General features: G+C 37.4%; 68 protein-coding genes and 7 pseudogenes. 44 read left to right on the top strand and 31 right to left on the bottom strand.

Annotation, left to right across the window (positions count from 1 at the left end):
- Positions 1-586: 586 nt before the first annotated feature.
- The 5 genes from FNZ60_RS03710 to FNZ60_RS03690 form a co-directional block, all read right to left on the bottom strand.
- Entirely contained in the window at positions 587-1420 is an 834-nt protein-coding gene (locus FNZ60_RS03710; protein WP_142416354.1) for a heme ABC transporter ATP-binding protein, read from the bottom strand.
- Positions 1417-2496 (bottom strand): FecCD family ABC transporter permease, encoded by a 1080-nt coding sequence (locus tag FNZ60_RS03705; protein WP_142416353.1) that lies wholly within the window; start codon positions 2494-2496, stop codon positions 1417-1419. The genes FNZ60_RS03710 and FNZ60_RS03705 overlap by 4 nt, the downstream gene beginning before the upstream one ends.
- A 20-nt stretch (positions 2497-2516) precedes the next feature.
- Positions 2517-3422, bottom strand: a complete 906-nt coding sequence (locus FNZ60_RS03700) for a heme/hemin ABC transporter substrate-binding protein (protein WP_142416352.1) — start codon at positions 3420-3422, stop codon at positions 2517-2519.
- An 11-nt stretch (positions 3423-3433) separates the two neighbouring features.
- Positions 3434-4477, bottom strand: a complete 1044-nt coding sequence (locus FNZ60_RS03695; RefSeq protein WP_142416351.1) for a hemin-degrading factor — start codon at positions 4475-4477, stop codon at positions 3434-3436.
- Between the two features lie 265 nt (positions 4478-4742).
- Entirely contained in the window at positions 4743-6920 is a 2178-nt protein-coding gene (locus FNZ60_RS03690; protein WP_142416350.1) for a TonB-dependent hemoglobin/transferrin/lactoferrin family receptor, read from the bottom strand.
- A gap of 272 nt (positions 6921-7192) precedes the next feature.
- Between FNZ60_RS03690 and FNZ60_RS03685 the strand changes: the two genes are divergently transcribed.
- The gene (locus FNZ60_RS03685) at positions 7193-7972 is read left to right on the top strand and encodes an energy transducer TonB family protein (RefSeq protein WP_142416349.1); all 780 of its coding nucleotides are present in this window, start codon (positions 7193-7195) and stop codon (positions 7970-7972) included.
- Between the two features lie 1039 nt (positions 7973-9011).
- Here the strand turns inward: FNZ60_RS03685 and FNZ60_RS03680 are convergent.
- Entirely contained in the window at positions 9012-11105 is a 2094-nt protein-coding gene (locus FNZ60_RS03680) for a lytic transglycosylase domain-containing protein (protein WP_142416348.1), read from the bottom strand.
- Between the two features lie 250 nt (positions 11106-11355).
- Here FNZ60_RS03680 and dapA point away from each other — a divergent pair, with 250 nt between their 5' ends.
- On the top strand, positions 11356-12240 hold the full coding sequence (dapA, locus tag FNZ60_RS03675) for a 4-hydroxy-tetrahydrodipicolinate synthase (RefSeq protein WP_142416347.1): 885 nt from the start codon (positions 11356-11358) through the stop codon (positions 12238-12240).
- Between the two features lie 18 nt (positions 12241-12258).
- Positions 12259-12735 (top strand): SsrA-binding protein SmpB, encoded by a 477-nt coding sequence (smpB, locus tag FNZ60_RS03670; protein ID WP_142416346.1) that lies wholly within the window; start codon positions 12259-12261, stop codon positions 12733-12735.
- Between the two features lie 26 nt (positions 12736-12761).
- On the opposite strand, the gene FNZ60_RS03665 is transcribed toward smpB, so the two are convergent.
- Positions 12762-13430 carry a uracil-DNA glycosylase gene (locus FNZ60_RS03665; protein ID WP_142416345.1) on the bottom strand — a complete coding sequence of 223 codons (669 nt, stop codon included), beginning with the start codon at positions 13428-13430 and terminating at the stop codon, positions 12762-12764.
- A 560-nt stretch (positions 13431-13990) separates the two neighbouring features.
- Here FNZ60_RS03665 and rpoZ point away from each other — a divergent pair.
- From rpoZ to panB, 11 genes are all read left to right on the top strand, one after another.
- A complete protein-coding gene (gene rpoZ, locus FNZ60_RS03660) occupies positions 13991-14389 on the top strand; it encodes a DNA-directed RNA polymerase subunit omega (protein WP_142416344.1) in 399 nt (132 codons plus the stop codon).
- 143 nt (positions 14390-14532) lie between these two features.
- A complete protein-coding gene (locus FNZ60_RS03655; RefSeq protein WP_142416343.1) occupies positions 14533-16755 on the top strand; it encodes a RelA/SpoT family protein in 2223 nt (740 codons plus the stop codon).
- A 16-nt stretch (positions 16756-16771) separates the two neighbouring features.
- A complete protein-coding gene (gene pyrE, locus FNZ60_RS03650) occupies positions 16772-17350 on the top strand; it encodes an orotate phosphoribosyltransferase (protein WP_142416358.1) in 579 nt (192 codons plus the stop codon).
- A 93-nt stretch (positions 17351-17443) separates the two neighbouring features.
- Entirely contained in the window at positions 17444-18034 is a 591-nt protein-coding gene (locus FNZ60_RS03645) for a DUF2062 domain-containing protein (protein ID WP_142416342.1), read from the top strand.
- A gap of 20 nt (positions 18035-18054) precedes the next feature.
- Complete coding sequence (acpS, locus tag FNZ60_RS03640) at positions 18055-18456, top strand: holo-ACP synthase (protein ID WP_142416341.1); 402 nt, start codon at positions 18055-18057, stop codon at positions 18454-18456.
- Between the two features lie 80 nt (positions 18457-18536).
- Positions 18537-19349, top strand: coding sequence for a signal peptidase I (lepB, locus tag FNZ60_RS03635; RefSeq protein ID WP_142416357.1), 813 nt, complete (start codon positions 18537-18539; stop codon positions 19347-19349).
- The gene (gene rnc / locus FNZ60_RS03630; RefSeq protein ID WP_142416340.1) at positions 19330-20037 is read left to right on the top strand and encodes a ribonuclease III; all 708 of its coding nucleotides are present in this window, start codon (positions 19330-19332) and stop codon (positions 20035-20037) included. Before lepB ends, rnc begins: the two co-directional genes overlap by 20 nt.
- Positions 20030-20935, top strand: coding sequence for a GTPase Era (gene era, locus FNZ60_RS03625; protein ID WP_142416339.1), 906 nt, complete (start codon positions 20030-20032; stop codon positions 20933-20935). The genes rnc and era overlap by 8 nt, the downstream gene beginning before the upstream one ends.
- Positions 20936-20945: 10 nt before the next feature.
- The gene (recO, locus tag FNZ60_RS03620; RefSeq protein ID WP_142416338.1) at positions 20946-21692 is read left to right on the top strand and encodes a DNA repair protein RecO; all 747 of its coding nucleotides are present in this window, start codon (positions 20946-20948) and stop codon (positions 21690-21692) included.
- A 29-nt stretch (positions 21693-21721) separates the two neighbouring features.
- A complete protein-coding gene (gene panC, locus FNZ60_RS03615) occupies positions 21722-22582 on the top strand; it encodes a pantoate--beta-alanine ligase (RefSeq protein WP_142416337.1) in 861 nt (286 codons plus the stop codon).
- Positions 22579-23394, top strand: coding sequence for a 3-methyl-2-oxobutanoate hydroxymethyltransferase (gene panB, locus FNZ60_RS03610; protein WP_142416336.1), 816 nt, complete (start codon positions 22579-22581; stop codon positions 23392-23394). Before panC ends, panB begins: the two co-directional genes overlap by 4 nt.
- 783 nt (positions 23395-24177) lie before the next feature.
- On the opposite strand, the gene FNZ60_RS03605 is transcribed toward panB, so the two are convergent.
- Positions 24178-24795: a YfbR-like 5'-deoxynucleotidase gene (locus FNZ60_RS03605; RefSeq protein WP_142416335.1), complete on the bottom strand. Its 618-nt coding sequence runs from the start codon at positions 24793-24795 to the stop codon at positions 24178-24180.
- 14 nt (positions 24796-24809) lie between these two features.
- The gene (ygfZ, locus tag FNZ60_RS03600; protein ID WP_142416334.1) at positions 24810-25649 is read right to left on the bottom strand and encodes a CAF17-like 4Fe-4S cluster assembly/insertion protein YgfZ; all 840 of its coding nucleotides are present in this window, start codon (positions 25647-25649) and stop codon (positions 24810-24812) included.
- Positions 25650-25713: 64 nt separating this feature from the next.
- Between ygfZ and FNZ60_RS03595 the strand changes: the two genes are divergently transcribed.
- Positions 25714-27042, top strand: coding sequence for a dihydroorotase (locus tag FNZ60_RS03595; protein WP_142416333.1), 1329 nt, complete (start codon positions 25714-25716; stop codon positions 27040-27042).
- 368 nt (positions 27043-27410) lie between these two features.
- On the opposite strand, the gene FNZ60_RS03590 is transcribed toward FNZ60_RS03595, so the two are convergent.
- A complete protein-coding gene (locus FNZ60_RS03590; protein WP_142416332.1) occupies positions 27411-27812 on the bottom strand; it encodes a TIGR02301 family protein in 402 nt (133 codons plus the stop codon).
- Positions 27813-28287: 475 nt separating this feature from the next.
- On the opposite strand from FNZ60_RS03590, the gene cysS reads away from it, so the two are divergent.
- The 5 genes and pseudogenes from cysS (at position 28288) to pssA (ending at position 34172) form a co-directional block, all read left to right on the top strand.
- Entirely contained in the window at positions 28288-29796 is a 1509-nt protein-coding gene (gene cysS / locus FNZ60_RS03585; RefSeq protein ID WP_142416331.1) for a cysteine--tRNA ligase, read from the top strand.
- Positions 29797-29839: 43 nt separating this feature from the next.
- Positions 29840-30511 carry a DUF421 domain-containing protein gene (locus FNZ60_RS03580; protein WP_142416330.1) on the top strand — a complete coding sequence of 224 codons (672 nt, stop codon included), beginning with the start codon at positions 29840-29842 and terminating at the stop codon, positions 30509-30511.
- A 114-nt stretch (positions 30512-30625) separates the two neighbouring features.
- A pseudogene (locus FNZ60_RS03575) lies at positions 30626-32508 on the top strand (ABCB family ABC transporter ATP-binding protein/permease).
- Between the two features lie 117 nt (positions 32509-32625).
- A complete protein-coding gene (locus FNZ60_RS03570) occupies positions 32626-33324 on the top strand; it encodes a phosphatidylserine decarboxylase (protein ID WP_142416329.1) in 699 nt (232 codons plus the stop codon).
- A gap of 8 nt (positions 33325-33332) precedes the next feature.
- Complete coding sequence (gene pssA / locus FNZ60_RS03565) at positions 33333-34172, top strand: CDP-diacylglycerol--serine O-phosphatidyltransferase (protein WP_142416328.1); 840 nt, start codon at positions 33333-33335, stop codon at positions 34170-34172.
- A gap of 259 nt (positions 34173-34431) precedes the next feature.
- Here the strand turns inward: pssA and FNZ60_RS03560 are convergent, their stop codons facing one another.
- The 9 genes and pseudogenes from FNZ60_RS03560 to rpsF all read right to left on the bottom strand — a co-directional run bounded on the left by FNZ60_RS03560 (position 34432) and on the right by rpsF (position 43349).
- The gene (locus FNZ60_RS03560) at positions 34432-35181 is read right to left on the bottom strand and encodes an SDR family NAD(P)-dependent oxidoreductase (RefSeq protein ID WP_142416356.1); all 750 of its coding nucleotides are present in this window, start codon (positions 35179-35181) and stop codon (positions 34432-34434) included.
- Between the two features lie 2 nt (positions 35182-35183).
- Positions 35184-36674: an amidophosphoribosyltransferase gene (purF, locus tag FNZ60_RS03555; protein WP_142416327.1), complete on the bottom strand. Its 1491-nt coding sequence runs from the start codon at positions 36672-36674 to the stop codon at positions 35184-35186.
- Positions 36675-36759: 85 nt separating this feature from the next.
- Positions 36760-37329 (bottom strand): CvpA family protein, encoded by a 570-nt coding sequence (locus tag FNZ60_RS03550; protein ID WP_142416326.1) that lies wholly within the window; start codon positions 37327-37329, stop codon positions 36760-36762.
- Positions 37330-37456: 127 nt separating this feature from the next.
- Positions 37457-38834: pseudogene (gene radA / locus FNZ60_RS03545) on the bottom strand (DNA repair protein RadA).
- Positions 38835-38840: 6 nt separating this feature from the next.
- Positions 38841-40331, bottom strand: coding sequence for a replicative DNA helicase (locus tag FNZ60_RS03540; RefSeq protein WP_142416325.1), 1491 nt, complete (start codon positions 40329-40331; stop codon positions 38841-38843).
- 596 nt (positions 40332-40927) lie between these two features.
- Positions 40928-41524: a 50S ribosomal protein L9 gene (gene rplI, locus FNZ60_RS03535; protein ID WP_142416324.1), complete on the bottom strand. Its 597-nt coding sequence runs from the start codon at positions 41522-41524 to the stop codon at positions 40928-40930.
- Between the two features lie 25 nt (positions 41525-41549).
- The gene (locus FNZ60_RS03530; RefSeq protein ID WP_142416323.1) at positions 41550-42530 is read right to left on the bottom strand and encodes a hypothetical protein; all 981 of its coding nucleotides are present in this window, start codon (positions 42528-42530) and stop codon (positions 41550-41552) included.
- 163 nt (positions 42531-42693) lie between these two features.
- Positions 42694-42942, bottom strand: coding sequence for a 30S ribosomal protein S18 (gene rpsR / locus FNZ60_RS03525; protein ID WP_142416322.1), 249 nt, complete (start codon positions 42940-42942; stop codon positions 42694-42696).
- On the bottom strand, positions 42942-43349 hold the full coding sequence (rpsF, locus tag FNZ60_RS03520) for a 30S ribosomal protein S6 (protein ID WP_142416321.1): 408 nt from the start codon (positions 43347-43349) through the stop codon (positions 42942-42944). Before rpsF ends, rpsR begins: the two co-directional genes overlap by 1 nt.
- Positions 43350-43696: 347 nt before the next feature.
- On the opposite strand from rpsF, the pseudogene FNZ60_RS03510 reads away from it, so the two are divergent.
- The 7 genes and pseudogenes from FNZ60_RS03510 (at position 43697) to gmk (ending at position 50074) form a co-directional block, all read left to right on the top strand.
- Positions 43697-44282 (top strand): annotated as a pseudogene (locus FNZ60_RS03510) (undecaprenyl-diphosphatase).
- A 78-nt stretch (positions 44283-44360) separates the two neighbouring features.
- A complete protein-coding gene (gene fabD, locus FNZ60_RS03505; protein WP_142416319.1) occupies positions 44361-45305 on the top strand; it encodes an ACP S-malonyltransferase in 945 nt (314 codons plus the stop codon).
- 19 nt (positions 45306-45324) lie between these two features.
- Positions 45325-46062: a 3-oxoacyl-[acyl-carrier-protein] reductase gene (fabG, locus tag FNZ60_RS03500; RefSeq protein WP_142416318.1), complete on the top strand. Its 738-nt coding sequence runs from the start codon at positions 45325-45327 to the stop codon at positions 46060-46062.
- A gap of 261 nt (positions 46063-46323) precedes the next feature.
- Positions 46324-46560, top strand: a complete 237-nt coding sequence (locus FNZ60_RS03495; protein WP_004860281.1) for an acyl carrier protein — start codon at positions 46324-46326, stop codon at positions 46558-46560.
- Positions 46561-46658: 98 nt separating this feature from the next.
- On the top strand, positions 46659-47921 hold the full coding sequence (gene fabF, locus FNZ60_RS03490; RefSeq protein WP_142416317.1) for a beta-ketoacyl-ACP synthase II: 1263 nt from the start codon (positions 46659-46661) through the stop codon (positions 47919-47921).
- Between the two features lie 113 nt (positions 47922-48034).
- Positions 48035-49119, top strand: a pseudogene (gene mltG, locus FNZ60_RS03485) (endolytic transglycosylase MltG); the annotation flags it as partial.
- A 290-nt stretch (positions 49120-49409) separates the two neighbouring features.
- Positions 49410-50074: pseudogene (gene gmk / locus FNZ60_RS03480) on the top strand (guanylate kinase).
- A 31-nt stretch (positions 50075-50105) separates the two neighbouring features.
- Here the strand turns inward: gmk and rsmA are convergent.
- The 6 genes from rsmA to lptF all read right to left on the bottom strand — a co-directional run bounded on the left by rsmA (position 50106) and on the right by lptF (position 57641).
- On the bottom strand, positions 50106-50936 hold the full coding sequence (gene rsmA / locus FNZ60_RS03475) for a 16S rRNA (adenine(1518)-N(6)/adenine(1519)-N(6))-dimethyltransferase RsmA (protein ID WP_142416315.1): 831 nt from the start codon (positions 50934-50936) through the stop codon (positions 50106-50108).
- On the bottom strand, positions 50927-51940 hold the full coding sequence (pdxA, locus tag FNZ60_RS03470; RefSeq protein WP_142416355.1) for a 4-hydroxythreonine-4-phosphate dehydrogenase PdxA: 1014 nt from the start codon (positions 51938-51940) through the stop codon (positions 50927-50929). The genes rsmA and pdxA overlap by 10 nt, the downstream gene beginning before the upstream one ends.
- Positions 51940-52890, bottom strand: coding sequence for a SurA N-terminal domain-containing protein (locus FNZ60_RS03465; RefSeq protein WP_142416314.1), 951 nt, complete (start codon positions 52888-52890; stop codon positions 51940-51942). Before FNZ60_RS03465 ends, pdxA begins: the two co-directional genes overlap by 1 nt.
- 102 nt (positions 52891-52992) lie before the next feature.
- Complete coding sequence (locus tag FNZ60_RS03460; RefSeq protein WP_142416313.1) at positions 52993-55362, bottom strand: LPS-assembly protein LptD; 2370 nt, start codon at positions 55360-55362, stop codon at positions 52993-52995.
- Positions 55363-56454 (bottom strand): LPS export ABC transporter permease LptG, encoded by a 1092-nt coding sequence (lptG, locus tag FNZ60_RS03455; RefSeq protein WP_142416312.1) that lies wholly within the window; start codon positions 56452-56454, stop codon positions 55363-55365. It abuts the gene before it with no gap.
- Positions 56451-57641, bottom strand: coding sequence for an LPS export ABC transporter permease LptF (gene lptF / locus FNZ60_RS03450; protein WP_142416311.1), 1191 nt, complete (start codon positions 57639-57641; stop codon positions 56451-56453). Before lptF ends, lptG begins: the two co-directional genes overlap by 4 nt.
- Positions 57642-58041: 400 nt before the next feature.
- Between lptF and FNZ60_RS03445 the strand changes: the two genes are divergently transcribed.
- From FNZ60_RS03445 to FNZ60_RS10070, 3 genes are read left to right on the top strand one after another with little or no spacing between them, the layout of a single operon-like run.
- Positions 58042-58488, top strand: a complete 447-nt coding sequence (locus FNZ60_RS03445; RefSeq protein WP_142416310.1) for a DNA polymerase III subunit chi — start codon at positions 58042-58044, stop codon at positions 58486-58488.
- Positions 58488-58667 carry a hypothetical protein gene (locus FNZ60_RS03440; RefSeq protein WP_142416309.1) on the top strand — a complete coding sequence of 60 codons (180 nt, stop codon included), beginning with the start codon at positions 58488-58490 and terminating at the stop codon, positions 58665-58667. Before FNZ60_RS03445 ends, FNZ60_RS03440 begins: the two co-directional genes overlap by 1 nt.
- Complete coding sequence (locus FNZ60_RS10070; RefSeq protein WP_142416308.1) at positions 58657-58920, top strand: hypothetical protein; 264 nt, start codon at positions 58657-58659, stop codon at positions 58918-58920. Before FNZ60_RS03440 ends, FNZ60_RS10070 begins: the two co-directional genes overlap by 11 nt.
- Here the strand turns inward: FNZ60_RS10070 and FNZ60_RS03430 are convergent.
- Positions 58917-60206 (bottom strand): MFS transporter, encoded by a 1290-nt coding sequence (locus FNZ60_RS03430; protein ID WP_142416307.1) that lies wholly within the window; start codon positions 60204-60206, stop codon positions 58917-58919. The genes FNZ60_RS10070 and FNZ60_RS03430 overlap by 4 nt on opposite strands.
- Before the next feature lie 559 nt (positions 60207-60765).
- Here FNZ60_RS03430 and bafA (FNZ60_RS03425) point away from each other — a divergent pair.
- The 4 genes and pseudogenes from bafA (FNZ60_RS03425) (at position 60766) to ndk (ending at position 73411) form a co-directional block, all read left to right on the top strand.
- Positions 60766-66200 (top strand): annotated as a pseudogene (bafA, locus tag FNZ60_RS03425) (BafA family autotransporter).
- A gap of 358 nt (positions 66201-66558) precedes the next feature.
- Positions 66559-69123, top strand: coding sequence for a BafA family autotransporter (bafA, locus tag FNZ60_RS03420; protein ID WP_142416306.1), 2565 nt, complete (start codon positions 66559-66561; stop codon positions 69121-69123).
- 898 nt (positions 69124-70021) lie between these two features.
- Positions 70022-72598, top strand: coding sequence for a BafA family autotransporter (gene bafA / locus FNZ60_RS03415; protein ID WP_142416305.1), 2577 nt, complete (start codon positions 70022-70024; stop codon positions 72596-72598).
- A gap of 390 nt (positions 72599-72988) precedes the next feature.
- A complete protein-coding gene (gene ndk / locus FNZ60_RS03410; RefSeq protein ID WP_142416304.1) occupies positions 72989-73411 on the top strand; it encodes a nucleoside-diphosphate kinase in 423 nt (140 codons plus the stop codon).
- Between the two features lie 318 nt (positions 73412-73729).
- Here the strand turns inward: ndk and pgsA are convergent, their stop codons facing one another.
- From pgsA to FNZ60_RS03395, 3 genes are all read right to left on the bottom strand, one after another.
- On the bottom strand, positions 73730-74311 hold the full coding sequence (gene pgsA, locus FNZ60_RS03405) for a CDP-diacylglycerol--glycerol-3-phosphate 3-phosphatidyltransferase (RefSeq protein WP_142416303.1): 582 nt from the start codon (positions 74309-74311) through the stop codon (positions 73730-73732).
- Positions 74312-74383: 72 nt separating this feature from the next.
- A complete protein-coding gene (uvrC, locus tag FNZ60_RS03400; protein ID WP_142416302.1) occupies positions 74384-76363 on the bottom strand; it encodes an excinuclease ABC subunit UvrC in 1980 nt (659 codons plus the stop codon).
- A gap of 634 nt (positions 76364-76997) precedes the next feature.
- On the bottom strand, positions 76998-77861 hold the full coding sequence (locus FNZ60_RS03395) for a 23S rRNA (adenine(2030)-N(6))-methyltransferase RlmJ (RefSeq protein WP_142416301.1): 864 nt from the start codon (positions 77859-77861) through the stop codon (positions 76998-77000).
- 1105 nt (positions 77862-78966) lie between these two features.
- On the opposite strand from FNZ60_RS03395, the gene tatA reads away from it, so the two are divergent.
- From tatA to FNZ60_RS03365, 6 genes are all read left to right on the top strand, one after another.
- Positions 78967-79278, top strand: a complete 312-nt coding sequence (gene tatA / locus FNZ60_RS03390; protein ID WP_142416300.1) for a twin-arginine translocase TatA/TatE family subunit — start codon at positions 78967-78969, stop codon at positions 79276-79278.
- 55 nt (positions 79279-79333) lie between these two features.
- Positions 79334-79768, top strand: a complete 435-nt coding sequence (locus FNZ60_RS03385) for a twin-arginine translocase TatA/TatE family subunit (RefSeq protein WP_142416299.1) — start codon at positions 79334-79336, stop codon at positions 79766-79768.
- Positions 79765-80547 carry a twin-arginine translocase subunit TatC gene (gene tatC, locus FNZ60_RS03380; RefSeq protein WP_142416298.1) on the top strand — a complete coding sequence of 261 codons (783 nt, stop codon included), beginning with the start codon at positions 79765-79767 and terminating at the stop codon, positions 80545-80547. Before FNZ60_RS03385 ends, tatC begins: the two co-directional genes overlap by 4 nt.
- A 78-nt stretch (positions 80548-80625) precedes the next feature.
- Positions 80626-81903, top strand: coding sequence for a serine--tRNA ligase (gene serS, locus FNZ60_RS03375; RefSeq protein WP_142416297.1), 1278 nt, complete (start codon positions 80626-80628; stop codon positions 81901-81903).
- 133 nt (positions 81904-82036) lie between these two features.
- The gene (locus FNZ60_RS03370; protein ID WP_142416296.1) at positions 82037-82696 is read left to right on the top strand and encodes a protein-L-isoaspartate(D-aspartate) O-methyltransferase; all 660 of its coding nucleotides are present in this window, start codon (positions 82037-82039) and stop codon (positions 82694-82696) included.
- A 168-nt stretch (positions 82697-82864) separates the two neighbouring features.
- Positions 82865-84034: a M23 family metallopeptidase gene (locus FNZ60_RS03365; protein WP_142416295.1), complete on the top strand. Its 1170-nt coding sequence runs from the start codon at positions 82865-82867 to the stop codon at positions 84032-84034.
- 73 nt (positions 84035-84107) lie between these two features.
- Here FNZ60_RS03365 and FNZ60_RS09670 read toward each other — a convergent pair whose 3' ends face one another.
- Complete coding sequence (locus tag FNZ60_RS09670) at positions 84108-84275, bottom strand: hypothetical protein (RefSeq protein WP_185913466.1); 168 nt, start codon at positions 84273-84275, stop codon at positions 84108-84110.
- 711 nt (positions 84276-84986) lie between these two features.
- Here FNZ60_RS09670 and yajC point away from each other — a divergent pair.
- The 4 genes and pseudogenes from yajC to FNZ60_RS10065 form a co-directional block, all read left to right on the top strand.
- Positions 84987-85448 carry a preprotein translocase subunit YajC gene (gene yajC / locus FNZ60_RS03360; protein WP_142416294.1) on the top strand — a complete coding sequence of 154 codons (462 nt, stop codon included), beginning with the start codon at positions 84987-84989 and terminating at the stop codon, positions 85446-85448.
- 465 nt (positions 85449-85913) lie between these two features.
- Positions 85914-86300, top strand: coding sequence for an Mth938-like domain-containing protein (locus FNZ60_RS03355; RefSeq protein ID WP_142416293.1), 387 nt, complete (start codon positions 85914-85916; stop codon positions 86298-86300).
- Positions 86301-87150: 850 nt separating this feature from the next.
- Positions 87151-88011: a phytoene/squalene synthase family protein gene (locus FNZ60_RS03350; RefSeq protein WP_142416292.1), complete on the top strand. Its 861-nt coding sequence runs from the start codon at positions 87151-87153 to the stop codon at positions 88009-88011.
- A gap of 396 nt (positions 88012-88407) precedes the next feature.
- Positions 88408-88572: pseudogene (locus FNZ60_RS10065) on the top strand (Arm DNA-binding domain-containing protein); the annotation flags it as partial.
- A 196-nt stretch (positions 88573-88768) separates the two neighbouring features.
- On the opposite strand, the gene FNZ60_RS03335 reads toward FNZ60_RS10065, so the two are convergent.
- A partial coding sequence (locus tag FNZ60_RS03335; protein ID WP_342774752.1) for a type ISP restriction/modification enzyme occupies positions 88769-89666 on the bottom strand: 898 nt, incomplete at its 5' end.

The raw sequence follows: 89666 nt of genomic DNA, 5'->3' as shown, positions 1-89666 counted from the left end.
TCTTTACGTTTGTGAAGAAGCAAACCGGCATCATAACACACTTTGCCAGTTCTAAAATGTTGCGGACAACCCCTTGTCACTTTTTGACGATTCATGAAAAGACATTTTTATGCCTTTCTTTAACAATTTTTATTCACACGTTAATCCTACTTGTTCTGTGCAAGCCAGCCGTTTTAATTGATTCAACGCGGAACAGATCTAAAATGAGAAAATCTTACGATATTCTAGATTCTCATTTTATATGTAAAATAATAAAAATTATTTATAAATCAATATGTTGAGTTGTTATGACAAAAGAATTTGTAAGTATTTCTGGAACTATTTTCACAAAGACAAGAGTTCTCGAAAGAGTAGGAGAACGCAATATTTATGTTGTATAAATTTATATTATATAAACGTGTGATAGAAAAACAAAGCCGCAAATGTTTTTTAGTTATGTAAAATATTGAAAGATTTTAAATAAATCATTATGTCCAAAAATATAGTGTGTTCTATTCTCTTTTTTTTATGACAGATGATAGAAAGATGCTCATTTAAAAATAAAACAGATTTGTGAATATTTGTGTGCTTTATTGCGTTGTGGATTTTAAATTTTAGATTGAAGCTGATAGCTTTGGGCTCTGACTTCATAGGAGGAGGCTGTTTGAGGGAGAATAAACGGAATATCCTCTTTAGGTAATTCAGAAACGTTTAAGGAACAATGATAAACATCGCGGAGATTTTGTGTTGTCAAAACGTGAGAGGCATTTCCTTCACAATAAATTTTTCCCTCCTTGAGCAAAATCATGTTATCTGCATAATGTGCCGCGAGATTGAGATCGTGAAGAACAGCAAGAACGCCACCACCAGAATGGGCAAATTGTTTTGCAATATCCATAACGATAATTTGATGTTGAATATCGAGGCTAGCAATAGGTTCATCTAATATCATCCAACGAGGAATTCCATTATAAATAGGTTTCCAGATTTGGCAAAGAACACGCGCAAGTTGTACACGCGCTTGTTCTCCACCTGATAATTGGTGATAATACAAGTTACCGTAATCAGAAAGGTCAACACGTTCTAAAGCCTCTTGGATAAGATTTTGCAATTCGGCTTTGGCGATGGTAATGTGATTTACAGAAAGTCCAAGTCCTACAACTTCATGGACTAAAAATGGAAAGACGAGCGTTGTTGATTGTGGGAGCACAGCACGCATTTTTGCCATTTCATAAGTCTTTGTTTGGCGGATATCATAACCATTTAAGGTTATTTTTCCACTATAAGGAATTTCCCCACTCAATGCTTTGACAAAAGTACTTTTTCCAGATCCGTTGGGACCGATAATGATGCTAAAAGCGCCACTTTTAGCTTGAAGATTAATGTGGGTAAGAATCTGTTTCTTTCCGCGCTGAACGCAAATATTTGTTGCTTCAATCATGAAAAGTCTGTTCCTCGTTTGCATATAAGGATCCACAGGAAGAAGGGGGCTCCGAAAAGTGCTGTTACGATTCCAATTGGCAATTCTGCGGGGGCAACAATTAAGCGTGAAAACGTATCAGCAAAAATAAGTAACGCTGCTCCCAAGAGAGCAGCATAAGGAATGAGATAACGGTGATCAGGACCAATGAGCTGACGTAAGATATGAGGAACAATAATACCAATAAAACCAATACCACCGCTGACAGCAACAGAACTACCACACATAAGAGCAACAAGGGGAATAGCAATATTTTTAACACGTTGAACAGGGAAACCGATATGGCTAGCAACAGCTTCTCCAAGCGCAAGAGCATTCAGTGCTCGTGATAAAAAGGGAGAAAAAAGAAGACCAAAAAAGATGAAAGGGAGAACAAGCCATACTTTCAACCATGTTGCACCCGCAAGAGAACCAAGACTCCAAAAAGTGATATCACGTAACTGTTGGTCATTGGCCATAAAAATCAACGTTCCGACAACTGCACCGCTTAAGGCTCCAAGAGCGATGCCAGCAAGCAACATGGTTGCAATAGAGGTAAAGCTATGATGCGTTGCGATTATGTAGAGAATAATCGTTGATAAAAGCCCACCACAAAAAGCGCCTATGATAACTTTGTAAGGCTCTAGAAAAGGTACAAATGAAACAGGAAAGGCAAAACCTACAACAATGGCTAAAACAGCACCAAGACCGGCTCCTGCTGATACACCTACAATACCAGGATCTGCAAGCGGATTACGGAAAAGTCCTTGCATAAGAACACCAGAGACAGCCAAAGCGGCGCCGATCAATAACCCTAAGATAATGCGTGGAAGCCTTATATCGATAAATATGAGATAATCGCGTGTTTTACGACTGACAGAAAATTCTTGCGTAAACATGCTATAAAGAAAATCAAAAAATGAAGTATTTGAAGCACCATTTAAAAGTCCGCTTAAAATACTAAAGACGAGAAATATTATGAGAGCAGATAAGAGTATTTTTCTCGCATTTTCACGATTTATTTTTTTATTTTTTTCTGTTTCAGAGGCATAAATCATGGATAGCTTCTCTACCAATTCTATCCGTTTTTATCGTTTTGCTTTGCGCCATAAAGCATATGAATAAGGTCTCTTGATGCATCTGCAGTGCGTGGACCAAATCCTAAAAGATACATAGCATCCATTTGTTTAATAGCATGATTTTTGGCGGCAGTTGTTGCTTGAATTGCTGGTATAGCTAAAAGCTTTTCAAGGTTAGTAGATTTTCCACTATGTGTTATAAGTAAAATAGCATCAGGATTTGCTTTCAATAATGCTTCGTTATTAAGAAGCTTATACCCTTTATAATCAGTAATAGCATTGATAGCTCCTGAAAGTTTTATGATACCATCAGCCGCTGTATCGGTTCCAGATGCCATAACGCGTCCATTTTGCACGGACAAAATAAAAAGGACACGCTTTGGTTTGGTTACTTTTGCCAAAAGAGCATCATTTTCTACAAAATCGCGACTCACTTTTTTAATTAGTTCAGCGGCTTGAGCTTCACGATGAATGGCTTTTCCAACAAGGCGAATTTTTTCTATGACACTTTCTCGAGAATAATCTTCTGGTATGATCACGACAGGGATTGACGTTTTTTTGAGAATTTCAACTGTTGAAGGAGGCCCACTTCCTTCAACGAGTAAGATGCCTTCTGGAGCAAGAGACAGAACACCTTCCGGTGAAAGAGCGCGCATATAACCAAGCACAGGAAGTTTGAGGGCTTCTTTGGGATAAACACTCGTACTATCACGGGCAACAAGTTGATCTTGTGCACCTAATGCATAAACAATTTCCGTCAAAGAACCACCGATGGAGACAATTCGTGCATTTTCAGAAAAATGTGTGGTAGGTTCAGCAATGACTCTTTGAGAAAAGAAACTAAGAGAAAGCAGTACAAAAAGAAGAAAAAAACTTAAATGTCTGCGCAAAAGAAATATAAGCATATTTTATCTTTCTAAGCGACGACTAATTCTTGATATAGAGGAAGAGATTTCAATAAAGAACGCCAATCTTCACGCTCTTTTTGACCTTCTTTGCGCAAGCCAAAAAATTGAACAATCATCCCATCATTCTTATCGAAAACTTCAAGCGAACTGACATAACCATCACGGGTAGGTTTGCGAACATGCCATACACTCGCAATCCCAGATGTGAGTAAATGGAGGTCAAATCCTGGATCAAGAACATTAAGCCAAGGCCCCATTTGTTTAATATTTTTCACAGTTCCACTAAAAATTTGAATACATCCCTTATTTCCAACAAAGCACATAATGGGCAATTCTTGTTGTGCGGCTTGGTTCAACATGATTTCAACAGCATTGACCTGTAATTCTTCGGCAAATTCATTGCCTGCATATTTTACAGCATAATGTCGATTAATTTTAAATTCAGAAATAATTTCGTGCAGTTGGTGTACATCTGTCATTTTCCGCCAACGATCCCGAAACCTTTCGACATCTAATTCTGTTATGTCACACTGAATGGGGAGAGAAACAGGAAGAATGTCAAGAACAGAAGATTGATCTTCAAGAAGGAGCTTTTCAACAAGTTTATTCCACTCTTCCATATTTGTCGTATCTTTAGAATAGATTTTTAAAATAGCAACACCATGTTGATCAAAAAATTGTAGACTTTTTGCAGGTTTTCCAAGAATGATGACATCATATTCAAAACCGAACTTCCAGTGTTTTGTAAAAATACGCAAATCAATTTCACCAAGTGTTATAGGAACATGTTGGCTTTGAACAATTTTTTCAAAACACCCTGTTATTTCATGAACAGCATATTCATTGCGTGTTAAGACCATGACTTTTCCAAGTCGAGGAGCACTTTCCAAGAGAGTAGCAACATCAGTTTGCAGTCTTTTTGCTTTTCCAACGCTACAATAAGCCGCAATCAGCTCCGCTTCAGATATACCAATCGAAACCGCAAAATCGCGATTTCGCATTTCTTTTTTTTCTTCACGCAAACGAAGAATCATTTCAGCTGTATGGGCCATGGACTTTACCTCATATTACTTAATTCAAAAACGAACTTTCAAATTTTACAATTCCAAGGCAATAGACTAAACTTTACTTAAGCGTTCAATCTATCACAAAATAACATTCTACCGCCAACAGCTGAACAATCAAAAAATGATAAAACAGAAAGAATTAAAGTTTTTCTATCAAATCTTTGTAATTTTAAAGATGTTAAAAATAGAAACACAATAACTAATCCTTTTATCGATATAATTTCATTGATCTAATCGTTAACAGAAGTGACTAAAATTTTTGTACGAAGGATACTTTAAAGTTACGACCAGGCTGGCTGTAATAATCCTTCGGCGTTGAACTTTTCCCTGAAGGAAGTTCTGATGCATTCCAATATTTTGTATTGAAAATATTATAAACACCGGCTCTTAGAACAGGTCCCGTTTCACCGAATGGTTTCCACCACCCTGTCATATCAACGACATGATAGCCTGGAATTTTTTGGTAATCAGATTCGCCTGCTACTTTATCGCGTTTTGCTGCCAAAGTAAGGATAATATCGCTTCCCCAAACCTCTTTTGCATAGCCTAATCCGATAACGGCTTTCAAAGGAGGAATTGAGTTAAGATATTCCTTTTTGTCAAGATCTTTTCCTTGAGAATAAGCAAGCGCAACATTGGTATGAAAACCGTTTTTAAGAACTAAATGCGCCTTTGTTTCAACACCAAAAATTTGCACTCGGAAACGATTCATGTAATGCCGACGCGCAAATCTGAATTCTTCTGATGGCCCTCTATCTTCGGTATCTATGAAATTCTTGTACTGGTTAATAAAGGCATTGAAGGAACCTCCGAAATTTGCATTTCCATATCGTAGACCAACATCATATCCATTGCTTGTTTCTGGTTGAAGATCAGGATTTCCTTTTACGTAATAAGCAGAAGGCTTAATATAAGAAACGTAAAGCTCTGAAATACGTGGTGCACGAAAAGCTTGTGCCCACTGAGCATAGAGTGTTATTTGATCACGAATATCCCACTCCGCACGTAATTTAGGAGAAAAGCGTGATCCATTTCTTTCTGGAGGGAATTTATCAGAAATTAGTGCTTTTTCATAAGCAGATGTTTTCTGAGGAATATACTTGTACCAATCATACCGAATTCCTGGCGTTACACGAAAACGATTATCAACCAAACCAATTTCATCTTCAAAAACAAAACCTAAATTGTAGCCATTGGTATCTGGTGAATCTGATCGATTAGCAGGAACAAAAAGGCATCCTCGAGCGTATTCTTTTATATGACAATTATCTTTACCGAACAAATAGTGATGAAATTTAGATGACGAAACATCTGTCGCAAATTTCAACGTATGGCTTACAGTACCAAAATCCATTTTTTTAAGCGCATCAGCATTGAAACCATAATTGATATTCCGTAAAAAATTATCCCTCAAATAATCGCCTTTGGGGGCAGAAACACGAACGCCGGTTGTAACATAACGACTTGATTGCCTTTGCCAATAAAGCTGCCCACTAAATGCATCAAGAATCGCGTCGCCATTACCATTATAATTATAAGAAAGAGAAAAGCGCTCACGAAGTTTATCATCCCGTTCATAAACAGAACCTGGAGCATATCTCTTAGATGAATTTAATGCATGTGTATTACTATTATGACCAAAACGCTCTGCGGTAAAACCAAGCCGATGATTATCACTCAAATATTGATGAATTTTAAAGAGCAAATTATTTTTGTCAAAATGAGAAGGATTTTTACGTGTACGCTCTCCATATCCGTCCTCTGTTCCCATATTTTTACGCTCATGACCTTCTATATAAGATCCTTGGAACAGCAAAAATGTCCGGTAATTGCGCACAGCAAAAGCTTGATCAACGCGCCAACTGTTATCAACAGAATGATAACCCCCTTTTATAAGGCTTCCCCAATTCTTTTCTCCAGTGATAAGGTCTTCAGGATTAAGGGTATGCAGCGCAATTATTCCCCCTAGGGCACCAGAACCATAAAGACTAGAATCTGATCCTTGAATAGTATCAAACGTAGAAAGAGCATTGAAATCAAAAGTGGTGTTTCCTCCGCCACCACGGAATATATCATTAAACCATGGAAGAGAAATACCATCCATTGTCGTAACAACACGGTTTGCATCTAAACCACGAATAACGAAACTATTATTCTCTGAGTTATAAGAGATAGAAGGATTAAGACGGCTGACATCATAAACATCAGTTATTTGTTTTTCATCAATATTCTCATTGGTTTTACGATCAGTTAGAACGGTTATTGAATTTGAGGCATCTTCTATTTTTTTTCCTTTAATAAGGATTGGTTTGAGCTCAGTCACAACATTCTTATCGCTGTTTTGTGCAAAAACAAATGAAGGTATACAAACCGACAACGCACCTAAAATCACACAGCTCTTATGGATATTTTCTCGTCTTATTTGCATAACACATTATAACCTTTTTTTTAAAAAACATCCCCTCTCTAAGCTTGAAATTTTACATATAAAAATGTCCGTAAAAACGCTTGACTTAACCCTGTTAAAAATTAGCCAACCAAGCAGGAATGATTTAATCATATAAAATCACAGAGAAAACATATTAAACATGATAAAATCAGTCAAGAAAAAAGTTGCAATTTCAAAATAGCTTGTTTTAATGAGATAAAATACCAATATTGCACTTAGAAATTGCACTTAGAATAGCGGCGGAAGAAACGATGAACTTGGCAAATACGAGGCAGTTATCAACTCTTTGGATTGGTGCATTTATTGGCGCGCTTTCTTTGCATATAGTAGTGGGAGCACAGTTTTATTTTCGAAAGATTGGTGTCAGCAACGGTACGCTCTCGTCGACAGTTATGCTAACGCTTACTCAAGAGAGTCTCTATCTAGATGCTGATATAGATTCGTCAAATCCAGATCATGATACAGATTTATCAAGTGTCAGCACAAAATCAGAACGATTACAGCCAGATCTTGCAGAGCAAGAACCAGAGATATCGGAAACGGTGGATGAAATTCAACCGGAAGAGCCGCAGTACACTGTAGAAAAAAATGATTTTACAGAAAAAAATTTGGAAGAATCTCTTCCACCAAAAGTAAAAGATAAAATATTTGAGAAAAAAATAAAACCAAAGACAGTTTTAAAAAAGCCATCTGTAAAGGCTGTGCGTTCATCAACCGCCAGACAGAGCGGTAGCACAGCAGGGCTTGAAGATGTGATGTTAATGGAGTGGTTAGCAAAGGTACAGTCGCAATTAGAACAGCAAAAAAATTATGTTGTAGGGCAACGCACCAGTCGAACAAAAGGAACGGTGAAGTTAGAATTTAGGGTGCATGAACGGGGGAATATTTTTTCTAGTCGTGTTGTCGTTTCTGCTGGAGATCCAAAACTTGATCGATTGGCTATGGCAGCATTGCAACGCGTTGGTTCTTTTCCACCCCCTCCACCATCAAAAGTGAATAAAACGATTAGAGTATCCTTGATATTTAGCTGATTTTTATGGGGTGCTATTCGTATAATATGTTTATTTATAATAATTTTGATCATTTTATAATTTGAATAAAATATGGTTCTTTCCAAATCTTTGTGACGTTAAATCAATCAAAGCCATTGGCTTAATATGACACAAGGAACAAACAAGGGACAAAGGAGAATATGGATAAAAAAATTAGACGTGAATAATACTTCTTAGTGAATGCTTTAAATGAAAGGGATATCGCAACATTGGGCATTAGGGGCTAATAAAGCTATCACTTTTATATCATTAAAAACAATACATCTCGTTGATTTTTATACCATCCGTAAGAGAATTTTTATAAGCACTCTTCAGGTTCCGTTCACCGTTGTGAAATGAGTTTAAAAACATTAAAAATCTTTTTTTAACAAAAGAAGGCATAAGAAATAATATCATTATGACGAGATGTTTTATTTTGTATGAAGGATGTGAGCTTATATAAAAATAAGAGAAATAAAAGGTAAAGCTTCATCTTCATTCTTTAAAGATATTGATATGTTTTTAAAGCTGTCAAGCTGAATAAAAAGGGACAGGGCGGGAGGATATTTTTTAAGTTTTTCACGTTCAATGAGTCTATCTTTCTGCTTCAGAATGCTCCAAGTAGATAGATGCAATAATGCCTCCTATTGAGTATAGAAATATTGTAAACAGCAAAAATATTCGCAAAACATGTTGTTGTACAAGATTTAAATGTTGATGAATAAGCAACAGTAAAAAAATGAACTATTCCTTTCACTTTTTTATATTGAAACCTCTGTGATATTATTGTTTATGTGTTAAAATGAAATGCACTATTTGTGCAACATGATGATTTGTAATGATAAATCATTATTTTATATTTGAAATGAAAGCCCCAAATAGCGTAGGGGTTTCCCATTTCAGCTCTATTGATACGACATCAGTTCAAATCACAGATTTGCACTTCATAAAGCAGGGTTATATGCGGGCACTCTTTGGAAGAGGATAAAATACTTCTTAAGAACGCCATGCTATTAGTATGAGGGAAGATTAAGGCATATTATTTCCATCGGCCCGAAAGCAGGTCGGTTTTGATATCTATTTTTCCAGTAAGTCTTGCTTTGTAGACACCGTAACTTTCCATGACACGCATCACATAATTGCGTGTTTCTGTATAAGGAATGCGCTCAATCCAATCAATGATGTTATCGAGAGACTGTCCTCGAGGATCGCCATAACGTTTTATCCATTCATTGACCCGACGGGGACCCGCATTATAACCAATAAGCGTTAGTATATAGGATCCATTAAAACGTTCCAATTGTTCATTGAGAAAATGGGCTCCTAATGTTGCATTATAACGGGCATCACTGCTGAATTTTTTATGAGACCATGTGATTGAATATTTTTTTGCGAGTTCCTTTGCTGTTGTAGGAAGCAATTGGAGTATACCTTGTGCCCCTGCTTTTGATATGGCTGTTGGATTAAATTCGCTTTCTTGACGAGCAATGGCATAAATAAGAGATTTTTCTTCTACAGAAATATGAGTAGAAGCTGGTATGGCCCCCAGAGGATGAGCAAGCGCACCGACATTTTTTCCCTGAAATGCAGCCATTTTTCCGATTTTGAGGCTGGTATAATAGTCACCATTTTTTTCTGCCATAACAGCTAGAAGAGCTAATTCACCGGGGCTTTCTATTTTTTTTCCGAGTTCTCTATAAAAAACTTTAGCAAAATCAGTATAGCCGGCTTCTTCAAGACGTTGAATGGCTTTAATAGCTTTTCGTGCACTAAAATGTTGTCGCTCAGCGGTTGTCGGTTTTGGAAAGGAAATGTTCAGCTTTTTTTGGTTGAGTCGTGCAGCGGCTAATTGACCATAATAAGTTGCACCAAAATGAGCAGCGCGATGAAAGTAATGCTGGGCATTTTTGTGTTCTCCTAGCGTTTCTGCTGTTCGTCCCATCCAGTAATATCCACGTGATGCAGAAAAAGGGAGAGAAGAGAGTTGAGGAATACGTGAAAAATGTTGCATTGCTAATTTAGGGTTATGAAGAAACCTTAGTGCGTACCATCCTGCGTGAAACTCAGCATCGACGGCTAATTCAGAGGTTAACCCCGTGTGCATTACAACGAGTTGATAAGCCATTTTTGGTTTGTTTAAATCAAGCATTTCGCGAGAAAGGGCACGTTGTTCTTTCCACAATGAATAAGGGTTCATTCGATGAAAGGCATCTTTTGATGTTTTCATCATGAACGCTGCAGCTGCATCATATTGCTCTTTTTTTCGAAGATGGCGCATTCGAGCAAACTGAAAGAAAGAATTTTTTTTCCATACTCTCTCTAGAGCTTGTAATTTTTGTGTCGCTCTAGGATCATTTTTTTCAATGGCCACAAAAACATTAAAAAGAGATTGCGCATGGGCTAATTTTGCAACACGTGCTGCTGAATCAAAACGATGTGCATACAGCATAAACTGCATGCGTTTTAAATGATCAATAGGTTTTAAAGCAGTGCTTGCATTTTTAAGAACAAACATTTCTTCTTTTGCATTAAGCGGTGTTTTATGCCACCACGGTGCAATAACCTGTTGAGCACGCGTGGTTTGTCCTGTTGCCATAAGTGCTTTAGCAAAAAGAGCCATGCCTTGTGCTGTTCGGGGGGGGTGATGAGAAAATTTTTGGATGATAGCGCGTGTGGCATTAGTTTCATTCAGAAAAGTACGTTCAGCATTGCGTTGCATCGTTTCTATGCCTGGCCATCCTTTTAGCGTGTTGATTGCATTAAATATTTCAGAACTTGGTATCTTATCTTGGTTGGATATCCCCAGTGCCCATGTCAAAATGTAACGATCAAGATTATGTTTTTCCAGTGAATTACGCAGGTTTATTGTTTTTGCAGCATTGTTGTTTGCAAGAGCATCGAGCCCATCTTTCAGTTGCTTGAGTGCTGCAGCACTGTGTGCTGTCGTGTCTTTCTGTTGAGAAGATTCTTGAGCTTCTTGTTTTACGTCAAGGGGGGTAGGGCGTGCCAAAGGAATGGGGGCTGTTCCATGTAAAAGAGCTGTTTGTGCATAGGCACTTGAAAATAAAATTCTTATTGCCAGTATAAATGCAGTAAAGGTTGATACGAAAAGAGAGGTGGAAAATACACGCATAGAAAAAAGACCTTGAGACCTTGCTTTTTGTAAAAACTTAAGGGTTTATAGAACACAAGCATGAAAAACGCGTTAATACAGACAGTTTATTTTAAAGAAATGTTCAAAATTTAAGGAAAGACAAGTTCATCTTATGGGGGCTTTTTTCAAATTCATCTTGCTTCAATGATAGAGCAAGATTATGCTCTATTTAAAGTTTATAAAGGCGATTATTAAAAAGAATAAAAGCGAACATTATAGGGAGTTTATCATGCTCAAGGGAGCTATAACTGCGCTCATTACACCGTTTGATCATAAGGGTGAAATTGATGAGAAAGCGTTTTGTGATTTTGTTGAATGGCAGATCACACAAGGGATTAACGGTGTAAGCCCTGTTGGAACAACAGGTGAATCAGCAACTTTAAGTCATGAAGAACATAAACGAATTATAGAATTGTGTGTTAGGCAGGTTGCAAAGCGTGTTCCTGTTGTTGCTGGAGCAGGATCCAATAGTACAAGTGAGGCTGTAGAGCTTGCACAATACGCGCAAAAAGCTGGTGCAGACGCCGTTTTGGTTGTTACTCCTTATTATAATAGACCCAATCAGTCTGGTTTATATAAGCATTTTTCTTCCATTGCCAAAGCTGTTTCTATTCCGATTATAATTTATAATATTCCGGGGCGTTCTGTTATCGATATGGCTGTAGAAACGATGCGAGAGCTTTATCAAGATTTTAGCAATATCATTGGTGTTAAGGATGCAACGAGCAGAATTGAGCGCGTGAATGAACAGGGTGAAAAGTGTGGCAAAGATTTTGTGCAACTTTCTGGTGATGATTGTACAGCATTAGGATTTAATGCTCATGGGGGTGTTGGATGTATTTCGGTTTCCTCCAATGTTGCTCCAAAACTTTGTGCAGAGCTTCAAGATGCTTGTTTCCATGGTGATTATAAAACAGCACGGGAATTAAATGATCGCCTCATGCCTCTCAATCGTGCGGTGTTTATTGAACCGAGTCCTGCCGGTATTAAATATGCTGCTGCAAAATTAGGATTTTGCGGTGAGACTGTGCGTTCTCCGATTGTTCCATTAACAGAAAGTACAAAGAAGATTATTGATGCAGCTCTTCATCATGCTGGTCTTTTAAAAGCGTAAAATGATATTGACAAAGCCATGAATAAAAAAAAGAATGCACCCGTACGGAAAATAATTGCTGATAATCGTAAAGCACGTTTTAATTTTGAAATTCTTAATAATCTTGAAGCGGGTCTTGTTCTTCAAGGAGCGGAAGTGAAGTCTTTACGTTCTAATCATGCGAATATTGCTGAAAGCTATGCCAGTTTTGAAAATGGGGAATTATGGTTAGTAAACAGCTATATTCCTGAATATACGCAGGCTAATCGTTTTAATCATGAGCCGCGACGTTTGCGTAAGTTATTACTTTCAAAACGTGAGATGGCACGTTTTTTTAATGCAACATCCCGTGAAGGAATGACACTTGTTCCTCTCAAACTTTATTTTAATGAACATGGACGTGTTAAGTTAGAAATTGCTCTAGCGCGTGGGAAAAAACTTCATGATAAGCGGGAAACGGAAAAAAAACGTGATTGGGGACGTGAAAAAGCAAGACTTTTAAAAAGATATGGATGATTTTTTTGTATATTCTTTATATTGATTTAGCATTGATCTAAGTATGTTTTTGCTGCTTGAAAAATTTGGTGAAACATAGCGTCTGTCAAGCGGCCTGTATTCGTATTATAACGAGAACAGTGATAGCTTGAAAAGATGCGTAATCTTCCAATGTTATTAATTTTACCATGTCCAAAAGGGTAAGCTAAAACTTTTTCATTAAGAGCGCGTATCGTTGAATGGTGTGCAATGGTACCTAAGGTGATAACAGCTTTAAGTTTGGGAAGATTTGTTAAAAGAGGCGAAAAGAAAGAGCGGCACGTGTTAATTTCTGTGCCGGTGGGTTTATTTTCTGGTGGAACACAACGAACAGAGTTAACGATAGCAGCGTCAATCAGTTCAAGAGTATCATCTGCCCTTTCTTCAAAAACGCCTTGGGCAAACCCAAATTTTTTTAAAGTGGAATAAAGTAAGTGCCCAGCATAATCACCCGTAAATGGACGTCCAGTTCGATTGGCTCCGCGCAATCCAGGAGCAAGACCAACAATGAGAAGACGTGTTGTTTCTGCTCCTTTATAGGGAAAGAAAGGGCGTACCGGTGCGTTATACCAACTTGGTTCTTTCACACGCCAGTCAGCAATAAACTGATGGAGCCTAGGGCATAAATTACAATTTAAGGGTGGTTCTGGGCAAAGCGATGTTAATGGGCTATTCATGGCGTTAAGCATCAATTGTTTTTTATTCTTTTGAGTCCTTTAGTGACGTATATGACGGGTTATATTGTGATAAACAACCTAGAAATAAATAAACTGTTTTAGAAGGAAGTTTAATATAAATTTATGGCTAATGATGATGTAATGAGAGGCAATTTTTCAGTCATTTATTCGATGAATAAGAGTGCAATACATATAATGCTCAAAAAAACTGCTTTCATAAAAAATCTTATCATAAAAAGTATGCATAAAGCTGTTGTTATTGGAAAGGATTTTTAAGAGTTGCTATTCCTTTTAAAAGGATAAAGACTCTAAAGAGATATTTTGTCAAGAAACACCTTCCTTTGTTTAAATCCAATTTATTAGAATGCTTTTAAGAGCAGTTTCTATAACGTGCATGAAGAGGATATACATTTTTTATAAAGTTTCCAAGATTTTTCTAAAATTAAATTCTTTAAGCAAAAAATATAAAAGTTTGTATTGTTTTTCTTGTGTTTTATTTTGATTATTGTATATACTCCTCGTATTCGCTATTTAAATTTTTATTTGAGAAAGAGGCATAAATGGCCCGCGTAACGGTAGAAGATTGTATTGATAAAGTTGATAACCGCTTTGAATTAGTACTTTTAGCAGGTCATCGGGCGCGTCAGATTTCACAAGGAGCACAGATTACAATTGATCGTGATAATGATAAAAATCCGGTTGTTGCTTTGCGTGAAATAGCAGAGGAAACATTGTCGCCTGCTGATTTAAAGGAAGATCTTATTCATTCGCTGCAAAAGCATGTGGAAGTTGATGAGCCAGAAATGGCAAGTGAATTCATCACCCATTCAAGTGGAGCTGAAAGTGTTTTTAATACATCATCGCAAGAAGAAGGCGCTTCATTTGATCAGATGTCAGAAGAAGAGCTTTTAGCGGGTATTGAAGGTTTGGTTGTTCCGGAAAAAAGTGACGATTATTAACTGCGCCAGTTAATATTACAGGAGTGTTGATATTACAAGAGTAAAGATGCTTTGTCTGTAAGAAGCTGTTATTTTCTTGTCTTTTATTGATAAGATGTGTTCAATGGGTATTAGAGGTGTGAAAAGATAAAGGATATGCTCGTATGATGCGTCAGTGTGAGCTTGTTGAGCGTGTTCAGCGTTACAAGTCTGACGTAGACGAGGCTCTTTTAAACAGAGCCTATGATTATGCAATGAGAAAGCATGCACATCAAAAGCGTGCTTCGGGTGATCTCTATTTTTCTCATCCTTTAGAAGTTGCTTCTATTTTAACAGATATGCGTTTGGATGAGGCAACGATTGCTGTTGCTCTTTTGCATGATACGATTGAAGATACAAGCGCTACGCGAGCAGAAATTGATCAGCTTTTTGGTTCTGAAATTGGGAAGTTGGTTGAAGGGCTTACAAAGCTTAAGAAGCTTGATCTTGTTTCGAAAAAAGCTGTGCAGGCAGAAAATCTTCGTAAACTTCTTATTGCCATTTCTGATGATGTTCGTGTTCTTTTAGTCAAACTTGCAGACCGCCTTCATAATATGCGTACCCTTGGTGTTATGCGTGATGATAAACGCCGGCGAATTGCTGAGGAAACGATGGATATTTATGCGCCACTTGCGGGGCGTATGGGTATGCAGGATATGCGCGAAGAGTTAGAGGATCTTTCTTTCTTTTATTTAAATCCAGAAGGTCATCGTACGATTACCAATCGACTTTCTGAATTACTGAAGCACAACCGTGATTTGCTTTCCACAATTGAAAATGAATTGACAAAACTTTTTTTGGAAAATGGCATTAAAGCAGATGTTAAAAGCCGTCAGAAAAAATCTTATTCAGTCTTTCGCAAAATGGAAAGTAAAGCCTTATCTTTTGAACAGTTATCGGATATTTTTGGATTTCGTGTGATTGTTGAATCCGTGAATGATTGTTATCGTGCTCTTGGTGTTATCCATACGACATGGCCAATGGTTCCAGGTCGTTTTAAAGATTATATCTCTATCCCAAAGCAAAACGATTATCGTTCTATTCATACAACTATTGTAGGGCCTTCGAGGCAACGCGTTGAGTTACAAATTAGAACGGCTGCCATGGATGAAGTTGCTGAATATGGGGTTGCGGCCCATTCCATATATAAAGAGCAGGGTTCCAATTATTCGGCTTCGAAGTTATCAAGCGAAACGAATGCCTATGCATGGTTGCGTCAAACAATACAAGCTTTATCTGATGGAGATAATCCGGAAGAGTTTTTGGAGCATACAAAACTTGAGCTTTTTCAAGATCAGGTTTTTTGTTTTACGCCAAAAGGTCGTTTAATTGCTTTTCCTAAGGGCGCGACGCCTATTGATTTTGCTTATGCCGTCCATACAGATATCGGTGATTCTTGTGTGGGCGTAAAAATTAATGGTCGTATTATGCCTTTAATGACTAAGTTAAAAAATGGTGACGAAGTTGATATTATTCGTTCACACGCTCAAATTCCGCCGGCCGCGTGGGAACTTCTTGTTGTCACTGGGAAAGCACGTTCAGCTATTCGACGCGCAAGTCGCGCAGCGGTACGTAAGCAATATTCAGGCTTAGGATATCGTATTCTTGAGCGTGCGTTTGAATATATGGGAAAAGAATTTTCAAAAGATGTTTTGAAGAAAGTTTTGCCCCGTTTGGCACGTAAAGATGTAGAGGATGTCTTGGCTGCTGTTGGGCGTGGAGAGCTGTTTTCGTCTGATGTGATTAAAGCGGTTTATCCTGAGTATCAAGAGCGTGTAGTACAAAAGTCATCTTTTAAGCCTGGAGAAGAAGGGTGGTTTAATATTGAAAATGCTCAAGGGATGATTTTTAAGGTTCCAGAAAATGAAAAGGATGCAATGGTTGAGAATCAACAATCTAAAGCACTACCTATTCGAGGAACCCGTGGGGATATACCTGTACGTTTTTCACCAGAAGGGGCTGTACCTGGAGATAGGATTGTTGGTATTATGCAACCAGGTGCTGGGATCGTTATTTATCCAATCCAGTCTTCGGCTTTGATGGCCTATGATGATCAACCAGAACGGTGGATTGATGTCCGCTGGGATATTGATGCTCAAATGCATGAACGTTTTCCTGCACGGATAAATATTTTGGTTGTAAACAGTCCTGGTTCGTTAGCTGAAATTACGCAAATAATTTCAGCTAACGATGCCAATATCCAAAATTTATCTTTTATCCGTACAGCACCAGATTTTACAGAAATGATGATTGATTTAGAAGTTTGGGATTTAAAACATTTGAATCGTATTTTTTCTCAATTAAAAAAAGCAGATTCAGTCAGTACAGTACGGCGGGTTCATGGATAACAAGAAAGATTTTGCGATGAATACACAAGATGTCATTGATATTTTTAAACAAGCAGATGCTATTCTAGAAGGGCATTTTATTTTAACATCGGGGCGCCATAGTGCGATTTATATGCAAAAGGCAAAAGTGTTTATGCATGCTGATTTGACGGAAAAGCTTTGTCGGGGATTGGCTGAAAAAATCAAAAAATCTATTGAAGGAAAAATTGATTATGTTGTAGGGCCCGCAATTGGCGGTCTTATACCTTCTTATGAGACTTCACGTCACCTTGGTGTTCCTTCTCTTTGGGTAGAGCGTGTCAATGGTGTCTTTGAATTGCGTCGTTTTGAAATCAAGAAGGGCGCACGGGTTGTTATTGTCGAAGATATTGTAACAACGGGTCTTTCCATTCGTGAGACTGTTGAGGCTTTGGCAGCAGCAGGAGCAGAGATATTAGCAAGTGCATGTATCCTTGATCGTTCTGGTGGTAAGGTTGATGTTGGCATTCCGTTGATTGCTCTTGCTGAATACGAGATAGCTTCTTATGCGAGTGATGCACTTCCTGCAGATCTTTCTGCTCTTCCAGCGATTAAACCGGGCAGTCGAAATATTTAACTGTCTTGCTATTTTTTTATGCAAAAGCTTAAAAAGATTAATTTGGATGATGTAGATTATTTCATCATCAAAAGATGTGTATATGAGAGTTATATGCTTTTTCGTCGTAAAAAACCAATTGATTTTGTAACGCGTATTAGACTTTGGTTATGGCCACGTCGTTCATTTTCTCGCTCATTTTCTTACATCTATAAACGTATTTTGCGTATATCGGCAACACCACATGAAGTTGCGTTGGGGTTTGCTATTGGCATTTTTTTAGCTTGTTCTCCTGTCTTCGGGGTGCATATCATCTTGGCAATATTTCTTTCGTGGCTTTTGCGTGCAAACTTTGCGGCTGCAATCATTGGGACGGTTTTTTCTAATCCACTCACATTTTTATTGATTGCCATGGCTGATTATAAAGTGGGATATTTTTGTTTATCGCTTTTTAGCGATGTTAATGAGATTTCTCTTTCTCAAATTCGTGCTCTGTTTAATGGTTTGACAATGTCAAATTTCTCTCTCCTTTTTAAAGGTGCATGGGACTCAATTATGAGTCCGATGATTTTAGGTGGAACTCTTTTAGGTGTTGTTTTGGGTAGTTTATCTTATATAGCTGTTTACAGGGCAACGGCTCGTTTTAAACAAAAGCGCTATCAAAAGATTATAAAAAAAAGGCGTTTAAAGAAGCGTTCATTGTAAGAAAGATTGGGTAAAATCTTATGATTGTTGGTCTTGGAAATGATTTGGTTGATATACGACGTATTGAGAAAATGTTGGTTCGCTATGGCGAGCGTTTTATCCAACGTATTTTTACGGATATTGAAAGGAATAGATCCGAAAGTCTTAAAAAAAAATCTTCTTCTTATGCAAAAAGATTTGCTGCTAAAGAAGCGTGTGCTAAAGCCTTAGGAACGGGAATCGCTTGTGGTATCAATTGGAAAGATATGGGGGTGGTTAATTTACCATCTGGTAAACCAATCATGCAATTAACAAATCGTGCGCAAATGCAACTTCAAAAGTTATTACCTCCGCATCATGATGTGGTTATTCATCTTAGCATAACGGATGATTTTCCTTGGGCGCAGGCATTTGTTATTATTGAAGCACTTCCACGTGGATAGATGGCGTGAGAGATTGTGCTTTCGTTATTTGAATATTATGATGAAAAAAAGTTATATTTGTGTTGAGAAGGCAGTTGGTGATGATCCAAAAAGATAAAGTGCATAAAAAAGAAAAAAAAGGTGGGATTCTTGAATTAATTTCTGTTTTAATACAAGCTCTGCTTTTAGCAGCGTTTATTCGGACACTTTTTTTTCAGCCTTTTAGTATTCCTTCTGGTTCAATGCGTCCTACTTTATTAGTGGGGGATTATCTATTTGTTTCTAAATATGCATATGGGTATTCTCATTTTTCCATTCCCTTTTCTCCTCCCCTTTTTTCTGGACGTATTTGGGCTTCCCAACCTCAACGGGGAGATGTGGTCGTTTTTCGTTTACCAAGTAATCCAAAGATTGATTATATAAAACGCGTTGTTGGGCTACCAGGTGATCGTATACAAGTGCGTCAAAGCGTTCTTTATATTAATGATGAGGCTGTTTCGCGTCACTTTATGGGAGTGATTGATAATTCTGATATAACGGAAATAAATTATCCCGTTGAGGTTTATCGCGAGACACTGCCGAATGGTGTTAGCTACGATACGCTTGATTTAGCTTTCATCCCAAAAGTTGATGATACAAAAGTCTTTGAAGTTCCTCAGGGACATTATTTTATGATGGGTGATAACCGTGACAATTCGGATGATAGTCGTTTGGATGTAGGCTATGTTCCAGAAGAAAATCTTATTGGTCGCGCGAGCATAATTTTCTTTTCTATCAGTAACGGTTCAAGTGCTTGGCAGATTTGGCGCTGGCCATTTGATGTGCGTTGGAAACGTTTGTTTTCTTTCATAAATAAGGTTCATGATTTGCCACTTATCAAGCAAGGAAACAACGATGAAACGTCTCATGATTGATCAGCTTTTCAAGCTGACGGGGCATCGTTTTAAAGATGAAGAAAAATTAAAAAGAGCATTAACACACGCGAGTGTACAAGATTCAGAACAGGGGAATTATGAACGATTAGAATTTCTAGGTGATCGGGTTCTAGGGCTTTTGATTGCAGAGATGCTCTATCAACTTTTTCCGCAGGCAAGTGAAGGTGAATTATCCGTACGTTTGAATCATCTGGTCAATGCACAGACATGTGCTGATATTGCGCGCGAAATGAGGCTTCCTGAAATGATCCATGTTGGTTTTGAGATGAGAAATTTTGCAGGACGTCGACTCATCAATATGCATGCAGATGTTGTGGAAGCTTTAATTGCCGTGATGTATCTTGATGGAGGATTAGAGAGTGTTCGTCCCTTTATTCAAAAATATTGGCAAGGTCGGGCTAAGAAAATGGATGCTGGTCGGCGTGATGCCAAGACAGAATTACAAGAATGGGCGCATATCCAGGGCAACGCACAGCCACATTATCAGGTTATAAAACGCTCTGGTCCAGATCACGATCCTGTTTTTATGGTAGAGGTCAGTATTTCAGGTTTTGCTTCAGAGATTGGGCAGGGAAGCTCTAAACGATATGCCGAAAGAATGGCCGCTGAAAAAATTTTGCGACGAGAGGGGGTGTGGAAAACAGTGGGAAAAAATGATCATGAGTGACGTTATGAAAACCCGTTCTGGATTTGTTGTGCTGATTGGGATGCCTAATGCTGGTAAATCAACTTTGGTTAATCAATTGGTTGGAACAAAGGTTTCAATTGTAACCCATAAAGTACAAACCACACGAACTCTAATCCGCGGTATTGTCATTCATGATGATGTGCAAATTGTGTTGATCGATACACCGGGTGTTTTTCGTCCCCATAAGCGTTTAGAACGTGCCATGGTTTCTGCTGCTTGGGGAGGAGCCAAAAGCGCTGATGTTCTTCTCATTTTAATTGACGCTCAAAGTGGTCTTTCAGATGAAGTTGCTATGATGTTAGATATTGTCAACAATATGAAACAAGAAAAAATTCTTGTTCTCAATAAGGTTGATACCGTTGTTAAATCATCTCTTCTAGCGTTAACCACTCAAATAAATGAACGTGTAAAGTTTGCACGAACATTTATGATTTCTGCTCTAAACGGTTCTGGTTGCAAGGATTTACTTCATGCGTTGAGTAACATGATGCAGGAGGGGCCATGGTATTATCCGGAAGATCAAATTTCTGATATGCCCATGCGTCATCTCGCTGCTGAAATTACGCGTGAAAAGCTCTTTCTTCGTCTTCATGATGAACTTCCTTATTTTTCCACGGTTGAAACAGAAAGCTTTGAAGAGCGTTCAGATGGTTCCGTTAAAATTAACCAAGTTATTTATGTAGAGCGTGAAAGTCAGAAGAAAATTGTTTTAGGTGCAAAAGGCGATACAATTAAAACGATTGGTCAAGCAGCCCGCAAGGAGCTCATGGAAATTATGGATCAAAAGGTTCATCTTTTTCTCTTTGTAAAAGTGCGCAATAATTGGGATACTGATCCAGAACGTTATCGCGAAATGGGATTGGATTTTTTGAAATAATTAAAATAAAATGAAGTGGAAAGAGCAAGCTGTTATTCTTGGGGCACGCCAATATGGTGAAACAAGTGTTATTCTTGAGGTTATGACGCGTGAACGTGGTCGTTATATGGGGGTGGTAAAAGGGGGGCGTTCGCGTCGTATGGCTGCTCTTCTTCAGCCTGGAAATTTTGTGGAGGCTGAATGGTCGGCGCGTTTAGAAGAACATTTAGGGCTTTTTCGCCTTGAAGCACTGGATTTACATGCGGCACGATTAATTTGTCTACCCGAAGCACTTTATGCTTTGCAATTGATTGCTTTTCATTTACGGCTTCTTCCCGAGCGTGATCCGCACCCTGTTTTATATGATATTTTACACCTTTTTATGCAGAACTTTGATGAACCATTTGTCAATGCGGAATTGTTGGTACGTTTTGAAATGCGGCTTCTTGAAGAACTTGGTTTTGGTCTTGATTTATCGTGTTGTGCTGCAACAGGTCGTCAAGAAAAGCTTTATTACGTATCGCCAAAATCTGGACGGGCTGTTTGTGAAGAAGCAGGGGAGCCTTGGAAAAAAAAGCTTCTCATTCTTCCACAGTTTCTTGTGCAAAGAGCGACCCGTCCTGCTGATTTTAGGGATATAATGGGTGGTTTTAACTTAACAGGTTTTTTTCTTATGCGTCATGTCTGGGAGCCACGAGATATAAAACAGCCATCGGTGCGCATGAATTTGATACAGTTGTTTGAGCGCCGATTTGGTATACAAGCTTTTATTTGTTGATCTGATCATAATTTGAATAGAATGGAAAAATGAAAATTTTAAAGACAATTGCTGAAGTTCGCCAATATATTTCACAGGAGCGGCATTTAGGCTTTTCGATTGGTTTTGTTCCAACAATGGGAGCACTCCATGAGGGACATCTTGCATTAGTACAGCGAGCAAAAGCAATATGTGATCGCGTATTGGTTTCTATTTTTGTTAATCCAAAGCAATTTGGGCCTGATGAAGATTTTGCTCAATATCCAAGAGATTTGAGAAGCGATTGTGCTTTATTAAAAAAAGCGGGTGTTGAATATGTTTTTACTCCTTCTGTAGAAGAAATGTGGCCCTTGGGAAATGATACAATTGTAAAAGTGGAAAAATTATCACGTATTTTGATGGGAAAATTACGCCCAGGGCACTTTTGTGGTGTCACGAGTGTTGTTGCTAAGCTTTTTAATATTGTGCAACCCGATAAGGCTTTTTTGGGAGAAAAGGATTTTCAACAAATTTTAATTATTCGGCGTATGGTTGAAGATTTAGCTTTTCCTGTTGAAATTGTTGGCGTTCCTATTTTACGTGAAGCAGATGGGGTTGCGCATTCTTCACGAAATAAACTTTTAACATTAGAAGATCGTAAAGCGGCCAAAATTATTCCTGAAAGTGGAAAAGCTGCTGAAAAGCTTTATCATGAAGGTGAACGGTCGGTTGATAAGTTATGCAAAATTGTTCGCAATATTTTACAACAAGAAACGCGTGCCATCATTGAAGCAATAGATTTACGGGATATGGAAACTTTATGCGTGGTTAAAGGAACATTAAATAAACCAGCAGTTTTACTCCTTACGGTCCGTTTTGGTGAGGTAAGGCTTATTGATCAATACATATTGCAAGAGAAAGGCGGAAAATGAGCATACATAAAACTGTAAAGCGTATAACATCTTCTCAAATACGTGAAAGAAAGGGTCAACAGCCAATAGTTTCTTTAACAGCTTATCAAGCGTATACTGCACGGATTGCTGATCCCTATTGCGATATTCTTTTGGTTGGTGATAGCGTTGGTATGGTTGTGTATGGATTTGAGACAACACTTCCTGTTAATTTAGATATGATGATTTTGCACGGGCAGGCTGTGGTACGTGGGTCTAAAAAAGCTCTTGTCGTTATTGATATGCCTTTTGGCTCTTATGAAGAAAGTAAAGAGCAGGCTTTTTTTAATGCATCGCGTGTTCTGGCACAAACGGGCTGTGGGGCCGTTAAGCTTGAAGGTGGTGCTTATATAGCCAAAACAATAGATTTTTTATGTAAACGAGGCATTCCAGTGATGGGACATATTGGTCTCACACCCCAGGCGGTGAATCGTTTTGGTGGTTTTAAAACACAAGGACGTAAAGAGAGTGACTGGCAGAGGATTGAAGCTGATGGGGTTGCAATTGAGGAGGCTGGTGCTTTTGCTGTTGTTTTAGAAGGGATTGTCGAGCCTTTAGCGGTAAAATTGACAGAAAAGCTTTCTATTCCAACGATCGGTATTGGTGCATCCAGTCAATGTGATGGACAAGTATTGGTGATGGAAGATATGTTGGGCTATGGTGCTCATGTACCAAAATTTGTACGTCGTTATGGAGACCTTGAACAAGCCATGGAAACCGCAATCAAAAACTATGCAGAGGATGTTACAGCCCGTGCTTTTCCAGCGGAGAAGGAAGTATATAAACTGAAATAGATTTTAGTTTAAGGTGAAAAATTCGACAAAAGAGCGTTGATCTATTTTTATAATAAATGTGCACTATTTCATATATTTTTGTATGCAATTTTAGCTGTAATCTTTTCATTACTTTTGCAGTCGTCTTGTGCAAAACAGAACATCATTGGGGTGCTAATACGTGCTTTAAAAAAACATTTAGACACTTAATTCTATCTCGCAATGGTGTTCGTAAATAGCATAAAGATAAAGTCTTTGGGAAGTATATAAAATTTGTTAATTACCGCCTCTTTACGTTTCACAAAAGAGCAAGCTGGTTCCATTACACATTTTGCCAATTTCCAATGTTGCTGACGAGCATTTAGCATTTGATGGCTCATAAGAGGTCTTTTTAGTTTTTTCTTGTATAGTTTTATTCATACAACTCTCTTCGCTTAGATGTGTAAGAAAATGGTTTTGATTGATTTAATATACACAGAATTGAAATGAGTGAATTCTACAATATGCGGCTAAAAGAAAAATAACAAGTTATTATGATAAATCAGTATATTGACTTTATAGGTTATTGGTAAATGGTTACGGAGTTTTTTTTAAAGGCTCTTCTTGGGGTGTGAAAAACTTTGGTTCGATGATATTTTTTAAATTAATAGGATATAAGGGCAGTAATTGTAGAAGAATAAATTTCATAGAATAATTATGAAAAAAAGATGCTTGCTTTATTTTTCTATAAGCCTTTGCGCCATGAATGGAAAAAGACGATATATATTCAGCTATAATGATAAGAAATCAACAATGCGAAGAGATCTATGGTCTTTGAGCTTCTAAGTCATTAAAGCGCGTTAAAAATTCTTTTTCAATTTGTTGTGTGGAATAGGGGTGTAAATTAAGATCATGGGGTACAATATTATTGGGAGAGCCAAAATAGCGAAGGGCTTCTTCTGTCTTAAATCCAGCAAGTGTGATTGCTTCATAATATGCTGCGATACGGTCGGCTTGTTTAATTTTTTTTAAAAGTCTTTGAGAAAGATCAACAGACAGAGAAAAGCGCATATGTATAGCATCTTGAATGCGCTTTTCGATGTATTCATATTGTTTTCCTATGACAGCTTTAAAGGGTGAAATCATATCGCCGATAACATATTCTGGTGCATCATGAAGAAGCGCATAAAGACATTCGGTGCTTCCTGCTTGTGGGAAAAGTTTTTGAAATATTTGTTCAACCAAAAGTGAATGTTGTGCAACAGAATAGGCATGATCTCCTCGTGTTTGACCATTCCAACGTGCCACGCGGGCAAGTCCATGGGCAATATCTTCAATCTCAATATCAAAAGGAGAAGGATTGAGAAGATCAAGTCTACGTCCAGAGAGCATTCTTTGCCAAGCGCGCGCTTCTCCACTTTTTAATAGTTCAGCTTTAGCCATGCGTATTTTCTATCTTAATTTTCAGGAAAGGTAAAATTCATATTTTCAGCAATATGTATGGTGACAGGAATATTTTTTACAGTAAAGGGGATATTCTGGTCCATAGCATCTTTGACGTGGTCAATACGCATTAAAGCAAGAGCTTCATTTGCAACACATGTTCCCAAGTTCCCAAGTACTTTTGTTCCGGCTTCAATACTTGATTGAGGGGGGAGGTCACACTGACTTTTTACAATCAAAATACGGCGCCGTGCTGCACGTCGGTGGTGCATTCGTGAAACAATTTCTTGTCCAATATAACACCCTTTGTTGAATGCAAGTCCATTGATTTGATCGTAATTAATATCATGAGGAAAGACTTTGCCGACTTCATAGTCTTGATCACTTTGCGCAATTGCATAACGAATACGCAATTGATTCCATGGGTCATAATCTTCTGAAGCTAAAAAAGGAACTTTACCGTAAATTCGTATTATTTTTTCTTGTTGTGGGAAGCGTTTATCAACAAAATTTAAACTATCTGATTCATTTCTCCAAGAAACTGTGACAAGCTCTTGTAATGGTTGTATAATTTCTACTTTTTTACGCAGTTTATAGAGCAATAGACGCTTATAGAGTGTATCGGCCAAAGACATCTCAATATCAATAAAATAATGATCCTCTCTTTTACCGATAAGAAAATCAGCAAGAACCTTTCCTTGTGGAGATAAAAGGGCCCCAGGAAAAATTTCTTGGAAGCCGATTTTTTTTACATCTGTTGTAATGAGAGATTGCAGAAAATCTGTTGCTTCTTCGCCTATAATTTGAATAATTTGGCGATTTTTTAAGCAAATGGCATTTTGTTTTTCAATCATGGTTCTTGCCTTTCTGCTCAAAGTTACCTAATCGATAGGTGAGCAATATGTAAGGAGCCTGGCTATGTTTAAAACATTTGATACAATTTTTAAAGGTGCAACAGTTGTGAATCATGATGGAAGAAGCAAGCGTGATATTGGTGTTACAAATGGCCGTATTGCGGAAATTGGCGACCTTACATGTGCATCGGCTGGTGAGGTGATTGATTGTACGGGACTTCATATTTTACCAGGAATTATTGATAGCCAAGTGCATTTTCGTGAGCCAGGCAATGAACATAAGGAAAATTTGGAAAGTGGTTCATATTCTGCTGTGTTAGGAGGGGTTACAGCAGTCTTTGAAATGCCGAACACTAATCCATTGACAACATCAGAAGATACATTAAGGGATAAGGTTAAACGCGGATTTCATCGCATGCATTGTGATTTTGCATTTTGGGTTGGAGGAACGCGTGAAAATGCTCATGAACTTTCTGAGTTAGAAAGACTTCCTGGTGCAGCTGGAATTAAAGTCTTTATGGGATCTTCTACCGGTGATCTTTTGGTCGATGATGATGAAAGTGTCCGTCTTATTTTGCAAAATACACGCCGTCGTGCAGCTTTTCATTCTGAAGATGAAGAAAGGCTCAAAGAGCGCAAAATACTGCGTATTGAAGGGGATGCATCATCCCATCCAGTTTGGCGTGATGAGGTTGCGGCACTAAAATGTACACAACGTTTGGTAAAAATTGCGCATGAAACGAGGTCCCGCATTCATGTCTTACATCTCTCGACAGAAGAAGAAATTGATTTTCTAAAAAAACATAAAGATGTTGCAACAATTGAAGTGACACACCATCATTTAACTCTCACGGCTGATGATTATAAGCAATTTGGTACATTAATTCAGATGAATCCACCTATTCGTGAACCGCGCCACCGTGAAGCTCTTTGGTACGGTGTTCAACAGGGAATTATTGATGTTTTAGGCTCTGATCATGCGCCACATACCCTTGAAGAAAAGCTTCAACCTTATCCCTCTTCGCCTTCAGGAATGACAGGGGTACAGACAACAGCAGCCATTATGTTGACACATGTGAATGCAGGGAAAATATCCCTTGAGCGTTTTGTTGATCTCACTTCACATAGTCCTAGTCGTATTTTTGGTATCAGCTGTAAAGGGCGCCTTGCTGTTGGGTATGATGCTGATTTAACCATTGTTGATCTTAAGCGGGAGGAAATCATTACAAATACCCTGATTGGTTCTCGTGCCGGTTGGACGCCCTATGATGGTCAAAAGGTTAAAGGCTGGCCTGTTGGAACGATTATCCGTGGTATGCGCGTTATGTGGGAAGGTGAAATTGTCACACCGTCACAAGGAGAACCGGTTAAATTTATAGAAACTTTGGTGTAGATAGTATAAGTTTTATCTTATGATGTCAAAAACACCATTTTTTAGAGCGATGATGTGATATAAGGCATATCAGATTTCTTGACACATAAATATTTTTGCAGTGTCTGATGAATATTCTTAAGTTTTTTCGAGTGTTAATGAAGTAAATTATATGAGTGGGAATCCAAGTAGAATCTACTAAAATTCAAACCTTTACAGATCGGTATGGATTAGAAATTTTTATCCTTAAAGGCGCTGGGAGGAGGACAAAGAACGATATGGAGAAAAGATTCTCATAAGAATAAAAGCGTGTTTCTTCAAAAGTTACTCTTTTTTGAGAAGACAGTTTATTGATTTACGCATTTATGAGGGCGGTGTCGTTGATATTGCTAAAAGTGAGAGAGATATTTTTTTACAGGTTCGCTGTTATAATGCGTGAGAAGGTTTTCAGATAAAATTCTTCCCTCTTCAATGTATCTTTGATTGGCTTCAATAGCTGCTTGTGTACAAAGATGATAATTTTCAGAAAAAGCAAGATAGGCTTCATTAAACGCTTCATAAAAATAAGCGCGTCTTTGTGGGGTGGGGTGTTCTGCTTCGATCAGTGCATTCATATAGTCATACCATTGGTTGGTTGGAGACTCGCAAAGACTTTGGAGAGAATGCAGGGATCCCAAAATTTCCGCAAGGCGAAGTAATTTTCTTTCATAAGGTGGAGATTGTTGCGCAAAGGTTGGCATTGAAATAATAAGCAATATTAAAATAATAATGTTCATCAATCTATTACGCATTATTTTTATTACTTTCTTTGAATAACATTCTGTACAAATAAAATCATTGTGTCATGAGAATGATGTTTAAAAATAGAGAGAATTGCGACATGACTCTCAAGGATTGATAATAAAATATAGGGCGTAAGAGACAGGAAGAAACCCATTGCGGAATATTGAAAATACGAATGAATCTCTGTGTGGTTAAAAATTTAAGATTTATTTCTTTTCATATAAATTTATGCTGTATGGTTCATGGAATTTTTTCTAAACTTGTTTTCTTTAAGGAGGAAAAGCTCTCTATCTACAGAATGCTTTTATCCAATTCAATAAAAGAGAGTGTTTGTATGATAAATGATGGATACAGCTTCGATACAATGGGGAAGAAGAATGTTGTATCAAAGAAAAGTTTTTAGCCGAAACCGCATTATGCGATCATTTGAGATAAAAAACATCTAAAAGGAGCGATGCGTAACATCGTTCACGGAGTATAACGATGAGAGAGTTGCGATTTTATAATACGCTGACACGCAAAAAAGAAAAATTTATACCAATCGATGCAACAAAAGTACGTCTTTATGTTTGTGGTCCAACAGTTTATGATTATGCGCATATAGGAAATGCACGCCCTGTCATTGTTTTTGATATTTTATTTCGCTTATTGCGTCATGTTTATGGCAATGATCATGTTCTCTATGCGCGTAATATTACCGATGTCGATGATAAAATTAATGCACGAGCCGCCCACGAATATCCAAACATGTCACTCAACGACGCTATTCGTCAATTAACAGAACGTACATATTCCCAGTTTCAACAAGATACAAGAGCGCTGGGTTGTCTATCGCCAACCAGCCAGCCGCGGGCAACCGAGCATTTAGAGGAGATGCGCGCGCTCATTGAAAAATTGCTTGAAAAAGGGCACGCTTATAAAGCGGAAAATCATATATTATTTTCTATAAGCAGCATAAAAAATCCTCCCCATTATGGAGCATTTGCAAATCGTTCTTTAGATGAAATGAGGGCAGGGGCGCGTATTGATGTTGCTGCTTATAAACGAGAGGAAATGGATTTTGTTTTATGGAAACCTTCTGTGGAAGGAGAGCCAGGTTGGGAATCGCCGGGTGGAATATCAGTTTTAGGTCGTCCAGGTTGGCATATTGAGTGTTCTGCTATGTCAATGGCAAAGTTATTAGCACCCTATGGCGGTGGTTTAACTTGCGATAATCCGACTGCGAATATTTTTGATATCCATGGTGGTGGACTTGATTTAATTTTTCCGCACCATGAAAATGAGATTGCACAAAGTTGTTCAGCTTTTGGAACGGAGCGAATGGCTAATTTGTGGATGCATAATGGCTTTTTACAAGTTGAAGGGAAAAAGATGTCGAAAAGCTTTGGCAACTTCATAACCATTCGTTCTATTTTAGAAAATAATTTTGGGGAATTTAATGGTGTGTTAGCCGATGAAATGAAGCAAAATTGGGCGGGTTTGTCTGCACGTTTTTCGATGCTTCAAACGCATTATCGTGAACCATTAAATTGGACCGCGCAGCGTTTAAGACAATCGAGCAGTGAACTTTATCGTTGGTATGAACTACTTCGTCGTAAAGAGAATATGATTAAAAACAATGAAGCGATTGATGATACTTTAATAGATGCTCTCAGTGATGATCTTAATACGCCAAAAGCATTAACCCTTTTGCGAAAATTTTATAAAGCAGGGGATACTTTGGCTCTTGCTCATGGGATGAATTTATTAGGACTATTACAACAAGAATGGATTAAAGAAATAGACTGTCCATTATTTATAAAAAAAACCTCTCTTGATTTAAAATTTATTGATCAGCGCATTGCCGAAAGACTACGGCTTATCCATAATAAAGAGTGGGAAGCTGCGGATACAATTCGTGATGAGCTTGCAGCCGAGGGGATTCTCTTAAAAGATAGTAGGGACCCGCAAAGTGGTGAGCGTATAACGACGTGGGAAATAAAACGATCCTAATTTCTCTATTCCAGCAGTTCTCATAAATTAAAGGGAGAATATGATGGAATTTGTATATCATTACGGATATATCGCGCTTAAGCTGGCTGTGGGTCTTATTGCTTTCCTATTTATTTTAAGAACGACAGGTCGTGGGAGTTTGAGTCAGATGACCCCTATTGATTTGGTCAGCAATTTTGTCATGGGAGGCATTATTGGAGGCGTCATTTATAACCAGAATATTAGCAGCCTTCAATTATTACTTGTTTTATTGATTTGGCAAACCTTGATTGCCTCTTTTAATCTTTTTGCACGTTATTCAGTTTTTTTTCGCCGTCTTATTGCAGGGCGAAATGTTACATTGGTTTTAGATGGGGTCTTTCAAATGGATAAGATTAAAAGTTTAGGGATCAATATCAATGATCTTATTGCGATGTTACGTCTTAAAGGGTGTCACTTACATGAAGCTGCTTTTGTGCGTTTGGAAACCAATGGTGATTGCACTGTTATTAAAAAGGAAGAGGGGAAGAAATCGACGATTGTCGTGGAAAATGGTGAAGTTATTGATGATGGTCTTAAAGAGATTGGTAAAACAAAAAAGTGGCTTCAGGCAGAATTGAAAAAAAAGCATGTAAAAGTTGAAAATTTATTTGCTGCAGAGTGGTATGAAAATACAGATCAAAATAATAAACTGTATAGTGGATTATTTCTTGTTCCTTTTTCAAAAACAGTCTAACTTCACACAACGAGTAGGTATCGCTTATCGAAAAGCGTAACAAGAGATGAACCTATAAATAACACAGGGGGGTGTTTTGCCTGTTTGTGTGGATGATAGAGAAGTAAAGGCTTTATGAAACGCAATGAAATGACAAAAACTGTATCATCTGATACAGAGGGAACTCTGCACACACTTTACAATTTATGGCCTTATATGTGGCCGGTAGGTCGGCGTGATCTAAAAATACGTGTGCTATGGGCAATATTTTATCTTATTTTGGCCAAGCTCGTTCTTATATCTGTACCGTATTTTTTTAAATATGCTACGAATGTACTTGATACAAGCTTTCAGCTTCCTGAATGGTTTCCATCCAGTTTAATTATTCCCATCATGCTTGTTTTGGCGTACAATGCTGCACGTATTATACAGGCAGGCTTAAATCAATTACGCGATTCTCTTTTTGCCACTGTCAGTCAATACGCTGTTCGTCAACTCGCTTATAAAACTTTTGTCCATATTCATGAGTTATCTTTACGATTTCATTTAGAACGCCGAACTGGTGGGCTTTCTCGCGTGATTGAACGCGGAACAAAAGGAATTGAAGCGATCGTAAGATTTTCAATTCTCAGTACTGTACCGACAGTTCTAGAATTTATATTAACGGCCTTTGTATTTTACATCAATTATGGGGGGCATTATCTTCTCATCGTTGTTGTAACAGTTTTGTTATATACCTTGTTTACCATTAAGGCGAGTGATTGGCGTATTCGTATTCGGCAACAAATGAATACAGCAGATACTGAAGCAAATACGCACGCTGTTGATTCTCTTTTGAATTTTGAAACGGTCAAATATTTTGGCAATGAAACGCTAGAAGCCGATCGTTTTGATGCCGCTATGGCCGGTTATGAAAAAGCTGCAACAAAGATTTGGACATCGTTAAGTTGGCTTAATTTTGGTCAGGCTCTTATCTTTGGTCTTGGCATGACAACCATGATGCTGATGTCAGCTTATGAAGTTTTTTATAAGACACAAACTTTAGGAGATTTTGTTTTTATTAATGCCCTTTTAATGCAACTTTCTATTCCACTGAATTTTATTGGTTCAATTTATCGTGATGTTCGACAAGGTTTAACCGATATTGAAGCGATGTTTGATCTTTTAGATGTTCAGAAGGAAATCGTTGATAAATCGAATGCTAAACCGTTAGAGATAAGTGATGGGACTATTCGTTTTCATCAAGTAAAGTTTTCTTATGATTCGGCGCGTCAGATTCTCAGAGATATTAATTTTGAAGTTTCAGGAGGAAAAACAGTCGCTATTGTCGGTCCATCGGGTGCTGGTAAATCAACTATTTCTCGATTGCTTTTTCGGTTTTATGATGTTGATGCGGGCTCTATCACAATTGACGGGCAGGATATTCGTAATGTAACACAAAAGAGTTTGCGAGAAGCAATCGGTATGGTGCCACAAGATACGGTATTATTTAATGATACAATTGCCTATAATATTCGCTACGGACGTCCAAGTGCGACAGATGAAGAGATGCGCAAAGCTGCTGAAATGGCGCAAATATCAAAATTTATTGAGATGTTACCGGAAGGTTTTCAGTCTATGGTAGGAGAGCGTGGTCTAAAATTATCAGGGGGGGAAAAACAACGTGTAGCTATTGCACGAACGCTTTTAAAGCTCCCCCCCTTCTTATTCTAGATGAAGCAACAGCGGCTCTTGATACGACAACAGAACAGGAAATTCAACAAGCATTAGATATTGTAAGCCGTGGGCGAACAACATTGATTATTGCGCATCGTCTTTCTACGGTTATCAATGCTGATGAAATTTTGGTTCTTAAAAGTGGTCGTATTATTGAAAATGGGACGCATACAGAGCTTTTACGCAAGAAAGGTTTATATGCTTCAATGTGGAATAAGCAGCTTGAAGCATCGCAAGCTGAAGAAAAATTACGTAAAATGCGTGAAGAAGATGAGACGGGTATTGTTAATCGTAAAAAATAAGTAGGGCAAAATGCAATCGATATCTTTATATGGGGTGATTGATAAAATACATAAAAAGACACAAGAGGAACAAAAAGGTTTATTGCTTGTTTAAGTTTACGATGAATAGGAAATTATATGAGTATTCTACAATCTGTCCATAATAGCTTTGTGCCGATTCATAAAGAAGGTTATCCTTTTATTGTAGCATTTTTTGTTATTTCGCTTATTTTAGGTTGGATATGGAGTCCGTTGTTTTGGTGCGGGCTTGTTCTCACGGTGTGGTGTATATACTTTTTTCGCGATCCAGATCGTGTAATTCCTTTGAATTCAAACTGGGTTATGTCACCTGCTGATGGCCGTATTTCATTTGTGGAATCATGTGTTCCACCTGAAGAATTAGGGTTAGGGCAAGGTGAAATGATCCGTATTTCTATTTTTATGGATATTTTTTCGTGCCACATCAATCGTATTCCTATTAATGGTACGGTAGAGTCTATCGTTTATCATCCAGGTCGTTTTACCAATGCTGAGTGTGATAAAGCGAGCCATTTTAATGAGCGTAATGGGATGGTCATTGAGAGCAAACATGGTAAAATTGGTATTGTACAGATAGCAGGGATGCTTGCGCGTCGCATTGTTTGTTGGTCAAAAGAAAACGATGCCGTTATGACGGGGGAGCGATTTGGATTGATTCGTTTTGGTTCTCGCCTTGATATTTATATACCAACTGAAATGAAATTGCGTGTTTCGGTTGGACAAACAGCAATTGCTGGAGAGACAGTTTTGGGCTCTTTTGACGATAAGAGTGCCACAACGGATTTCAGATACGATTAGGATACACAATGAAAAATTTTTCGCCATTTTCTTCATTCAATCCTGAAGGACAGCATGATGATGTTACAAATCGGCGGCCTTCACCTACATCAATGCGATATGTCATTCCCAATATCATTACTATTTTAGCAATTTGTGCAGGGATGAGCAGTATTCGTTTAGCTTTGGAGCAACGCTATGAAGCTGCTATTTTAATGGTGCTTTTGGCTGCAGTTTTAGATGGTGCAGATGGTCGCATTGCGCGTTTAATAGATGGAAGTTCATCTTTTGGGGCACAGATGGATTCTCTTGCTGATATTGTAAATTTTGGTGTGACCCCTGCACTTATTGTTTATTCTTTTATTTTGCATCAAGCACACCACATTGGTTGGGTTGCAGCCCTTGTCTATTGTGTTGCTTGTTGTTTGCGATTAGCGCGTTTTAATGTGATGTTGGATAATACCAATATACCTCAATGGCAGAAAAGTTATTTTGTTGGTGTTCCAGCACCAGCGGGGGCATTACTCCTTTTATTACCTATGTATTTAGGTGCTCTCGGTTTAGTCCCTAGTTGGGGGTGGGCATTGTTTTTTAGTCTTTATACGGTAATTATTGCTTTTCTTTTGATTAGTCGCCTACCAGTATGGAATGCAAAAACAATTGATCAAAATTTAAGACGTGATATCGTTATACCATGCATGTTGGTTATTGTTATTTATGTTGGTTTTCTTGCAACTTATACATGGAAAACTTTATTGATCACAGCTGTGAGCTATATAATTTTTCTCCCCTGTAGTTTTATCGCTTATAATAAACGCGCTGCTTTAGAAGAAAAAAAGGCTGAGGCTAAAACTATCCAAGATTCATAAAGCGCCTCATTCTTCTTGTACAAGGCATTGATTTTAATGATAATCTAGCGTTATTCATATTGAATGAGAACTCCGAATAACGTAGGATTCTCTCATTTCAAATCTGTTTATGTTGCATCAATCAAAATCATTCTCTTGCCCGTCAAAAGCGGGATGAATGTGTACATGAACCGTCTTAAGTGCCAAGATCTGTCGCAACATTGTAAAAAAGCACAGGTAAAGGAGAGAGAGATTGGGCTATTTAAATCTCAGATGATGATCAATCAGGGATATGATAATCCACAAACCGATTTTTACGGACATTAAAGAGTTTTCCGGTTTCCTTTAAATCAGGTGAGAACAAATGAACTATTTTTTGTGCAATCTCTTGTGGTGAGGGGAGCGTTTCTGGATTTTCACCAGGCATAGCTTTAGCACGCATAGCAGTTCGTGTGGCTCCAGGGTTGACACAATTAATTTTTATAGGGGTTTGTTTGAGTTCTTCTGCCCAACAACGAGCAATCATTTCTAAAGCTGCTTTAGAGGCAGCATAAGCCCCCCAGAAAGGGCGTGCATCATGCGCAACGCTTGAGGATAACAGGATAGCCCGTCCAGCATCAGATTCACGTAATAAAGGCTCTAAGGCTTTCATTAAGCGCCATTGGCTAAAAAGATTTATTTGAAAAACATCTTCAAAGACCGTGTTTTCTATATGCGCTATTGGTGAGAGTGTTCCAAGGATTCCTGCATTTGCAACTATAATATCAAGTTTTTTCCAACGTTTTTTAATAGAGAGTGCAAGAGCATCGATATTTTCCATATGATGTAAGTCAAGGGGAACAAGGGTAGCAAAAGCCCCTTTTTCTCGGATTTGATTATCCAATTCAGTAAGCCCACTGACTGTTCGTGCAAGAGCAATAATATGAGCACCACGTGCAGCAAGCTCGAGGGCCAAATAATAGCCAATCCCTCTTGACGCACCAGTAACAAGTGCAACACGCCCATGGAGACTAAAGTCATGTTTTGTCATCATTAATCTCTTGTTTTAAGAACAGATGATTGATGAATTTTGGAGAGATTTTCTTGATCAACCAGATGCGTAGGATAATATCCAGTAAAATAATGGTCAGTAAATTGTGGGTCGGCATTATTTCGTTTTTCTCCTGCTACAGCAAGATATAATCCATCCGTTGAAAGAAACTCTAATGAGTCTGCTCCAATAAAATTGCACATAGATTTTAAATCTGGATATTGATTGGCTAAAAGACTTTCAGCTGTAGGGGTATCAATACCATAAAAGTCAGGATAGAAAATCATAGGGCTAGAAACACGCATATGAACTTCTTTTGCGCCTGCATCACGGAGCATTCGCACAATTTTAAGCGATGTTGTTCCCCGTACAATAGAGTCATCAATCAAAATAACCCGTTTTCCTTCAATGATAGGGCGGTTTGCTGAATGTTTTAACTTGACACCAAAAGCGCGAATTTGTTGTGTTGGTTCGATAAAAGTACGGCCAACATAGTGATTACGAATAATACCAAGCTCGAAAGGAATTCCAATTTCTTGAGCATAGCCAATTGCGGCAGGTGTTCCTCCGTCAGGAACTGGAACAACAACATCGCCCTCACAAGGGGCTTCCTGTGCTAAACGGATCCCCATATTCTTGCGTGTTGTATAAACACTACGCCCTCCAACGATAGAGTCAGGACGAGCAAAATAAACATATTCAAACAAGCAAAGTTTTTCTGGCTTTTCATTTTTGGGGTTTATAATTTTTTTCGTAATTTCTCCATTTTTTTGTATTTCACAGATAATGATTTCGCCATTTTTAACATCACGGAGATATTTTGCTCCAATAATATCAAGAGCACAAGTTTCGGAACAAAAGATAGGCTTACCATCAAGTTCCCCCATTACGAGAGGTCTAATTCCTGTCGGATCCCGTGCTGCAATAAGCTTTGTACGCGTGAGTGCTAACATAGCATATCCCCCTTCTACTTGCCGAATCGCATCCACAAAACGATCAGAGGACGATTCATAACGAGAGCGGGCAATAAGATGGAGAAAGACTTCTGAATCTGATGTTGATTGACAGATAGCACCAGAAGCAATGAGTTCACGGCGCAATGTAAGACCATTGGTAAGATTACCATTATGAGCAATAGCAATGCCTCCAGCTTTCAATTCAGCAAAAAGGGGTTGAACATTGCGTAATGCTACTTCTCCAGTTGTTGAATACCGGGTATGGCCAATAGCGCGATTCCCTGGTAAACGTGCAAGTGTTGCAGGATTTGTATAGTGATCACCAACAAGACCTAAATGCTTTTCTTGATGAAACATTTTATTATGGTAGGAAACAATACCAGCTGCTTCTTGTCCACGATGCTGCAGCGCGTGGAGTCCAAGAGCCGTTAATGTTGCCGCATCTTCATGCCCAAGAATACCAAAAACCCCACATTCTTCATGAAGGGTATCATCATCAAATAAAAGTTTTTGACAGGAAATATCGCTTTTTATCATTATATTCTTTCAGTTGTGATATGGAGGAATCATTCGTATCACATTTTACATCATTTGGTCCTCTTCCCTTGTGAAAAGCTCTTCTCTATTTTTTAGTATCTGCATGAGAATGTTTCTCATTCGTATGTTTATGACCGTCTTTAAATAAATTTTCTGCCTTTTCGAGAATAAACCCAAGATCTTTTGGAAGTATTTCCCAAACTTTTTGTCCCAGTGAATCTAAAATAGGCTTTGTTTTAGCATCTTTTAACCAGCTTGCTTGGTGTTCAGGTTTAATTAGGGCATTAATCAGCAACATACCGATGACCATAATCAGTAAACCGCGAAGTGCTCCAAAAATAAAACCAATAGTACGGTCAAGGATACCAATTCGACTATCAATAATAAAATCAGAGATCTTCATTGTAATAATTGAAGTAATAATGAGAACAATAATAAAAATTGTGACCAGTGTTGTGATCAATGCAATCATTTTATTAGAAAGATATTGTTCAAAGAAAGGTAAGATAGGCTTAAATAAAAGCAATGTCGTAACAGCTGCAACTGCCCAAGAAACCAACGATAACACCTCACGTGAGAATCCTCGAAGCATAGCAAGAAAAGCGGAAAACAGGATGATTACTACGACAATTCCATCAAGGATTGTTATGATCATTTGTTTGTTCCTTATACATAAAGTTGTGTTCTTTTAAGTCAGTATAAAAATACATTTTTTGTTCTTATAGCAAGGATCTTTTATATTTTATAGATTTTTTTCTATATTATCATCGCTGTGGTGAAAATCATTTTTTACTTGCGGTGAGAGTGGCAACGAGTTCAGGAAGGTCGGAGAAAGTTTTTTGTTGAAAATTAAGCGACTTCATGATTTCAGTTGTTGTTGTGGGATGAAATGCCCCCTGAAAACCGAGTTTTTTTGCTTCATTGATGCGCTGTGTTGAATGTGCAACAGCGCTGGGTAGCTCCTGAAAGACTGACTTCCCCAAAATATACATAATCCGTTGGCAAAGGGATATTGGCAAGAGAAGAAACCAAAGCTGCGGCTACAGCTAAATCAGCGGCAGGTTCTGATATGCGATATCCACCTGCCACGTTCAGATAGACATCATGCTGCCCAAAACGAATGCCGCAATGGGCTTCTAAAACAGCAAGAATCATAGAAAGACGATTTCCATCCCATCCGACAACTGCACGTCTTGGTGTTCCAAGGGAAGAAGGAGCAACAAGCGCTTGAATTTCTACTAATATCGGGCGTGTTCCTTCCATACCGGCAAAAACAGCGGCGCCTGGTGCTTTTTCATTACGTTCTCCTAAAAATAATTCAGATGGATTGATGACTTCGCGTAAGCCTTTATCAGACATTTCAAAGACACCAATTTCATTTGTTGGTCCGAAGCGATTTTTTACAGTTCTAAGAATGCGGTAATGATGGCCTCCTTCACCCTCAAAATAAAGAACGCCATCAACCATATGTTCCACGACCCGAGGACCGGCGATTTGCCCATCTTTTGTCACATGACCAACAAGAACAACAGCAGCTCCTGTTTTTTTAGCAAAGCGTATCATAGCTTGAGCACCAATACGCACTTGTGTGACAGTGCCGGGGGCTGAATCTGCTGTATCTGACCATAAGGTTTGAATCGAATCGATAATCACCATATCAAGGTTTTTATGCTCGCTTAAGGTTGCAAGAATATTTTCAACATTGGTTTCAGCAGCAAGTTTAACCTCTGTATTATGCGCTCCAAGCCTTTGCGCGCGCAGACAAATTTGCGCAATAGCTTCTTCACCTGAGACATAGATGACGTTATGTCCTTTGTGTGATAAAGCAGCAGCTGTTTGTGTGAGCAATGTTGATTTTCCAATACCTGGATCACCACCAACAAGGAGTGCCGATCCACGAACAAAGCCTCCACCGGTAACGCGATCAAGTTCAGCAATACCAGAATGAATACGTGGAGCATCTTGGATGTCTCCAGAAAGAGATGTAAGGGCGACGATGCGTCCTTTACGAATATTCTGTTTAGGACCGCTTCCTATGCCACTATTTATATTTTCTTCAACAAGGGAATTCCATTCTCCACAGGCGCTACATTTCCCCGCCCAACGAGAATGGACCGTTCCACAACTTTGACAGATAAATTGAACACGGGTGCGTGCCATGTTGATTTAACCGATTTGTTCTGGAAGATAATTGCTATCTGCCAGATCACTAAAGCGTGTGAAATCAGATTGAAAGGCAAGGGATACGATGCCTGTCGGCCCATGACGTTGTTTGGCAACAATAACATCAGCTTTCCCCTCAATTTTACCCATTTCATCTATCCATTTTTCATGTTCAAGAGTGCCTAATTTGGGTTCTTCATTTTTGAGATAATATGCTTCACGATAGACAAATAGAACGATATCAGCATCTTGCTCGATAGAACCAGATTCACGTAAGTCGGAGAGTTGTGGTCGTTTATCCGTTCTGTTTTCGACTTGGCGCGAAAGCTGTGAAAGAGCGATAATAGGGATGTTTAATTCTTTGGCTAAGGCTTTGAGTCCCGTCGTAATTTCTGTAATCTCTTGAACACGATTTTCAGACGAACGCTTTGAGCTACTGGTCATGAGTTGGATATAATCGATAATTAAAATATCCAAACCATGTTGTCGCTTAAGACGTCGTGCACGGGCAGCTAGTTGTGTGATTGATATTCCCCCAGTTTGGTCGATATAAAGGGGGGCCTTTTGGAGTTGGTTTACCGCGCGAATAATTTTTGAAAATTGTTCATCTGAAATATTACCGCGTCGAATATCAGAAGAAGAGACTTCTGTTTGTTCAGAAATAATACGGGTTGCAAGTTGTTCAGAGGACATTTCAAGTGAGAAAAAACCTACAATGCCGCCTTCATTTTTTTTGGTATTGTCATTATGATTGTAAGCATTAGCAATATTAAAGGCAATATTAGTTGCCAGAGATGTTTTCCCCATACCAGGACGCCCAGCAAGGATAATTAAGTCAGATGCTTGTAATCCTCCCATTTTTTCATCAAGTGTTTTAATATGGGTGGCTATCCCTGATAATTGTGAAGAGCGTTGTTTGGCTGCACTTGCCATATCAATAGCTTTTTTGACAGCCTCATTAAAATTTTCAAAGCCGCCGCCATATTTCCCTTTTTCTGCGAGCTCAAATAACTGATTTTCAACAGTTTCAATTTGTTGGGTAGGCGTAAGCTCTACAGGAGCATCAAAGGCTGTATTGACAGCTTGAGTTCCAAGTTTAATCAAAGAACGGCGAATAAAAAGGTCGTAAATAACGCGCCCATAATCTTCAGCGTTAATAATGGTAATGGCCTCTTTGGCTAAGCGGACGACATACTGGTATACAGTAAGATCTCCAATTTTCTCTTCCATTTGGATATAGGGCTTGATCGTAACCGGATCTACATGTTTTCCTGTTTTAATAAGCTGAGATAAAATAGCATAAATTTTTTGATGCAATGATTCAAAAAAATGTTCTGGTTTTAGAAAATCTGAAACGCGATCGAGAGAATCATTGTTGATAAAGATGGCACCAAGCAATGCTTGTTCAGCTTCAATATTATGTGGAAGTTGCCGAAAAGAAGGAGAATCTTCTTTTTTCGAAGAGCTGATATTAACAATGCTGGTTTCTTCCATATTTTTTTCCACTAAAATTCTAAGTCTAGCGACTTTAGGCGATAAGTTGAAAACCGTATACTGTAAAGAATAGAGCTACAAACCTTCATTTTAAGTTAAAATCATATAATTTTTTAAAGACTTTCTTTTCATTGCTCATTTATCATTCATGCATGATTAATATAAATAGCTATTCTGTGTGTTCTATTTTTATAATGTGGGATTTTAAAGTGGCAGTTTCGATACTCTAAATTTAAGTTTTTTGAAGTTAGGTGATCTTAAAATTCTGATATTGGCGTAAATAAATGACTTTTCTATAATTGAATTTATTTTAGATCATATAAAGATATCATCAATCTACCGCTCATGCAAAATTGACTCTTAAGGGTAGGGTTTTAAATTATTTTTACTTCTATACTGGAGAAATAAGAAGCATTCCCTCTTAATTTGAGATTATTACTTTAGGAATGCAATATCTTTAGATAAGATATTGCTCATTCTTTCAAACAACGAGACTCTATGATGGTCAGATGGTCATAAAATACTCAGCTTTAAAGCCTAAGTATTTTATGACCATTTAAATGGAATAAAAGATATAAAACAGGAAAAAGGAGTAATTAAGCTTCTTGGTGAGGACTGTTTATATCGTTGTCATTCATTTCTTTGAGCAACAATTCCTCCTGATTTTCTTCTAATATTTCTTCTTGAATATTATATATTTCTTCAGCAGAAGTGAGTGTTTCACCTTCTGCTTGGCGTTGTGCTTCACTGGCAGAACGTGCAACGTTAATAACCACAGAAATTTGAACTTCAGGATGGAGGCTAAGAGTGATGGTGTGAAGACCGATCATTTTTATTGGATGGTTTAGTTCAATTTGATTTCGCCCAATAGAAAAGCCTTCATTCGTTATGATTTGAGAAATATCACGCGTTGATACAGATCCATAAAGTTGTCCTGTTTCACCAGCAGAACGAACAACGATAAATGATTGACCATCAAGTTTTTCAGCAACTTTTTGTGCTTCGCTTTTGCGCTCAAGGTTACGTGCTTCAAGCTGTGCACGTTGCATCTCAAAATGTTTTTTATTCGCTTCATTTGCACGTAAAGCTTTACCTTGAGGCAAAAGAAAGTTACGTGCATAACCATCTTTAACTGAGACAATATCACCCATCTGGCCAAGACGAGGAATGCGCTCAAGTAAAATAATATCCATAGTTTTTCCTTTCGAACAAATAAATTTAGGGAAGTTTTTTTCGTGATTGAAAGTTGTATTGAATAGCGGCCCAAATACCCATCAAAAGCATCATTAAAGAAATAGGCGGGAAAAAAACAACAGTTAAAATAGCAATATAGACAAGCGAAAGTATAATAATCCGACCGTTTACTCCTTTTGTAATATTGTGAAGATAGGCTAAACCGCTAATTGATATGATGACAGTATAGGCAGAGCTAAAAACATATGTTCCCAAATTAAGAGAATCGCTAAATTCAATCATTGATGCTATGGAAACAACGATGAAAATAACAATTCCAGAAATTGGCAGACGAAGGGTTTTGCTCCAATCATCTCGAGGTCTTTTTAACCACTTCATATATTGAGCTGTCATTATTGAAAAATAAAGATTACCAATGAAAAAAATCAAACTAGAAGCTGCCAGAGCAATAGCTGCTAAAGTTGCGGCATGCGCCATTAAAAATTCACTAACATTAAGTATATCAGCTTCTTTTAAGGATTGCGACTGTTGTAGAGTTTGTACGATATTTGCAGTGATTTTTTGTGCAATAAAAGGACTATCTGGGCGGGCTTTTACATAGAGTCCAATAAAGGTGACTATAAAAGCAATAAAGTTTGTTAAATGAAAAATAACAGATGATAATGGGTACCATATCAGTGTATTTTCTTTTTGCGCTGGTCGTGCAAGTCCAAGTAGCCAAGAAGCATAAACAGCAGGAAGAAAAGATAATAGTGCAAGATCAAGAGCAATATAGATATCAGTAACTAAGGAAAGAATAACAGTCGCACTGATTAAGGCAACGAAGCTAGCAAATGTTCCTTGGCCGAATGCAACAATAAAAATTGGCAATGAAAGAAAGCAACCAAGAAGTAGAGATAAAGAGGGTATTCTATTTTCAGTACTGATGATAGCCATTCCTATCACAACAGCAAACAATCCAGCCAAAACACCGGTCAATATCTCATAATTGCGATTTTTTTTCATTATTGCTGTCCTGCTTTTTTGCAGTTAGAGGCATGGCAATACCTCAACTTTGATATTTAATAGCCTAACATAGCATATAAATAGTATATGATAAGCCATTTTCCTAAACCATACAAGAAAAGCAACTGAAGAGTTTCTCCAGCTGCTTAAGTGCTTTGATCGTTTACTTTATAACATATGGAAGTAAGCCTAAAAAGCGAGCGCGTTTGATAGCGTTTGCTAGTTCACGCTGTTTTTTCTGGCTAACAGCTGTAATCCGTGAAGGAACAATTTTCCCACGTTCAGAAATATAACGTTGTAATAATTTGATATCTTTATAATCAATTTTGGGAGCATTAGCGCCTGAAAAAGGACATGTTTTACGACGACGATGAAAAGGGCGACGTGCAGCGGTTTGATTTGTATCAGCCATTATTCTACCCCTTCTATAGCATTTTCACGTTGATGACGCGGAGAACGAGAGCGTTCTTCATCCTGACTACTGTGGGCATGACGATCAAGGTGTGAAAGCATTGCGGATTTTTCTTTTTCGTGTTTTTCTACACGAATAGTCATGTAACGCAAAATATCTTCATTGATTCGCATCTGACGTTCCATTTCAGCAATTGCTGCAGCAGGTGCATCAATATTGACCAAAACATAATAAGCCTTACGATTTTTACGAATACGATAAGCAAGAGGACGAAGTCCCCAATTTTCTACACGCCCAACTTTTCCACCATGCGTTTCAATGACACTTTTGTAGAGGCTCAAAAGTTCATCAATTTGCTGTGGTGCAATGTCTTGTCGGGCAAGGAACATATGTTCATAAAGAGCCATTGTTTTGCCTTTCTTCAATTAAATCTTACCGGTTTTAGCGCAAAGCCTCTGCGACTTGTCTTTTTTGGAAACCCAAAGAAGAAAGGACGCGTTTACGATTCGAGACATCTCAGAGCGGAAACACGGGAGGCCGGAAACATTGTATTTCCTACTGATATTTTACAGCCCTCCGTTCAACCTCCAGCTAAAACGCCGGCAACAAACGTTTTACATCTACAGGTTCTTTTTTAAAATAGCAAGTTTACGCATATAAAAAAATTGATTTATTAAATCTTGATATATTTTCAATATATTTCTCTCTTCTACTAAAGCGATAGTGTTGTAATATATAGATAAAGGAGAGAAAAATGGACTTTTTAAACCAGATTGATGTTACACTCTTTAAGATGCTTGTCGGTAATCATCAATCTTGGTCGATTTTAGTTTTGTTTAGTATTTTTTGTGCAAAATTTTTAATTTACATTATTCCTCTTCATCTATGTGCATTGTGGTTTTGTGGTGGAAAAAAGGAAAGATGTATTGTACTAAGCATTTGCATAAGCATTTGTATAGCTCTTTTTATAGGTTATCTGATTTCTCTCATTTATTTCCATCCACGCCCATTCGTTGTAGGGTTGACAACACCGCTTATTAAACATCGTGCAACAGCTTCTTTTCCTAGTAATCATGCCTTAACCATTGCATCTTATACAGCGAGCTTTTATTTTTATCGATATAAAGGGGTTTTTAAATATGCCGTGGTATTTTTATGCTTGATCTGTTGGGCACGCATCTTTGTGGGGGTACATTATCCCTTTGATATTTTAGCAGGTATAATTTTAGGAAGTCTCATGAGTTTGAGCGTTATTCAGTTTATCGCTCCGCATTTTCCTAAGTTTTTATATCAAATTCCGCCTTTAAAATAATTTTAAGAGAGATATTCATTCTAAATAAAGCACTTTATCTTGACTTTTTGCCGATGAATAAGGTCAAAAGAAAATAATTTAATGGCACAATTTTAGGAGTCGGTTAATGGGTGCAGCTTTTATTTTTCCAGGGCAAGGAAGTCAACTTGTTGGGATGGGGAAGGCGCTTACAGAGCAATTTGTTGCGGCGCGAATGGTTTTCGAGGAAGTTGATGATGCTTTAGGTGAGAAATTATCAGAGATTATTTTTGAAGGACCAGCAGATGTTTTAACGTTAACAGCCAATGCACAACCAGCATTAATGGCTGTATCCATGGCTGTTATTCGTGTGATGGAACAATTAGGGCTTCGTATAGAAGAAAAGGTAAAGTTTGTTGCCGGTCATTCTTTAGGCGAATATTCAGCTCTTTGTGCTGCAGGTACATTCAGTCTCACAGATACGGCAAGGCTTTTGCGTATTCGTGGCAATGCTATGCAGGCTGCTGTTGCGGTTGGTGAAGGTTCTATGGCAGCTCTTATCGGTTTGGAAGAGCAGGTTGTGGAAGAAATTTGCCAAACTGTTTCTGGAGAAGGACTATGCCAGATTGCCAATGATAATGGTGGTGGGCAAATTGTGATTTCAGGTGTCGCAAAAGCCGTTGAGAAAGCAGTAGAGATTGCATCAACAAAAGGTGCAAAACGTGCACTTCTTCTTCCAGTTTCTGCACCTTTTCACTCAATGTTAATGCAGCCTGCTGCCGATGCCATGAAGAAAGCACTTTTGACTGTTAACAAAGCGGCCCCTATTATTCCTTTGATTGCCAATGTTTCTGTTGCACCAGAAAGCGATCCTGAGCATATTGCTGCTCTTCTTGTTCAACAAGTAACTGGGAGGGTGCGGTGGCGTGAAACAATAGAATGGATCGGTGCTCATGGGATCGATACGCTTTTTGAGGTTGGTTCTGGAAAAGTATTAACAGGTTTAACGCGTCGTATTAATAAGGATATAAAAGGGGTAATAGTTGGAACAGTTGATGAAATAGAAGCAGCGCTAGGGATGCTTGGCGTTTAATCTATAAAGGAGTTAAAAAATGTTTAGATTAACAGGACGTAAAGCTCTTGTAACGGGGGCATCGGGAGAAATTGGTGAGGCAATTGCACGTTGTTTCCATGCACAAGGAGCCATTGTTGGACTTCATGGAACACGTGAAGATAAGCTTCAAGAAGTGGCAGAAGAATTAGGACAGAATGTTTTTGTATTTCCCGCTAATCTTTCTGAGCGTCAATCGGTTAAACAATTGGCTGAAGTTGCAGAAAAAGAAATGGATGGTGTTGATATTTTAGTTAACAATGCAGGAATCACCAGGGATGGTCTTTTTGTGCGTATGCAAGATAAAGACTGGGATAATGTTTTAGAAGTTAACTTAACAGCAGCTTCTCTTTTGACGCGTGAATTAACACATTTTATGATGCGCCGTCGTTATGGAAGGATTATTAATATTACATCTGTTGTTGGTGTTGTGGGAAATCCTGGACAAACGAATTATTGTGCTGCAAAAGCAGGTTTGATAGGTTTTTCTAAAGCTTTAGCACAAGAAATTGCTTCACGAAACATTACTGTCAATTGTATTGCTCCAGGATTTATTAAATCTGCCATGACAGATAAGCTTAACGAAAAGCAAAAAGAAAATATTATGGCTGCGATTCCAATGAAACGTATGGGGAGTGGGAAAGAAATAGCTGCTGCTGCTGTTTATTTAGCGAGCGATGAAGCGGCCTATATGACAGGTCAAACACTCCATATCAATGGTGGAATGGCAATGATTTGAGTATTTTCTTGTATTCCACATTGATTTATAAGACGTATTATTTTAGATAGTAACGATTGAAATGGAAAGATGCATCTATTTCTTTATAAGGTCGTTGATCAATTGATGTCGGAATGTCAGATTGATTCATTTTGTAGGGGATATCCACAGGATGTTTTAAATCATTGCTAAAATCTTTTAAAGGAATGCATCTATTGCTTGATTAGATGAGCCGATATAGTTAACCAAATTATAGGAAAAAATAAATTCGAGGATTTCAACATGAGTGATACAGTAGAGCGCGTTAAGAAAATTATTGTGGAACATCTTGGGGTTAATGCCGATAAAGTCGTAGAAAATGCAAGCTTTATCGATGATTTAGGGGCTGATAGTCTTGATACGGTTGAACTCGTTATGGCTTTTGAAGAAGAATTTGGTGTAGAAATTCCAGATGAAGCTGCTGAAACGATTTTTACAGTTGGTGATGCAGTCAAGTTCATTGATAAAGCTTCTGCATGATTATTAGGGCAAAGGCACTGCTTGCTTTTGCCTATATTCTACAGGGCTTTTTAAAAAGAGAGCTTTGAGAACGGAAGTTTAGTTCAAGGTTAGAAGTTATGAGACGTGTTGTTGTTACTGGTTTAGGATTAGTATCACCATTAGCAGGTAATGTTGAATATAGCTGGAAGCGACTTCTGGAAGGGAGAAGTGGTGTTCGGCGGGTTACTGAATTTGATGTGTCTGATTTGCCATGCCAGATTGCAGCGCGTATCCCCTTAGGGGAAGGAACAGAGGGGACTTATAATCCTGATTTGTATATGGAACCTAAAGAGCAACGTAAGGTTGATGCATTTATCGTTTATGCAATGGCTGCTGCTCACCAAGCGCTTGCAGATGCTGAATGGTTTCCTAAAAATGATGAAGATCAGATTTGTACAGGGGTATTAATTGGTTCTGGGATTGGAGGAATTGAGGGCATTGTTGAAGCTGGTTATACGCTTCGTGATAAAGGTCCACGTCGTGTTTCTCCTTTTTTTATTCCAGGTCGTTTGATTAATCTTGCTTCTGGCTATGTGTCTATTCAATATGGTTTACGGGGTCCTAATCATTCTGTCGTAACAGCTTGTTCGACGGGGGCACATGCGATCGGTGATGCCGCGCGGTTGATTATGTTCGGTGATGCAGATGTCATGGTAGCAGGGGGGACCGAATCTCCGATAAATCGGATATCTCTTGCAGGTTTTTCTGCTTGTAGAGCTCTTTCTACTTGTCGCAATGATGATCCTGAACGGGCCTCACGTCCTTATGATGCTGATCGTGATGGTTTTGTGATGGGGGAGGGAGCGGCGATTGTGGTTTTAGAAGAGCTGGAACATGCCAAAAGGCGAGGGGCTCATATTTATGCTGAGGTTATGGGCTATGGTTTATCGGGTGACGCTTACCACATTACAGCGCCTTCAGAAAGTGGTGAAGGGGCTCAGCGTAGTATGATGTCGGCTCTTAAGCATGCACAAGTGAATGTGAGTGAACTTGATTATATTAATGCTCATGGTACATCGACGATGGCTGATGCCATAGAGCTTGCAGCTGTTGAGCGTGTTTTAGGGAATTATGTCTCACAAGTTTCTATGTCATCAACGAAATCATCTATCGGGCATTTACTTGGTGCTGCCGGTGCTGCTGAGGCTATTTTTTGTGTTTTAGCTATACGGGACAATATAGCGCCAGCGACTCTTAATCTTGACAATCCGTCGATTGAAACAAAAATCGATCTTGTGCCGCACAAACCGCGTGAGCGAAAAATTGATACGATACTTTCAAACTCTTTTGGATTTGGTGGGACAAATGCATCATTAGTGATGCGACGTTTTAGGGGATAATAAGTATTTTCATTTAATTTCTGCTTTTGAATTTTCTCTTTTATTATAAGGTGAATGGGAAATTATAATATTGTCCTTAATTTCTATTGATGGGTTAAGTCCGATGTAAAAAATCATTAAAGGACAGAAGCGATTCCTCGTCGAATCATTGAAGCAGATATATGACATGTTAACACATAAAAAACGAAAGAAATCATCGATCGTCCGTAATCCGTTGGTTATTATCGGTCATTTTTTTCTTATGCTAATTGTGATTATTCTTTTTGGCATAAGTATTCCTCTTTATATTGGAAAAAGTATTTTTGAGGAAAAGGGAAAAATTGAGGAAGGACAAGTTGTTCTTATTCATCCAGGAACAGGAATTCGTGAGATTGCGTCATTGCTAGAAAAGCGTGGTTTCATTCGGTCATCAGATATTTTTGTTTATGGGGTTGGTTATTACCAAAACACAACTCATCTGAAGGCTGGTGAATATTTAATTCCAGCTCATGCATCAATGCAGGACATTATGGATATTCTTGTGAAAGGAAAATCCATTGAATATACATTTACAGTACCAGAAGGTTTAACGGTTCAGCAAGTTTTTGATCGCTTAGCGGAAAATGAAATTTTGATTGGGGATCTTCCAAAAATTTTGCCTCCAGAAGGCTATTTGATGACGGATACTGTTCGTTTTATTCGAGGGACGACGCGCGAAGAAATTATCAACAGATTGCTCGAAGGACAGAAAAATTTAATTCATACAATATGGGCTACACGTTCACCTGATTTACCCATTAAATCAATTGATGAATTTGTTATATTGGCCTCAATTGTTGAGAAAGAAACAGGAGTTGCAGCAGAAAGACCAATGGTTGCTGCGGTATTTTATAACCGCCTTACAAAGCATATGCGTCTTCAATCGGATCCAACGGTAATTTATGGTCTCTTTGGAGGAAAAGGAAAGCCATCGGATCGTGCAATTTATCGTTCAGATCTTGAGAAGGAAACACCTTATAATACTTATAAAATTAATGGTTTGCCCCCAACAGCTATTGCAAATCCAGGGCGCGATTCTTTGAAAGCGGTGGCACATCCACCAAGCAGTGATGCGCTTTATTTTGTTGCAGATGGTTCAGGAGGACATGTTTTTTCTCGAACTTTAGAGGAACATAATGTGAATGTTCGCAAATGGCGAGAATTAAAGGCAAAAAATTGATTTATAATGATACTATATATCGTAAATGAGAGCCAAAAATAGAGTAAGATTTTTCACCTTAAACTTTTGATAAGAATGATAAAAAATCATTTTCTTATATGTTACGAGTAGAATAAGCGTATGGATAAAAAATCTTTAAGAAAGAAAGTAATATATTTTTTGATAAATGATCTCAATAAAAGGTGCAGAATAACATGGAGAACCGCTAAAAAACAATTGATTAGGAAAAAGCTTGAGATAATGTATCATTCAAATTTTTAAAAAATTTATGAACAAAGTAGAATAATATGATGACAGACTTTAAAAGTGCGTTGAATACGATAAAAATAAATCAGCGCCGCGGTTTTTTATTTATTCTCTCTTCACCTTCAGGTACTGGTAAATCAACAATTTCTCGCTTACTCCTAAAAGATGGACAATTAGAGCTTTCTGTCAGTGCGACCACAAGGAAAAAGCGTTCTAGTGAAGTAGAAGGTCTCCACTATCACTTTATTTCAAAGGAAGAGTTTGAACATAAACGTGATAGAGATGAATTTATTGAATGGGCAGAGGTCCATGGGAATTATTACGGAACTTTACGCGAAAGCGTTGAAAATGCATTGAGTGCTGGTCGTGATATGTTGTTTGATATTGATTATCAAGGCACTGAGCAGATGCAAAAAAAATGCCAGGAGATACCGTATCTGTTTTTATTCTTCCACCATCAATGAAAGAGCTTGTTTCGCGTTTACATCGTCGAGCAGAAGATAGTCAAGATATCATCAATTTACGACTGGAGAACGCACGAACAGAGCTAAAACATTGGCATTCTTATGATTATATTGTAATTAATGAAGACTTAGATCAGTCTTTATCACTTATTAAATCAATTTATTTAGCTGAAACAGCAAAACGCGAGCGCTGTGCTTTTCTTGGCTCTTTTGTTGATAGACTTATTGCTGAAAAGATTGATTAATATTTTTATTGTTTTGAAAAAGTTATACTTTTTAGGTTATCAGATTTGCTAAAGTCACAAATTCAGAAATCGAAAGTGTTTCAGCACGGCGCGTTCCATCAATGCCAGCCTTTTCTAACAGTACTGTACCTCCAAGTGTTTTGAGGTTTTGACGAAGCATTTTTCGTCTTTGTCCAAAAGCGGTTTTTGTGACGAGGCTTAATTTTTGTGCAGAACAGACAAGAGGTCGTGTTCGTGGGATAATATGAACAACGGAAGATGTTACTTTAGGTGCCGGTATGAAAGCTTGAGGAGGCACATCAAAAGCAATTTTAGCCGTGGTACGCCAGCCAGTTAAGACGCTAAGACGTCCATAATGAGAAGATTGAGGTTTGGCCGTAATCCGTTGGGCAACCTCTCGTTGAAACATCAATGTCATTGATTCATAAAAAGGAGGCCATGGTTCCACTAACAGCCAATTTAATAAGAGTTGTGTTCCAATATTATAAGGAAGATTGGCAATAATGCGTGGCTTTTCAGGGCTTGTTACAAAGAGTTTTGAGAAGTCTTGTTTTAGCGCATCATGACAAATAAGTTTTAATTTGTTCGGATAGTGTTTTTCTATTTCTAAGAGAGCCGGTATGCAGCGCTCATCGCGTTCTATTGCTGTTACAATAGCCCCCTTTGCGAGCAAGGCGCGCGTGAGCCCTCCAGGACCTGGTCCAACTTCAATAACGGGTTTTCCTTCTATATTTCCTGCTTGATGAGCAATTTTAGAGGTTAAATTCAGATCAAGAAGAAAATTTTGTCCCAAAGATTTATGAGCTTGTAAGCCATATGTATCAATGACCTCACGCAGAGGGGGGAGATTATCTATTGGCATGGTATCAAACTATTTTTTGCAAGTTGATTTGCAAGTTTAAGAGCAGCAATAAAACTTTCCGGAGAAGCTATGCCTTTATCAGCAATGTCAAAAGCAGTTCCGTGATCTGGAGACGTACGAATAAAAGGGAGACCTAACGTGACATTAACGGTCGTATCAAAGTCTAATGTTTTAACAGGGATAAGGGCTTGATCATGATACATGCAAAGGGCAACATCATATGTCTTTCTTGCACATTCGTGGAACATTGTATCGGCAGGAAGCGGGCCTGTAATATTGAGTCCTTTCTTTTTAAGATATTCAATAGCAGGCATGATAACTTCAAACTCTTCTCTTCCCATTGTTCCCCCTTCTCCAGCATGAGGATTAAGACCAGCAACAGCTAAGCGGGGCGATGTTATTTTAAAGCGTGTTTTTAAGTCATATTCAGTAATGAAGGCTGTTTGAGTGATTAAATGATGGGTCAGCTGTGAAGGAACATCTTTGATTGGAATATGAACAGTCATTGGAACTGTCTTTAATCGAGGCCCTGCCAACATCATAACGGGATGATAACTTCTATGAAAAGCTTTATGAGCCAAATCAGCTAAAAATTCTGTATGACCTGGGAATTCAAATCCGATATCATAAAGATTTTTTTTGGCAATAGGACAAGTAACCAATGCAGAAGCATGTCCACTTTGAATCAGTTGAACAGCGCGCTCAATAGCTTCAATGATTCCAGCAGCATTGTCTGATGAAGATATACCTACTTGATCACTTTGTTTGTTTTTTAACGGTATAATAGGAAGAGCGTTTTGAAAATTTTTGACAGAATTGGTGACTAAAACAGATTCTACCTCAACATCAATCTGTAAAAAACAAGCACGTGAACGAACAACATCTGGATCAGCAATAAGGACAAAAGGTGGAACTTGACGAGTAACGCGCAAATTCCACGCTTTTAGAGCTATTTCAGGACCAATTCCGGCAGGATCACCACCACTAACAACAAGAGCAGTCATCATTGAATACGTGCTATGCGCCGCAGTTCTTCTAAATATTTTTCGCTTAATTCTTCAAGTTTTTTCGGGCTTCTTTTTTTACTGTCCTGAAGAGAAAATATGAGCCGCGCGACATAATCATCAGAAACTCTCTTTATTTTGCAAACGGCAATAGCTTCGATTCCATCAGATGTTTCTTGTAATTTTGTCATCTTTCCAGCAGGTGTTGCAAGAATAGCTTGCTCCCATGCACTGGGAAGTTGAGGCTCCAGAAACTTTCCTAAATGGCGAATTGTAACGTCTAAAATGCCTCTTGCTTGATTGTGAGCATTTGCACATCCATGGAAATGGGCGCGGAAATTGCTTGCTTCCCTTTGACGTCTTTCAAAGATCTCCGAGCGACGATGTGCAGGAATGACAAAAATAATGCGCTGTAATGTATATTCGTTGGTTGAAGGTTTAACACCACCATTTTTTAATATTCTGCGTACAGCTTCTTGTTCGCTAATCATACCCGTTTCAGCTTGATAACGTGCGCTAACAAGACGACCCCATCCTATTTGTCCTCGGATGTAATCTTTAAAGTGTTGTACAGTAATATCACTTTGGATCAGAATCTGATCAAGTTGATCAATGGTCATATTATTTTGTGTTGCAAAATTCTCAAAAGCTCTATCAACTTCATCATTGCTCACTTCAATATTACGGCGTTTTATTTCAATATCTTTCAGCGTTTCGTCAATAAGCTCTTTTTTAGCTTGTGCGACTAAATTGCCTTGCTTTTGTTGTAGTCTTAGAAAAGCAACACGCCTTTGTATATCATAATTTGTGATGGGGTTGCCATTAACTGTAACAACAATAGCAGTCTGCGCAAAGGCCAACGGAATCAAAAATTCATTTATTAGCAGGCTGCTTACACTCAAAGACGTAATATAAAATAAAGCAAGAACACGCTTTTTCAATTTATTCATGTAAATAGGCTTTCGCATTGTTTATTAATTTTCATCAACAACTTAGACTATACGCTTTCTTTCATAAAAACAATAATAAGTTAAATTACTTATATATTCCCTTTATAAATTTGAATCTATCTTTTTTCCGATATCTGCGATCGTACGCAATGAAAGAGAGAAATTAAAGTTTTGTAAGGTTTTTTTTCTCCCTGGATTTATTACCTGTTGATAACCGAATGTAAGCCCGAAACATTCATCTGCATAATTCAAGTTAATGCCTCGTTTTATAAATGTACCAGATACAAGATCATAACCGGCGTTGCTATTAATAGACCAATAGTCTGCCAGTTTAAACCCTGTTTGAAAAGAAATTTCTTGACGCTCTTTGGGATATTCGTAATTTGGTTGGCTTGCGATATAAGCATACTGTACAGAGGCCCAAAAAAAATTCCACTTTTGTGACGCTTCGATTTCACTACGGCGGATTTTTCCTGTTTTTTTATCAAAGCGTCCACGTGTTTCTAAGGAAAAGCCGTTTTTATGGGTTGCACCAAACATTGCAACATAATCTGAACGTTTTGCTTCTAAGCTAGAATGAATACCAACATTAACAAAGTCTTTTTCTGCAAAAGAATTCTTTCCTGCAAGATGAAAGGATTGTCCAATAAGACCATAAAGAGACCAATTGTCATTAAAACTTCCAGAATATCTTAAACCTATATTGGCTCTTGTACCTCCTTCTACACGATCATAACCAGAAAATTTATCTCGTTGAAAGAGCGTGGTTGCATCAAAGACAAAGCTTTGTGCATCTTCATTAGGAAGTTGTCCGATATATTGTTCATTATTGCGTATAAAAATTTGTGCGGTTGGTTCTATAATATGTGTAGAATGATCAGCTGTAATGAGGAAGGGATAGCGTGCCTCCAACCCTGCTGTTGCCATGCCACGAACTTTTGAGCCGTGAATTGCGGATAAGGCATTGTTTCCGACAAAAGCAGCATGATTTTCTTGTCCATTAACTGCAAGGATATCGGCGCGTAGAGAGAAAAGGGGGGTTAAGATGAGTCCATTGTGCGTATTAATGCGCTTTTTCCACTGAATCTCATTTGTTAAACGCAAACTATTTCCAGCCATACCAGAGAGTCTCACGGTGTTGAGAGAATTTTTGTTCCAGCCGGATGAACTGAAGTCAGCATGAGAGCGATAAATTGATTGCATATTGCTATGGAAGGTTAGCTCTCCATTATAAATAGGCTCATCTGGTGTGAAAGAATAATCAATGCGTGGTAGAACCCACGCTTGCCGAGAGTGACGTTCATAATGAGGATCATTCAATATCAAATCTTGAATTTTAAAATGATAAAAACGCATATCAAAATGGTTTTTCCCTGCAAGACCATTCAGATAGATCTGAGAAAGTTGTGTAGGATTGTTATAATTTTCAAGTTTGTAGGCACGACTAAAATGCCGATCCGATTGTACAAGAATATCCCATCCATAAGTCCAATGCGCATTAATACGAAAGTCCCCCTTTGTCGCTAGCATATAACGGTTTTTATACTGTGCATCAATTGTATCATTATCAAATCGATGCGGTTTTATTTGATAGATATGAGCAAAGCGAATGTTATAACGGCCCGTTTTTAAACGCTGACGCCATTCCCCTTCGGTTAAAAGTCCTTGTTGGGTATAAACGGTAGAAGAAAGCGTGAAATCATAATGGGGGGCGAGATTCCAGAAATAAGAATTCTTTATGCCCATACCAAGATAATTAGTAAAAGAAAAATGAGGTGTAAGCAGACCGCTAGCACGCTTGACCGTTGGATCATAGAGCTCAAAATTTGGAAATTTTATAATCGGTACACCAAAAACTTCGAAGCTGCTATTTTCAAACCGAATTTTTTTGACGCTATTATTCCATATGATCTTTCTGGCTTTAATTTTCCACAAGACCTCTCTATCTGGTTTATAAGAGCAAGGTTCACAGGCTGTATAGGTTGCATTTTCAAAGACTGTTATTTGATTGTTTTTGCGTGTTGCATTTTGGGCTGCAAAGTGAACATTGTTGGCCGTATCAATACGTAAGGCATTTACAAAACCCTCGCCAAGATCTTTTGTCATATCAATTTGATTGGAATAAATTTTATTTCCATCTTTTTGAGTAATTTCAACATTCCCTTGTGCTATAAGTCGTCCTGTTTTTTGATTGTAAATAATTTTTTGAGCGACAACTTTATTGCCATCATATTCGATTTGGACATTCCCTTGTGCAGAAACAGTGTTTTCATCACGATTGTAGATGAGTTCATCTGCAGAGAGCAAAAGAGGAAGCTCTGAATTTTGAATGTGACTTTGAGAAGAAGATAGAAGGCTTTGAGCATGCGCACTACAAGGCAAAGCCCCCCCTAAAATAATCCCCATGACACTTCTAAAAGAAAGAGCACTTAATTTTTTAAAAATGATTTTTTTATCTGTTAATGCTTTCACTTAGCCATCCTCTTTATGAAGTAGAAAAGAGATTCCCAAGAATAATGCAATAACAACTGGTGTCCAAGCGGCAATAATTGGTGGGATATATCCAGCATTACCAAATGCCTGAACAAGTACAGAAATAACATAAAGCATAAACCCAGCGATTACGCCACCAAGAATCAACGTTCCAGATTGGCCAGAACGTGTAAAGTTTAAAGATACGGTTGCCGCAATAAGAGTCATTGCCACAAGCAATGCTGGTAAGGCAATCAAAGATTGTAAATACATATCAAAATTATGGGCAGAATGGCCAAATGAACGTGCAATCATAATTTTTTTTGGCAATTGGTAAAATGGAATAGTTGCTGGATTTACTAAACGTTCCGTTAAAAATTCAGGTTTTAGATTGGTTTTTATTTGCAACACGGAAAATTTTTCAGGGGGATGTCCTATTTTATAGATTGTTCCATTTGTTAAGAGCCAAGCACCATTGGTTAAGGTTGCTTTTGGGGCGTTAATCCAATTTTTGACGGTTGCGTTATCCTTGTATTGTACAAAGGTTGCATCGAGAAGAGAAAGTCCTTGATCGGTGATAAATTTAGCACCAATGGTTGTTCTGCCTAAGTCTGTACGCTGTGTTAACCAATGAATACGTGGATGATGAAGAGGTGTTAACACATTACTATTGCGCCATTCAGTCATCATTTTTTCTGCTTTAGAAAATCCCCATGCAGCAAGGGGGTTGATGAGAAGAATTGAAAATAGTCCTAAAAGCAAAGCGCCCAAACAGGCTGGCATAAGAAATTGCCATGCAGAAACACCGATTGAACGCGTTATCACAAGTTCAAGTTTTTTGTTGAGCGAGATAAGCGTTGCCATTGCTGAAAAGAGTGCAATAAAAGGGATAAGCTGTTGCATAATAAAAGGGATGCGTAAAACAGAGAGGAGAAATGCATCTTTTGCTGTGTAATGCGCAAGGGAGGGGAGTCTACCGGAATTTTCTGTAAAATCGATTAAAAGAGCAAGAACAAAAATACCCCCCAAAAAATAACACGTTATTTTAAGGTAACGTATAAAAAAATAGCGTCCAAGTGTCCACCCAATCATGATATTTCATCCGGAAAATCTTGAGATTTTCGATGTTCAAATTTGTTCATTATTTTTTGAAAAAAAATTTGAAATATCTCATTAAGTTTTGTGGGGAGTCCAATTCTATGATTCGTTAAAAGCATAAAAAAGACCAATATACTTGTTCCTATGGGGGTAATATAAAGGAGAGGAACATATGCAAGATCGTTCTTTGCTTTTTCGGCGAAAAAATATCCTATCCAATAGACCAGAAAAGAAAGGGCAATTGCCGAGAAATTTGCGGCATGACGAGCTTGTCGATGGGAACGTACATTACCGGCCGCTGCTAATGCAATAAGTGAAAAAACGATTGGATAGAGCCATTGTGTTAGTCGGCGGTGGAACTCAGCTTTATATTGGAGTGGTTTTCGTTGATAGTAGGGATCTTTTGGATCAGGGTTTTGTAAATAAGAAAGAGATCGATCTTTGGGATAAAGAGTAGGTGTTTTATCACTGGGAATAAACTCTCCTAGGCTAAAGGTATATGCGCTAAATTGAACGATTGAAACACTGTTATTTTGATGGTTTACTCTTTCTATTTCACCGTTATTGAGGATTAAAAAGCGACCGTTTTGATTGTTTACAATAGAGGCTTTTGTTGCATAATAAAAAAGATCAGTTTTAGGATCACGCTGGTCGGCAATGAAAAGACGTTCAAGTGTTCCGTTTGGATTTCGTGCGCCAATTTCTATGTAAAGGTTATTGGCAAGCTTTTGAAAGCTTCCTTCACTAATGAGCAGATTAATAAGATCAAAATGGGCATTTGCGAGCATTTGTCGCATATGAAGGCGTGCTTGAGGAACGACAAAATTAGCGATAGAAAAAGAAATACATGATGCCCCAATAGCAAGGAGAAGAATAGGTTTCCAAACAGTACTCTTAGGAAAACCAGAGGCATTGATGACAGCAAGTTCTGAGTCTTGATTCATTGCTGAAAGGATGGTTGTAACTGCGATCACTAATGCAAATGGAATAACAAGAAAAATAACAGAAGGAACCAATGAAAGTGAAAATTGTAAGACTGTAAGGAGTGTTTGTTTACTTGTTGTAAGAAAGTTTATCCGAGCAAGAATCTGAACTGTCCAACTAACGCTTACAGCTGCAATCATGACAGCACTAAACAAAACAAAAACACGCTTTAGGATGTAGAACTCAATAATACGCATAAATTAGGGAATACTCTCAATCTTTAATTCGACAGCAAATATTTCTATTGCTTTCGGTTCAAATGTAATAAAATTAAAAAAATACCCTCCCCTAGATTGGATATTCTCACCCTAATACAAAATTATTCACTAGATTCCTTTTAATTTTCACACATATTATATTTTATTTTCAACGATAGTCTATAAAGAATCTAAAAAATAACTTAAAATTTTTTATTAAGGTTGAAAATAATTTTTTTGCCTTTTTTTAAGAGCCTTTTAAAGACACGAGAAAAAAGATGATACAGCTCAATAGAAAAAGAGGTTTATATCTTGAACCATTTTCTTTTATATGAGGGGTATAGAGGTTTCTCTAAAAAAGATGTTGGCTTTTTATAAAGAATAATGAGGGCTTAAGAGATTGGATATTTTATTCTATCATTTGACGCAGTCAACGCTGAAAGAAATTTTGCCAACGCTTGTGGAGCGGGCATTGGCTCGTTTTGGTAAAGTAACAATACAATGTGTGAGTAAAGAGCAACGCGATTCTATAGATATGCATTTATGGGTTTATGCTGATGAATCGTTTATTGGACATGGAACAGAGTGTGATCAATATTCAAGCTTTCAGCCTGTATTTCTGACGACAGGACAAGAAAATCCCAATGATTCAAAGCTTCGCTTTCTCGTAGAAGGAGCCGTTTGTTCTGATATTGATGCTTATCAACGGCTTGTTGTGCTATTTGATGGTAGAAATGATGAGCAGTTGAATTTTGCACGGGAACAGTGGAAAAAATATAAAATGGAAAATCATAATTTAACGTATTGGCAACAGAGCGAAGATCGTAGTTGGGAAAAACAGGTTTAATGCGTCTCGTATCTTTTGTTCTGATTTTTATAGGAGTGCTAGGAATGGTCAATCCAGCACTTTTTATTGCGGAGGGCTCAGGAGGAGGTCGTTGGGTCTTTATTGTGATTTTTCTGTTAGGTATACTAAGAATATGGCCTATAAGTAAAACAATGAAACGGCGTGATGATGATGATTGATTGCATTTTGCTTGTTTTATGGGCCGTGATGTTGGCTTTTTTTTGCGTCTCGTGGTTGGGAACAACGCATATCTTATCAGGAATGTTCGCTGTTGCTGACATGAGCAATCTTGCGGATTTTTTATTTTTCTTTTTAAGCGCATTTTTTGCGGGAATATTGTGGTGGAGTATACCGCAACCTCTGTCTTTTAAAATGAGACTGGCAGCATTTTTGCTGCCAGTTTTTATTTTATTTTTCGTTATTATATTTTAGTTGGATATTTCATCATCTGTAAATCCGACAAAGCAGATTAGTGAAATAAAAGAAGCAAGAAGCAAATAATAGCCGATATAAGATGTATCAAAATGCTGCACCAGATATTCTGCAATATAAGGCGCCAGAGAGGCCCCTACGATACCCGATAAGTTGAAAGTGATAGAAGAACCCGTGTATCGAATAGCTGTTGGATATGGTGAAGCTAAAACAGCACCAAGAGGGCTATATATCATTCCCATGAGTGATAAACCAATGACAGACATTGCAAGCACGCCTATAACGCCAGAACTTAAGAAATAAGGAATTGCGAAAGAATAGATCCCAGTGATGATTGTAATCCAAATCATCAAAGTTCTTCGTCTAATACGATCAGCGAGTCTTCCTGTGATGACAGTAAAAATCCCACAGAAAACAGCACCGATAATTTCAACTTGAAGAGCTTGATAAAACGGCAATTGTAGATGATTTGTTGAATAGCTTAGCAAATATGCAGTAACTAAGTAAAACAAAACAAATGTTGCCATACCAGAAAATATTCCAAGAAATAGGATTCGTGGACATTCTAAAAAGACATCGATGATAGGAACTTTGACACGTTCTTTACTTTCAAGCGTTTTTTTGAATTGAACCGTTTCATTGATTGAAAGACGAACCCATAATCCTATAATCATGAAAACAACTGAAGCAATAAACGGAATGCGCCATCCCCAAGCTAAAAGTTCATCATGATCGAGAAAGTATAAAAGAGCTAAATAAACAGCAATGGATAAAAACAAACCAATTGGAACGCCCAATTGGGGGAACATTGCATACCAGCCCCGCTTTTCGGGAGGGGCATTTTCTGTTGCGAGTAAAACTGCTCCTCCCCATTCTCCTCCTAATCCCATTCCTTGTCCAATACGGCACAAAGTTAAGAGGAAAGGGGCAAACCACCCAGCTGTTTCATATGTGGGAAGAAAACCAATAATGACTGTTGAAAGTCCCATTGTAAGAAGAGAGGCGATCAGTGTTGCTTTTCTTCCAATTTTATCTCCAAAATGTCCAAAGACAACTGATCCAAAGGGGCGGGCAAAAAAAGCCGCTCCAAAGATCAGGAAAGATTGTAAAATGGCAATCTGATCATTTTGTGTTGGAAAAAACACATGAGGAAATATGAGAGCGGCGGCAGTGGCAAAGACATAGAAGTCAAAAAATTCAATTGTTGGGCCAATAAGGCTTGCAAACAAAATGCGACGAGGGGAATTTCTGTTGCTTGTACCTTGTATTTCTGAGTTTATAGACATGAATAGAATGTCCCTTTCAGTATATGACAAATCAAATATGAATTAACCAACTATAATTATAAAAAATTCAAATCAGTGTCGAGTCGATATTATGCGTTTCTTAATATATTCAAACTATGATTATAGCTTGATGAGCATGAATTAAGTGTTTTTTAGATTATTAAAAAAGAAACTATTTTAAATGCTGTCAAAGATGAAAATATGTGGACATTAAAGGCTGTCTTCATTCACGGTGCTGTTTTCTTTAAATTTTAAAGCCGATTTTATTGATTGAGGATCAATCTTATTCGTAGATCAGTGTTTAGCGTTTCAAAATATTCAAAAAAATCTTTATGAATATAATTATAACACTTTTTAAGTGTATTTATTAAAAACAAATCCTTTGGTTGTGCATGTATTTTAAAACACATAGTGTATATTTGATCTTTCAGAGTTTAAACCATTGAATGCTTTGTTATCTTAAAAAATATGAGGTTGAGCCATTACAGAGTGTTGTTTTGGTCTATGCACTTTTTTCTAAATGAGGGGGATTAAAATTTGGAATTATGGAGTGTGAATAATGCAACGAAAATTGAAATTAAGTTTTTGTGCGTTAATGACCAGTAGTTTTTTTGTCAAGATTCCGAATGCATATGGAGTAGCAACACCAAACGAAAAGCTATTAACACCGGTAGGTATCAATGAACATTCAGAAAAGATAAGAAAATTGTTATCAAAAGTAAGGGGATTAAAAGAAAAAAAAGAGGGGGCAAAAATGATAGTGCATGAAAAGGCAATAGAAGGAAATAAGTCTTCAGAGGAGGAAAGGAAGGAATCAGAGAACTTGTTTTTTGAAGTCTTAACAAATTCAATAATAAGCGATGGTGCTTCTATTTATATTACCAACCGTGATTCTGACGATTCTGAAATAAATAGCTTTAGCTATGAAAATGCAGGCTATTCTATCAATAATACGGTTCGAAAGGGTGGAAAACTCTATATTATTGAAGCGAGTGTTAGTAGGGATACGACAATTACACATAATGGGATTGAGTTTGTCAAAAACTTGAGCACTTCAGAATATGCCATTGTAAAAAAAAGGGGTAAACAAATTATTGAGAGTGGTGCAAATGCTGAAGGGACTAAAATCTATGGTGGCGAACAGACTATTTTTGGTCAGGGGATCCTTAAATCTGGTTTGTTGATTAAAGATAAGGCGAGTAGTGCTTACAATACAGAGATTCATGCTGCAGATGGAATGCTAGGAATACAAAATGTCTATAGTGGAGGGATGGCTGTTGACACAAAGGTTATGAAAGGTGGTGTCCAGAATCTTGGTAGTCAAAAGAATTTTAATAATGGTTTCTCAGAAGATGCTGATACAGCCGATATAGAAGAGGAAGATTTTACTCTCAATGAGGGGGCTTTTGCACTGAGTACGGAACTTTTTAAAAATGGGATGCAGAATATATTTGCAGGAGGGAATGCGGGTGAAGTTACTTTATATGATAGAGCTACTCAGAAAATATATGATACCGGATATGTGGACACTTTGACAATTAATCATCAAGCACAATCATGGATGTTGGCTGGTGCAATAGCAGATAAGGATACAAATGTTCATGATTTTGGCAGCCTTTATCTTTATTCTGGGAATGGTGAAGCGGTTACGAAAGTAGAAAATCTTAATTTAAATGGAAAAGATACCAAACTATACATTATTGCTTCTGAAGATAACGGCAAAAAAACTCACGTTAATATCCAGAATTTAAAAGGAAATGGTCGCGTTATTTTTACGTCTTCTGGGGCTAATAAGCATTACTCTCAGCTTAATCTTGATGATCTTTCAGGTTTTTTACATTTTGATTTTAATGTCAACTTTGCCAAGCACCTTAGTGATTATCTTGTCATTAAAGAAAGGAGTTCTGGATATCATACAATCAGTGTGATGGATTCAGGGCGTGAAATGACAAATTCTTTTCACAAAAAGCTAAAATTAATTTCTGATCATAGTGGAAAGGCTCATTTTACTCTGACAAATACTTTTGGTGAAAAAATCGAAACGATTGATGCAGGAACCTATAGGTATCGTTTGAAACACAGAAATAATAAGGATACCGGTAAAATTTGGTATTTAGATGCGAATTATGCCGCTGATAAGACAAGTCCCTCCTTATTTTCTGACTTTAATTTGCAACCATCTGCTATGGCTTCATTATCGAGTGATCTCGCAGAACACACAATCGAAAAGGGAATGATTGTTACGATTGCAGATTCTAGCGTTAACAGTAGCGGTGAGAAAGTTGATAGTAATGGAGAAACTTCAATTCGTAATACAGTTAAAAATGGTGGAAAGCTCTTCGTTTATAGCGGTGGTTTTAGCTTGTATACCAAAATTGAAAATGGCGGTATTGAGCTTATTAAAACACAAGGAATTTCACAAGATAGTATTGTTCATAAAGGGGGACAACAAAGAATTGAAAATGAGGGCAAAGCGGAAGATACACAAATTTTCGGTGGTGAGCAGTTTGTTTCAGGAAAGTCTGATATCAAAGGTGAGAAGGTGAAGAGCAGTGCCTATGACACCGTCATTTCTGGTGAAAATGGCGTGCGAGGATATCAGAATGTGTACGATGATGGAGAGGCTTTTCGTACAAAAATTATGGAAGGAGGGGTACAAAATCTTTATGTAGAAGGGGATATAGACGATTATAGAAGTTTTGCATTTAATACAGAGGTCTTTTCTGGTGGAGAGCAACACGTTTTAGCGGGGGAATAGCTCGTGGGGTTCTTTTACAAGGGACTGCTTTCCAGAAAATAGATTTAGGAGGGTATGTAAAAGATTTAACCATTAAGGATCAAGCACAGTCATGGTTACATTCTGGTGCAACATTAGAAGGAAGCACCATGATTCATGATTCTGGACGAATTTATCTTTATGCTGGTGCTGATCAATCTCGTACTGAAGTCGAAAAAATTATTTTAAATGGCAAAGATACAAAATTGTACGCTATTGCTTCTACAATGGATGGCGAAAGTTCTTTGATTGAGAATTTAAGCGGGAATGGTCGTGTTATTTTTACTTCTACCGTATTTAATCCACATTATTCTAAACTTGAGATCGGTAATCTTTCAGGGAATTTACATTTTAGACTGAATACCAATTTTGAGGAGCAGCGCGGTGATTATCTCCTTATAAAAAAGGGGGAAGGACATCACACCATAAGCGTGATTGATTCTGGTGTTGAAATGACCAATTCTTCTTTACAAAACTAGAACTTAGTTTTAGAGCTTGATTTCATTCATGAACAAAGCGGAAATGCCTATTTTACGCTGACAGATTTTTCTGGTGAAAAGACGAGTACAGTTGATGGTGGAGCCTACATATATGCTCTAAAGATAAAAGATCATAACGGTAGAAAAATTTGGTCTTTGGTACCGTTAGAAATAACTTCTACTTCTTTAGATTCTTCATCTCATATGGAATTACCTATAGAGGAAACTCCGGAAAAGGAAGAAAATATCACACCATCAAAAGATGTTGGTATTAATTTTTATCCATATTCTGATGTCATTAATTTTAGTATTCGTGAGGGAGAAGGCATTTTACAAAGCTTTTTGCTTGGTGATGATCGCACCATTTATATTTCTGGTGATGGAGGCGCTCTTAAACAGTCTATTAACGCGACGGTTGAGGGATCTGGAACACTTTATGTTGAAGCGGGTGGTTTCAGTAAGAATACGACAATTGAGCATGGTGATTCAGAGATTATAGGGGAACAGGGAATCTCAGAGCCTACGATTATTTACGAGGGCGGGCAACAAAAGGTAGAAGGAGGAGGGACAGTATTGCAAGCTAAAATCTACGGTGGTAATCAGCTTGTTTGGGGAGATAGTTACGAAAACGGGGGGATTGTTGGAAGCAGTGCTTATGATACGACACTTTATAGTCAGGGGGATACACCGGGACAGCAGAATGTCTATGATGATGGAATGGTAGTGGGAACAAAAGTGATGAGTGGGGGAATACAAACTCTTGCTAAATGGTTTCCTGATGACGATAACTTTGCAGAAAAAGCCGGTGGTTTAGCCGTGAATACTGAGGTTTTTGCAGGTGATGTTCAGCGAGTATTCGCAGAGGGAACGGCGGATACAGTAATTTTACGTGCTGGTGGTATTCAAGAAGTTCATGCTGGTAGCATTGTAAAAAATCTAATGATTGAAGGTGATGCGCATTCATGGGTTTCTGCTGGTGCGCTGTTAGAAGGAGAAATAAAAATTCATGATTTAGGGCAACTCCATCTTGATGCTGGAGATGATCAACATCATACCACAGTAGAAGATGTCCATTTAGAGGGGGAAAATGCTCAATTATACTTTGTTGCGAGTGAGTTTGACGACAAAAGAACACAGATTCAGAAGTTAAGTGGTGTAGGACAAGTCACTTTTACCTCTACTGAGGATGATTTATATTATTCTCGGCTTTATGTGGATGACCTTTCGGGGAGACTCCATTTCGATTTTAATGTTAGCCTTGCAGAAGGAAAGGGGGATTATCTTTTTATCAATAATGGTGGTGGTTCTCACACAATACGTGTGGCTGATTCTGATATTGAAATTGTTGATCCTACTTCAATAGAACTTGATTTAATTGTGGATCAAAGTGGCGGTGCATCTTTTACTTTACAAAGTTTTTCTGGTGCAAAAATTCAAATTGCTGATGGTGGAACTTACACGTATGCTTTAAAACAAAGAGTTGGTGAGGATGGGGATGAAAAAGTTTGGTATTTATCTGCAGTCTTTATTGATAACTTTTCATTTCTCAATGGTCTGCCATGCAGTAGAAGAAGATCTGCACGACACTTAAGTCAAAATCAATCGGTTTCTCCTGTTTCAACGCTTACAAAGACACAAGAGCATGCGATTAAGTTACCACATCGAAGAGAAAACTCCCGCAACTTGAGTCAACAATCTCCAGCTTCTGTTTCTTCAATTGTTTCAACATCTTCCCAATCTTTAGCCGATCAAATGATTTTGCGACCAGCGCATAAAGAGCAAGCTTCTCCACAATTAAGTGAGATGCTTTCAGTTTCTCAACTTTTAACCACGCCTTCTACAGATGCGGTATTGTCCATGTCTGTCGCTCCAGCAATGGTGTTTCACAATGAAATGCAAATTGTGCGTGCGGGAAGAGGAATTTTAGATCAAAGTAAAAAGAATACGGCTTTATGGACCTATGCAATTAAAACGAAAGAGAGTATTGCAACAGAGCATATAGACTTTAAGCTCGATCAGACCGGTATCGTTTTAGGAATCAATGGCTTAAGCGAATGGGCAAATAGAGCGTTTTATATAGGTGGTTTTGGCAGTTATGACCACGCACGCATTGTGCATGCACGGGGGGGAACCAGCGGTATTAATAGTTATGGTATTGGCGCTTATGTCACTTATTTGGACTATAGTGGATGGTATCTTGATAGTGTTTTAAAATATAATCATTATCAGAATACTCTAAAGGCGGTTTCAACGAATGGTTTAGGGATTGAAGGAACCTATACGCAATGGGCAGTAGGAGCCTCCTTTGAAGCCGGTTATCGGATTCAGACATCCAAGAACAGTTGGTTGCAGCCTTATGGACAATTTACATGGTTGCAAGTTGAGGGCAAAGAAATCAAGTTATCGAATGACATGATCGGTAACATGCGTCCCTTCACTTCATTACGCAGTGAGGTTGGCTTATCTTTAGGGTATGAATTTGGCTCTCGTATGGCTTCTTCATCACAGGCATATATTACAGCAGCATGGTTGCGTGAGAATAAAGACGATAATCAGACATTGATTAATGAACAACATCCATTTAGCACGGACTTGTCAGGCAATGCGAGTAAATTAGGCATAGGTTTAAGCAGTTTTGTGAGTGAGAAGTTGAAATTATATGGTGAGGCCCATTATGTTAAAGGGCGTAAAACAAAACAATCCCTTCAGGGCATTATAGGGGTGCGCTATAGTTTTTAACGATATGGTTATTTTTTCGTTATCTTTAAATGTATGATTGTTTTTAAAAGCCTTTAATGAAGTGTCAGAAAATATTTTATAGCATGCAGATTCACTTTTTATGATAAGGCGTATAGCCTTATATACTCTATGATATATTGCTTTTTTCTTTGATAAGAAATCTTGAAAGGCGTGCTAAAGGAACACGATAACAATGCCCTTATATTCTCAACCAAAAAGCATCTAAAAGATTGCAAAGAGTGTTTTTTGAGTGAGGTGATGGGGCTTCTAAGAAGAATTATTACAATTTAAGATTGAAAATATATTTTGTAGAGCTAATTACGTTTGTTGTCTAGGCAAGACGTGAAAGGGGGAGGATATGGCTCTACAATATAAATGGAAACGAAATTTTTGGGTACTCATGTTGAGCAGCTGTTTTGTGCAAACTGCTGCTGCAAATGAGGGAAGGATACCTCTTTTTTGTCAATCTTCAAGTTATGAAAATAACCAAGTATTTCAGGCTCAATATAATGGGGATATGAAAACAGGAAGATGCATATTTGGAGCATCGAATGATGTCATTGTAAGAGCGAACAATGAAGTAGACTTCTTTAAAGAGCCTATCGATTTCACTCTTGTTAAGGGCGCTAGAGTGTTTACGAGTCAACAGGAGCTTGACAGCAATCATTATGACAATATTGGATATAAGGAACAAGAACAAAAGACTGCGTTTCTTAAAAAACCAGAACTTATCTTCATTAAAGATGGGGCACTGCTCGAAAATTATGTCCTTGATCATGAAGGTAAAGCTTACATTTCAAATGATGGCGAGATTGATAGTCCAGGTCGGTCTATCGATAACACGGTAAAGAATGGTGCAGAACTTTATGTTTATGCAGGAGGTCTTAGTGAGAATAGTAAAATTGAACATGGTGGAATTGAAAATGTTCAGGCTTTAAAGGGAAAACAAGGCTTTTCAAAAAATGCTGTCGTTAAAGAAGGCGGACAACAAAGTGTTGGAAATGGAGGAAAAGTCGAGGGAACTAAAATTTATGGTGGGGAGCAGCTTGTTTTTGGGGAGGGGGATGTTGGAGGAGAAGTTAAAGGGAGTAGCGCTTCTCATACGGTCATTTATGGTCAAGATAAAACACTAGGTCAACAAAAAGTGTATGATGGGGGAAAAGTTTGGAATACAAAAGTTATGCGAGGGGGCGTCCAAGAGATTGGAAAAAAAACTCAAAATACAAAAAATGATGGTTTTGCATTTGACACAGAGGTTTTTGCTGGTGGCAAACAGCGTATTTTAAAAGGCGGTCAAGCTATTGGAGTTACTTTAAATGAGAATGCTGTTCAGGAAATATATACTGACGGATCTGTAAAAAATCTAACAATGAATGATGAAACAAAATCATGGGTATATGCTGGAGCGACATTAGAAGGCAAGACACAGGTCAATCATTCTGGACAGCTTCATCTTTATGCGGGGGATGATCAACAGCGTACGACAGTAGAAGATATTCTTCTCAATGGAAAAGATACAAAAGTGTACGCACTTACGGATGAGTTTGATGGAAAAAGCTCTTTGATACAAAAATTAAGTGGTGAGGGAAGTGTTATTTTTGCATTTACGGGTTCTGATCCTTATTATTCTCAACTTCATGTGAATAATCTTTCAGGAAGTTTACATTTCGCATTCAATACCACCATTGCTCAAAACCGTGGTGACTATCTCTTGATTGAGCAAGGGGCTGGAAATCATACAATAAGTGTTGCTGATTCTGGCGTTGAAATTACGGATCCTTTTTCAAATAAGCGTGATTTAATTACGGATCAAAGTGGTGGAGCACACTTTGCGTTGACAGATCTTAAGGGCGAAAACATTAACGCCATTGATGGTGGAACGTATATGTATGGTCTGAAAGAAAGAAAGGATGAAAATGGAAAAGTTTGGTTTTTATCTGCAGACCGCCTCAGTGGACCGGAAACTTCTATTCCAGATCCCAAAAATCCGTTTTTTCCTGATGGAGCATCTACCACTCCCTCTACGGATGCAGTATTAACGTTGTCCGTAGCCTCTGGACTTGTTTTTAACAATGAGTTGCAAATTGTACGGAATGGTAGGAAAATCTGGAACAGAAAGAGGAAAGATATCGAGCTATGGACTTATGCCATTAAGAGCAGAGAACGCATTGCTACAGGTCATACACACTTTAAGCTTGGGCAGACAGGTTTAGTTGTTGGGGCTGATCAGTTGAGTGAATTAAGACATGGAGCGTTATATATTGGTGGTTTCGGTAGTTATGATCAAGCACGTGTTTCACATGCACGAGGGGGAAATAGTAATCTGAGTTCTTATAGCATTGGAACGTATGCAACTTATTTTGATCATCGCGGATGGTATATGGATGGTGTTTTGAAATATAATTATTATCGAGATAATTTGAAAGCTATCTCAACAAATGGTTTAGCAATTCAAAGTCATTATAATCAGTGGGCAATCGGTGGATCGTTTGAGATTGGTTGTTATTTTGAACCTGCGCAAAATACTTGGATGCAGCCCTATATCAAGCTAACAGGTCTACAGGTTGAAGGTAAAAAAATAAAACTTTCCAATGGAATGATGGGTGATTTAAGTCCGTCGACTTCATTCCGCAGTGAAGTTGGATTAACAGCAGGACATGAATTCTTTGTGAATTCAGAAACATCATTAACAGCTTATATTATGGCTGCTTGGTTGCGTGAGAATGTAAATAATAACGATGTGACAATTAATAACCAGCATAAATTTATCACAGACTTATCGGGTAGTGCGGGTAAACTGGGAATTGGTTTAAACAGTTCGGTTAATGATAAATTAACACTTTATGCGGAAGCACATTATCTAAAAGGACGTAAGATTAAAAATGCTCTTCAAGGTATTATAGGATTACGCTATAGTTTCTAAAACACCTTTACACAACTGATTAATTTTACAAATATCATCGCTTTGCAAGCTTAAGCAGATAATGCATTGCTATATTTTCTAGAAAGTATAGAGACCTTCTTGAAACAGTAAAGATGTCTTTATACTCTCTATTTAAAGGCAAGACATTAATTTATCAAGAGTGTACATTGTTTTGTATGCTGAAGATAGTACATTGATTTATAATAATAATCTAGCGTTATGCATATTGAATTAAAGACCCGAATACCGTAAGCTTCTCCATTTCAAATCTGTTTATCTTGAATCAATCAAAACCATTTTCTTGCACATCACAAGTTATGAGAGCTGTGTGGAGTAAAAATTATACAAGAAAGCACTTACAAAGCCTCTCATAAATCACCACAAGTGCTAAGGGTTTTAGCAATATTTAGGGCTGACAAAGTGTTTGATGATGTTGGCTTGCTTTTGTCATGCGTGTAAAGATGTGTGGTATGCAATGGGATTACTATTATAGCAGTCATAGTTGATGTTGGGAAATGGGCTTGGAGCGTATTGAGAGATGTCTCTTAAAAACAAGCGATGAGTGAGTAACGCAATTATATTCCGTTTGGAATGTTTTATTTTACGTGAAGGGTGTGTCCTCATTAAGGGCATGAGCATTTTTTCATCCATAATTGCAGATACAAAGATGTAAACTATTCCTTGAACATAAATAACATTTTGAAGTTTATTCATTTTTTTGCTTTCAGTTAGCACTTTTTAGTGGTTCAAATGATTGCAATTTAAAATTGTTTAAATTAAAAAATACACTAAAAAATTGTATTTAGACATAAATAAAACACATTATGATACAATCTAAAATGAGCTACCCACGTAGTTGCGGGATATTTTTCTAAATAATTGAGGTGGAGTGTGGATAATGCGATATAAATACAAGTTAAGTTTTTCAGTATTGATGATCAGTAGTTGTCTCGTGCAATTTACAAATGCAGTTGAGAAAAAGAGTGAAGAGCTAAAAAGTATATCAGGGGTGACGAATGGGATGAAGGTCCCAAAAGGTTCAGTACTGATTACAAATGCGCTTCTTAGTACTAATATTAAAATTGAAGGTGGTGGTGTTGAACTTGTTGAGAATGGAGCAACTTCTATAGGATCCACTATTAACAAAGGAGGGATGCAAATAGTTACACGTGCAGGAAGTGCGCTGAATGCCAAAATTTTGGGAGGTCAGCAGTTTATTCATGAAGAAAAAGGTCTTGATCTTACAAATGTGGAGAGAAAAAGCAGTGCATCTGATACCACAGTTTCTGGAGGAGAGGGAGCCATAGGACAGCAGAATATATATGATGGAGCAACCGCTTGGAAGACGAAAGTGGGAAATAACGGAGAACAAAATCTTTATATGGGACAAAGAAAAGAGGGGGGGACGTCAATGGAGGCTAAAATTTCTAAAAATGGCAGGCAGCATGTCTTAGCGGGAGGAGAGTCTTTAAATACTACCTTGAAGGATCAGGCTATTCAAGTTGTCTATCCTGGAGGTTTTGTGGATAGTTTAACAATTACGGATTCTGCTAGGTCATGGCTACATGTTGGTGTGAAAGAGGTTGTTGGAGAAGTAAGGGTCAATGGTAACGGAGAACTTTATTTATTTGCTAGTGATAGGACAAATCACACGACTAAGAAAAATACTCCTATACAAGGAAGAGCTGCGGAAACAATATTTGAGGTAGGTGAGCGAAATATAGGAGAAAAACCACAGATTAAAATTGAAGATTTAGGGGGGAATAATGGAACTATTATTTTTACTTTTACTCCGTATGACCCACGACATATTTCACTTCATGTTGAAAAGCTTTCAGGAAATTTACATTTTCGATTTAATATTAATGCTACGGGAAGTCATAATAGCGATTATTTATCGATTGATGAAGGTACAGGTAATCACAAAATAAGCGTTTCTGATTCTGGTCGTGAAATTACTGGTTCTCTCTCACAAAGGAATAGTTTTGTTACTGAGATTCCATTAATTACCGATAGAAGCCAAGATGAAGGCGCTAATTTTACTCTGGAAGATCTTTTGGGGAAAAACATTACAGCTGTTGATGGTGGAGCCTATCAGTATCAATTGCTGAAGAAAAAAAGATGTGCTAGTTCGAGTGGTTATTCTACCACTTGGTATTTAAGCCGATCCTCTGGAGGTACAGAACATTCTAATACTACTGCAATAGAATGTGTAAACAAGAAAATAAAGGTTCCTGTTGCATTGTCTAATCAAGGCGCTCTTTCTGGAAGGAAAAATAACGGTTCTCGTAAATCGACTAAAAAAGAGGAGCCCAAGCCACGGCCTCCACGTCATTTAAGAGAAGCACAAAATGTCTCTAATGTTTTGGTGTCGTCTTCTCAAGAAAGTCAGAATCATGTGGTATCTCCTTCAGCATCACCACCTCCTCTTTCTGCTGACAAACAACAGATTGCTGTGTCAGTATCTTCTCAATCTTTAGTTGATCAAATGATTTTGCGGCCAGCGCATAAAGAGCAACCTTCTTCACAATTAAGTGAGACGCTTTCAGTTTTTCAACTTTTAACCACGCCTTCTACAGATGCGGTATTGTCCATGTCTGTCGCTCCAGCAATGGTGTTTCACAATGAAATGCAAATTGTGCGTGCGGGAAGAGGAATTTTAGATCAAAGTAAAAAGAATACGGCTTTATGGACCTATGCAATTAAAACGAAAGAGAGTATTGCAACAGAGCATATAGACTTTAAGCTCGATCAGACCGGTATCGTTTTAGGAATCAATGGCTTAAGCGAATGGGCAAATAGAGCGTTTTATATAGGTGGTTTTGGCAGTTATGACCACGCACGCATTGTGCATGCACGGGGGGGAACCAGCGGTATTAATAGTTATGGTATTGGCGCTTATGTCACTTATTTGGACTATAGTGGATGGTATCTTGATAGTGTTTTAAAATATAATCATTATCAGAATACTCTAAAGGCGGTTTCAACGAATGGTTTAGGGATTGAAGGAACCTATACGCAATGGGCAGTAGGAACCTCCTTTGAAGCCGGTTATCGGATTCAGACATCCAAGAACAGTTGGTTGCAGCCTTATGGACAATTTACATGGTTGCAAGTTGAGGGCAAAGAAATCAAGTTATCGAATGACATGATCGGTAACATGCGTCCCTTCACTTCATTACGCAGTGAGGTTGGCTTATCTTTAGGGTATGAATTTGGCTCTCGTATGGCTTCTTCATCACAGGCATATATTACAGCAGCATGGTTGCGTGAGAATAAAGACGATAATCAGACATTGATTAATGAACAACATCCATTTAGCACGGACTTGTCAGGCAATGCGGGTAAATTAGGCATAGGTTTAAGCAGTTTTGTGAGTGAGAAGTTGAAATTATATGGTGAGGCCCATTATGTTAAAGGGCGTAAAACAAAACAATCCCTTCAGGGCATTATAGGGGTACGTTATAGTTTTTAACGATATGGTTATTTTTTGATTTATTTCAGTGTGTGAAGGGATTTTCAAACCGAGATACGAAGTGTTTAGATCCGTTTCTTAAAAAAAAGGTTTTCATAAAAGCTATATATTTTTCGCGTTGGGTTTTTGTTATAATTTTTTATTGCTTAAATGGTAATTTTGATGGGAGGCGTTTAGGAATATAAAGAGAGCTCAATATTTTTACTGAGAGGCGGCAATACATCTTATGATGGGAGGAGGAAGTGCTGGTATTCCTATTGAAGTCTTCTTTACAATTTATTCTATATTTTTGAGAATTTGTGTAGATTTTTGCAGAGTCACTTGGCAAAGGGCCGCTTGCTCGTTATAGAAATGGCTAGAGAATGTTATCAATAGAATAAAGGTGGTTAAATGGCTTTAGAGCGTACTTTTTCGATGATTAAACCAGATGCAACACGTCGTAATTTAACGGGCGCAATTACTAAAATGCTTGAGGATGCGGATTTGCGTGTTATTGCATCTAAACGTGTTTGGATGAGTAAGCGTGAGGCTGAAAATTTTTATGCTGTGCATAAAGAGCGCCCTTTTTTTAGCGAATTGGTTGAATTTATGTCTTCTGGTCCAACAGTTGTACAGGTTTTGGAAGGAGAAAACGCCATAGCTAAAAACCGTGAAGTAATGGGGGCTACCAATCCTAGTGATGCAGAAGAAGGAACAATTCGTAAGGTTCACGCTTTGTCGATTGGTGAAAATTCTGTTCATGGATCCGATAGTGCTGAAACGGCAAAAACAGAAATCGCTTTTTGGTTTTCTGAGATAGAAATTGTTGGTTAATAAAAGCGTAAATAAAAAGCAAAAATCCGAAACACTGTGTTTTGGGTTTTTGCTTATAAGATTATAGATCTCTTTGGCAGATATGTAGATTCATCGTTTTTTCCACTTTTAATATTGCAACTGTTTTTGTGGAGAGATAAAGCCTATTTATTTTTTTGAATGCCTTTTAACTGTGCGCCAATTTTGGCAGTGACGGGTGAAAAAGTGCTGTAATTGTTTCATCATCAATAGATTTGAAATAAGTCAATCTTACGGTATTCTTATCTCTTGTTTAAGTGGCAGAAAAGGTAGATTATCATTAAAAATCAAGAGACTATTTCATGAGATGACGTGTTTTAAACCGGCGCGAAAATAATCCCATCCTGTCCACAATGTAAGAAGAGCAGCAATCCACAGCATTGTAATGCCAAATTCTACTGTGTAAGGAAAAACTTTATTACCAGCGGGTCCTGCTAAAAGAAAGACAATAGCAACCATTTGTACAAAAGTTTTCCATTTTGCAAGACGAGAGACTGGAACGCTCACTTTTAATTCAGCTAAATATTCACGCAATCCTGATACAAGAATTTCTCGACAAAGAATGATAATGGCTGCCCATAGAGTCCATCCAGCAATAGTACTGTCTGCGGCAAGTAAGAGCAAGCACGCAGAGACCAGAAGTTTATCGGCAATTGGATCTAACATGCGACCAATATTGGATGTTTGTTCCCAAATACGGGCAAGGTAACCATCAAGAAAGTCAGTAATGGATGCAATAACAAAAATGGAAACGGCAATCCAGCGTGCGATATCGCTTGATTGTAGACGTCCTTCTACAAAAAAGCAGGCAACAACCATTGGGACTGCAATAATTCTTGCATAAGTTAAAAGATTTGGAAAAGAAAAAGTATGATTTTTCATAGAGCTATTTTTAATTCTTGTAAAAGAGAATATATCCCCTAAACGTAACAAGGCTAAGGTAATGAAACAAGCTTATTTTTCATGAAAATGGTTATGAATTTTTTGTGCAATTGTGACAGATATTCCTGTAACTTTTTTCAAGTCTTCAAATGAGGCATCAGCAATCGCCTTGGCACTTCCGAAATGATGAAGCAACGCACGCTTTCTTGTCGGACCGATATTTTCGATTTCATCAAGTGGATTTTTGAATGTTGCTTTTTTTCGTTTGATTCTATGCGTTCCAATGGAAAAACGATGGGCTTCATCACGCAGACGTTGCAAAAAATAGAGGATGGGATCACGGGGGGGAAGTGTAAAAGAAGGCATACCTTTTATAAAAAATCGTTCACGTCCCGCATGACGGTCAACACCTTTGGCGATTCCAATAACGGTGATCAAATCATTTAATTGTAATTCAGCAAGTATTGTATGGACACTGTTGATTTGTCCTTCACCACCATCAATTAAAATAAGATCAGGCCAAATGGGAAAAAGGTCATAGTCTTGTTCTTTTATGTCATGACTTTTATGGGGCAAACCATGTTCTTTGAGAAGACGTGAAAATCTTCGTTTAATCACTTCTTTCATCATGCCAAAATCATCGCCAGGCGTTATATCTGTTGAGCGAATATTGAATTTGCGATATTGATTTTTAACAAATCCCATTTGACCAGCAACAATCATAGCACCTACAGAATTTGTTCCCATAATATGAGAATTGTCATAGACTTCTATACGACGTGGAGGAAAAGGGAGTTGGAATGTTTTAGCAAGCCCTTGAAGCAATTTTGTATGGGTCGCTGTTTCAGCAAGCTTATGTTCAAGTGCTTCATGAGCATTGAGATAGGCATGATTAACAAGCGTTTTCCGTTCACCTTGCTTGGGTAAAGAAAGAGATATTTTGTGATTTGCTTTGAGACTCAATGCTTCTGTAAGAAGTGTCTTTTCTTCGATTTCTTCGGACAAAAGGATGCTTTTGGGAAGTGGTCTGTCGTCATAAAATTGGGTAAGAAAACTTGCTAAAATTTCAGTACGAGAAAAGGAGGGGTCTGCTTTAGGAAAATAGGCTCGGTTTCCCCAATTTTGCCCCATGCGAAAAAAGAACACTTGAATACAGGTCATTCCTTCCTTTTGTGCAATTGCAAAAACATCTGCTTCTTTTATCGTTTGAGGATTAATACCTTGATGGCTTTGAATATGAGAAAGGGCAGATAAGCGGTCACGATAAGAAGCAGCTTGTTCAAAATCAAGATTTTCTGCGGCTTTATGCATAGCTTGGACCATATCATTTTTAACAGATTGATCTTTTCCTGAAAGGAACGCTTTTGCTTCTCTCACCAGTTCTTTATAATCACGATCACTAATTTCATGGGTACAAGGTGCAGAACATCGCTTAATTTGATAAAGCAAACAGGGGCGCGTACGGTTTTCAAAAATTGCATTGGTACAGGTCCGTAATAAAAAAGCGCGTTGTAAAACATGAATTGTTTGTGTTACCGCACCAGCAGAGGCAAAAGGACCAAAATAATGAGCTTTTTGTGTTCGAGCACCACGATGTTTGTAAAGTGCAGGGGCTCGATGATCATCTGTAATCATAATATAAGGAAAGCTCTTATCATCACGGAGTAATACATTAAAATGTGGATGCAATCTTTTGATGAGATTTGCTTCTAAAAGGAGTGCTTCTGTTTCTGTGTGGGTAACAATAAATTCCATATGATATGTTGCGCGAATCATGCGGGTAATACGATTATTATGTCCTTGTTCACGTGCATAGTTTGAGACACGTTTTTTGAGATTACGGGCTTTTCCAACATAGAGAATATCACCATTTTCACCAATCATCCGGTAAACTCCCGGCTTATGTGGAAGGTGTCTCACAAATTCTTGTATGAATTTGACACCTTGGAATTTTTCATTGTTTTGACTGGCATTGTTCCACGTAATATTAGAGAGAAAAGAAAGATTTTCTCGTTTACTTTGCGGACAATTTGTATTGTTTCTTAAGATCATTCCATTTATCAAGAAATGCTTTTTGTTTACTCTTTATATTAGGTAATAATTATTTATGTCTTTAGTTTTTTTATAAATAATACCTTATAGCATAAAAATATGATTTTAGAGTGCCTGTTTTTCATAAAAAATGATTGGAATAGGAAATCCATAATGATTAAGAGGCGAGACTTTCTAAAAGAAAAAATAATTACAAAGTAAGATATTGGTTTATAAAGATAATTTATCATTCTTTACATTGAATTAAACGCATAAATAGCGTAAGATTCTCTCATTTCAAATCTATTCCATATTAAATCAATCAAAACGATGTCTTTTGCATATGACAAGCAGGAAGAGCCCGTGTGGAGTAAAACTATACAAGAAAAGACTAAAAATTCTTCTTATGAGTTGTCTCAAATGCTAAGGACTGTTGCAATATTAAGGGCTGGAAAAATGCATGATGCCACCAACTTACTCCTTTATGAAGCGTAAAGATGGTGGGATTCAATGACATTGATCATTATACGATTCACATGATCGTTATAAACTTATTATGAGTCTATATTGATATTATCCCCAAAATAAAAAAATCCCATCGCCTTTGTATCTTACAAAAGGGTATTTAAATTTAGGAAAAATATAAGAGCAATGTCTAACTGAATAGCTGTTCTTTTTGAAGCCATTTATGCGTTATTTGGGCATGTTCATCTTGTCCAAGACGGTTGATAAGAAAAGGGCTGAGCTGTTTCATTTCTTCTTCCAAAAGATAGGGAGGGTTGATAATAATCATCCCACTTCCATTCATAGTAGGTAGACTTGAACTTTTTCGAATACGCATTTCAAGCTGTAGAATCTTAGGAATTCCTGTTTGATAAAGCGCGTGAAGAAAATGTTCAATTTCTTTTTCATATTTAACGGGATACCATAAAGCGTAGATCCCTCCAGAAAAACGACGATAGGCTTTCATTAATCCTTCAATAAGGCGGGAAAATTCTCCAGTTTTTTCAAACGGAGGGTCAACAAGAATAAATCCACGTTTTTCTTTTGGGGGTACATGAGCGTTTAAGGAAAGCCAACCGTCCAAATGCAGCACTTTTGTCTGATAATCGCCGGCAAAATTTTTTGCTAAAATATGATAATCTTCATTGTGCAATTCTATTGCGGTGAGGCGATCTTGTTTCCGTAATAATTGACGAATAAGAAAAGGAGATCCAGGATAAAATACAATTTCTTTTTCCCCTTTATTGAGGGCAGCAATGATATCACACCATGGACAAAGGAGCGCGCTTAAATCTTCCGGGATAGGCGTTGAAAAAAATTTTTGCACACCATCGCGCCACTCTTCTGTTTTTTGAGCTTCTAAAGAAGAGAGGTCATAAATGCCGATACCAGCATGCGTATCTATAACGCGAAAAGCTTTTTCTTTGCGTTTGAGGTACTCTACAATGCGGGTGACAATAATGTGTTTAAAAACATCAGCAAAATTGCCAGCATGATAAATATGCCGATAATTCATGGAAGAAACTCTATCATTTGTATAACTCTATCAGATTATTAGCATAGAATAATAGAATTGATATCCATAAAAAGTTTTTTGTAGAAATGATTCTACCATCAAAAAATTCTCCACTTACATATAAAATATTAATGTCACGGGAGCTCTTACTTTATTAGGATTTTAAATCTTTTATATGAAAATTAGACAAGAAGAGGGCAAACATTTCAATGGAAACTCTTTCCTGAATAAAGATGCAAGCTGACATCGTTATATTCTCCAATATTGCGACTTATTTTCTAGTCTCCTTGACACTCAAGCTCGTCTATAAGAGCTATTATTTCTCTATGCTAACCTTGCGTGTGATGTGCAAGTAAATGATCTTTATAAATTAATATATTTTATGCGTTAACTAAGACATATTTACAGATATGATCAGGCACATAACTGTTGTCTAATATGCATTTTAAGCGAGCTCCTATTGCGATATTACACTTAATATTTAGAAACGTATGAGGTTGCATCTTTTTAAAATTTGATTGATGGGTTGACGATGGTTATTATTTATATTGTTTATAAAACAATTGATAACAGGATTCTTGCAAGACAAAGAATTGTTAAAAATATTATTTGCAAGAGATAGGTCTTAAGGCAACTTTAATGTTAGATGATGTGTCGCAGAAAATGGTTCAGGGAATATACTTTTAAAAAAATTTTCAAATACATGTCAAATTTTTATAGAAGCCTATATGATATTATTCTTATTGGTAGAGTTTTTTTGAAAGAGTTATTTTCAATTGGATATACGATACCATTTTTTAAAGAAAAGATATTGAATATAATCTTTGCAGAAAGATGATCAGTTCAAGAGATCATATGAAATTTCTTCAAAAAAAACTTTAAGCCTTTTGAACTTTGCATAAAGTCGTTTATCATTTTTGAGTGGTTTGTGTTATAATCCCCTAAAAAGGGATGAGAGGATAAAAGTTCGTTTATGTCATTTCCATTAAGAAGCGTGTGATTGCTTTTTGGTTGAGAAAAAAATATATTAAGTAAGATACGATATTTGATACTCTCTTCAGAGGTAAGTGAGATAAAATCTAAAAGCATAGAGTTAGAGAGAGTAATGGGCAATATTTTTTCACCGACACATTTAATTATAATTTTATTGCTTATTTTTGTGCTTTTTGGACGCGGTAAAATTTCTGAATTAATGGGCGATATTGCTAAGGGAATTAAAGCCTTCAAAAAGAATATGAAGGAAGAAGAGGGGATCATTGAGGATAAAGTTGAAATGGCAGCTCCCTCCCAAATAATTGATAGAGAATCTCAACAATCTCAGCCGTTATCGACAAAACATACAGCAACACGCAGAAAGATTTCTTCTCACTCGAAAGGAGGCAAGACATCTGTTGCTAAAAAACAGGGTATCAAATAACAAAGACGTCATTATCATTGTATATTAATTTTTTATCAGGAAGTCGAGTTAAGCGATGTTTGGGATTGATGGACCAGAACTTATCGTAATCTTACTTGTTCTGATCATTGTTGTTGGACCAAAAGATTTACCTAAAATACTCAAGACAATAGCAAAGGTAAGAGCTTATATGTATTCAACCGCAAATGAACTTCGTCATCAGTTTGATGATGTCATAAAACAAATTGAGCTTCATGATGTGCAAAATACATGTTCAGATATGAACGATTCGAGCAAGAAGTTGGAAGAGACTTTTGATTCCATTCAAAATACATTAGAGGATGTCCACGATAATTTGGATGTTAGGGCAACAAACCATAAGTTAGAAAAAAATAAAGAAATTTTGGAATATGATCAAAAGGCAATTAAGAAAGATATAGCAGTTTCTATCGTTTCTCATCATTCTGAAGGCGTTTCTGTTACTTCTAAAGATAAAGAAGCAGTGTCATGAATGTAAAAAAAGATGAAGTTGATGGCAATATGGCGCCACTTTTAGAACATTTAATTGAACTTCGTCAGCGAATTATTTCTACCCTAGTTGCATTTATGATTGCTTTTATGATGTGTTTTTTTGCTAAAGATTATATCTTAAATTTTTTACTATGGCCGTATCAATGGGCAATGAAAATAGCAGGGGGACATCCTGAGAGTATACGTTTGCAATCAACGCAAGTATGGGAAACTTTTTTAACAAAGGTGAAACTTGCTGCTTTTGGAGGGATTATTTTATCTTTTCCCTATATGGCTTTCCAGTTTTATAGTTTTATTGCACCAGGTCTTTATAAAAATGAGCGTATGGCTTTTTTACCATTTCTCATTGGGGGGCCTCTTTTATTTTGTATTGGGGGAGCGTTTGTTTATGCTTTATTAGTACCCATAATACTCTGGTTTAGTCTTTCTCAGCAATTTCTTCCAGATGCTCATTTAAAAATAGAGTTTATCGTGCGTATTTCCGATTATTTGAGCTTTATGACGTCGTTTATCCTTATTTTTGGTTTGATTTTTCAATTGCCCCTTGTCATCAGTCTTTTAACAAAAGTTGGACTTTTAACGTCTCATGATTTGGTATCTAAACGAAAATGGTTTATTCTTTTCTCTTTTATTATTGCGGCGATGATAACGCCGTCGGATTTTTTTACGATGTTTGCAGTAGCTTTACCAACAATAGCGCTTTATGAGATCTCCATTTTAATTGCTTACAGTATAGAAAAGAGAAGAAAATCCGCTTAAAAAAAATGTATAATCTTACGCGATGAGAAATAAATAAAAACAATATAGAATAAAAAATAATATAAATGAGGAATTTTGATGCTTGATATTAAGTGGATTCGCGAAAACCCTGAAGAATTAGATAAAGCGCTTGTCAGTAGAGGTCTTGAACCACAAGCTGAAAGGTTAATGCAACTTGACTTGGCACGCCGGTCACATGTTGCTAAGGTACAATTGGCTCAAGAACGTCGCAATGCGGTTTCAAAAGAAATAGGACAAGCTTTAGCTCTATCTGATCAGCAAATGGTGGAACGCCTTAGAGCAGAAATTGAAGAAATTAAAATCTTTCTTTCCTCAGCAACAGCGGAAAAAAAACAACTGACGAAAAGTCTTGAAAAAATTCTTTCAGCACTTCCCAATGTTCCATTGGATGATGTTCCAGAAGGCAAAGATGAAAGTGATAATGTCGTCATTCGACATTTTGGGACACCTCCAACCTTTAATTTTACACCAAAAGAGCATTTTGATCTTGGTCCAAATCTCAAGCAGATGGATTTTGAACGGGCTAGCCGTTTGTCTGGAACACGTTTTACGGTACTTTCAGGGGCGTTAGCACGGTTAGAGCGTGCATTGGGACAATTTATGCTTGATGTGCATGTCGATGAGCATGGTTATACAGAAATTTCAGTGCCTCTTCTTGTTCGTGATGAGATTGTTTATGGAGCAGCCCAATTGCCGAAGTTTGCTGAAGATCTTTTTCAGACAACAGATGGGCGATGGCTTATTTCTACAGCAGAAGTGCCCTTAACCAATTTGGTTAACAATGAAATTCTTGAAATATCAGATTTGCCACTACGATTTTCTTCTTTGTCTCCCTGTTTTCGCTCAGAGGCAGGAGCCGCCGGTCGTGATACGCGCGGTATGTTGCGTCAGCACCAATTTTGGAAGGTTGAAATGGTCTCGATTACCAGTGAAGAACAGTCTCTCACTGAATTGGAACGTATGACGGAATGTGCAGAAGATATCTTAAAACGGCTTGGTTTGCCTTTTCGTACAGTGGTTCTTTCTACAGGGGATATGGGGTTTGCAGCACGTAAAACCTACGACATCGAGGTTTGGCTTCCTGGTCAAGCATGTTATCGTGAAATTTCTAGCTGTTCCGTTTGTGGAGACTTTCAAGGTCGTCGTATGAATGCGCGCTATCGTAAAGAAGGTGAGAAAAAATTGCATTTTGTTCATAGCCTTAATGGTTCTGGTACAGCTGTTGGCCGTTGTCTTATTGCTGTACTTGAAAACTATCAACAAGCTGATGGATCAATTATTGTTCCAGATGTTTTACAACCCTATATGGGAGGCATCCGTTGCATTACTGCTTAAGTTTGTGAAAGGAGAGACAATATGCGTTTATTGCAAAGAGGTTATGGTATGCAAACGCAAGGTTTTGCCATTTTTAAAGAAGCGGTTTGTAGGGACGATAAAAGTGCACCTCCATTAGAGAGTGAATGATACTATGGGGCAAAAGGGTATTTTACAGTTTCGTGAGGAGCTGGCTGCTCTTGTACTAAAAATGCGTAGCAAAGGCATTGATGACGTGCGTTTTTTTTCGGTGTTAGAGAAAGTTCCACGTCAACAATTTGTTTCTGCTCCGTGGTTTAATAGTGCTTATGATAATAAAATTATTCCCCTTGAGTGTGGTGAATATATGGAACGTTTGGAAGAACAACTGTTAATTCTTTCGGCACTATCATTGAAAAAAAAGCATCGTGTTTTGGAAATTGGTACAGGATCTGGTTTTTGCACTGCTCTTATGGCATGTTTGAGTGACCGTGTAACAACGATTGATCGTTATAAAACACTTGTTGATTTAGCACGTCAAAAATTTCAAACTTTGGGCATTGAAAATATTGTTATACGGCAGATTGATGGAAGTCATAATGTGACAGGTTTGGGAGCATTTGATCGCATTCTTATTTGGCCATCACGTTCTGATGAACCCAAGGAATTTTTAGAACTTTTAGCTGAAAATGGAATTCTTATTCAGGCGATAGGACCAGATGAAGGGGTACAAACGGTGACGCGCTATACAAAAATTGGTAGTCGATTTGAGTGTTTAGAGCTGTTTCAAGTGCGTTATCAACCTTTTATTAAAGGTGCTGCAGAAATACTTTAGTCTTTAAAATTTAAGAAATAGCGCAAATTATTTCACTCTTTTTATTTTCTGTTAAATTCACTTTGATCTTAAATAAGGATATTTATGAATAAAACATCTCATTTTAACTCTTCGGTAATTTAAAAAAGCTTTAATGGAGTGAGTTGAGTATTGAGAGTGAGCAAAACGATGTGTTTAAAAGCTTTGGATAACATTTTCCGGCATAATTTTCAGAGAATAACTTTTTTAGCGGTGATTATTATTGTTGCTGGTTGTAGTTCTGGTACACAACGTTTTTCCAATATTTTCTCTCATCATACGGTATCATCTCAATCAAATATAGCGAACTCTATGTCTACAGATCCACGAATGCTATCGTATGGTGCGGGTATGATACAAAGCACTGAACTCCCCCCTGTAGACTCAAGTGATGATTCGTGGATTGATGACAATTCTTCCTATAATTCTTCACAGCAAGGTAGGAGAGTTCTTTCTGATGGTCGCGTTATGGGGGATCCTCCACGTAATCTTGGAACGCTTTCTCGTTCACAAATGGATAACTCTCCTATTTTTCGGCAAAACTCTTATATTGTCCAGAGTGGAGATACACTGCTCAGTATTGCAAGACAAATAGGGGTTAGTGTTGAGGCATTAAAATCAGCAAATGGTATAAACAGCAATGCTATTTATATCGGTCAGGTCCTTGTGGTTCCAAGCAGGCGTACATTAGCAACTTCAAAGACCTATAATAATAATGATTGGGCAGCTTCAACAGCAGAATCTTCATTCCAATCTCAAGTGACGTCTTCTATAAAGCACAAGAAGACTTCTCCTATATATAAAGCGCCTATAACAACGCCACCTTCTACACAGATGAACAGACCAAATTCTGAAAAAAATTCTTCTAAACAGATGAAGCAATTGAATCATGAGTCTGGTTTATCAAGTACAGATAATATTGTGACTCCGCAAGCCACAGGAATTTCTAAGATGCGTTGGCCCGTACGAGGGCGTTTGTTAAGCCAGTTTGGTCAAAAAAAGGGAACAATAATGAATCGAGGAATAGACATTGCTGTACCTGAAGGCTCATCGGTAAAGGCGGCAGAAAATGGTGTCGTTATTTACGCGGGAGATGGATTAAAAGAATTGGGTAATGTTGTTATGATTCGACATGAAAATAATATTATCACTATTTATGGATGTAATAGTAAGCTTGTTGTTAACAAAGGACAAAGGATAAGACGTGGTGATGAGATTGCTAAGTCTGGTATTTCTGGAAATGTTAAAACGCCACGTGTTTATTTTGAAATGCGTAAGAATTCATTACCGGTTAATCCTCTTAAATATTTAGAAAACTAATTGATTGAGGATTTTAAATTGGAATAATCTTATAGTTTATAAATATTTCATGAAAGATAATTTATTTTTTTAATCAATAATATCCATCAGAATATTTTAAATCTTCTAGAGCTTTTGCTTTTAAAGCTAATTCTACAATAACATGATCTTTCTGCTTGATTTTTCCTTGTAGATGATACAAGTCCCCTAGCAATGTTTGAGGAGTTGAATAATCAATCTGTTGTGTTGTCCCTTTTTTCAAAGCTGTTCATATTTGATAAAGTATTGATGTTCTTTAGCATGACATGCGATCATCGAAAGGTGTTTTCCCATGCCTAATATTTTTCCCCATATCTAATATAATGTGGCAGGAGACAATTATTAGTTTAGAAAAACAGTTCGTTAAGTTCATTAAATATTATCCTCTTTGTGATTATGAAGGTATAAGATGATAACATCATACGATTGGTAGCACCCAATGTCCTAATTGCTCTTGCATTTAAGAGAGAGCATGCGTATTTGATTTCTTATCATAAAGAGTTTTATCTTCATGTTCATTTCATAAGTGTGATGTGCAAAAAAGTTATTTTGATTGATTCCAAAGGTTTGAAAGGAGAGTATTTAACGGTATTAAACTTTATCGTTCGACATTAAAAATGATGAATTATCTCTCTAGATGAAAGTTTTTTCATTAGAAAAATTAATTTTGTACCATTTATTAAGTGAGTGAGTTATTAAGTGAGTGAGCAGGCTTATAGTGTAGGATATATAACCCAAGAAAAATAAACCTGTTTTTTACATTTTTTTCTTATTGTATTCTGTCTCTTAAGGATTTATTACATTTTTATAAGGCTGAGATTACATTATATCCTTATCATTTTTTATAATAAATTATTGAAGAAAGTTTTTCTGAATCGGAATTTTGTTTTAATAGAGTGGGAAATACCGGAAGTTTAACGAGTAGGAGATAAAAATGTTTATTACGAACGCTTATGCTCAAGGTGCAGGCGATGTTTCCAGTGGAATTTCATTTGTTAGCGTTATCCCACTTATTTTAATTTTTGCAATTATGTATTTTTTTATCATCCGTCCGCAGCGTGCACAAATGAAAAAGCGACAGGAAATGCTTAATGCAGTACGTCGCGGTGATACAGTTATAACGGGTGGTGGTGTTATCGGCAAGGTTACGAAAGTTCACGACGAGAGTGGTGAATTAGAGGTCGAAATTGGTGATAATATGAATATTCGTGTTATGCGCTCGACATTAGCTGATGTGCGCGTTAAAGGTGAGCCGATTGCAGAAAAGAAATCAAAGCTTAATACTAAAACAAAAATACCACAAAAGTCTAAGTCTAAAACGACTGAGAAAGAAAAAGTGAATATCTCTAAAGAGAAAAAAGCTATATCAAAGGAAAATAAGGAAAAAACATTTTAAGGTGTAAGTGCAATTTACACCATTTTTACAAGCGTTTTTATAAAAAATATAACAATATAAAGACAATTTCGTGAGGAGGAATGTTTCTTATCATCACGACAAAAAATGGTGTCTTTGTTTTCTGTAGGCTATCCAAATTAAAGCAACGGTTTTATTTATGTTAAGGTAATTTTTTCTGTCTTTTAAACAGTATCCTTATTTCTCACAAAGAGAAGCTTCTTATTTTTGTGTCAATTAAGCTGAGAAAAATTTTTAAAGGTAGGTTAAGCGTAGCATTTAGTGGCAGTTTATAGCTAATTTTTCATATATTTGTTGTATGCTCCGATCAAAGTTTTATAGCAAAAATTTCTACTTCAATATTCTGATGAACTATGATTAACATATTACGGCTTTATATTTACCGTTAAGTTTTATGCTGAAAAGTAAAAGACAAGAGGATTATTCAAAAGTAAAGGGTGCTTATTCATGTTCGATGCAATTCAAATTCGTGAAGCACATTTTCCAAGTCGTGCACCTATTGATGCTTATGGAAATGGTGGATTTCGTTTTGCTGATATGTCACATAGAGGTTCTATTATTTGTGTCCCATCAGGAATTTATGGCATTGATATGGCAGGGCCTATTCCCACTCAAGGGGATCTATCTCGTGTTTTAGAAGAAGCATCTGAGATTGAAGTTTTATTAATAGGGACTGGAATTGAATTATTACGATTACCTGAAGAGTTACGGGGTCTTTTAGGGGAAAAGCGTATTTCATCAGATACAATGAGTACAGGAGCAGCGGTGCGTACATTTAATGTTTTACTGGCTGAAGATCGCGCTGTTGCGGCGTTATTATTTGCGGTAGAGTGAAGTATTTTTTAATAAAATAAATGATCTCGTCTAGCATACAAGATGAGTACAATTATTACGTTGTGCTGCAAAATACCGCCGTTTAAAGCGGTAATATAAAGGAACATAAATTATATAACTTAACGCATTAAGTGTATTTTAAATACATTAGTAAGTATTCAGAGCGGGGCTAACTTGTAATGTCTCGTGAATCATAGAGGTGATAAGCTTCTAGCACTTGAGATGGTTTATAAGGGGTATTTTTGTTTTTTTTAAATCACGTGTCAGCTCCGCTTGTGGCGTGCAAGAGAATAGTTTTGATTACTTGCAACATGCAATAGGTTTGAAATGAAATAATTTTATACAATATTCGGTTTTTTAACTCAACATGCAAAAATAAATTATCATTATAAATCAATGTCTTGATAACAATAGAATTTTATAGAGCGCAATTGGATTTTTGATGAACAGGGGGGGAGAGGTTTTTTTATTTTTAGGATGGGAAGAAGGCTAATAAGTTGATGAAGTCTTTGTGATCAGTGCATTTTTTATAAAAGTGCCTTGTTATCTATTCAGTCAAAAAGTGTTTTGCATTGTTCTGTTGTCTAAGTTTCACTATACATGTTAAGATTAGTTTTTAGGTGTTTTTAGCATAAGCCGGATAAGATAAATTTTATCCAAAAAATGAACTATTTAATTTTTAAAAACTTTCTTTCTGGAAAGAAAAGTGATTAGAAAAGAAGTCTTAATTCATCATACATTAAGAGGCACATTGAAAATGTCTTATTTTCTGAGCTTTATTTTTTAATATGAATAAAAAGAGAATTATTAATTTAATGGCTAAAAAAGGGGACGTTAATCGGTTCATAGAATGGTAGGTTCTCTTCCTTATTGTCTTGATATTTTACGTAACATAGATCGTGATCGCTATATATCAGTTTTATTTGCACCTAAAAAAAAGCGCCAAGCATTAGCTGCTCTCTACGCATTTAATGCTGAGATTTCTCGTATTCGTGAAAGTGTCCATGATCCACTCATTGGAGAAATACGATTACGTTGGTGGTATGATTCTATTGCGCATAGTGAAACACAAACGAGTGGAAATAATCCGATTTTGAGTGGTTTATTGACAGCAATAACTCTTTTTAATTTACCTAAGGCAGCTTTTTTACGTTATTGTGATGCACAAATTTTGGATCTTTACCGTAATCCAATAGAAACGCTTCACGATCTCGAGCACTATTGTGGTGAGACAGCAGGTATCATTTTACAGCTTTCTTGTCAGATATTGGATCCTGATATCGCACAAGATTTTACAGATATCTATGAACATGGGGGGATTGCTCAAGGATTAAGCGGTATATTACGTCTTTTATCATTCATGCAATCACGCTATCATTATTATTTACCTACTGATATTTTGAAGGTTGTAGGGGTAAATAGGGAGGATTTAGATTCTCATCGTCTCAGTGATCAACAAAAGGGCCGTATTGTTGAAGCTATGGTAGCATTATCACGCGATCATTATAGCAAATTTTACGTGCATTCTTGTGCTTTACCTAGAACTCTTAAGCCAGCATTTCTTCCATTATCCATTATACCAGCTTCTCTTCAAAAAGCTCTACAGCTGGGGGCAGCAGTTTTTCAAGAAAATACAACTTTGCCATTGATATATCGCTATTGGTTAATAACAAAAGCAGCAATAAGCAGTAACCCTCCAAAGATAGTGTAACAGAAATATACCCATGTCGGAATACGTAACATATAGACTGATTTTTTTCATATTGAGATAAAAGGGAATGCTGTAATATAGAACGCCACCCAGTTGCCAATTCACGGGCTTGTTTTAAAGAAATACCTCTCAAGGCCCCCAAGCTCATATCACTTACAACGCTTTTATTTATAATAATAATTCATTGTTTTGTACGTTGAATGAGAGTTCCAAATATCATAGGCTTCTCTCATGTCAAACTTGTTCATGTTGAATCAATCAAAATCACTTGCTTGCGCATCACAAGCGGGATTAGCGTGTGGATAAAATTTATGCAACAAAGGACTAAAAATGTTTCTTATGAACCGTCTTAAGTGCCAAGATCTATCGCAACATTTTAGGGCTGGAAAATAGTGTGATGGTGGTGCTCAATGGATTTATCGTTACGCTATTCACGGGTGCTATCGCGAAATGGGCTTGGGTACCTTGAGAAGTATTTCTTTAAAACAAGCCCGTGAATGTGCAATCCAATAGTGTTCTATTTTACGTGAGAGTCGTGACGCCATTAAAGAACGCAATAAATAAAAGCGTGAAGTAATGCGCAATCTCCATTACTTACAAGATGATACATTTATAGAATTTACAAAAGTTCATTAAAGGGATTTTGATAATATTTCCTATCTTTGTTATTTCATAACAGATGATAAAATAGACTGTCATTTAAACCAATACATAAGAGACCTTAATAAGATTAGCATATCCATTATGTGAGCATGCCTTAATAAGCGTATTCAGTTTCTTTAAGTTCTAATTTTGGTAGTTTTTTCACGATTTTCATTGTCTCTAAACTTACAGTAATAACCCTTTGAAACAATTCTAGAGGGTAGGCAGGGTTTCCAACGGTCTCAACAGCATAGCGATTGGCATCATTCACAATACCACTCTTTTTATCAGTCTTTACACATTGACGACCCATAACCCATTCAAGGGCGGGTCTACCATTTACGATATACTCATAAGCTTCAAGAGGGATATCTGTTATGATGATATTGCTGTTATAAATAACTGTTGTTTTATCCTTTTCCTTACTATTCTTAACTTTTGCGAATTTCATTTCTTTAACGTGGTAAAATTCTTCTGGATTAGAAATATCTGTCTGTTTTGGATTGCCTTTTTTAAAGGTCACTGGATAAGGCTCTACATCTTCATAATTTACGTGCAAATGACCCAATTCACGTCCTGCTATCACAAATTTCCAAAAATCATCAGTACTCTTTACACAAGGGATACGAGGCAATTCTTTGCATAAATTATCAGCATAGCGAGCACGATAATCTTCCGAATGTAAGATTCCGTAAACATAATAGAATAGATCATCTTTCGTAATTTTTTCATTCGGATAAGCTGCTTTAAAATGGTCTAGACCTTCATCCGTAATGGCATCACGCCTCTGTAAACCAGCATTTTTGCTTTCCTCTGTAGAAATCGTAAATAAATGGGATTGTTTTTCACTTTTACTTTTTGAAACCGAAGCATCTTCGTAAAGATACCGTGGAAAACATTGACCTGTATCTATTGCGTGAAAATCAGGTAAATCCTTAGTCATAAGTACAGAAAAACCACTTCTTGCTCCTATGCCTGTAATTTGTATTACTCTATTTTTAACGGCTTTTCCC

The sequence above is a fragment of the Bartonella massiliensis genome (assembly GCF_902150025.1).
GTDB classification, from domain to species: domain Bacteria; phylum Pseudomonadota; class Alphaproteobacteria; order Rhizobiales; family Rhizobiaceae; genus Bartonella; species Bartonella massiliensis.
Note: the sequence above shows the minus strand (reverse complement) of the source record. Positions and strands in the feature narration are given on the sequence as shown.

Excerpts from the sequence above, each read along its gene's own strand:
- FNZ60_RS03710 (WP_142416354.1), bottom strand. The coding sequence starts at position 1,420 with ATGATTGAAGCAACAAATATTTGCGTTCAGCGCGGAAAGAAACAGATT.
- FNZ60_RS03705 (WP_142416353.1), bottom strand. The coding sequence starts at position 2,496 with ATGATTTATGCCTCTGAAACAGAAAAAAATAAAAAAATAAATCGTGAA.
- FNZ60_RS03700 (WP_142416352.1), bottom strand. The coding sequence starts at position 3,422 with ATGCTTATATTTCTTTTGCGCAGACATTTAAGTTTTTTTCTTCTTTTT.
- FNZ60_RS03695 (WP_142416351.1), bottom strand. The coding sequence starts at position 4,477 with ATGGCCCATACAGCTGAAATGATTCTTCGTTTGCGTGAAGAAAAAAAA.
- FNZ60_RS03690 (WP_142416350.1), bottom strand. The coding sequence starts at position 6,920 with ATGCAAATAAGACGAGAAAATATCCATAAGAGCTGTGTGATTTTAGGT.
- FNZ60_RS03685 (WP_142416349.1), top strand. The coding sequence starts at position 7,193 with ATGAACTTGGCAAATACGAGGCAGTTATCAACTCTTTGGATTGGTGCA.
- FNZ60_RS03680 (WP_142416348.1), bottom strand. The coding sequence starts at position 11,105 with ATGCGTGTATTTTCCACCTCTCTTTTCGTATCAACCTTTACTGCATTT.
- dapA (WP_142416347.1), top strand. The coding sequence starts at position 11,356 with ATGCTCAAGGGAGCTATAACTGCGCTCATTACACCGTTTGATCATAAG.
- smpB (WP_142416346.1), top strand. The coding sequence starts at position 12,259 with ATGAATAAAAAAAAGAATGCACCCGTACGGAAAATAATTGCTGATAAT.
- FNZ60_RS03665 (WP_142416345.1), bottom strand. The coding sequence starts at position 13,430 with ATGAATAGCCCATTAACATCGCTTTGCCCAGAACCACCCTTAAATTGT.
- rpoZ (WP_142416344.1), top strand. The coding sequence starts at position 13,991 with ATGGCCCGCGTAACGGTAGAAGATTGTATTGATAAAGTTGATAACCGC.
- FNZ60_RS03655 (WP_142416343.1), top strand. The coding sequence starts at position 14,533 with ATGATGCGTCAGTGTGAGCTTGTTGAGCGTGTTCAGCGTTACAAGTCT.
- pyrE (WP_142416358.1), top strand. The coding sequence starts at position 16,772 with ATGAATACACAAGATGTCATTGATATTTTTAAACAAGCAGATGCTATT.
- FNZ60_RS03645 (WP_142416342.1), top strand. The coding sequence starts at position 17,444 with ATGCTTTTTCGTCGTAAAAAACCAATTGATTTTGTAACGCGTATTAGA.
- acpS (WP_142416341.1), top strand. The coding sequence starts at position 18,055 with ATGATTGTTGGTCTTGGAAATGATTTGGTTGATATACGACGTATTGAG.
- lepB (WP_142416357.1), top strand. The coding sequence starts at position 18,537 with ATGATCCAAAAAGATAAAGTGCATAAAAAAGAAAAAAAAGGTGGGATT.
- rnc (WP_142416340.1), top strand. The coding sequence starts at position 19,330 with ATGAAACGTCTCATGATTGATCAGCTTTTCAAGCTGACGGGGCATCGT.
- era (WP_142416339.1), top strand. The coding sequence starts at position 20,030 with ATGAGTGACGTTATGAAAACCCGTTCTGGATTTGTTGTGCTGATTGGG.
- recO (WP_142416338.1), top strand. The coding sequence starts at position 20,946 with ATGAAGTGGAAAGAGCAAGCTGTTATTCTTGGGGCACGCCAATATGGT.
- panC (WP_142416337.1), top strand. The coding sequence starts at position 21,722 with ATGAAAATTTTAAAGACAATTGCTGAAGTTCGCCAATATATTTCACAG.
- panB (WP_142416336.1), top strand. The coding sequence starts at position 22,579 with ATGAGCATACATAAAACTGTAAAGCGTATAACATCTTCTCAAATACGT.
- FNZ60_RS03605 (WP_142416335.1), bottom strand. The coding sequence starts at position 24,795 with ATGGCTAAAGCTGAACTATTAAAAAGTGGAGAAGCGCGCGCTTGGCAA.
- ygfZ (WP_142416334.1), bottom strand. The coding sequence starts at position 25,649 with ATGATTGAAAAACAAAATGCCATTTGCTTAAAAAATCGCCAAATTATT.
- FNZ60_RS03595 (WP_142416333.1), top strand. The coding sequence starts at position 25,714 with ATGTTTAAAACATTTGATACAATTTTTAAAGGTGCAACAGTTGTGAAT.
- FNZ60_RS03590 (WP_142416332.1), bottom strand. The coding sequence starts at position 27,812 with ATGCGTAATAGATTGATGAACATTATTATTTTAATATTGCTTATTATT.
- cysS (WP_142416331.1), top strand. The coding sequence starts at position 28,288 with ATGAGAGAGTTGCGATTTTATAATACGCTGACACGCAAAAAAGAAAAA.
- FNZ60_RS03580 (WP_142416330.1), top strand. The coding sequence starts at position 29,840 with ATGGAATTTGTATATCATTACGGATATATCGCGCTTAAGCTGGCTGTG.
- FNZ60_RS03570 (WP_142416329.1), top strand. The coding sequence starts at position 32,626 with ATGAGTATTCTACAATCTGTCCATAATAGCTTTGTGCCGATTCATAAA.
- pssA (WP_142416328.1), top strand. The coding sequence starts at position 33,333 with ATGAAAAATTTTTCGCCATTTTCTTCATTCAATCCTGAAGGACAGCAT.
- FNZ60_RS03560 (WP_142416356.1), bottom strand. The coding sequence starts at position 35,181 with ATGACAAAACATGACTTTAGTCTCCATGGGCGTGTTGCACTTGTTACT.
- purF (WP_142416327.1), bottom strand. The coding sequence starts at position 36,674 with ATGATAAAAAGCGATATTTCCTGTCAAAAACTTTTATTTGATGATGAT.
- FNZ60_RS03550 (WP_142416326.1), bottom strand. The coding sequence starts at position 37,329 with ATGATCATAACAATCCTTGATGGAATTGTCGTAGTAATCATCCTGTTT.
- FNZ60_RS03540 (WP_142416325.1), bottom strand. The coding sequence starts at position 40,331 with ATGGAAGAAACCAGCATTGTTAATATCAGCTCTTCGAAAAAAGAAGAT.
- rplI (WP_142416324.1), bottom strand. The coding sequence starts at position 41,524 with ATGGATATTATTTTACTTGAGCGCATTCCTCGTCTTGGCCAGATGGGT.
- FNZ60_RS03530 (WP_142416323.1), bottom strand. The coding sequence starts at position 42,530 with ATGAAAAAAAATCGCAATTATGAGATATTGACCGGTGTTTTGGCTGGA.
- rpsR (WP_142416322.1), bottom strand. The coding sequence starts at position 42,942 with ATGGCTGATACAAATCAAACCGCTGCACGTCGCCCTTTTCATCGTCGT.
- rpsF (WP_142416321.1), bottom strand. The coding sequence starts at position 43,349 with ATGGCTCTTTATGAACATATGTTCCTTGCCCGACAAGACATTGCACCA.
- fabD (WP_142416319.1), top strand. The coding sequence starts at position 44,361 with ATGGGTGCAGCTTTTATTTTTCCAGGGCAAGGAAGTCAACTTGTTGGG.
- fabG (WP_142416318.1), top strand. The coding sequence starts at position 45,325 with ATGTTTAGATTAACAGGACGTAAAGCTCTTGTAACGGGGGCATCGGGA.
- FNZ60_RS03495 (WP_004860281.1), top strand. The coding sequence starts at position 46,324 with ATGAGTGATACAGTAGAGCGCGTTAAGAAAATTATTGTGGAACATCTT.
- fabF (WP_142416317.1), top strand. The coding sequence starts at position 46,659 with ATGAGACGTGTTGTTGTTACTGGTTTAGGATTAGTATCACCATTAGCA.
- rsmA (WP_142416315.1), bottom strand. The coding sequence starts at position 50,936 with ATGCCAATAGATAATCTCCCCCCTCTGCGTGAGGTCATTGATACATAT.
- pdxA (WP_142416355.1), bottom strand. The coding sequence starts at position 51,940 with ATGACTGCTCTTGTTGTTAGTGGTGGTGATCCTGCCGGAATTGGTCCT.
- FNZ60_RS03465 (WP_142416314.1), bottom strand. The coding sequence starts at position 52,890 with ATGAATAAATTGAAAAAGCGTGTTCTTGCTTTATTTTATATTACGTCT.
- lptG (WP_142416312.1), bottom strand. The coding sequence starts at position 56,454 with ATGATTGGGTGGACACTTGGACGCTATTTTTTTATACGTTACCTTAAA.
- lptF (WP_142416311.1), bottom strand. The coding sequence starts at position 57,641 with ATGCGTATTATTGAGTTCTACATCCTAAAGCGTGTTTTTGTTTTGTTT.
- FNZ60_RS03440 (WP_142416309.1), top strand. The coding sequence starts at position 58,488 with ATGCGTCTCGTATCTTTTGTTCTGATTTTTATAGGAGTGCTAGGAATG.
- FNZ60_RS10070 (WP_142416308.1), top strand. The coding sequence starts at position 58,657 with ATGATGATTGATTGCATTTTGCTTGTTTTATGGGCCGTGATGTTGGCT.
- FNZ60_RS03430 (WP_142416307.1), bottom strand. The coding sequence starts at position 60,206 with ATGTCTATAAACTCAGAAATACAAGGTACAAGCAACAGAAATTCCCCT.
- bafA (WP_142416306.1), top strand. The coding sequence starts at position 66,559 with ATGGCTCTACAATATAAATGGAAACGAAATTTTTGGGTACTCATGTTG.
- bafA (WP_142416305.1), top strand. The coding sequence starts at position 70,022 with ATGCGATATAAATACAAGTTAAGTTTTTCAGTATTGATGATCAGTAGT.
- ndk (WP_142416304.1), top strand. The coding sequence starts at position 72,989 with ATGGCTTTAGAGCGTACTTTTTCGATGATTAAACCAGATGCAACACGT.
- pgsA (WP_142416303.1), bottom strand. The coding sequence starts at position 74,311 with ATGAAAAATCATACTTTTTCTTTTCCAAATCTTTTAACTTATGCAAGA.
- uvrC (WP_142416302.1), bottom strand. The coding sequence starts at position 76,363 with ATGATCTTAAGAAACAATACAAATTGTCCGCAAAGTAAACGAGAAAAT.
- FNZ60_RS03395 (WP_142416301.1), bottom strand. The coding sequence starts at position 77,861 with ATGAATTATCGGCATATTTATCATGCTGGCAATTTTGCTGATGTTTTT.
- tatA (WP_142416300.1), top strand. The coding sequence starts at position 78,967 with ATGGGCAATATTTTTTCACCGACACATTTAATTATAATTTTATTGCTT.
- FNZ60_RS03385 (WP_142416299.1), top strand. The coding sequence starts at position 79,334 with ATGTTTGGGATTGATGGACCAGAACTTATCGTAATCTTACTTGTTCTG.
- tatC (WP_142416298.1), top strand. The coding sequence starts at position 79,765 with ATGAATGTAAAAAAAGATGAAGTTGATGGCAATATGGCGCCACTTTTA.
- serS (WP_142416297.1), top strand. The coding sequence starts at position 80,626 with ATGCTTGATATTAAGTGGATTCGCGAAAACCCTGAAGAATTAGATAAA.
- FNZ60_RS03370 (WP_142416296.1), top strand. The coding sequence starts at position 82,037 with ATGGGGCAAAAGGGTATTTTACAGTTTCGTGAGGAGCTGGCTGCTCTT.
- FNZ60_RS03365 (WP_142416295.1), top strand. The coding sequence starts at position 82,865 with ATGTGTTTAAAAGCTTTGGATAACATTTTCCGGCATAATTTTCAGAGA.
- yajC (WP_142416294.1), top strand. The coding sequence starts at position 84,987 with ATGTTTATTACGAACGCTTATGCTCAAGGTGCAGGCGATGTTTCCAGT.
- FNZ60_RS03355 (WP_142416293.1), top strand. The coding sequence starts at position 85,914 with ATGTTCGATGCAATTCAAATTCGTGAAGCACATTTTCCAAGTCGTGCA.
- FNZ60_RS03350 (WP_142416292.1), top strand. The coding sequence starts at position 87,151 with ATGGTAGGTTCTCTTCCTTATTGTCTTGATATTTTACGTAACATAGAT.